Origin of the sequence: Lewinella sp. 4G2 (assembly GCF_001625015.1) — a bacterium.
Taxonomy (GTDB): Bacteria; Bacteroidota; Bacteroidia; order Chitinophagales; family Saprospiraceae; genus Neolewinella.
Window position 1 is genome coordinate 1 of the sequence record NZ_LVWJ02000014.1, and the last position, 115,343, is coordinate 115,343.

85 protein-coding genes, 1 tRNA gene and 1 rRNA gene are annotated in these 115,343 nt (G+C 54.7%); 28 read left to right on the top strand and 59 right to left on the bottom strand.

Going from position 1 to position 115,343, the window contains the following annotated elements; all coding sequences use genetic code 11:
* From A3850_RS01965 to pyrH, 8 genes are all read right to left on the bottom strand, one after another.
* A 16S ribosomal RNA gene (locus A3850_RS01965) occupies window positions 1–96 on the bottom strand; the annotation flags it as partial.
* Between the two features lie 1,074 nt (window positions 97–1,170).
* Window positions 1,171–2,307, bottom strand: a complete 1,137-nt coding sequence (locus tag A3850_RS01970; protein WP_068213640.1) for a lycopene cyclase family protein — start codon at window positions 2,305–2,307, stop codon at window positions 1,171–1,173.
* Window positions 2,304–2,903 carry a carotenoid biosynthesis protein gene (locus tag A3850_RS01975; RefSeq protein ID WP_231915269.1) on the bottom strand — a complete coding sequence of 200 codons (600 nt, stop codon included), beginning with the start codon at window positions 2,901–2,903 and terminating at the stop codon, window positions 2,304–2,306. The genes A3850_RS01970 and A3850_RS01975 overlap by 4 nt, the downstream gene beginning before the upstream one ends.
* A 119-nt stretch (window positions 2,904–3,022) precedes the next feature.
* Window positions 3,023–3,859, bottom strand: coding sequence for a phytoene/squalene synthase family protein (locus A3850_RS01980; protein ID WP_068213646.1), 837 nt, complete (start codon window positions 3,857–3,859; stop codon window positions 3,023–3,025).
* Window positions 3,852–5,375, bottom strand: a complete 1,524-nt coding sequence (locus tag A3850_RS01985) for an NAD(P)/FAD-dependent oxidoreductase (protein WP_068213649.1) — start codon at window positions 5,373–5,375, stop codon at window positions 3,852–3,854. The genes A3850_RS01980 and A3850_RS01985 overlap by 8 nt, the downstream gene beginning before the upstream one ends.
* Before the next feature lie 91 nt (window positions 5,376–5,466).
* Window positions 5,467–6,078 carry an aminoacyl-tRNA hydrolase gene (gene pth, locus A3850_RS01990; protein WP_082921888.1) on the bottom strand — a complete coding sequence of 204 codons (612 nt, stop codon included), beginning with the start codon at window positions 6,076–6,078 and terminating at the stop codon, window positions 5,467–5,469.
* Window positions 6,079–6,246: 168 nt separating this feature from the next.
* Window positions 6,247–6,981, bottom strand: a complete 735-nt coding sequence (locus tag A3850_RS01995; protein WP_068213654.1) for a phenylalanine-4-hydroxylase — start codon at window positions 6,979–6,981, stop codon at window positions 6,247–6,249.
* Between the two features lie 183 nt (window positions 6,982–7,164).
* Window positions 7,165–7,878 (bottom strand): UMP kinase, encoded by a 714-nt coding sequence (pyrH, locus tag A3850_RS02000; RefSeq protein WP_197493967.1) that lies wholly within the window; start codon window positions 7,876–7,878, stop codon window positions 7,165–7,167.
* Between the two features lie 196 nt (window positions 7,879–8,074).
* On the opposite strand from pyrH, the gene A3850_RS02005 reads away from it, so the two are divergent.
* Window positions 8,075–8,620 carry a hypothetical protein gene (locus tag A3850_RS02005; RefSeq protein WP_068213657.1) on the top strand — a complete coding sequence of 182 codons (546 nt, stop codon included), beginning with the start codon at window positions 8,075–8,077 and terminating at the stop codon, window positions 8,618–8,620.
* A gap of 85 nt (window positions 8,621–8,705) precedes the next feature.
* Window positions 8,706–9,782, top strand: coding sequence for an alpha/beta hydrolase (locus A3850_RS02010; protein WP_068213660.1), 1,077 nt, complete (start codon window positions 8,706–8,708; stop codon window positions 9,780–9,782).
* Between the two features lie 481 nt (window positions 9,783–10,263).
* On the opposite strand, the gene A3850_RS02015 is transcribed toward A3850_RS02010, so the two are convergent.
* The 6 genes from A3850_RS02015 to A3850_RS02040 form a co-directional block, all read right to left on the bottom strand.
* On the bottom strand, window positions 10,264–10,575 hold the full coding sequence (locus A3850_RS02015; RefSeq protein WP_068213663.1) for a DUF721 domain-containing protein: 312 nt from the start codon (window positions 10,573–10,575) through the stop codon (window positions 10,264–10,266).
* Window positions 10,572–11,732: a DNA replication/repair protein RecF gene (locus tag A3850_RS02020; RefSeq protein WP_369916975.1), complete on the bottom strand. Its 1,161-nt coding sequence runs from the start codon at window positions 11,730–11,732 to the stop codon at window positions 10,572–10,574. The genes A3850_RS02015 and A3850_RS02020 overlap by 4 nt, the downstream gene beginning before the upstream one ends.
* Before the next feature lie 18 nt (window positions 11,733–11,750).
* Entirely contained in the window at window positions 11,751–12,764 is a 1,014-nt protein-coding gene (locus A3850_RS02025) for a M28 family peptidase (RefSeq protein WP_231915270.1), read from the bottom strand.
* Between the two features lie 56 nt (window positions 12,765–12,820).
* Complete coding sequence (locus tag A3850_RS02030; RefSeq protein WP_068213667.1) at window positions 12,821–13,279, bottom strand: hypothetical protein; 459 nt, start codon at window positions 13,277–13,279, stop codon at window positions 12,821–12,823.
* A 125-nt stretch (window positions 13,280–13,404) separates the two neighbouring features.
* Window positions 13,405–13,857: a cupin gene (locus A3850_RS02035; RefSeq protein WP_068213672.1), complete on the bottom strand. Its 453-nt coding sequence runs from the start codon at window positions 13,855–13,857 to the stop codon at window positions 13,405–13,407.
* 666 nt (window positions 13,858–14,523) lie between these two features.
* A complete protein-coding gene (locus A3850_RS02040; protein WP_068213674.1) occupies window positions 14,524–16,533 on the bottom strand; it encodes a CHAT domain-containing protein in 2,010 nt (669 codons plus the stop codon).
* A 172-nt stretch (window positions 16,534–16,705) separates the two neighbouring features.
* Between A3850_RS02040 and A3850_RS02045 the strand changes: the two genes are divergently transcribed.
* From A3850_RS02045 to A3850_RS02070, 6 genes are all read left to right on the top strand, one after another.
* Window positions 16,706–17,524: a 2,3,4,5-tetrahydropyridine-2,6-dicarboxylate N-succinyltransferase gene (locus tag A3850_RS02045; protein ID WP_068213677.1), complete on the top strand. Its 819-nt coding sequence runs from the start codon at window positions 16,706–16,708 to the stop codon at window positions 17,522–17,524.
* A gap of 71 nt (window positions 17,525–17,595) precedes the next feature.
* Window positions 17,596–19,443 (top strand): stage II sporulation protein M, encoded by a 1,848-nt coding sequence (locus A3850_RS02050; protein ID WP_068213680.1) that lies wholly within the window; start codon window positions 17,596–17,598, stop codon window positions 19,441–19,443.
* A 318-nt stretch (window positions 19,444–19,761) separates the two neighbouring features.
* The gene (locus A3850_RS02055) at window positions 19,762–21,060 is read left to right on the top strand and encodes a citrate (Si)-synthase (RefSeq protein WP_068213683.1); all 1,299 of its coding nucleotides are present in this window, start codon (window positions 19,762–19,764) and stop codon (window positions 21,058–21,060) included.
* A gap of 99 nt (window positions 21,061–21,159) precedes the next feature.
* Window positions 21,160–21,549, top strand: coding sequence for a glycine cleavage system protein GcvH (gene gcvH, locus A3850_RS02060; protein ID WP_068213686.1), 390 nt, complete (start codon window positions 21,160–21,162; stop codon window positions 21,547–21,549).
* Window positions 21,550–21,644: 95 nt separating this feature from the next.
* Window positions 21,645–21,995 (top strand): VanZ family protein, encoded by a 351-nt coding sequence (locus A3850_RS02065; protein WP_068213688.1) that lies wholly within the window; start codon window positions 21,645–21,647, stop codon window positions 21,993–21,995.
* Window positions 21,996–22,021: 26 nt separating this feature from the next.
* Entirely contained in the window at window positions 22,022–22,954 is a 933-nt protein-coding gene (locus tag A3850_RS02070) for an energy transducer TonB (protein ID WP_082921890.1), read from the top strand.
* A gap of 10 nt (window positions 22,955–22,964) precedes the next feature.
* On the opposite strand, the gene A3850_RS20065 is transcribed toward A3850_RS02070, so the two are convergent.
* Entirely contained in the window at window positions 22,965–23,123 is a 159-nt protein-coding gene (locus A3850_RS20065; protein WP_157500825.1) for a hypothetical protein, read from the bottom strand.
* 105 nt (window positions 23,124–23,228) lie between these two features.
* Between A3850_RS20065 and A3850_RS02075 the strand changes: the two genes are divergently transcribed.
* Entirely contained in the window at window positions 23,229–25,028 is a 1,800-nt protein-coding gene (locus A3850_RS02075; protein WP_068213689.1) for a tetratricopeptide repeat protein, read from the top strand.
* 64 nt (window positions 25,029–25,092) lie between these two features.
* On the opposite strand, the gene fumC is transcribed toward A3850_RS02075, so the two are convergent.
* The gene (gene fumC, locus A3850_RS02080; protein ID WP_068213691.1) at window positions 25,093–26,478 is read right to left on the bottom strand and encodes a class II fumarate hydratase; all 1,386 of its coding nucleotides are present in this window, start codon (window positions 26,476–26,478) and stop codon (window positions 25,093–25,095) included.
* A 311-nt stretch (window positions 26,479–26,789) separates the two neighbouring features.
* Between fumC and A3850_RS02085 the strand changes: the two genes are divergently transcribed.
* The gene (locus A3850_RS02085) at window positions 26,790–27,368 is read left to right on the top strand and encodes an RNA polymerase sigma factor (RefSeq protein WP_068213694.1); all 579 of its coding nucleotides are present in this window, start codon (window positions 26,790–26,792) and stop codon (window positions 27,366–27,368) included.
* A gap of 9 nt (window positions 27,369–27,377) precedes the next feature.
* Window positions 27,378–28,166, top strand: a complete 789-nt coding sequence (locus A3850_RS02090) for a hypothetical protein (RefSeq protein WP_068213696.1) — start codon at window positions 27,378–27,380, stop codon at window positions 28,164–28,166.
* Between the two features lie 64 nt (window positions 28,167–28,230).
* On the opposite strand, the gene A3850_RS02095 is transcribed toward A3850_RS02090, so the two are convergent.
* Both A3850_RS02095 and A3850_RS02100 read right to left on the bottom strand, forming a co-directional pair.
* Entirely contained in the window at window positions 28,231–28,752 is a 522-nt protein-coding gene (locus A3850_RS02095) for a hypothetical protein (RefSeq protein WP_068213700.1), read from the bottom strand.
* Between the two features lie 9 nt (window positions 28,753–28,761).
* Window positions 28,762–29,559 carry a ParA family protein gene (locus A3850_RS02100; protein ID WP_068213703.1) on the bottom strand — a complete coding sequence of 266 codons (798 nt, stop codon included), beginning with the start codon at window positions 29,557–29,559 and terminating at the stop codon, window positions 28,762–28,764.
* Between the two features lie 368 nt (window positions 29,560–29,927).
* Here A3850_RS02100 and A3850_RS02105 point away from each other — a divergent pair, with 368 nt between their 5' ends.
* Window positions 29,928–33,530 carry a hypothetical protein gene (locus A3850_RS02105; protein ID WP_068213706.1) on the top strand — a complete coding sequence of 1,201 codons (3,603 nt, stop codon included), beginning with the start codon at window positions 29,928–29,930 and terminating at the stop codon, window positions 33,528–33,530.
* Between the two features lie 78 nt (window positions 33,531–33,608).
* On the opposite strand, the gene A3850_RS19595 is transcribed toward A3850_RS02105, so the two are convergent.
* The 17 genes from A3850_RS19595 to A3850_RS02190 form a co-directional block, all read right to left on the bottom strand.
* The gene (locus tag A3850_RS19595) at window positions 33,609–34,025 is read right to left on the bottom strand and encodes a DUF3089 domain-containing protein (protein ID WP_068213709.1); all 417 of its coding nucleotides are present in this window, start codon (window positions 34,023–34,025) and stop codon (window positions 33,609–33,611) included.
* On the bottom strand, window positions 34,009–34,689 hold the full coding sequence (locus A3850_RS19600) for a DUF3089 domain-containing protein (RefSeq protein WP_082921567.1): 681 nt from the start codon (window positions 34,687–34,689) through the stop codon (window positions 34,009–34,011). Before A3850_RS19600 ends, A3850_RS19595 begins: the two co-directional genes overlap by 17 nt.
* A gap of 263 nt (window positions 34,690–34,952) precedes the next feature.
* Entirely contained in the window at window positions 34,953–36,164 is a 1,212-nt protein-coding gene (gene kynU / locus A3850_RS02120; RefSeq protein ID WP_068213716.1) for a kynureninase, read from the bottom strand.
* 51 nt (window positions 36,165–36,215) lie between these two features.
* The gene (locus A3850_RS02125; RefSeq protein ID WP_068213717.1) at window positions 36,216–36,701 is read right to left on the bottom strand and encodes a methylated-DNA--[protein]-cysteine S-methyltransferase; all 486 of its coding nucleotides are present in this window, start codon (window positions 36,699–36,701) and stop codon (window positions 36,216–36,218) included.
* 14 nt (window positions 36,702–36,715) lie between these two features.
* Entirely contained in the window at window positions 36,716–37,963 is a 1,248-nt protein-coding gene (locus tag A3850_RS02130; RefSeq protein WP_068213721.1) for an NAD(P)/FAD-dependent oxidoreductase, read from the bottom strand.
* A gap of 77 nt (window positions 37,964–38,040) precedes the next feature.
* Window positions 38,041–38,850, bottom strand: coding sequence for a 3'(2'),5'-bisphosphate nucleotidase CysQ (gene cysQ / locus A3850_RS02135; RefSeq protein ID WP_068213724.1), 810 nt, complete (start codon window positions 38,848–38,850; stop codon window positions 38,041–38,043).
* A 24-nt stretch (window positions 38,851–38,874) separates the two neighbouring features.
* The gene (locus tag A3850_RS02140; protein WP_068213727.1) at window positions 38,875–39,810 is read right to left on the bottom strand and encodes an N-acetylornithine carbamoyltransferase; all 936 of its coding nucleotides are present in this window, start codon (window positions 39,808–39,810) and stop codon (window positions 38,875–38,877) included.
* Entirely contained in the window at window positions 39,807–40,091 is a 285-nt protein-coding gene (locus A3850_RS02145; RefSeq protein ID WP_068213729.1) for an antibiotic biosynthesis monooxygenase, read from the bottom strand. Before A3850_RS02145 ends, A3850_RS02140 begins: the two co-directional genes overlap by 4 nt.
* On the bottom strand, window positions 40,088–41,233 hold the full coding sequence (locus A3850_RS02150) for an aspartate aminotransferase family protein (RefSeq protein ID WP_068213731.1): 1,146 nt from the start codon (window positions 41,231–41,233) through the stop codon (window positions 40,088–40,090). The genes A3850_RS02145 and A3850_RS02150 overlap by 4 nt, the downstream gene beginning before the upstream one ends.
* 11 nt (window positions 41,234–41,244) lie before the next feature.
* A complete protein-coding gene (gene argC / locus A3850_RS02155) occupies window positions 41,245–42,198 on the bottom strand; it encodes an N-acetyl-gamma-glutamyl-phosphate reductase (RefSeq protein WP_068213733.1) in 954 nt (317 codons plus the stop codon).
* Window positions 42,199–42,204: 6 nt separating this feature from the next.
* Window positions 42,205–43,389, bottom strand: a complete 1,185-nt coding sequence (locus tag A3850_RS02160; protein WP_068213735.1) for an argininosuccinate synthase — start codon at window positions 43,387–43,389, stop codon at window positions 42,205–42,207.
* Window positions 43,390–43,419: 30 nt separating this feature from the next.
* Window positions 43,420–44,016, bottom strand: a complete 597-nt coding sequence (locus A3850_RS02165) for a GNAT family N-acetyltransferase (RefSeq protein WP_068213738.1) — start codon at window positions 44,014–44,016, stop codon at window positions 43,420–43,422.
* Between the two features lie 365 nt (window positions 44,017–44,381).
* Window positions 44,382–47,270 (bottom strand): T9SS type A sorting domain-containing protein, encoded by a 2,889-nt coding sequence (locus tag A3850_RS02170; RefSeq protein WP_068213741.1) that lies wholly within the window; start codon window positions 47,268–47,270, stop codon window positions 44,382–44,384.
* A gap of 407 nt (window positions 47,271–47,677) precedes the next feature.
* Window positions 47,678–47,749: transfer RNA gene (locus A3850_RS02175), tRNA-Gln, on the bottom strand.
* 99 nt (window positions 47,750–47,848) lie between these two features.
* Window positions 47,849–50,215, bottom strand: a complete 2,367-nt coding sequence (locus A3850_RS02180) for a thiamine pyrophosphate-dependent enzyme (protein WP_231915271.1) — start codon at window positions 50,213–50,215, stop codon at window positions 47,849–47,851.
* A 284-nt stretch (window positions 50,216–50,499) separates the two neighbouring features.
* On the bottom strand, window positions 50,500–51,243 hold the full coding sequence (locus A3850_RS02185; protein WP_068213746.1) for a UDP-2,3-diacylglucosamine diphosphatase: 744 nt from the start codon (window positions 51,241–51,243) through the stop codon (window positions 50,500–50,502).
* A 61-nt stretch (window positions 51,244–51,304) separates the two neighbouring features.
* The gene (locus A3850_RS02190) at window positions 51,305–52,084 is read right to left on the bottom strand and encodes a thioredoxin family protein (protein ID WP_157500827.1); all 780 of its coding nucleotides are present in this window, start codon (window positions 52,082–52,084) and stop codon (window positions 51,305–51,307) included.
* 293 nt (window positions 52,085–52,377) lie between these two features.
* On the opposite strand from A3850_RS02190, the gene A3850_RS02195 reads away from it, so the two are divergent.
* Together A3850_RS02195 and A3850_RS02200 are read left to right on the top strand one after the other, a co-directional pair.
* A complete protein-coding gene (locus A3850_RS02195) occupies window positions 52,378–53,499 on the top strand; it encodes a hypothetical protein (RefSeq protein WP_068213751.1) in 1,122 nt (373 codons plus the stop codon).
* Window positions 53,500–53,556: 57 nt separating this feature from the next.
* Window positions 53,557–55,041: an O-antigen ligase gene (locus A3850_RS02200; protein WP_068213755.1), complete on the top strand. Its 1,485-nt coding sequence runs from the start codon at window positions 53,557–53,559 to the stop codon at window positions 55,039–55,041.
* Here A3850_RS02200 and crcB read toward each other — a convergent pair.
* The 7 genes from crcB to A3850_RS02235 all read right to left on the bottom strand — a co-directional run bounded on the left by crcB (window position 55,024) and on the right by A3850_RS02235 (window position 60,324).
* Window positions 55,024–55,392 carry a fluoride efflux transporter CrcB gene (gene crcB, locus A3850_RS02205; protein WP_068213757.1) on the bottom strand — a complete coding sequence of 123 codons (369 nt, stop codon included), beginning with the start codon at window positions 55,390–55,392 and terminating at the stop codon, window positions 55,024–55,026. The two genes, A3850_RS02200 and crcB, sit on opposite strands and share 18 nt — an antisense overlap.
* Window positions 55,392–56,519 carry an MraY family glycosyltransferase gene (locus A3850_RS02210; RefSeq protein ID WP_082921569.1) on the bottom strand — a complete coding sequence of 376 codons (1,128 nt, stop codon included), beginning with the start codon at window positions 56,517–56,519 and terminating at the stop codon, window positions 55,392–55,394. The genes crcB and A3850_RS02210 overlap by 1 nt, the downstream gene beginning before the upstream one ends.
* A gap of 27 nt (window positions 56,520–56,546) precedes the next feature.
* Window positions 56,547–57,308 carry a tRNA pseudouridine(38-40) synthase TruA gene (gene truA / locus A3850_RS02215; protein ID WP_068213760.1) on the bottom strand — a complete coding sequence of 254 codons (762 nt, stop codon included), beginning with the start codon at window positions 57,306–57,308 and terminating at the stop codon, window positions 56,547–56,549.
* Complete coding sequence (gene tsaB / locus A3850_RS02220) at window positions 57,308–58,039, bottom strand: tRNA (adenosine(37)-N6)-threonylcarbamoyltransferase complex dimerization subunit type 1 TsaB (RefSeq protein WP_068213763.1); 732 nt, start codon at window positions 58,037–58,039, stop codon at window positions 57,308–57,310. Before tsaB ends, truA begins: the two co-directional genes overlap by 1 nt.
* On the bottom strand, window positions 58,036–58,359 hold the full coding sequence (locus tag A3850_RS02225; protein WP_068213766.1) for an MGMT family protein: 324 nt from the start codon (window positions 58,357–58,359) through the stop codon (window positions 58,036–58,038). The genes tsaB and A3850_RS02225 overlap by 4 nt, the downstream gene beginning before the upstream one ends.
* An 84-nt stretch (window positions 58,360–58,443) precedes the next feature.
* Window positions 58,444–59,100 (bottom strand): sterol desaturase family protein, encoded by a 657-nt coding sequence (locus tag A3850_RS02230; protein ID WP_068213769.1) that lies wholly within the window; start codon window positions 59,098–59,100, stop codon window positions 58,444–58,446.
* Between the two features lie 138 nt (window positions 59,101–59,238).
* On the bottom strand, window positions 59,239–60,324 hold the full coding sequence (locus A3850_RS02235; RefSeq protein ID WP_068213772.1) for a PLP-dependent cysteine synthase family protein: 1,086 nt from the start codon (window positions 60,322–60,324) through the stop codon (window positions 59,239–59,241).
* Window positions 60,325–60,534: 210 nt separating this feature from the next.
* On the opposite strand from A3850_RS02235, the gene A3850_RS02240 reads away from it, so the two are divergent.
* On the top strand, window positions 60,535–60,960 hold the full coding sequence (locus A3850_RS02240; RefSeq protein WP_068213777.1) for an NUDIX domain-containing protein: 426 nt from the start codon (window positions 60,535–60,537) through the stop codon (window positions 60,958–60,960).
* A 41-nt stretch (window positions 60,961–61,001) separates the two neighbouring features.
* Here the strand turns inward: A3850_RS02240 and A3850_RS02245 are convergent, their stop codons facing one another.
* The 3 genes from A3850_RS02245 to A3850_RS02255 form a co-directional block, all read right to left on the bottom strand.
* Window positions 61,002–61,475 carry a hypothetical protein gene (locus tag A3850_RS02245; protein ID WP_068213780.1) on the bottom strand — a complete coding sequence of 158 codons (474 nt, stop codon included), beginning with the start codon at window positions 61,473–61,475 and terminating at the stop codon, window positions 61,002–61,004.
* Between the two features lie 119 nt (window positions 61,476–61,594).
* Entirely contained in the window at window positions 61,595–62,593 is a 999-nt protein-coding gene (locus A3850_RS02250) for a glycosyltransferase family 2 protein (protein ID WP_082921570.1), read from the bottom strand.
* A gap of 80 nt (window positions 62,594–62,673) precedes the next feature.
* A complete protein-coding gene (locus tag A3850_RS02255; RefSeq protein WP_068213782.1) occupies window positions 62,674–64,317 on the bottom strand; it encodes a glycosyltransferase family 39 protein in 1,644 nt (547 codons plus the stop codon).
* A 168-nt stretch (window positions 64,318–64,485) separates the two neighbouring features.
* Here A3850_RS02255 and A3850_RS02260 point away from each other — a divergent pair, with 168 nt between their 5' ends.
* Window positions 64,486–65,574, top strand: a complete 1,089-nt coding sequence (locus A3850_RS02260) for a site-2 protease family protein (RefSeq protein ID WP_068213785.1) — start codon at window positions 64,486–64,488, stop codon at window positions 65,572–65,574.
* Window positions 65,575–65,578: 4 nt separating this feature from the next.
* On the opposite strand, the gene A3850_RS02265 is transcribed toward A3850_RS02260, so the two are convergent.
* A complete protein-coding gene (locus A3850_RS02265) occupies window positions 65,579–66,082 on the bottom strand; it encodes an OmpH family outer membrane protein (RefSeq protein ID WP_068213788.1) in 504 nt (167 codons plus the stop codon).
* Between the two features lie 143 nt (window positions 66,083–66,225).
* Here A3850_RS02265 and A3850_RS02270 point away from each other — a divergent pair, with 143 nt between their 5' ends.
* Window positions 66,226–66,999, top strand: coding sequence for a glycoside hydrolase family 73 protein (locus A3850_RS02270; protein ID WP_068213791.1), 774 nt, complete (start codon window positions 66,226–66,228; stop codon window positions 66,997–66,999).
* 250 nt (window positions 67,000–67,249) lie between these two features.
* On the opposite strand, the gene A3850_RS02275 is transcribed toward A3850_RS02270, so the two are convergent.
* The 7 genes from A3850_RS02275 to A3850_RS02300 form a co-directional block, all read right to left on the bottom strand.
* Complete coding sequence (locus tag A3850_RS02275; RefSeq protein WP_068213794.1) at window positions 67,250–67,606, bottom strand: hypothetical protein; 357 nt, start codon at window positions 67,604–67,606, stop codon at window positions 67,250–67,252.
* On the bottom strand, window positions 67,584–67,808 hold the full coding sequence (locus tag A3850_RS20070; RefSeq protein ID WP_157500829.1) for a hypothetical protein: 225 nt from the start codon (window positions 67,806–67,808) through the stop codon (window positions 67,584–67,586). Before A3850_RS20070 ends, A3850_RS02275 begins: the two co-directional genes overlap by 23 nt.
* Before the next feature lie 373 nt (window positions 67,809–68,181).
* The gene (gene mnmE, locus A3850_RS02280; protein ID WP_068213797.1) at window positions 68,182–69,579 is read right to left on the bottom strand and encodes a tRNA uridine-5-carboxymethylaminomethyl(34) synthesis GTPase MnmE; all 1,398 of its coding nucleotides are present in this window, start codon (window positions 69,577–69,579) and stop codon (window positions 68,182–68,184) included.
* Window positions 69,579–70,730 carry a PAS domain-containing sensor histidine kinase gene (locus tag A3850_RS02285; protein ID WP_068213800.1) on the bottom strand — a complete coding sequence of 384 codons (1,152 nt, stop codon included), beginning with the start codon at window positions 70,728–70,730 and terminating at the stop codon, window positions 69,579–69,581. The genes mnmE and A3850_RS02285 overlap by 1 nt, the downstream gene beginning before the upstream one ends.
* Before the next feature lie 134 nt (window positions 70,731–70,864).
* Window positions 70,865–71,611 (bottom strand): ribonuclease III, encoded by a 747-nt coding sequence (rnc, locus tag A3850_RS02290; protein ID WP_231915272.1) that lies wholly within the window; start codon window positions 71,609–71,611, stop codon window positions 70,865–70,867.
* Window positions 71,612–71,619: 8 nt separating this feature from the next.
* Window positions 71,620–72,885, bottom strand: a complete 1,266-nt coding sequence (gene fabF, locus A3850_RS02295) for a beta-ketoacyl-ACP synthase II (protein WP_068213803.1) — start codon at window positions 72,883–72,885, stop codon at window positions 71,620–71,622.
* Between the two features lie 87 nt (window positions 72,886–72,972).
* Window positions 72,973–73,212 carry an acyl carrier protein gene (locus tag A3850_RS02300; RefSeq protein ID WP_068213806.1) on the bottom strand — a complete coding sequence of 80 codons (240 nt, stop codon included), beginning with the start codon at window positions 73,210–73,212 and terminating at the stop codon, window positions 72,973–72,975.
* 234 nt (window positions 73,213–73,446) lie between these two features.
* Here A3850_RS02300 and A3850_RS02305 point away from each other — a divergent pair, with 234 nt between their 5' ends.
* The 5 genes from A3850_RS02305 (at window position 73,447) to guaB (ending at window position 83,551) form a co-directional block, all read left to right on the top strand.
* On the top strand, window positions 73,447–78,705 hold the full coding sequence (locus A3850_RS02305) for a gliding motility-associated C-terminal domain-containing protein (RefSeq protein ID WP_068213808.1): 5,259 nt from the start codon (window positions 73,447–73,449) through the stop codon (window positions 78,703–78,705).
* Window positions 78,706–79,030: 325 nt separating this feature from the next.
* Window positions 79,031–80,332, top strand: coding sequence for a glucosaminidase domain-containing protein (locus A3850_RS02310; protein WP_068213811.1), 1,302 nt, complete (start codon window positions 79,031–79,033; stop codon window positions 80,330–80,332).
* 19 nt (window positions 80,333–80,351) lie between these two features.
* Window positions 80,352–81,296, top strand: coding sequence for a hypothetical protein (locus A3850_RS02315; RefSeq protein ID WP_068213813.1), 945 nt, complete (start codon window positions 80,352–80,354; stop codon window positions 81,294–81,296).
* Between the two features lie 136 nt (window positions 81,297–81,432).
* Window positions 81,433–82,008 carry a ComF family protein gene (locus A3850_RS02320; RefSeq protein WP_082921571.1) on the top strand — a complete coding sequence of 192 codons (576 nt, stop codon included), beginning with the start codon at window positions 81,433–81,435 and terminating at the stop codon, window positions 82,006–82,008.
* Window positions 82,009–82,069: 61 nt separating this feature from the next.
* Window positions 82,070–83,551 carry an IMP dehydrogenase gene (guaB, locus tag A3850_RS02325; RefSeq protein ID WP_068213816.1) on the top strand — a complete coding sequence of 494 codons (1,482 nt, stop codon included), beginning with the start codon at window positions 82,070–82,072 and terminating at the stop codon, window positions 83,549–83,551.
* Between the two features lie 116 nt (window positions 83,552–83,667).
* Here guaB and A3850_RS02330 read toward each other — a convergent pair whose 3' ends face one another.
* Window positions 83,668–85,026, bottom strand: coding sequence for an ADP-ribosylglycohydrolase family protein (locus tag A3850_RS02330; protein WP_082921572.1), 1,359 nt, complete (start codon window positions 85,024–85,026; stop codon window positions 83,668–83,670).
* Window positions 85,027–85,451: 425 nt separating this feature from the next.
* Between A3850_RS02330 and A3850_RS20375 the strand changes: the two genes are divergently transcribed.
* Both A3850_RS20375 and A3850_RS02340 read left to right on the top strand, forming a co-directional pair.
* Window positions 85,452–85,919 (top strand): FKBP-type peptidyl-prolyl cis-trans isomerase, encoded by a 468-nt coding sequence (locus tag A3850_RS20375; protein ID WP_068213819.1) that lies wholly within the window; start codon window positions 85,452–85,454, stop codon window positions 85,917–85,919.
* 23 nt (window positions 85,920–85,942) lie between these two features.
* Window positions 85,943–86,437, top strand: a complete 495-nt coding sequence (locus A3850_RS02340) for a TrmH family RNA methyltransferase (protein WP_076639915.1) — start codon at window positions 85,943–85,945, stop codon at window positions 86,435–86,437.
* Window positions 86,438–86,494: 57 nt separating this feature from the next.
* Here A3850_RS02340 and A3850_RS02345 read toward each other — a convergent pair whose 3' ends face one another.
* Window positions 86,495–87,910 carry a lipopolysaccharide assembly protein LapB gene (locus tag A3850_RS02345; RefSeq protein ID WP_068213825.1) on the bottom strand — a complete coding sequence of 472 codons (1,416 nt, stop codon included), beginning with the start codon at window positions 87,908–87,910 and terminating at the stop codon, window positions 86,495–86,497.
* Window positions 87,911–88,214: 304 nt separating this feature from the next.
* On the opposite strand from A3850_RS02345, the gene A3850_RS02350 reads away from it, so the two are divergent.
* Window positions 88,215–89,702 carry a peptidoglycan-binding protein gene (locus A3850_RS02350; protein ID WP_068213828.1) on the top strand — a complete coding sequence of 496 codons (1,488 nt, stop codon included), beginning with the start codon at window positions 88,215–88,217 and terminating at the stop codon, window positions 89,700–89,702.
* 41 nt (window positions 89,703–89,743) lie between these two features.
* On the opposite strand, the gene obgE is transcribed toward A3850_RS02350, so the two are convergent.
* From obgE to A3850_RS02370, 4 genes are all read right to left on the bottom strand, one after another.
* A complete protein-coding gene (obgE, locus tag A3850_RS02355) occupies window positions 89,744–90,781 on the bottom strand; it encodes a GTPase ObgE (RefSeq protein ID WP_068213832.1) in 1,038 nt (345 codons plus the stop codon).
* Between the two features lie 119 nt (window positions 90,782–90,900).
* Window positions 90,901–91,479, bottom strand: a complete 579-nt coding sequence (locus A3850_RS02360; RefSeq protein WP_068213834.1) for an adenylate kinase — start codon at window positions 91,477–91,479, stop codon at window positions 90,901–90,903.
* A gap of 350 nt (window positions 91,480–91,829) precedes the next feature.
* Window positions 91,830–110,930, bottom strand: a complete 19,101-nt coding sequence (locus tag A3850_RS20075; RefSeq protein ID WP_197493969.1) for an SdrD B-like domain-containing protein — start codon at window positions 110,928–110,930, stop codon at window positions 91,830–91,832.
* Window positions 110,931–111,475: 545 nt separating this feature from the next.
* Window positions 111,476–112,090, bottom strand: a complete 615-nt coding sequence (locus A3850_RS02370; protein ID WP_068213838.1) for an NUDIX hydrolase — start codon at window positions 112,088–112,090, stop codon at window positions 111,476–111,478.
* Between the two features lie 105 nt (window positions 112,091–112,195).
* On the opposite strand from A3850_RS02370, the gene pyrE reads away from it, so the two are divergent.
* The 3 genes from pyrE (at window position 112,196) to A3850_RS02385 (ending at window position 115,107) form a co-directional block, all read left to right on the top strand.
* Window positions 112,196–112,837 carry an orotate phosphoribosyltransferase gene (pyrE, locus tag A3850_RS02375; RefSeq protein ID WP_068213840.1) on the top strand — a complete coding sequence of 214 codons (642 nt, stop codon included), beginning with the start codon at window positions 112,196–112,198 and terminating at the stop codon, window positions 112,835–112,837.
* Window positions 112,838–112,972: 135 nt separating this feature from the next.
* Window positions 112,973–114,061 (top strand): M42 family metallopeptidase, encoded by a 1,089-nt coding sequence (locus tag A3850_RS02380; protein WP_068213842.1) that lies wholly within the window; start codon window positions 112,973–112,975, stop codon window positions 114,059–114,061.
* Between the two features lie 59 nt (window positions 114,062–114,120).
* Window positions 114,121–115,107, top strand: coding sequence for a carboxylesterase (locus A3850_RS02385; protein ID WP_068213844.1), 987 nt, complete (start codon window positions 114,121–114,123; stop codon window positions 115,105–115,107).
* Window positions 115,108–115,343 lie beyond the last annotated feature (236 nt).

Sequence of the window (115,343 nt, forward strand, 5' to 3'; positions counted from 1 at the left end):
GCCGCTGTCCGCCCCCGAAGGGGTTTCTCGCTCGACTTGCATGTATTAAGCCTCCCGCTAGCGTTCATCCTGAGCCAGGATCAAACTCTCCATAGTAAAGTTCTTATAACTACACCCTAAGGTGCAGCCTGTTATTTCGAACGTACCGAGTAGAGTTCAATGCTGTTATTGATTAAACTAAATTAATTGTCAGGGCCTGTATTGTTTCCAAAATCTTAACCTTTACTACCCCAAAGAGCAGCAAAAGCAGATTGTCTAATTCTATAAATACGGCGTTTGAACCTCGCCTACCATTGATGTCAAAGATCGTTGCGTCAAGTTGTATCCCAATCCGTCAAGTAACGACTGCTTAAAATCGTACTAGTTGAATGTTATCGCTACCCAAGTGAGTGGGCTTGACTGACCTGCTAATTGTAACCGTCAAGGTTATTTAAGCAGCTTGTTTCGTTCGCCTTGCTTTCAAAGCGGGTGCAAAATTACAACCCTTTCTTTTACTGTGCAACACTTATATGAAAGTTTCTCAAAATAATTTGCCGAAGCAAACCAAAGCAAACTCTCAACTCATCACCCTTCGTTAAGGGGCCGCAAAGATAAGGTCTTCGCCTTTAGCTTTCCTAACAACATTGTACTTTTTAAGAAAGTTTTATTGTTAGATCGAACAACTCGCTTAGAGCGGTCGTACAACTAAGGTTTCAAGCTTATCAGCGAGGCGTTTCTCGCTAACGGGCCGCAAAGATACAGTGAAGATGATGACCTGCACAAGGTGTAGATGAAAATAGATTCATCTTTTTTTACTGGCTGCCTCACGTTACGTTCGGGTGCTTCACCACACTCATTTGAAGGGACGTTTCCCTCTGGGCGGACAGCAAAGATACGTCGCTCCACCGCATATTTGCAAGTAGTTTGGGCTTAGTAATAAAGGTGCCTACACACTGTCTAGCTTCCTTTCTGCTGGAGCCCCCGTATTCCCTACTTACTTTGCACCTGCGGCCGCGCAAAATTATTCTAGTGGTCTGTCAAGCTTAAGTTTTCAGGTGACCTGATGCGTCTTTTCGCCGCTAGCTTCGTTACTCGAATCCTCATTTAGCTACGGCTAAACTCCGGTTCGAGTGCCTCACTAGCAACGAAAATCCATCATCATTCTACCTGAAATTAAACATTGACAGACCACTAGCGCAGTGCTTCCAGGACGAACGACTTGCCAAATTCGCGGATATTGGTCGTAGACATGATGGCCAATTCTTCCGTAAAATCTGACTCTCCATTTAGAAATGCGAGTAAACGCGGCGTGGGGTTGGCGCTAAAGAGGTCCAGGAATATCTGATCGCCGCGCAGCCGGTTATGCTGAAGTAGACCGAGTATGGTCGCATCATAATAAAGATCACGCCGACGCCAGGGTTTTGGCGCCCGGGAGGGGAAGGATTTAGCAAGCGCTCCCAATTGCCGCTGCATACCGTAGAAGGTATAGCCCGTACTGGGCCTGGCGGCTCCTCCCCGCAAACCGATGTAGGTAAGGTTGCCTTCGGAAGTAGGAAAGGGATAGGTCGTCATGGGAATATTCCCCTGCTCAACGTGTTTGACTGTATAGGCCCCTTCTGTCCAGTGCGCCGCTATGTACTGAGATAGTATTTCGTCGTAAGCTTCTGATGTCAAGTGATTGTTACTGAAGATAGCTACTTCCACTAGTGCCTCGGTGGAGCTGGTCGGCAGCACGTACAGAAACCTCGTCTCATCGTGCTGTGGTGTCCTGAAGTCCATTAGTGCCGCAACGGCCGGGTCAAACACCGGCTCTTCCGTTTTGATGATCCACCCCTTGAAGTGTTGATCGAGGTAAGGTTGCTTGATCTGGCGCGGCCGCAGGTGCAGGGGTAAGGACGAGTAAGCGTGGGTAACGCGGTACGATTGCCCCCCACTCGTAAAGTGGACAAATTCTTCGGCGGAGGTGATGTTCTCCGCGCGGTCAGTGAGACGGGTAACCACCCCTGCCGCATCAATAACTTTATTGACGTGCGCGTAGAAGTCGCTACTGCGGATCAACTTATACTGATAGGGCGCTAGCTCACAAATTAGATCGCGCTCATTGTCATGCACGGTAACCGTATCCCATCGGTGGTGAACGAGTGATTCAAACGGGCCCGGCTCAGCTTCCCAAAACGACCAGGTACGGTCGTATTTATTTTTCCTCCCCGCCGGGTCGACCAGCAACACTTTCTTATCGGCCAACTTACCCGCTTCGATGAGGTGGTACAGTAGCGATAGTCCGGCCAGCCCACCCCCAAGTACTGCAATGTCGAAATCGGTATTCACAGCATTAAATTTAGCACAACGAAGAAGAACAGCTGGGCGAAAAAGTAAACCAACAGCAAAGGGCTCCTAAAACGAATGCCGAGTAAGTGGAGCGGCAGGGAAATCGCAAAGGCGATGGCCGCCCAGGCCAAGTAGTTTTGTAGTGGAATTTCCACGGCTGCCCAGGACCAGTAATCCAACTCGATGGCAACTGGCTCGATCACGACATCATACAGTGCAGTAAGGATGCCTGCTATCAGGGCGGCGAATACGGATCGCACTAAAAATGAGCGTTCCTGGCGCCGAGGAACACCGACCAAGCGAATGGCCACTTCATTGCAGGCGAGCGTAAGGGCACACCAGTTCAGGGCAATGACGAAGGGCACGCCCAACCATTGCGCCCACATCGTGGGGCCGTAGGTATACTCGCCAAAGATGGCTCCCGTAGCTACACCCACCGCTTCCATCGTGAACGTAAAAACGTAAGCCACCACCAGCCACCAAAGCAGGGCGGTATCCTGATTTCTTTTTTGAATCGCGTAAAGCAAAAGCCCGTTGAGTACCAGGAGCAGGCCATCAGTAGTGTAGCGCGTTACCGGTAGTACGGCTGGCAGCAAATGAGCTAGGGTTCCGGAAGCAAAAGCAAAGATCAGAAATACCTTCAGATAGAATTCGAATCCAGAAGCCTTAGTGGCTGCTGGACGGGTAGTGCTCGGTTGATCCACGTATACCTACTTTACAATAGGTTGAACTGGTGCTTTACCGCTGAACTGGCCAGCAGGTAGACCTTGCGTGTATCCGGCACCCGGATCCGTTCGTCCGCTACCTGCTTAGCGGGAGATTTTTTGATCTTCTGGAACAGCTTCGTGTAATAGACGTAGGCCAGGTAAACCCCCAGCCGGGCAGAACTGGGCAACTGCTTGATGCCCTCGTAGCCGTGGTCGAAGTCAAGTTTGATATCTTCTTCGATTTCAGTTTTGATCTCGTTGGTGAACTGGTTAAAATCCACCCCGGGGAAGTAGACCCGGCCTCTCTCTTCGTAATCACTCTTGATGTCGCGAAGGAAGTTGATCTTCTGAAATGCGGAACCCAGCGCGCAAGCTGCGTCTTTTAGTCTTTCGTACTCTGCATCGTCACCGTCCACGAATACTTTGAGGCACATTAACCCCACTACTTCGGCACTACCATATATATAGGTCTTGTACAGACCATCGTGGTAGCGGCTGAACTCCAGGTCCATTGCCATACTATCCAGGAAAGGATCGATCAGGTCGCGACCAATTCCGTAGCGATTAGCCACCTCCTGAAAGGCTTGCAGTACCGGGTTCAGACTTATACCGTCTTCAATGGCCGCATAGGTATCTTCCCGGAACTTATTCAACAACTTTGCCTTATCGTGGCCGTGAAAGGTATCCACGATCTCATCCGCAAACCGGACGAACCCATACACGCCGTAGATCGGTGCGCGCAGGGGTTTATCAAATACCCGGATGCCCAGACTAAAGCTGGTGCTGTAGCGGCGGGTGATCAGCGATGCGCACTCGCGGCAAGTTTGTTGGTAAAGACTAAGCATTGATCGGTGTGGGCTGAGGTTTAGAGGAAATATCTTTAGCGCCGGTCAGGCTCTGGTGGACATCGCGGGCGACGACTTCCCCGGAGATGATACTGGGTGGCATCCCCGGCCCGGGGGTCGTTAGTTGCCCCGTGTACCATAAGTTGTCCAACTTTTTACTGCGGAGCTTTGGCTTGAGGAAAGCCGTCTGGGTCAGGGTATTGGCCAGGCCGTAGGCATTACCACGGTAAGCGTTGTAGTCCTCCTTGAATTCTTTGTGGGCAAAGGCGCGTTTGTACACAACGTGTGGGCGGATGTCCACCCCGGTACGTTCGGCGAAACGGTCGCACATCAGGTTCCAATACTTCTCCCGTTGTTCTTCGGTATCCTCAATTTCGGCGGCGAGTGGCAGCAGGAAGAACAGATTTTCGTGACCCGCAGGGGCAACGGAGGCGTCCGTTACCGAAGGCGCGCATACGTAGAAAAGAGGATCTTCGGGCCAGGCGGGCTCCGTGTAGATCTCGTGGGCGTGCTGGTTGAAATCAGCGTCGAAGAACAACGTGTGGTGGTGCAGATCAGGAATGCGCCGGTTCACACCTACGTAGAAGAGCAGGCTGGAGGGTGCCATAACCCGCTTACTCCAGTATTTTTCTGAGTAGACGCGGTCCGCCGGTTCCAGCACCTGTTGCTCGAAATGGTGGTAGTCCGCACTATTGATGAGTACACCGGTGGCGAAGGTGGTCCCATCACTGGTGGTCACGGATTCCACCGTGCCATTAGAAGTACGTACGGATTCCACCGCAGCACCTGCAATGATCTCCACGCCAAGGTTCTTGACGACGGCGACCATTCCTTCAATGATCTTATGCATCCCACCCATCGGGTACCAGGTGCCGAGTTCAAGGTCGGCGTAATTCATGAGACTGTACAGTGCCGGTGTATTGGCGGGCGTTGCCCCAAGAAACAGGACCGGAAACTCAAGCAGTTCCCTCAATTGAGGGTGCTTAAAAAGCTTACGTACGTAGCTGGACATGTCCGTCAGCATCTGCAACTTCATGGCAGCCTTGACGACGCGGAAGTCAGCAAAATCCAATATGCTGTGTCCTGGCTTCTGGACGAATTCCCCCAAGCCTACGCGGTACTTATACTCTGCTTCACTGAGGAATTGCTTCAGGTTAGCGGAGCTACCGGGTTCTAACCGCTCGAACAAGGCGTACAGTTCTTCCGTGCTGGCGGGGACATCCATCCGGTCGCCCTTCCCAAAGTAGATCTCGTAGCTGGGGTCTAAGCGCACCAGGTTGTAGTGCTCGCTGGCCGATGAGCCGAAGTCGTTGAAGAAATCTTCAAAGACCTGGGGCATCCAGTACCAGCTGGGGCCCATATCGAATTGGAAGCCTTCTGCCGCGAAGGTGCGGGCCCGGCCGCCGAGGCCTTCGTTCTTTTCGAGGATGCGTACGGCGTAGCCCTCGCGCGCCAAGTAAGCGGCGGCGGAAAGGCCGGAAAAACCGGCGCCTACGATGGTGATCTGAGTCTTCAAGCGGGGTGGTTATGCTGCTTCCTAACCACACACGTTCAAACAGGTTTGGCAAATGGGCGACGGACTTGGCCGCATTCCCGCTTAGGTTCCTTCAATCCGGACCGCCTTCAGAGCCAGCGGGAGGGGCTTGCTTGGCTTTTTTCTTTTTCTTCCCGCCGTTGTTGAATTTATTCATGGTATTCTGCAGCCCGTGGCCACAAAAACTGAGGACGGTTTCCCCCGCGGTCTTGATCAAATCTGATAAGCCCTCCCGTTCTTTCGTCGTCCACTCACCCAGGACGTACTTGACTTGCTCACCGGGGTGAAAGTCGCGGCCAATCCCACAGCGCAGCCGGGCGTAATTGTTGCCGCCGTTAAGCTGGTCAATGGATTTGAGACCATTGTGCCCGGCGTCCGCTCCTTTTCCCCGCAAGCGGAGCTGGGCGAAGTCCAGGTGTAAGTCATCAACAACAACGAGCAGGTTCTCTTTGGGAATGTTTTCTTTCTGTAACCAGTAGCGAACCGCCTTGCCACTAAGGTTCATAAAAGTATCCGGCTTGAGCAGTAGTACCTGTTTGCCCCGGTGCTTGATGCGCGCCATCTTGCCGTGGCTGACGTCGGACCATTCCTCCGCTAAAGCATCCAGCACTTTAAATCCAATGTTGTGGCGCGTCTCTTCGTACTTGGCACCGGGGTTACCGAGGCCAACAATCAGGAATTTCATCTCGGGAGGGGTATTGTCCGCTGCGGTAGGCTGGTGAGCCCCAAATAGGTTGCGCAGAAAGTTGAGCATGGGGCAAAGGTAGTTCGGAGGCTACTAGTTTTGAGTTGCAAGTATCGAGTTTCGAGTACAAGTACTCACTACTTGACACTCGCAACTCGCCACTCGCTACTACTCACTCCACCGAACCGCCAACTTATCGACCACCGCCCATAGCTCGGAGAAATCGTTGATGGCAAAGTATTTATTCTGTACTTCCGAGATGACGAAATCCTGAGCTAGGACTGCATCCAGGTCAAAATCCACTATCTCTACTTTGGAGTCGTTGAACACATGGAGCACTTCGGAATAGCTACTACAGATACCGGCGCCGTAAACTTTTAAACCGTCCGCTTGGCGGATGACGCCGAATTCGATAGTGAACCAGTACAAGCGTTGAAGCTGCGTCACCTTTTCTTCGTTCGCGTGGTACTTAACGCCGAGTGCCCCTAATTTCTGGGCGAAACTGGCGTAATCTGCATTGAGGTATAGGGGGATATGCCCGAAGATGTCGTGAAACATATCCGGCTCCTCGAGGTAATCCAGTTGGTCTTCTCCCCGCAACCAGGTGCTGGAACAGAAGCGTTTGGTGGAGAGTAAACCGAAAAATTCGTCCACCGGCAGAAATCCGGGGACTACCTTAATGGACCAACCATGCGCCGCCTTCAATTGCTCGTTCAAATTTTCGAAACGTGGTGGATGAGTGGGGGAGATGACGGGATGCAGTGCCCGGACGCAAGCGTTGTATTCTTCGCAAGCGTACTTTTCAAGCACTTCTAGTTGCCGCTCCGTAAGGGTTTTCCAAACGGCGTAGTCGGCGGGGGTATAAGCGTCATAATCCTGGTAAGGGCTGAGGGTAGCGGTCATGATCGGTCCGTTTTGGTACTGATAGAATAAAGATAGCGTGGCAAATGTTGTCTTGCTAACTTTATTTTTCGAATCGTCCCTCGCGCACAATTCTCACCCCGTAAAAGTGGCCTCACTCCGTAAAAAAAGCGTGGCTAGCCATCTTGGCCAGTCACGCTTTTCCCGATAACGTCTATGCTGAAATCAGTTCGTCACGAGGGTCCCCACCGATTCTCCGAACATGATCTTCCGCAAGTTGGAAGGCTCGTTGATATCAAAAACAATGATTGGCAGGTTGTTCTCCGCGCAGAGGGCGAAAGCTGCCTGGTCCATGATCCGAAGATTCTTGTTCATCACTTCCTTAAAGGTGATCGTCTCGTATTTCTCCGCGGTCGGGTCTTTCTCCGGGTCGGCCGTGTAAATACCATCTACGCGTGTCCCCTTCAAAATGACGTCGGCCTTGATCTCGTTGGCGCGAAGTGCGGCGGCGGAGTCGGTCGTAAAGTAAGGGTTACCGGTGCCGGCGCTGAAGATCACTACCCTCCCCTTCTCCAGGTGGCGCATCGTACGGCGGCGGATGTACGGCTCGGCAATCTGCTCCATTTTGATGGCGGAGATCAGGCGGGTAAACACGCCGTGGGTTTCCATCATGCTTTGCAGCGCCATCCCGTTGATGACCGTGGCGAGCATGCCCATGTAATCACCCTGGGTCCGTTCGACGCCCGATTCCGCGGCGCTCAGGCCCCGGAAGATGTTGCCGCCCCCAATCACCACGGCTACCTCCACACCAATGGTCACCAATTCCTTGATTTGCTTCGTGTAGTAGGTCAGCATTTTCGGGTCGATACCGTATTGTTGGTCACCCATCAGGGTCTCACCACTCAATTTCAGCATCACTCTTTTGTACTTCAGGGCCATTTATGGGGGATTGTGGCGCGAAGGTAAAAGATTCGTACCGTAGCAGTAGCCCAATGGCCAACCAACTTCTACCCACTGCTCATTTTGGCGCTGCCGCGGGTGCGGAGTAAGTAGGGGCCTAAAAGACATACCTTCGCCACCGGATCGACGTTAGTCATTAGGGACGATTACCTGACACCCGAAAACCGTACTCACTATGTACAAAGCGCTAAGCCTGCTCCTGCTCCCCCTCATCTTCCTGAGTGCGGGTTGTGGTTCGGATAATCTGGGAGACCGCCTCTTCGAGGTGCAATATCCCGTCATCGAATTCCCCATCCCCGCCGGCCAGAGCCGCATCCAGCAATTCGTAGTGGCGGACCCCAGCGTGGCAACGCGATTCCAGGAAGAAATGCAACGTGCCGGCGTCACTGCGGACGACATCGACCTCGTCGGCGGCCTCCGCGCCCGCGTCACCTCACTGACCGGTGACGATTTCAGCGAGTTTGAACGTATGGAACTCCGCGTTTGCCCCGTCGGCCAGTCCGGTGGCTGCGACCAATTCGACCTCCTCTTCAGTGTGGACGATCTCTTCCGCCGCCGTCAGGTTCGCGTCGATCTTAACCCCGGCCTCCGCAACTTGAAGGATATCTTCCTCGGTGAACGGATGCGCGTAGAATTAATCCTTGTCGCTGGAGATTTTAGTAGCGTAGCCCTCGATGCTCGGCTGGAGTGGTCGGTACAGGCAGTAGGGAACTTGGAGTAGTTTGATAGTCGGGTAGTCGGGTAGTGCGGCCTACCAGACTACGCTACTACCCGACTACGCTACTAAATACTACCTTCGCCGGACCATGCCCCGCAAGACTTTACACCTACTTACCGAAGCCGAAGATGACCGCCCGATCTACGTCGCCGGCACCTTTAATAACTGGACGGTAGCGCAGGAAAATCACCGCCTGACGCCTTCGGGCTTACCCAATCAGTACAGTGTTGAACTTGACCTGCCTGCGGAACCCAACCGGATTGAGTACAAGTACACCCGCGGTGGCTGGGAAGCCGTTGAGTTGGGAGATTCAGGGCAAAGCGTACTGAACCATACCCGCTTCGTTACTGAAGATTGGACCGTCCCCGACCACGTTAAAGTTTGGGCCAACGCCGGGCTCCACTACCGGCCGGAACTCCTCCCCAAGATCGAGGTGATCGACGAAGAATTTGAAATCCCTACCCTCATCCGGACGCGCCGGGTTGCGGCCTTATTGCCCCACGATTACCATACCTCCGATAAACGCTACCCCGTCCTTTACCTACAGGATGGGCAGAACCTCTTCGATGATTACGCACCCTACGGTAGTTGGGGGGTCGATAAGCAATTGGCCAGCCTCACTGCTCGAGGAATGGGTGACCTGATCGTCATCGCCATCGACCACGCGGAAGCCCAACGAATCAGTGAGTACATCCCCAATTTCAATACCCGCCTCGGCCGGGGAGACGGGCGGCAGTACGTGGACTTCCTCGCCCAACACCTCAAACCTTACGTCGACGAACACTTCCGTACCCGCCCCGAGGCGGAATTCACCGGCATCGGCGGCAGTTCCCTCGGTGGCCTGATCAGCATCTACGCGGGTATCTATTACCCCCAGGTCTACGACCGACTAATGATCTTCAGCCCCAGCCTCTGGGTCACGCCTCGGATCCCTTTCCGGATGATGAAACTCACCCATAAGTTCCGGGGTAAGATTTACCTCTACGGCGGCGAAGCGGAAAGCGCCACGATGGTCTCTAACATGAAACGCTTCCGGAAAGAGTTGGAGAAGCAGACGAATAGCACACAGGTAGAATTCCGGGTGGAGATCGACAAGCACGGGCAACATAATGAAGCACGGTGGGGGCAGGAGTTTCCTAAGGCGGTGGAGTGGTTGTTCTTCTAACTGTTGAATTGAACTACAGTGCCTCCGGCGGTTGCCAGGGAGTAAGCGGAGGAGGTAGAGAAACTGAGGTTTTTTCCGTTAATAATGACCACTGCAGAGGAGCATTTCTGTTTCGCAGGAGTCGGGGAGGTTGGAAAGAAGGAGAGGCCTGCGGCGCTTGCTTCACCCCGTCCCGAAGGGCCGGCCTGCGTAGCGATGGCACACCGTTAGGTGGCCCATTCTACTTGATAGTCTCCGGCGGTTGCCAGGGAGTAAGAGGAGGAGGTAGAGAAACTGAGGTTTTTTCCGTTAATAACGACTACTGCAGGGGAACAATTCTGTTTCGCAGGAGTCGGGGAGGTTGGAAAGAGGGAGAGGCCTGCGGCGCTTGCTTCACCCCGTCCCGAAGGGCCGGCCTACGTAGCGATGGCACACCGTCAGGTGGCCCATTCTACTTCGTAGCTTGCGGGTTGTTTGTGGTAAACAGGCACCACAGCCCACCCTACTTAATCACCACCTCCTCCAAATAATCTTCCCCAAACTCCTTATTCAACCGGTCACGGATGCCGGCGCGAACGGTAATCATCTGTGCCCGTAGCGGGGCATTAGTGACGTACACGTACAGCTTACGGTTACGGACCATCAGGTTTTTGGTGTTGTCCGCCACGTGTTTGCCGAAGAATTCTTCCCAGACCAACTTGGTGCGTGCGCGGAAGTAGCCCGCTTCGTTTTCCTTGGTGGAACGGAGCATCTGCAGGAAGGCATCCTTCAGGGTAACGGTATCCTTATTACGGGGGTCCTTCTTTTTTCTCATGGCGTAGCGTTGGCTTCCGTAACCCGGCCGGCTTTAACGAGAAAGCGCTTCCACCGGTTACCCTCCGCCGCATCGATGAGGGCAGTCACCCGGTCGGGGTCCGTATCGGAGAGGAAGACCTGCCCGAAGGAGGCGCTCAGGACGTAGTTGAGGAGTTGGCTGACGCGGTCGCGGTCCAGCTTGTCAAAGATATCGTCCAGCAGCAGGATGGGGAGGCGCTGGGTCACTTTTTCCAGTAGGCGATACTGGGCGAGTTTCAGGCTCAGTACGAATGACTTGAGCTGACCCTGGCTGGCGACCCGGCGGAGGGGGTGGCCCTCCTGCGTAAAGACCAGATCGTCCTTGTGGATGCCACCGGTCGTCCGTTGCAGCAGCCGGTCTTTTTCGGCCCGGTCCGCGGTTAAATCGGCCCAGGAGATATCGGTGAGTTGGCTTTTGTAGGTGACGTTCACTTCTTCCTGCTGGCCGGAGATCACCGCGTAGGCTTCCGTCAGCAACTGGGTGAATGGCCGCACGAAGGCCGCCCGGCAGGCGTGGATGTAGGCCGCCGGCTCCGCCATCTGTTCGTTGTAAATGGCGATGAGTCCGGTCACGTCCGGCCGACCCTCCAACTCTTTGAGGAGGGAATTGCGGTTGGCCAGCAACTTATTGTACTTAATGAGTTCACTCAGGTAGGTCGGGTCCGACTGCGAAAGGCTGTTATCCAGTAATCGGCGGCGGGTCTCGCTGCCTTCCAGCACGAGGTTACTATCGTCCGGAGCAATGACGACCACCGGGTAGCGGCCAACGTGTTCGGCCATTCGTTCGTAGGCGGCACCATTGCGCTCGATGACCTTCCGCTTACGCTTCTGAACCTTGACGACAATTTTATCCGTCTCCCCTGATTCGGGGTGGTGGAAGTGGCCTTCAATCCGGGTGCCATCATCGCCGTGGCGGATACCGTAGGCATCCGGGTTGGTGCTGAAGCTTTTACCCATGCAGAGGAAGTGGATCCCTTCCAGCAAGTTAGTTTTTCCCGCACCGTTGGGGCCTACGAAACAGTTCAGCCCCGCCGCCAGCTCCAGCCGTTGGGAAGCGTAATTTTTGAACTGCGTCAGTTTGAGGTCCTGTAAATGGATGGCACGAAGGTTTTGTAATGCGGCTCGCTGATTCTTCAGCTTAAATGGTAACGGAAATTAAATCGTTCCGTTCCCCTCGCGGTAAACGACGGCCGTGACGACCTGGCCGACGGCCCGAAGGGTTTCCTTATCAATCACATCCAAGTCATCATCGCCAGTGTGCCAGTGGGCCACGAAACCGGTTTTGGTGTCCTTTCGGAAATTAATGATGTCGATCATCGGAATGCGGGCGATCGTATTGACGAAGTAGTGGTCATCCGTTACGGCCTTCCCGCGCTCCCGGGGAAAATAGGGTGCGAATTTGGACATCGTGCTGGCCAGTCCCCACACCTTATTCACAATATCGGGAGCGTAGCGCTCGCTCACGCCTTCTACGGCAAAACGGGCGTCTTTGGCTCCTACCATGTCTAACAGAATGCCGTAACGAGGCACATTGGGGGGCAAATTTCTACTGTAGTGCTGCGCACCGAGGCCCCAGCTATTCTGGTCACCGCCGCCACCTTCCCCGTAATCTTCCGCGTCAAAGAGGACGATATCGACGCCAATATTCGGTGCGCTAGCACTGAGTTGGCGGGCAATCTCCAGGAGAACGCCGACGCCACTCGCGCCGTCGTCCGCGCCGTTCACTACGGCGGCGGGGTCGTTCTCCAGTTCGCTGTCGGCTACGTGGCGGGTATCGTAGTGGGCGGCCAGTAGCATCCGGTCGGCCATCTCCGGGTTGAAGCGGGCGATGATGTTGGTGCTCTCCAGTTTCGTTCCGTCGTAAGCCGTGGCGGTGAAGTTCTGCTCGATCACTTTCGCTCCGTAGTTCGCCAGTTTCTGCACCATCCATTCCTTGGCGGCTTCGTGGGCGTCCGTGTTCATCACGCGGGGCCCGAAGGCAACCTGTTTGGCTACGTAGGCGTAGGCGCTGTCGGCGTCAAATGCAGGTACCGGCACCGGTGGTAAATCTGTTCTGGGCGCTGCCGCGGGTGCAGAGGAGGTGGGAACTTCCGCATCGGATCCACATGCAAACAGGAGGACGACGAGCGCCAGGCCGGAGACGAATCTCAAAAGAAAGGAAAAGGGCAAGATGGGATTATTTGTACACGCAAAGATAAATCGACCAGGATGGATAAAGGCCTCGATTACCGGCTTCCGGCGTCCCCATCCTTAACGAGTTTGGCATCCGTGAGCACGTACATCAGTCGGTTGATGTCCTCATTGTTGAGGGCCAGCTTTCCGCGGAGCCTGACTTTATCCGTCGTGTACTTCACTGGCTCCAGGCTGGTGACTTCCATGACCGTTTCGGGGCCGGCCCCGCCACAGAAGAAACACATATTATAAGGATAGGCACTGAAGACAAATTCAGAATGGCTCTTGTAACCCTCCACTGGCACGATGTAGCCACTCACTTCCACCATCTCCCCGTCCAGCTCCTTGATGCCTTCGCTGAAGACCGGCACGTCCACCTTGAAGCCCAGCAGATCGTCGAATTTCTTCTCGTAGGTGATCTTCGAGAGTGTCTTCCACAAATTGGTTTGCTGCGCCATCAACGTCGGAGTGGCGAGGGCAGCAAATAGGCAGATCAGGAGAAGCTTTTTCATAGCGCGGATGTTCGGGGAGTAAAGGTAGGTAACGCACTACGGCCAGTGGGGGATGTGAAAGGGGCGTTAATTTGTTAGCCGCCCCGTGCACTCATTGAGCCGCCAACCCATTGGGGTTTCTGGGTCTACAATTCGTCCGGCGCGACCTTTCCGCCCTTCAGTTTTTCGTTGTCGGTGAACTGGACAATCATCATCTTGCAGGGTTTGCCATCCAGCGTACCGGAGCGGTGGCCCTTTTCGTCGTTGGAGTGTTGGTCGGCGCCGAAGGAGAGTTCTCCCACGCGCATTTCGGTCCGGTGGCCATCCATCGTTTCTACCCACCAGCCGCCGGTGAGGGGGATGACCCATTGTGGTTGCGGGTTCTCGTGCCAGTCGCCATCAAAATCGGCCGGCAGTTCGCTGAAGATGACCTGGGTGGCGCCCTTCATCAGCTTGTTGTTCCACTGCTCCCCGGAGCCGCCGCCCATGCTCTCCAGTTCGAAGCCGGTCAGTTCCCGCTTCCGCTGTCTGCTGACGCCGTCTTCATCGGTGTACACGTGCCAGTAGGAGATGGAGGGTTGGTTCTTTTGGTCGGCCATGCTTGGAGTTTTCTTTCTCCAACTACCTGCACGGACCTTCTGTTCTGGGCTCAGAATTGTTATGCCCTAAAACTTCGCGGATAGGAGTTCGCTTCTGGAGTTTGTTGGCTATGACCGCGTTACTTTTTAGGTTTCGCAAAGAAGTATAAGGTGATTAAGAAGATAGAGAAGTTGGCTACCGCGTGCTTCTCGCTACTCTAGCCTCTCTTCCGCCTTAATCTCCTTTGCGAAACGATAGCCAACTCTGAGGCAAGTTAGGTTTCGCAAAGAAGCATAAGATGATTAAGAAGATAGAGAAGACGTTCAGGCTACCGCAAGTATCTCTCATCTCTATCCTCATCTTCCGCCATAATTTCCTTTGCGAAACGATAGCCGACTCTGAGGCGAGATAGGTTTCGCAAAGAGGTATAAGATGATTAAGAAGATAGAGAAGACGTTCAGGCTACCGCAAGTATCTCTCATCTCTATCCTCTCTTCCGCCATAATTTCCTTTGCGAAACGATAGCCGACTCTGAGGCGAGATAGGTTTCGCAAAGAGGTATAAGATGATTAAGAAGATAGAGAAGACGTTCAGGCTACCGCAAGTATCTCTCATCTCTAGCGTCTCTTCCGCCTTAATCTTCTTTGCGAAATAATAGGTAGCGACTAAACTTAGGCACCGCTACCCTATCCCTTCCTCTTGCTTCCACGCCCCATCCACCAAACGAATACGCCACCAAATAAACCTCCGACGACCCCAAAAATACTGAGCTGAAATCCCCCCTCCTCACCCGGCACCTGCGGCAGCGCCCTTCCGGAAAAACTCGCCGTAGCCCAGTAGTGTGGATGTTGGTATTTACCATTGAGGAGTTGCGCCCGGGCGGCACTCAGCGCGGCATCCCGCGGAAGACCCGCCTTTGAGTTCGCATAAAAAGCCTCCAGTAGGGCCGACCGGGATTCACCTGAAACCGGCCACTGAGTTGCGATCACGGAATTGACGCCGGCCGCCAAAAAAGCGTTGGCTAGCGGCTCTCCGTCTACCCGCGGGTCACTGAGCTCCGCCGAAAAACCGTGAAGGACGAGGAGGTCATTCATGAGGTCAAGTGCAGCGATATCCGCAAAGGAAAGCGCCTGCTCGACGCTGGTTTCCTCCGCCGACGGCGCAAAACTGAGGTAGGACTGGGACGGCGCAAAAACTTCCGCACCGCTCACCTCGAGTTCGACCACCCGGGCACTACTGGCGATAGCGATGAACTCCTCCCGCAGGTAATTATCATCCGTGCGGAAAGCAGTGGAGCTACCAGTTGAAGCAGCCGGAGTTGATGCCGGAGTGAACTGTAGAAAGTCGTAATCGTAAGCCTCCCGCTGCGGTGGCTCCTCCAGCAAAATGGCGGAAGAACGGGCCCGCTGCAACGCACGGCCCACCCCCAGATAAGGTAAGTCCCCAAACTCCGCCACGGCCGGTGCGTCGGGGCTCACCAGACACGAAAAGGGCACCGCGTGCAGCGGACCGTCGGGCAGTAGGAGAAGATTACCCGTACCTTCTATAAGGTCCCCAAAAAGTTGGCCGTAGAGGTTGGTCGATAGGTCCCGGAACCGGGCCAACTCTTCCGCGGAACCCGAACCCGGATCGCTAAGGGTGCGGCGGAAGGCCGCTACCGCCCTCCCCAGATTCTCGGCCGGAGGCAGGCGCCGGTAGGCAACCGTATCCGCATTCGGATGGATGATGAAGACGTGGCTCGCATCCGCCCCAACGTGAAAGGAGACCAGGGTTTTATCAGCGGTTTCCAAAGCGGGCAAAATGGATCGGCCGGGGGGAGGTGTGACTTCGCGCAATGACATCTTCTCCCGCCCGTGCCGGAGGCGCTCGACTTGCGCCCGGGCCGCCTCCAAACCACTGGCAGAACCAGACCCGCCCGCGGATAACTCGGTGATGCGTTGCTCCAGCCGGCGAATGGTGTGAGCCCGCTCGCTGGGCGACCGGCGTAAATTTTCCCGGTGGCCGTAGATCTTCCCCCGCTCGCTGAGGGCGAAGGCATCCCACAGTAAAGAAGCGTCGCCGGAAGTCAGGGATTGGTCGACTAGCATCGTAACGGCGGCGTCGTAATACTGGCGGATATTTTGGCCGGGGTAAGCGTCCAGTTCTTCCGCACTCAGGCTTTGGCGGCGCTGGTCTTCGAGCAGGAAGAGTAATTCGTAATCGAGAAAAGCCTCCAGCGGGCGGTTGGAATTTGCCAGCAACGTTGCTCGGTTACCGAGTAGAATGGTCGCCTCGGCGAATTGCCGCCCGTGAATGCTATCCGGGTGCGGCCGCGGCAGGCCCCGATGGATGCCCCAGTAGAAAGAATTGAGCCCCTCGTTGAACGCAGCCAGGGCTTCGAATTGATCACCCGCGGCGAGGGCCAAACTACCCCGCAGGTTTTCTACGACGGGGAGGAACTCGGGGCGAGTTTCCGAAAAAGCTTCTTTGGCCAAATCCGCATTCAACCTGGCCTGGCCCACCTTCCCGGCCCGGTGGTAAGCCTGGGCGAGCTGCAGGTGAAGGGTGCCCAGTTTGACTTCATCCGGTGTAGCGGACTGGTTCAACTCACTGACTTGATTCTCCAATTGTTGCAGCCGCTGCTCACCCTGGCTCCACGCGGAAGCCGGAAGAGCAAGTAAGAGGAAGAGCAACGAAGCAAGAAAATTGGTGCGCATAGAAGATTTTGCCGAAGAAATCGCAAGGTACGGAGACGGGCTGGTTGAGCCGGCTGGTCTTCGTCCGTCGGTATTTTCATTTTTTCTGGCCGCTACCCGGGCCCTCCTTACTTTCGTGGTTCCCATATTTGCAACGCCCCAGCTAAAGGGCCTTCCCCATAAAAATACCCAAATGCAAGACGTACAAAACATCATCGAAGCCGCCTGGAACGAGCGCGAACTCCTGAAGGAAGCCTCCACACGGGAAGCCATCGATTACGTAATTGAAGAACTGGACAAAGGCCGTCTGCGCGTGGCTGAACCTACCGGCGACGGTGAATGGCAGGCCAACGAGTGGATCAAGAAAGCCGTCGTACTCTACTTCCCCATCCGGAAGATGGAAACCATCGAGGTAGGCCCCTTCGAGTTTCACGATAAGATGGCGCTGAAGAAAGATTACGCCAGCCAGGGTGTCCGTGTCGTCCCCCACGCCGTGGCCCGCTACGGTGCTTACCTGGAGAAGGGCGTGATCATGATGCCGAGCTACGTCAACATCGGCGCCTGGGTGGGTTCGGGAACGATGGTTGACACCTGGGCTACCGTCGGCAGTTGTGGACAGATCGGCCGTAACGTCCACCTTTCTGGCGGTGTCGGCATTGGCGGCGTACTGGAGCCGCTGCAGGCAACGCCTACCATCATTGAGGACGATGCATTTATTGGTTCCCGCTCCATTGTCGTGGAGGGCGTCCGCGTTGGTAAGGAAGCCGTACTGGGCGCGAATGTCGTCCTGACGAAGAGTACCCGCATTATCGACGTAACCGGGACGGAACCCGTTACCCACCGGGGTTTCGTGCCTCCCCGTTCCGTGGTAATTCCCGGCAGCTACACCAAGTCCTTTCCCGCAGGAGACTACCAGGTTTCCTGCGCCCTCATCATTGGGCAGCGGAAGGAATCGACCGATAAGAAAACGAGCCTCAACCAGGCGTTGCGAGAGCATGACGTGGCGGTTTAAGTATCCGCCGCCTGACCATGGTTTACGGCCCACTTACTACCTTGTAGCACCGCCGTGCAAAGCCCCAATAATTGAGAGAGACCGACTTCATCGACAAGAACCAGGAAAAGTGGAAGCGCTACGAGCGGGCCTTGGAAAGCGATGACCAGGACCCGGAGTTGCTCACGGAGCTCTACATCCATACGACGGACGATCTTTCTTATTCCCGCACCTACTATCCCAACCGGAGCGTGCGGGTCTACCTCAACAACCTGGCACAACGGACCTTTCTGCAGATCTACCGTGGCCGCAAGGGGGAGACGGGGCGTTTCTTCACCTTTTGGTCGGACGAGTTGCCACGCGTCATCGAACGCAACCATAAGGCCCTGTTCGTTTCCCTGATCATCTTCGTACTAGCCATGGTCATCGGGGTGGTGAGTTACCGGATCGATCCGAGCTTCGCCGAAACGATCATGGGCCAATCCTATATGGACATGACGCGCGCCAACATTGCCAAGGGCGACCCCATGGCGGTGTACAAGGAAATGTCTCCGTATAAGATGACGCTGGCCATCACGGTGAATAACATCTTCGTTGCGCTACTCACCTTCGTATCCGGGGCATTTTTTGCCATTGGGGCGGTGGTCCAGCTACTGCGGAATGGTATCATGCTGGGGGTATTCCAGTACTTTTTCTACGATCAGGGCATCTTCTGGGAGAGTTTCCTCACCATCTGGATCCACGGGGCGTTGGAGATCAGCAGCATCGTTATTGCTGGCGGGGCGGGGATCACGATGGGGGCCGGTTTGCTCTTTCCGGGTACGCTATCTCGCTTTGAGGCCTTTAAAGCTTCGGCCCGGGATGGCCTGAAGATCATGCTCGGCACCGTGCCCTTGTTCATCATTGCGGGCATCCTAGAGAGTTACCTGACGCGGCACACCGAGGTGCCGGATGGTATTCGTGGGCTGTTCATTGCGCTCTGTTTCCTGTACGTGGTTTGGTACTACTACTGGTACCCGAAAAAGGTAGCTTCCACGCCTGCAGAAAAGAAATACTCCCTCCCCCGCCAGGCCAAGGAGAAGGACCAAACTGTACTGCGGCAACAGATCCGGTCTGCGGGTGAAAATTTGGAGGCGTCCTTTTCTATCATGCGCCAGTCCTCGGCCGCAGTGTTCGGTGGGGCGGCCGTGCTGGCGTTGGGGTTTTGCGCGCTGTCCTTCTTTTTCTTTGGCGGGAGCGCCTTCGCCCGGTATACGTTTAGTGGCGAGTGGTTCACGGCGGAGTTCATGAATTTCTACGAGCTCTTCGTCACCTTTGCGCGCGAACGGAGCTTGACTTATTTGCTACTGGTGGGGCTATTTTTCTACGGCTTATTCCGCCTGGCCTTCTACATCTTTTGGTCGGCGACGGACATTGATTTACTGCCAGCCACATGGCGTTCCGAATTATTCCTGGGGCTGGTAGCGTTGGCCGTTGCGGTTGCTCTGGGCGTCAACATCATCGTCACAGCCATCTCTCTCACCTTCGTGTTGCCGATCCTCTTTACGGTTGCCTATGCTGGGTACAGCGGGCTTAGCGGAGTGAAGGAAACCGTTGGTTACTGCGTGCGCCGGTTGGGGAGTTTGCTTTCCAATCATTTGCTCGTACTCCTCATGGTCGTCCCGGGGATGATGCTGATCGATACCGTGGTCGGCTCCATGCTCTTTTCTTTCCTGGACTGGGTCGTCTACGCGGACTCCGTGGCCATCGACAACATGAACGTGGTGCTGCAGGCCGTCACCTATCTCTTCCTGTACACGATCGCCTTGCTCCTGCTCACCATTTCCTTTTGCCTCAATGCGTACAACCTCCGCGAGATCAACGAAGCCGACCGGTTACTGGCGGAAATTGAATCCGTCGGCACCCGGCGCAAACTCCGGGGCATGGAGTTAGAGAGTTAACACCGTCTACCATTGATCCGATTTTGAGTGACCCCTCCTATGCGCACATCTCACATTTGGGCGCTGCCGCGGGTGCTGAGCAATTGGATCGGGCCGCCTTGGAACTAAGTAGTTAGCTAACGCCCACCGTGGCTTCCCCAAACATTGTTGGGTGGATCAAGGGATGAGGTGGGGATAATTCCCGTTATTTGCCGCCCCTGGCCCGAATGCACTCCTTTTGGGCGAACTACCTCCCAGTCGTAGCGTTGTCAGGACAATGGACCTTCACCGTAACGGTGGAACAACTCGAATTACCCAAACCAAACATTTTCCCAGCCGATGGACACCCTCAAACAGAAATTTGCCGACAAGGCCCTTGCCCTCTTTAAAGAAATGCGCGCGATCAGTAAAGCGAACGGCGACAAAAAGGTAGCGGAGGTCACCCTCGGTCAAATCATGGGAGGTGCCCGTGGCGTAAAGATGATGCAATGGGAAACCAGCGAGCTGGACGCCAATGAAGGAATTCGTTTCCGCGGTTACTCCATTCCCGAGATCAAAAAACTCCTCCCCAGCGGCCCCCAGGGTGAACCCAAACCGGAAGGCCTCTTCTGGCTGATGCTCACCGGCGAAGTACCCACGGAAGATGAAGTAAAAGGACTCACCGCGGAGTGGCACCGCCGTGCGGACGTCCCCGCCCAAGCCTTCACCGTGCTGGATAGCTTACCCACCGATACCCATCCGATGACCCAGCTCACCATTGGGATCATGGCTATGCAGGGAGATAGTGTATTCGCCAACCGGTACGCGGAAGGTATTTCCAAGACGGAGTACTGGGACGCCGTCTACGAAGACAGCATGAACCTCATTGCCCGCCTCCCCCGGGTCGCCGCCTACATCTACCGCCGCACCTTTAAGGATGGCCAGCACATTGAGCCGGACACCAGCCTTGATTACAGCGCCAACTACGCCCACATGCTGGGTAACGACGATGAGGACTTCCGCAGTCTGATGCGCCTTTACCTTACAATCCACGCGGATCACGAAGGTGGCAACGCTTCGGCGCACACCGTCCACCTCGTCGGCTCTACCCTATCCGATCCCTACCGGTCCTTTGCTGCGGGGATGAATGCACTGGCCGGCCCCCTTCACGGTCTGGCTAACCAAGAGGTCATCAAGTGGATCTTCGAAATGATCGAGAACCTCGGTACGAAGACACCCTCCAAAGAACAGATCGGCGAGTACGTGCAAAAGACGCTGGATGCCGGTAAGGTCATCCCCGGTTACGGCCACGCCGTGCTGCGGGAGCCCGACCCCCGTTTCGTGGCGCAACGCCGTTTCGCCGAGCAGTACATTAAGGACAGCGATCTAATCACTACCGTATGGAAGATCTTTGACGTGGTTCCGGAGAAACTGCAGGCCCTCGGCAAGGTGAAAAATCCCTGGCCTAATGTGGATGCCCACTCCGGTGCCCTCCTGGTCCACTACGGTTTCCCCGAGTACAGCTACTACACGGTGCTCTTCGGTGTAAGCCGCGCCCTTGGCGTACTGGCTGCCGGTGTTTGGAGCCGTGCCCTCGGCATGCCGCTGGAACGCCCCAAATCCGTCACCTCCGACTGGATCAAGGCCCAGGCCAAATAAACCTCGGCGGGTGGTTGGCAACCGTTGAAATAATCCTACTTTGCGGGCCGGACTGGCCGAGCGTTTTGGCCGGGCTCAATCACGCTAGATTGTACTGATATGAACGTACCCGAAAATCTTCTTTACACCGAGGAGCACGAATGGGTGTTGCTGGAAGGCAACATCGCTACCGTCGGCATTACGGACTTCGCGCAGGAAGCCCTCGACGAACTCGTTTACGTTGAGGTCGATACCGTTGGTGAAGCGCTGGAACGAAACGAAGTCTTTGGATCAGTCGAAGCCGTTAAGACGACTAGTGAACTCTTCCTGCCGATGGCCGGCAAAGTGACCGAGTTCAATTCCGAGTTGGATGAAAATGAAGGGGATAACCCTACGCTCGTCAATGAAGATTGCTACGGCAAGGGCTGGATCATTAAATTAGAAGTTACTGACCCGGAAGATCGGGAAGGCCTGCTGAGTGCTGAGGAGTACAAGAAATTAATTTCCTAAATAAATTTCACCTGCGCCCACCCAAACCATCCGGAAGCTCATCTTCCCCCCGTAAATGGCGCTGGCAACGGCTGGTACTATTACTCTACGGAAGCTTGCTGGCATTAGTCAGCTTACTGCCCAGCCGACAACTTCCGGAAATACCGGACTGGAGTTCGCTCTTTTCACCGGATAAGGTGGCTCACTTTGGTGCTTACGCCATTTTTGCGCTATTATTGTCCGTGGAATTCCACCCTCGTGGTGGTTTGCGTGGCGCCTGCCTTGCTTTCCTGATCGCTGCTCTTTTTGGCGCGCTAATGGAGGTACTGCAGGGCGTTTCGGGAACGGGCAGATCGGCGGACCTGATTGACATCGCGGCCAATTGTATTGGTGCGTTGATTGGCTGTCTACTGTTTCTGTTTATCCACCAACTTTACAAATGGGCCTTCCCACCGGGGCGGGCCTGACGAATAACTTTTTTAACCCAATAGTCATGGATCTCTCAATTACCGGAGGTACGCTTGGAATTACGTTGGTGTTAATTTTTGCTGCCCTTATTGGTATGATCTTCTTTATGAAGTCAGTCTACAATAAGCGCACCGAGAAGGCGCTCCAGGGTGAATACAAGAATGAAGAAGGCCAACAATCCTACATCGCCAACCGCGCGAAGTACGAAGCCCTCGACGTTTTTGGCCTGAGTGGTACTTTCCTCAACTTCGGTCTGGCGCTCGCCGTCGGCCTTTCTCTCCTGGCTTTTGGTTGGACGCAGTACTCCAAGCAGGTCATCATCCCCGCCGGCGCTCTTGAGCTCGACGAGGAGATCGAAATGGAGCCACCGCGGACGGCCGAACCGCCCCCACCCCCTCCACCGCCACCGCCCCCCGTTATCGAGGAGCTGCCGGAGGAAATGATCGAAGAAGATCCCCCACCATTTGAAGATATGTCCGTCGACGAAGAAACCGTCATGGAAGAAGTGGTACAGGAAGAAGTAGCTGAGGAAGATCCCGGCCCACCACCTCCGCCACCACCCCCACCGCCACCACCAGCTCCCAAAGAAGAGGAGATCTTTAAGGTGGTAGAGCAGATGCCCCTCTTCCCCGGCTGTGAAGGCCAGGGTAGCTACGCGGAGCAAAAGCAGTGTGCTGATAAGAAGATGCTCGAATTCATCTACGGTAACATCAAGTACCCTGCCATTGCCCGTGAGAACGGAGTAGAAGGTATGGCCGTTGTTTCCTTCGTCGTCGAGAAAGACGGTACGGTGACTGACGCCAAAGTCGTCCGGAACCCCGGTGCCAAGACCGGTGAAGAAGCCCTTCGCGTCGTTGAGTTGATGAATACTCAGGGCAAGAAGTGGAGCCCCGGAAAGCAGGGTGGCCGTAACGTTCGCGTACAGTTCAACCTCCCCGTGAAGTTCAAGCTTGAGTAAGCATAATCGCTCACTTATCCGTAGAGAAGCCGGTAATGCCTTTGGGTGTTACCGGCTTTTCTGTTTTGTGGGGTAGTCGGTACGTAATGAGTCCGTACTTCGTGTTGAAGGTTGCCACCGTATTACCACCAATTAACCTGGCACCTGCGGCAGCGCCCTCATCTAACATTTGGACGTGGGTGGGCTACGCTAAAAGCGATAGCTATTCAACACCTAAATGATCCATGGAAACGTTAGTAACTTAGATCCCTCAGAACTATCAAGATTTTACTAGATGCGTATTTTACTATTTGCCCTGGCCCTGCTTTTGACCGGTGCCCTGAGTGCTCAGAACAATAAGCTCGCGCAGCAATATTACAACGACGGAGAGTACGAAAAATCGGCGGAATTATTCCTGGAGCTAAGCAAAGCAAAGCCGGGGAATAGCTACTATTTCGACCGTTACGTAACGAGCCTGATCAAGTTGGAACGCTACGATGACGCGGAGAGTGCGCTGAAAAAGCAGCTCAAAAAACAACCTCAGGAGGTGGCGCTGTACGTGAAGTTTGGGCAGTTACGGGAGCAGCAATTTGACGAGGAAGGCGCCACCAAACAGTACAACAAAGCCATTGAGAACCTGCCGGCGGACCAATACCGAATCACCCAACTTGGCAACGCATTCATCTCACAGACTAAGTACGACTACGCCATCAAGGTGTACGAGCGGGGCTCGGAATTGATGAAGGGGAAGAAGAATTTCAGTAGCAACCTGGGTGATCTGTACCGCCGCAAGGGGGAATACACAAAGATGATCACCAACTACCTGGACGTGGTGGCCGAACAGCCTAAACGCGCCCGGCAGATCCAAACCTACTTCCAGCGCTACCTGAGTGAGGAAGACCTGCTGGAAGCCCAGAAGCAACTCTACGCCCGCATCCAGGAGGCGGATGAAGACGATACTACCTTCCCAGAAATGCTGGCCTGGGTCTTCATTCAACGGAAGGATTTCAAGGCCGCCCTACGGCAGGCGCGGGCCCTCGATAAGCGCCTTGACGAAAACGGAGAACGGGTACTCCGCATTGGGCGGATGGCCGCTAACGCCAAGGAATACGAGTCCGCCATCGCTGCGTTTGACTACATCACGGAGAATAAAAGTTCCGCTTCCGGTATCTACCTCGAAGCCAAACGGGAAGGGCTTTTGACGCGCCGCCGCGCCATCACTGATGGTTACGACTACACCGAGGCCGATCTCCGCATATTGGAAACGGCCTACGAAGAGTTCCTTACCGAATTCGGCTACAACCCCGCGTCGGCGCGGATCGCCATCCAACTAGCGGAACTCGAAGCTTTGTACCTGAATGACCTGGATAAAGGAATCGACATCCTCAAAGAAGTGATCGACGCACCCGGCGTAGATGGTGCCATCCAGGCCAATGCGAAACTGGCCCTGGCCGATTACTACCTGATGACGGATGAGGTGTGGGAGTCCACCCTACTCTACTCCCAAGTGGATAAGAAATTCAAGGAGGACCTACTGGGCCACGAAGCCCGCTTCCGCAACGCCCGGCTCTCCTATTTCCGGGGAGATTTCGAGTGGGCCCAGTCTCAATTCGACGTACTGAAAGCCTCCACTTCCCGCCTCATCGCTAATGACGCCCTCGACCTCTCCGTATTCATTATGGATAACCTGGGGCTGGACACCAGCGCGACCGCTCTCCAAACCTACGCGGACGCGGAACTCCTCGTATTCCAGAACCGATTCGACGACGCTTTCAAAACCTTGGACGACCTCAAAAAGGCCTTCCCCGGCCATGAATTGGAGGACGATATCGTGTACCTCAAAGCCAAGATCTACCTGAAACTTCGCCGCTACGAAGAAGCTGCCACCGCCTACCAAAGTATCATCGATGGCTTCCCGGAATCCATTCGCCTGGACAACAGCCTCTGGGCACTCGGCAACCTCTACGAGAACCAACTCGACGACAAGGCAAAGGCGCAAGAGATCTACGAAACACTATTCGTGGACTACAGTAATAGTATCCTGGCCGTGGAAGCGCGGAAGCGGTATAGGGCTTTGCGGGGAGATGGGGTGTAGTAGTCGGGGAGTACTTAGTCGGGTAGTCGGGTAGTACGTACTACACTACTACCCGACTACGCTACTAAATCATCGATTCCGGGCGCACCCAGGCGTCAAAGTCTTCCGCGGAGACGTAACCCAATTCCACGGCGGCGGCCTTCAGGGTGGAGTCTTCTTTGTACGCCTTCTTGGCGATCTCGCTGGCCTTATCGTAACCGATCTTCGTATTGAGGGCGGTTACGAGCATGAGGCTGTTGTCGAGGTGTTCCTTGATCTTCTTTTTATTAGGCTGGATACCGGCGGCGCAGTTCTTTTCAAAGCTGCGGCAGGCATCACCGATCAGGCGGGCCGAGACGAGGAAGTTGTAGATCATCATTGGCTTGAACACGTTAAGCTCAAAGTGGCCGGTGCAACCACCAATGTTAATGGCGACGTCGTTCCCCATTACCTGCGCCATAGCCATGGTGAGGGCTTCCGACTGGGTGGGGTTCACCTTTCCGGGCATGATGGAGCTTCCTGGTTCGTTGGCGGGGATGACGATCTCGCCGATACCGGAGCGGGGACCGCTGGAGAGCATCCGAATGTCGTTGCCAATTTTCATCAGGCTGACGGAAACGGTTTTGAGGGCGCCATGCGCTTCGACGATGGCATCGTGCGCGGCGAGGGCTTCAAACTTGTTTTCGGCCGTGCGGAAAGGGAGATTGGTCAACTTAGCGATCTGTTGGGCGACGTTGACGGCGTAGCCCTTAGGGGTGTTGAGGCCTGTCCCAACGGCGGTGCCGCCGAGAGCGAGTTCAGCAAGGTGATCCAACGTATTGTTGATGGCCCGTAGCCCGTGGTCGAGTTGGCTAACGTAACCGCTGAACTCCTGGCCTAGCGTGAGGGGCGTCGCGTCCATAAAGTGAGTACGGCCAATTTTAACTACATCCTTCATTTCCTCGGCCTTGGCCCGGAGGGTGTCCCGTAGTTGGGTGATCCCGGGGATGGTGCTCTCCACGAGCATTTTGTAGGCCGCGATGTGCATCGCCGTCGGAAAGGTATCGTTACTGGACTGGCTCTTATTAACGTCGTCATTGGGGTGTAAGGCCTTGTCCTTGTCCGTGAGCGCGCCGCCGTTGAGCACGTGACCACGGTTGGCGATCACTTCGTTGACGTTCATATTGGACTGGGTGCCGGAACCCGTTTGCCATACGACGAGGGGGAACTCATCGTCGAGGTCACCAGCCAGAATCTCGTCGGCTACTCGGCCAATCAGGTCAGCTTTGGCGGGGTCCAAACCACCGAGTTCGGCATTAGTAAGGGCGGCCGCCTTTTTTAGGATGGCGAAGGCGCGTACGATCTCCAGTGGCATCTGCTGGGTACCGATCTCGAAGTTTGTAAAGCTACGCTGGGTCTGCGCGCCCCAGTACCGTTCAGTGGGTACGTCTACAAATCCGATACTGTCTTTTTCCTGGCGAGTGTTGCTCATGGGTAGTTGATTATTTGGCTGGCGAAGGTACACCGAGTTAAGGGGGAGAAAAAGGTCCCACTCTATATGGAAAGAGCCAATCTAAAGTTCATTCTTTGGGGCAAACCACGTAAGTGCCCTACCGTGCCCGCTGAGTTGCCAGTATAGAAATAATGCTTGTATATGCACGTAATTTCTGCCCTGGCGTAACGAACCCAAATTTCAGTGCATTACCAGGTATCAATACAACGGTATTGCTAGCCGGTAGCAGAAAGGGTGGTACTTATTTACGTACTTTTGGGTGACACACACCTTTCTTACGACACGGAATTATGGACAAGCCAAGGGACGACGCGGCACTGTTCGCAGCGATCAAGGCGGGAAAGTACCAACTACTCGATGAACTCTACGTGGCTCATCGCGAAGCTTTCATCATTTACGCCCAACGGCAGCTCTACGCAACCGAAACGGATGCGGCGGACTGCTTTCAGGACGCCGTCATCGCTTTCTACAAGAACGTACAGAGCGGCCGGATGACGGAACTTACGTGCACCATGCGTACTTACCTTTTTGGCATCGGGAAGCGCCTCGTCTACCGCCGCAACAAGCAGCGGCAGCGAGAGGTGCCTACGGACCACGACGCCGGGCGCGGGATCGGCAACGACCCCACGACGGAATTGGACCTTTCCCTGCTGAACCGTTTTGAGGATGACCACCGCCGCCAGTTGATGGCAGCGGCCCTACCCCAACTCGGAGGGTCTTGTCAGCAAATTCTCACGCTCTTCTACTACCATCGCTACCCCATCGAAAGTATTCAAACAACCCTAGATCTTAGCTCGCCCGGCGCCGTCCGCATCAAAAAAATGCGTTGCCTGGAAAAACTGAAAGCGTTGCTAAGCCCCAAGTCTTAAACCGGGAAAATGAACCCTGAATTACAGCAAGAACGAATCGACGACTACCTGCTAGGTAGGGGCTCCGCTGCAGAGCGGGCGGAGTTCGAGCAGCTCCTCGAGCAGAACGCCGATCTTCGCCAGCAATTGGCCGATACTCAGGCCGCTATGGATGCCATCGAGCTTCATGCGGACGCTCAGCTAAAGGCCCGGCTACAGCAATTGGAGGCTGGCCTAGCTTCCCCTGATGCGAATCAACAATCCTCCCTCACTGCCAGCAAGGGCGGTGGAATGGTAGCCCCCATGAAGGCTTCCAGGAACCGCAACCGGACGTGGATGGCCATTGCTGCCTCCCTCCTTTTATTGCTCACGGCAGGCTGGTTCATTATGCGCCAACCCGCCTTCGCTACTGGTGGAGAACTCGCTATGGCCCAGTTTGAGCCCTACGACAACATCGCGTACACCTTCGAGCGGGGTACGAGCGACGACAGCATCGAGGCCAGCGCCTACCGCGCCTACGAGAAAGGTGACTTTGCAGCCGCACAGTCCAGCTTCGAAAAGATTGATGCGAATCCAGTCCGTTCATTCTATCTCGGGCAAACCCTCTTGGCTCAAAGTAAATTTAGCGAGGCAGCTACCACTTACGCCGCACTCGCCGAAGCAGAGAGCCCCTTTCAGCAGGAAAGTGAGTACTATCATGCGCTGGCACTTGTCGGTCTCGACCGCAAGGAGGAAGCGCGGACGCTGCTGCGAAAGATCACTTCTAACGCGAGCCACGAATCTTACGCGGAGGCCAGTTCCCTGCTCGCTAAATTATAACTACGTAAAAAGCCGCTCTCCCATTTGGAAGAGCGGCTTTTCTATTCATTGTTCGGCGGGATCCCTATTGCTCGGCCAGGTAATTGGCGACCATTTCCTGGACTACGTCCTTCAGGTACATCTTTCGATCCTTTGCCTGTTCTTTCAGCGTTACCAAGTGCGCTTTATTGAAGACCAACGTCACCCGCTTGGTATCGGGAGCGCGTGGTTTCTCCCGTTCGGCCATCTCTTCTTTGCTGATGGTAGAACGAATAAGTAGGTCCAGCCCCGTTTTCCTTCGTCTGCGGGGCGCTGCCGCAGGTGCAGTGCGGCGGGACTTGGGAGCGCTGTCAGTGGAAGACGTACCCCCACTAGCTCTGTCCATATCTAATGACATGAAGGCATCCAGGTCGGCGGTAAACTTCTTGCTGGAGAGTTTCTTCTTTGCCTTGGAGGAGCGGACGGGCACCTCAATTTCTACCGTCTCTTCGTCCTTGGCGTCGGCTCCGGCCACCTCGTCGCTACCCCCACCGTAGTTGAGGTCCGTACCGGGGTACGGATTATCGAAAAGGTCGTTCAGGTCCGCGGTGAAGCGTTTCTTGGCCATGAGCTGCTATTATTGAGTGGGTGCTGTTTTCTTAGAACGGGGGCGGGTGTGGATTGGATTATCCGTCCGTTCAATAATTTCCTTGGAAACCGCCAGGTAATCCTTCGCACCGTTGGAGCGCGGGGAGTACTTGAAGATATCTTCCCGGGCCGCGGGGGCTTCCGCCAATGATACGTTATCGCGGATGTAGGTCTCAAAGAGCAGTGGGCCGAAGTACTTCTGGATGGTCTCGATCACGTCGCGGTTGAGGACTTTCCGGGCATCGTACATCGTAGCGAGTACACCACTAATGTGTAGTTCCTTGTTAAGGCGCAACTTGACTTTTTGGATCACCTGCTTGATCTTGGCCAGACCCTGTAGTGCCAGGAACTGTGTTTGCAGCGGGATGATCACCTGCGAGCTTGAGGTAAGCGCGTTCAGCGTCAGCAAACCCAGACTGGGAGGGCAGTCGATGATGATAAAGTCGTAATCTTCATCCACCCCGGCGAAGAGTTCGCGCAGGATAAATTCACGCCCGGCTTCATTGACGAGCTCCATCTCCGCGCTCGAAAGGTCGAGGCTGGAAGTCACTACGTGTAGGTTCTCCCGCACTTCAAACGGGGAAAGGTCGCTCTCACCCATAATGGATTCGTAAATGGTAACCGGTTGCCGGGGGATGCCCAGCGAAAGGCTCAGGTTTGCTTGCGGATCGAGGTCAACGAGGAGCACCCGTTTGCCAAGTTCAACGAGTCCGGCACCCAGGTTGATGGTCGACGTCGTCTTGCCAACGCCGCCTTTGTGGTTCAGTAAACTGATAATTGTGGCCATAAAATACAGAGGGCTTGATAGTAAAGATGCAAGGTAGGAATTAAGGTGGTGAGTTTCTTGTTAGCTACCTGCCTTACGTGTATTTATTATTTAGTCTACAGAAGGCTGTCACCATCTGATCTACGAATAACGCTCTGGGCTGACTTTCGACTTCATAAAGAGGATAGCCCAACGCTGAACTGCCATCCTAAAAGCCGGAAGACCAACGTAAAAACCGTAGCCCGGGCAACATTATTATGAATTGTCAGTAAAGTGCGCATCCCTGGTATAACCTAAGGCCCACTTCACCGTTACCACTGCAGCAAAATCCCGGGATTTTTACTCCGAAACCCGTAGCTTAGGTCACCGTTGGCCCTTAACCAAGTTGTATGCGTTTATCCTTATCTCTCTTTCTGCTGTTGGCCGGCCTGAGCCTTACCGCACAAACTTCCCAGGTGGAGTTTGGTAAGAACCGGGTGCAGTACCACCAGGACTTTGAAAGCTGGGAGAAATACGAATCGGACAACTTCGTCACCTATTGGTACGGGGAAGGGCGAAACTTGGGGCAGGCCGTAGTGCAGATCGCGGAACACGAATTTGGCTACATCCAAAAGATGCTCGAGCACCGGATGAACCAGAAAGTACAGTTGATCGTGTACCGGGACGTCACCGACCTCAAGCAAAGTAACATCGGTAGCGAGGAAGTATTCACTTTGCCTTCCAACCAGGCGCTTGGCCGCAGTACCAACTATATTCAGCAGACCCGAACCAAGTTTTTCGGCAACAAGGCTTTTGTTTACTTCAACGGTGACCACACGGACTTACGCCGCCAAATTCGGGAGGCGATCGCCAGCGTCTACCTGGAGCGGATGCTTTACGGCAGTTCCGTGCAGGAGGTCGTCCAGAACGCTGTCCTGCTCAACCTCCCGCCCTGGTTCAAGCCCGGGCTCGTTAGCTACCTCGGGGAAGATTGGAACGCCGAGAAGGACGATCAACTACGGGTGCTCCTGCAAAGTGAGGAATACGAAAATTTTGAAGACTTGGCCGCGGACTACCCCACCCTCGCCGGCCACAGCTTCTGGTACTTCGTAGCGGAGAACTACGGTAAGCCTAATGTATCCAACCTCCTTTACCTCACCCGTAATTACCGGTCCGTAGAGAACGGCTTCCTCTACATTCTGGGCGGTAACTACGAGCAGACACTCTTTAACTGGCAACAGTTCTTCGCCACCCGCCACCAAGCTGACTTACAGGGAAGAGCCGCACCCAACCACCAGGAAGTTGCCATTAAGAATAAGCGCAACCTCCCGATCACGAACCTAAAGATGAGCCCGGACGGGACGAAGGTCGCTTACGTGCTCAACGAGATCGGCCGCTACAAGGTCTATCTTCAGGACGTCAGAACCGGGGAGCGTGAACTCATCAACAAGGGCGGCCAGCGTAACTTGCTCCAGGCAACCGACTATAACTATCCACTGCTGGACTTCTCCCCCACCAATCAGGAACTAGCCATCCTATACGAATTCCGGGACCGGCCCCGTCTGCTACAGTATGATCTGAATACCGGCAAGAACGTCACCAAAGACTTGGACGTAACGCTCGACCGAGTCTTCAGTATGGCCTATCTGGATCCGGGAACGATGGTGCTCTCCGCCTTAGCCTTCGGGCAGACCGACGTCTATACCTACTTCCCCGCTACCCGCACTTCCGTTAAGATCACCAATGATTTTTGGGATGACCTGGACGTCATTCCCGTACGCATTGAGGGCCGTAAGGGCATCCTCTTCAGCAGCAACCGGCCCGACCCGGCGCTGGGGGTACAAAAGCTGGACACCCTTCTCCCAATTGGTGACTTTGACATCTTCTATTACGATTTAGAGAACCGTCCAAAGGAATTGGTGCAGGTCACCGATACCGAGTTCGCCGATGAGTCACAACCCACCCCGATAAACGGGACCTATTTCTCCTACCTGAGTGATGCCAGTGGCGTCGTGAATCGCTACCGCGGCTACCTTGAAGAATATATCGACCACTACGAACGCACGATCTACCTGACGGATGGCTCGGAAATAATTCTTCACGCCGATTCTACTCTGGAGAGACTGGACACGGCCTTGATTGATTCTACGGTGGTGTTCCCGGTCATGAAAGAAAGAGGGGTTACTACCGCTGTAACCAACCTGGCCACCAACATTACCCTGCAGGATGCTGCGGGGAAGGTCAACCAGGGTGTAGAATTGTTTGCCGCAGAAAACGGGCAGTTAATACGCACCTTCAGTTTCGACACCCTCGCCCAGACCGCCCCCCCTCCTACAGCTTTCCGCAGAAGCACCTACCTGGGAGGCAATCAGGTCGTTCCCACCTTTACCCGGCCGGGTACTCCCATCGGGCAGGATGCCGACAATGGTGGTTTGATCTCCCCCAATCAACCCAGCACTGCGGAACCCCAAGCTCCGCAGGACGAGGAAGGCTACCGTTTCCAAACCCGCTTCGATGATTTCGTCAAACCGCCAGCGCCGGAACCCGCACCGGTAGAAAACATTTTGCTACAGGAACCACAGGGAGATGAGGCGGCGAACCGCCCCCGCCCCGCAGGAACCGATTCCACGGGTACCCGACCCAACCTCACCGTCGTTACCCCGAATGGTAAACCGCTGCCGGCCAAGGTGCAGCGCAAACTATTCCGCGGAGAACTACCCGATCCAGTTCTGAACCGCCAGTACAAGTTCATCCGCGGCCGCATTACGCCATCGCGGCTCACCTTCCGCCTGAACTACTTCAAGACGGAAGCGGACAACGAACCGCTCTTCGCGGGGCTAAATAGTTTTGCGGGCAACCCGCAGGGCTTCACCCAGCAGCCGGTTGGCATTCTCTTTAAGGGTAATGTAATCGACATTTTTGAGGACTACTCGATCACCGGTGGCTTGCGCGTTCCTTTCCGTTTTAACGGTAGTGAATACTTCTTTACCTACGAAAACCGGAAGAAACGGCTGGACCGCATCTTTTCCGTCTACCGCAGGAACCGGCGGGACGAGCGGGGCTTCTACCCTAACTCCCTAGTTCAAATCCGGCCATCCGTCATTGAAGAGAACACGCTGCTGGCCCAGTACGGCATTCGGTACCCACTCGATGTCTTCCGTTCGCTCCGCCTGACCGGTACCGTTCGGCGGGACCGTGTACAGACCCTACCCACCGAACAGGTTGCGCTGGAGCTGGCTCCCCAAAATCAGGCCAGAGTAGGCTTGCGCTTGGAATACGTATTCGATAACACCCTTAACCTGGCGACCAACCTCCGGATGGGCACCCGGTACAAGGTGTACGCGGACAGCTATAAGGGTTTCGACATCAGCCTGAACAGCGGTGGCGAGACCACTAGCCTGGAGCCTGGCTTTTTGGGGATCGTCGGCGCCGACGTGCGCCACTATCAGCGACTGGATAAGCGCACCATCCTTGCGCTGCGGCTGGCGGGTGCTACCAATATTGGCTCACAGAAAGTACTCTATTACCTGGGTGGTGTAGACCGGGCCATTGGGCAAAATTTTAACCAGGGTATTCCTACTCCGACAACGGGGAATTTTGTCTTCCAGGATCTCGCTAACCCACTGCGTGGTTTCGATATCAATATTCGCAATGGGGGCACTTACGTGTTAGGCAATGCGGAACTACGGGTTCCCATCTTCACCTACTTCAGCCGGAACCTGCGCTCTAAATTCCTCCGTGACTTTCAGGTGGTACCCTTCTTTGATATCGGTACGGCATGGTCGGGCGACGATCCGTTTGACGAGGATAATCCCGTCAATCTATCGACAATTGAGGAACCGCCAGTCCGGGTAGTGATTCGCCGTTTCCGGGACCCTATTATTTACGGCTATGGGGTAGGTGCTCGCACCTCCATTTTCGGATACTTCATCCGTGCGGATTACGGCTGGGGAGTAGAGACCGGAATTCGGGGCGACGCAAAGTTGCAGGTAGCCTTCGGCCTGGACTTTTAAAATTGAGCAATATATGTACTGGCAAAAGGATGCCGACGAACCCCGACGGTCTTCATTCTTGAGCTTGTTGGTTCACGGCTATTGATCACCGTTTACAAAGGCATTGACTCGCTCTACCGCATTTTCTCGGACATTCACGTAAAAGAGATTGTAATCACCGATGTGGTAATTCTTCGTTCGGAAGAAGATATCTCCAAAAAACCGTGGCTTACTCGTAAATAGTCCAGCGCCCCTAATTTCTGCCGATACCAGATCGGGCTTAGGGCCTTTATTAAAATTCAGTAATACCCCTCCCTTATTCAGGCTGGCATCTGCTACCTCGGGCCGTGTCGTCCAAGTCAGCGGATTAACAACAGCAATGTTCTCTACCGTATCCCGGTAGCCGGGCCTGGGTTCGAAATCCTCCCGGTAGGTGCGCCAGCTCACGAAGCAGCCAGTCTGCGTAGCGTTCTGGCAAACGGGGATGGTAGCATAAGCATCAGCGGAGACTGGCATACCTACCAGGTAGGTAAGCGGCCACCAATTGTTGCTGGAGTGGCTTTCCATCAAACCGGTCCCGCAGCAATCGCTTAGCGTGGGTCGTCCCTTGGCTATGTCCGGCAATGATGATGGGCCGGCCGTTATTATGATTTTTTAAGTAATAATCAAAGGCCCGCAGAATATCATCGTAAGCGATATCTAACGCGCGTTTGGCCATTTTTCTACCTTCGGAATAATATACTTTTAAATTCGCCTGCCGGTACCGCGGGGCGTATATCTTGCCCGCAGCATTGAAAATACTCGCCTGGTTTTTAATGGATCCATCATCCACCGCTTCGTTGATTTCCAGATCGTATACGTTCGCGTTCCAATCCGTGCTGGATTCGGTGGTATTACGGTAGTGCGTAGGGTGCAGAAAGAATACGTCCGCCCGCGCATTCGCTTGTTGATCTTGCAATTGGTCACCCGGAGTCAGGTCCGCATAATCTTCCGTCGTCGGTAAAGCTGCCCAGTTAGCTGGTGAGGCATATTCTGGTGGAGGTGGCACGGGAAATGACCCGTTCGCGGGGAGTTTAGGGGCGCTGCCGCAGGTGCTAAGCAATAGGAAAAGGGGCAGCGCACAAAGCCGAAGAAATAACCGGAGTTCGGATCGGTATGCGTTTAAATTACAGAACCTCATCGGGCAGATTTAATAATGGATGATGCATTGCTCTACGTGCAGCAAGTTAAATAGGGCAGTAACCAAACTTAATGAGCAGGATAGATTTAAACAGCATAGGTACAGACAGCAGCCCATAAATATTAATCGGTCAAAGAGTTATCGCCTACAAAGTAGATGAGAACTAGTGCAACGAGGCCCAGAGAGAAGATGACCATAATTCTAGCGCTTTTGGTATTGCTATAACCCTGGGCAAAACGCTCGTGTTTGGTCCGTCGGCGATCTCACGCTAATTGGTCTCCCAATATCCTAACGGCACGTATTACCTCCTCCTCGGTGGCGTAAAGTGGGGCCGGAGCTAAGCGGAGTACGCCACCTTCACTCCCCCGAAGGTTATCCTCTCGGTAATCCACTACCAAAGCAGCTTCGGACAACTGTTCCTCCAAATCCGGACGGTGGCCGGGTACGTAAACCGAAAGCTGGGCGCCCCGTGCCTGTGGGTCGGCCGGTGTGAGGATCGTCAACCCATTAATGGCAGCAATACCGTCGTATAGTTGCTGCGTGAGTAATTCACTGCGCTTGCGGAGGGCACTCATCCCACCAGCTTCCGCGAATAGGGGAAGCGACGCCAACAATGGCGCCATCCCCAAAACGGGAACGGTTGATACTTCCCAACCCGCCGCACCGCGCTCGGGCCGAAATTCCCGCCGCATTTGAAAACGGTCCGATTGCCGGTGGCCCCACCAACCGGCAAAGCGGGGAAGGGAATCGTCCTCGGCGTGGCGTTCGTGGACGAAAAGCCCACCGGGAGCCCCCGGGCCACCATTCAGGTATTTATAGTTACACCATACGGCAAAGTCCACCCCCCAATCGTGGAGGTGCAACGGAACATTTCCGGCGGCGTGAGCCAAATCAATCCCCACCCTGGCACCCGCGGCAGCGCCCGCATCCGCAATGGCCTGGATGTCAAAAAACTGACCGGTATAGTAATGAATACCACTCCAGAGGACGAGCGCCAGCTCCTCCCCCACTCCCTCGATCTGAGTGACGATATCTTCGGTACGGATCGTCCATTCACCAGCGCGAGGGGCGACCTCGATGAGGCAGTCATCCGGATTCAGGCCGTGGAACTTCAACTGGCTAATGATGGCGTGCTGATCACTAGGGAAGGCACCAGCCTCCATAATAATCTTGCGGCGTTTTCCGGTGGGACGGAAGAAGGAGACCATCAACAAATGCAGATTAACCGTGAGCGCGTTGGCGACCGTGACCTCCTCCGGGTGGGCACCAACGATGTTCGCCAACCCATGCCGGGCGCGGGCGGAATACCCCAACCACCCACCTGCGGGGCCGCCCCACCAACCTTCAACGGCGCGTTCCCGCCACGTACTTAACTCAGTATCTAATTGGTCCGCTACGGCCTTTGGTTGAGGACCAAGACTGTTGCCGCAGAGGTAGATTTTATCCGGAGGAAGGTGGAAACGGTCGCGAAGCATAATCGGGGAATTTCCCACAAGGTACTACCGCTAATGTGAGGTATAGGCGCCCTAAAACAGGCTCCCCTGCACCCCAAAACTCTTGGGGTTCTCCAGGCCGAGTAAGCTGCGTTTGAAGTCCAATCCGTAAAAGTAGCCGTGTAGATCTCCCGTTTTCGCGATGACCCGGTGGCAGGGCACAATGATGGCGATGGGGTTACGACGGTTGGCCTGCCCCACGGCCTGGCAAGCTTTGGGATCCCCTAAGCGATCAGCAATGAACTGGTAACTGACCGTGCGGCCGTACTTGATCTCCAACAACTGCCGCCAAACGGCCCGGTGAAAGTCGGTAGCGCCCGACCAGTCGAAAGGAAGATTGAATTCCCGCAGGGTACCGGAAAAGTAAGCATCCAATTGCCGCGTGGTTTTCAGGAGGATGGGGTGCGTAGGCGCCTCCAAGTGGGGGCTCAGGTCATTATCCAGCTTCACCTCGCGCAATCCGGTATCGGAAGCAACGAGTTTAAAGGTCCCGTAGGGCGTGGCGTGGAAATGGGTCATGGCCGACAGCTGATTTACGTCCGCAACAGGCCCTGAGCGGCCAGGCGGCCACTGCGCATGGCGGCATCCAGGGATCCGTTCAACTGGTGGTCACCCGCCAGGAAGGTGCGGTTCACAATGCGGCAGTGCGTGGGGTCGTAAGTAAAAGCGACCGGCTTAAGTGCCGGCAGTGCTTTTTTCACTTCGTAATGCTTCAAGAACTTAAGGCTATCGTTCGGCAACCGGGAATGGCGCAGCAAATCCTGTTCAGCCTGGCCGATCTGGCTTTCCCGCTCTACGGGGTTCCGCAGCGTAACGGAAATAAGCGAGCCCCCTTGGTCTTCCAACTTGTAGGTGGGCGCTACCTCATCCAACACCGTGAACGTATTGATCAGACTGGTGGGGTCACTCACCAGGTTGATGAGCCGGTTTTCCTTTAATCGGCGGGAACTGTAGAAGTAGAGATTCGAAGTGGATTTCCACTCCAGGGCTTCGCCCGCCAGCTGCGGAAGCAATTTTTCGGGTGGGCAGGCCACGATGATGCCGCCCGGCGCAGGAACCGATAGGCCCCCTTCTAAAATGACTTCTCCGTCCCGTACTTCCCGCACCTTGGTATTTAGCCGGACGTCAGTTTGCTTCAACTTACCGGCTAGTTGTTGGGCTACCGCTTCAATCCCTTCGGCCGGGAGGACGGCTTTGCCGGACCCAAACATCTTAAAGATGAAGCGGAACATGGCCGCGGGAGTGATTAACTCTGTCTCCAAAAAGATACCCCCGAAAAATGGGCGGAAAAAACGTTCAACGATCTGCTCGCTGAAGCCAAGCGACCAGAGGTAGTCGATCGTTTTCATGTCCGTGTACTTCGGCTTGAAGCAATCCTCCGGGGAAGTACCGCGGAGTTTCACGCCCAGTTGGGCCAACTTGAGCTTATCCGAAAGCGTCCCCACCGGAGAGAGGGCCGACCGCACAATTTGCGCCGGCTCCCGCAAGGGGTCCGCAAAACGAAAGCGTTGCTGCCGGGTATGGACGTGGCCTCCCGGGCGGAACGCTTTCACCCGTAACGCCTGTAGATCGAGATAGCGATTGACCTCCGGATAGTCTGTCAGCAACACTTGAAAACCATGATCCAGACGAAAACCGTCTACGATGTCCGTTCGTAAACGCCCACCCACGCGGTCACCAGCCTCAAGCAGAATGGGTGCGTGGCCCGCCTGCTCCAGTTCGTAGGCCGCAACCAAACCGGCGGCGCCGGCACCAATGATGATCGTTTGGGGAAGTGACAAGGGCTGGGATTGTAACGGTTAGGATGGGGCGAGCCGCCTTCAGGTTATGCTGCAACGGCGTCCGTGCGCATAACGGATTAGCACGCGAGTAGTTCCTCCCGCACTTCCCCGTACGCGATGAAGTGGTTATTGCGCAAAATTTCCTTGTTGTAGCGAAGCTCTTTACCCGTAGTATCGTCCACCATTTTACCACCAGCTTCCAGCAAAATGGCGTGAGCGGCACCGGTATCCCATTCCATTGTGGGAGCGAGACGGGGGTAAACGTGGGCATTACCCCGGGCCAGTTCCATGATCTTCAGTGAGCTGCCACGCTGAACCAGTTCCGGCCGGTCAAAGCGGTCGATGAAATTCTGGGTTTCCTCGTTGAGGTGGCTGCGGCTGGCGACTACTTTCAGGTTCACGTCCTTCATCGTAAAGGCTGCCGCGAAAATGCGCGACGGTTTGGCCCCCGGGCTTAGTACCTCAAAGGCGCCCTTTCCGGCGGCGGAGTAAAACAGCTCGTCCGTCACCGGGGTGAAGACGACACCGAGAACGGGTTTACCACTTTCGATCAGGGCGATGTTTACCGTGAAGTCACCGTTGCGTTTGATGAACTCCTTAGTGCCATCCAGTGGATCCACCAGCCAGAAGCGGGTGAGTTGGCTGCGAGTAGCGTAGCTCATCTCTTCCTTGGTTCCCTCCTCGGAAACGATGGGAGCTTGGAAGGCCAATTTTTTCAGGCCGGCTTCGATGACGGCGTTGGCGGCTTTGTCCGCTTTGGTGAGCGGGCTATCGTCGCTTTTCATTTCTACCCCGAAGTCCTCGGTGTCGTAGATCTTGAGAATTTCAGCTCCCGCGGCGCGCGCAATTTCGCCAACTTCTTCGGCGAGTTTCAGGTAATCGGTCATGGCGCGAAGGTACTCAATTGGCGCTTACAGGAGCGAATCCAGCACGGCTTGGGCGGCCCAGGTGCGGTTGTTTGCTTGCTGAAGTACGAGCGAGCGTTCGCCACTGATCACGCCGTCGGTCACCACTACGCCGCGGCGGACCGGTAGGCAATGCATGAAGTAAGCATTGTTGGTTAGGGCCATCTTTTCTTCGTCCACGATCCAGTCGTCGTACTCATTAGTCGTAGCGCCGTAGTTGTCGTAGGCGGACCAGTTCTTGGCGTAGACGAAATCTGCATCCGCAAAGGCGGCGCGCTGGTCGTGGGTGACGATTTCTTTGGGCGCAAACGCAGGTGCGAGGTTAAAACCGGGGGGATTGGCGATCGTCAGTTCGACCTCTCCCCAGGCCTGCATCCACTGCACAAAACTATTGGACACACACTGGGGTAAACGACGGGGGTGTGGCGCCCAGGTAAGGACCACCTTCGGCCGGGGGACCGGCCGGTGTTCCGCGATGGTCAGACAATCCGTCAAACTCTGCAGGGGGTGCAACGTCGCCGATTCCAGGCTGACGACCGGTACCGAAGCGTACTTCACGAAGGACTTGATAATGCGGTCTTCGTAATCTGCCACCCGGTCCTCCAGTGAGGGGAAGGAGCGAACGCACAGTACGTCGCAGTACTGGCTCAGTACGCCGGCTGCTTCCCGGACGTGTTCGGCGGTGTTACCGTTCATCACCGTACCATCTTCAAATTCGATACCCCAACCGCCACTGGCGTCGTAGGTGATGACGTCCGCCCCAAGTTGCCTGGCGGCCTTTTCGGTACTCATCCGCGTGCGGAGGGAGGAATTGAAGAAGAGGTTGATGACCATCTTACGTTCACCACTTCGTTTTCCGAAGGGATCTTGCTTGAAAGCCTTTGCTTTGGCAATGAGGGTGTTGATGTTGGTCACATCGTCAGCAGAAAGGAACTGTTTCATAGCTCGTAATAATCAACGGTGGGGAAGGTATCGTAAAATGGGTGGAGGAGGGCCGACCAGGTTTTGTACTCATCACTGTTGCGAAACCCTTCCGTATGGTGGGCGAGTGACGTCCATTCAATCAGGAGGACAAACTCACCTTCCGCCCCGACTTTTGGTAGGAGGCGGGCGCCGTGGCATCCGTCCTGACACAGCACCTGCGGCAGCGCCCGCTTAAAGGCTGCGAGATAGGCGGGTACGCGAGCGGGGTCGATTTCGATCAAAACATGCTCGAGGATCATACCGGCTGCTTCGCTGAACTGAGGGCTTTCACGAAAGCGGCGATCAATACGTCGCACTGTTCCCGAGTGACGTTAAGTGGTGGGAGTAACCGGATCGTATTCGGGTCCTTTGAAGAACCGGTGAAGACGTCGTGCTCGAACAACAACTGCTTGCGGAGCGGCGCGATGGGCGTTTCCAGCTCCAGGCCAATCATGAGGCCGTAGCCGCGGATCTCTTTGAAAAGTTGGGTAGCCGCCAGCTTATCGACCAGATACTCCCCCATTTTGGTGGCGTTGGTAAGAAGGTTTTCCTGCTCAATCACGTCCAGCACGGCGATGCCGGCGGCGCAGGCGAGGTGGCTACCACCGTAAGTGGTACCTAACATACCCGGCTTGGCGGTGAAGCTTTCGTGGATCAGGACGCCGCCGATGGGGAAACCATTCCCCATTCCTTTAGCCATGGCGATGATGTCCGGCTTTACCTTACTGTACTGGAAGGCGAAAAATTTACCGGTCCGCCCGTACCCGGATTGGACCTCGTCCAGGATGAGCTTCGCACCGTGAGCGTGGCAGAGGTCGGGAAGGGCTTCCAGGAATTCGGGCTCCGGAACGTAAATGCCGTGGACGCCCTGCACGCCTTCAATGATGAGCGCCGCGACGTCCCCTTTCTCCAGTTCGGCACGAACCGCTTCGAGGTCGTTCATCGGCAAAAAGGTGACGGGGAAGTTCTTATTGATGGGCGCCTTGATTTTCTCGTTATCCGTAACGTTAACCGCGGCGGAGGTACGCCCGTGGAAGGCTCCTCTGAAGGCCAGGATCCGATTACGACCGGTCTCAAAACTGGCCAATTTGAGGGCATTCTCCGTAGCTTCGGCCCCGCTGCTGACGAGAAATAATTCATAATCGTCCAACCCGGAAAGGCGGCCTAGTTTCTCCGCCAGTTCCTGCTGCAACGGATTCTTTACGCTGTTGGAGTAAAACCCAATCTTGGCCACCTGCTCCTGAATGAGTTTGACGTAGTGCGGGTGGGCGTGGCCAATGGACATCACCGCGTGGCCTCCATAAAAATCCAGTACGGTCTTGCCCTGATCGTCGGACACGTAGGCACCTTGCGCGTGGGTGGGTTCAAAGTCGTAGAGGGAGTAAACGGGAAAGAGATTCATGGGGGTGGGTTTTAAAAGTAATTCGCTTTGAGGCGAAGGCCGGCCTTTTCATCTAAGCCCAGCGCCAGATTCATGTTCTGAACCGCCTGACCGCTGGCGCCCTTGAGCAAATTATCGATCATGGAAATGACGAGGGCCTTATCACCGTGCTTTTCCACGTGTACCAAACCCTTGTTGGTATTCACGACCTGCTTGAGGTTGGGATTTTCGCTGGTGACGTGCGTAAAGGCAGCGTCCGCGTAGAAGCTTTGGAAAATGTCGTCCAACTCCCGCTGGCTAGCTTCCGTGGTGACGTAGGTGGAAACGAAGATCCCCCGCGCAAACGGTCCGCGGTGGGGGAGGAAGTTGATGCCCCCCGTCGTTGGTCGGCCGAGCTGCGTAACGGTGCGGCCAATTTCGTTGAGGTGTTGGTGGGAAAAGGCCTTGTAGATGCTGACGTTGTTATTCCTCCAGCTGAAGTGAGTTGTCGCCATCGGTTGTTGGCCCGCCCCGGTACTACCCGTCATCCCGTTTACGTGGACCTCGCCGTCGGCCAATCCGGCTTTGACGAGGGGGAGTAAGCCCAACTGGATTGCCGTAGCGAAACAGCCGGGGTTCGCTACTCGTTTGGCTCCGCGCGTCACCGCCCGATTGATTTCGGGCAGTCCGTACACCCAGTCATCTGCCATCCGGTAATCCGTACTGAGATCTACCACCAGCGTGGACGACGGAGGATCATTCTCCTCCATCCAGGTGCGGGAACGGCCGTGACCCATGCAGAGGAAAAGTATGTCGGCCTCACCCGCCTCAGCCGAAAAGGTGAGATCGGTTTCTCCGACGAGGTCGGTATGCGTTGCGTGGACCGGTTTCCCGGCTTGGCTGGCGCTCTGCACAAACTTGATACTTACGCCAGGGTGGTGGACCAACAGGCGAATCAACTCCCCCGCGGTGTACCCTCCACCCCCGATAATTCCTACGGTTTTCATGGCACCTTATTTGTTGACGGCGTTACGGATTCTTCCCGGTACGCTGAGGATCTTGGTGAAGCCTCGGACATCTGCGCCGGACCAGCCTTTATTCATCTCCCCGTAGGCGCCGAAGCCGGCTCCCAGCAAATCGTTGGGTGAAGTGATACCGTTGAGCACGTAGCGGTGGGGATGCAGAGTGACGTGAACGCTACCGTTGACGGTGGATTGGGAAGACTCCATGAAGGCCTCCACGTCGCGCATGACCGGGTCCAGGAACTGCCCTTCGTGGAGCATCATCCCGTACCAGTTGGCGAGTTGTTCTTTCCAGAAGAGTTGCCACTTGGCCAGGGTATGTTTCTCCAGCAAGTGGTGACCCTTAATGATGAGGACGGCAGCGGCCGCCGCAAAACCAACCCGGCCCTTAATGCCAATGATGGTGTCCCCGACGTGGATATCCCGCCCAACACCGAAGGGCGCTGCAATGGCTTCCAGCGCTTCGATGGCCTTGACGTTGGAGGCAAAGCGTTGGCCGTTAAAGCCGACGAACTGCCCTTCCTCAAAGTCCAGATCTATGTTCAGTGGTTCAGTAGCCGTTACCGGAATGGGCCAGGCATCTTCGGGTAATGATTGATGGCTGGTCAGCGTTTCTGCGCCGCCCACGGAGGTGCCCCACAGACCAGCATTAATGCTGTAAGTGCCTTTTTTGGCGGGCCAGTCCAGGCCATGCTTCGCGAGGTAATCCACTTCCTCCTGCCGGCTGAGTTGCATATCGCGGATGGGGGTAATGATCTCCAGTTCCTTGCCACTCAGTTCAAAGGCCAGGTCGAATCTTACCTGGTCATTTCCCGCTCCAGTGGAGCCGTGGGCCACCCCGCCCGCATCGATTTCCACGGCGTACCGCGCTACGCTCATAGCCTGAAACATCCGTTCGGCGCTGACGCTCATGGGGTAAGTCTGATACCGCAAGCAGTTACCGTACACGAGGAAACGAATGCATTCCTGGTAGTAGGCTTCCGTGACGTCCACCCTTTTGTAGCTGGCGGCGCCAAGGAATTTCGCGCGTTGCTCCATTTCGGCGATCTCCTGCTCGGAGAAGCCACCGGTATCTACGCTCAGCGCGTGTACTTCGTAGCCTTTTTCAGCCGTCAGGTATTTGATGCAATAGCTGGTATCCAGCCCGCCGCTGTAGGCGAGTACAATCTTTTTCATAGTCGGTATTTCTGGGGTTTGGTGCTAAATCTATTTGAGCTTGCGCTCCAGTTTCTCCCGTTTCCGGTCGAGTTTCTCTAATTTTTTGCGCTTGACATCCTCCGCGCTCGGCGCCATCATCGCGGTACAAAGGCACATCTGCCGCTCGTTCCGGGTGAGGATATCAAAGTTGGGGCAGGTCTGGCAGCCGGCCCAGAAGGCATCATCTTGCGTCAGTTCACTAAAAGTAACCGGGCGGTAACCGAGGTCGCTATTGATTTTCATGACGGGCAGGCTCGTCGTGATCCCAAAGATCTTCGCCGAAGGGTACTTCTTCCGCGATAGCTTGAAGACGGCTGCCTTGATCTTGCGTGCTAACCCCAGCCTCCGGTAGGCGGGGTTGACGATCAGGCCAGAGTTGGCCACGTATTCTCCGTGGCCCCAGGTTTCGATGTAACTGAACCCACCAATGTCACCGTCCACGATGGCCACGATGGCTTTACCGCTGCGGATCTTCTCTTCTACGTAAGCGGGTTTCCGTTTAGCGATGCCCGTTCCGCGGGCCTTTGCTGATTCTTCGATCAAATCGCAAATGGCCTGTGCGTACACGGCGTGCTCTGCCTGAGCGACGAGTATCTGAATATCCATACTGTAAATAAAGGGGGAAGCGGAACAAGGCCGCCGGATGAAACTAGTAGAATCGGCACTGCCCGTTCAGCCACGATACGCTGCGGGCGCTTCCGGGCCACGCGGGCGGGAAGCTTACTTAATCCTCCTTCGTCGGAGGTCGGTGCGGAGAAAATCTACTGACTGGGTCATGGGCCAAAGGTAAGCGCAATTTATGGCGTTTGAAATACCGAACATCTATTTGGCGCTGCCGCAGGTGCGGGGCGAGTGGGATTAGGCACCGTAAATAAAAAAGCGGCCCCCTTCCACGCATGGTGAAAGGGGGCCGGCTTTTTGAGCTCCTTTATTTAGTGAATAAGGAAACTCGATCAATCGGATCGGTTAGCTTACTGCTTTACGATCTGCTTGCTGTAAAGAGCACCGTTGGCGAGGATTGTCAGGTTGTAAACACCTGCGGGTACTTCGCTGAGGTCGATACGGCTGTTAACACCGTTGAAGACGTTGGCGGAGATTACCTGGCCGCTGAGGCTGGATACGGTTACGTAGAACTTGCTGATGTCAGCGTCGTTGTTCTGGATCGTAACTACGTCCACGGTTGGGTTCGGGAAGAACGCCATGTCGAGGCCACTTTCGTCGATGCTGGTAACACCAGTGAGTTCCCACTCAGCTTCGATGGCACCGATGTCTGGCGTACGGCCACGGAGCGTACCGAAGATGTCTCTTTCGGGAACGAGCGCGTTTGCTACACCACCGTCGATGAGGGGGTTAGAAACACCCAGGTCATCACCGATTACGAGGTCGAGGTCGAACAGGTCGTCTTCGTCGTTGAAGGGGTCAAGGAAGATAGAGAGCAGTGCATCTTCGTCTTCAGCATCGTCTACAACGCGGTCGGTATCACCGAATTCGATGTTGGCACCGTTTTCACCGTTGAAGAAGTTACCACCAAGAGAGTTGATGTTGATGGCACCAATACGGTCGAGATCGCCGGGGCCAAAGTTGCCGTCGGGGTTGTAAAGTTCAACTTCGATCTGGTTGATGCCTTCAGCCGTAGCCTCTTCGCTCATGAAAGCGTTGTTGAGGAAGTTCAGCGTCATGGAGTTGACTTCGTTGAGTACGTTCTCGCCACCCTGGAAGAGCGCGATTTGGTTACCAACGGCAGTTTCGCCTTCACCCTTACGGTTTTCGAAGAAAGTGTTGTGGACGATGTTGGCTTCCAGCACTACGGAACCGATGCTATCCCACTTACCTTCGTTCGTGTTGTAGCTAGGAGCGTTACCGTTGAAAATAAAGGCACCGCCGCTACCGTCAGTAACGAGGTTGCGGAGGAAAATAGAGTTTTCCAGGCCAACCACGAGGCGCTGCGTAGAGATCGCACCACCCTGTGAACCAGAGCTGTTACCAATGAAGGTAGAGTTCTTCACGTCAACGGCAAGGTCACCGTATACTACGTCGATACCAGTTTCCAGCGTGTCACGAGAAACCAGGCCACGAACGGCATTGATTGCTCCACCGTCACCCGTAGAAGAGTTCTCAAGGAAGTCACAATCTTCGATCGTTACGTCGAAACCAGACCGGAAGTGCAGTGCAGCACCCGAAGCGGCCGTACCAGCGGAGTTACGCTGAAAAATAGAGTTCTTGATGGAGAATGGCACGGTACCAGCGTCTGGGCCAAAGCCGTAGAGAGCACCACCACCAGAAACAACGTTGACGGGGTTTTCACCAATTACGTTTTCGCGGAAAGTACAGCCGTCGAAGTTAGCACCAACGGTACCGGGGTCGTAGTAGAAGGTGATGGCTGCGCCCTGGGAAGCATCCGTAGAAGTACCGTTGTTGGCGAAAGTAGTGTTGGTCGCATTCAGCTCGTAAGGGGAGTTGAACATGATACCACTACCGTAGCGAGAAACGCCACCGCTGATGGTTACATCGTTAAGCGTAAGTGCGTTGGCCGCGTCGTTTGCGTCACCCTGTACGTAAATAGTACCACCGAAACCAGCTTCCGTAGAAGAAAGGGTGCTGTTGTTGAGGGTCGTGTTGTTGAGGGTGAGGTCAATCGAAGCAGAATCGAATTCAAGGATCGTAACGGCACCACCAAAGCGGCCACCGACGTGTCCGTCAAACGAACAGTCATTCAGCGTTACGCTGTGACGAAGGGGAGTAGCGTTAACACCGAAGGTGTAAAATCCTGCAGTTCCACTGCTACCAAGATCAACATCATTATTAGTGAAGTTGGTGCTGTTAACTATCCAGTTCTGGTTACCACCGCCACCAAGGGCAGAACGGTCAGAAGAGGTAATGTTGGAGAACGTACAGTTCGTAACCACCATGTCGTTGGTAGGATCAGCGTCAGGGCGACCGGGAGCACCGGAAACGTACACACCACCACGGGTGCTGGCGATCTGGTCGAACGTAGAGTTCATCAGCATTACGTTGTCCGTACCCACGAAGTTGATACCGGCACCACGAACGGCCCGGCCATTGATGTTAGAGAAGGTACAGTTGTCAACGACGACACCGTTGACATCGCTGATACGCAGCATCTCGTCCTGGTTGTCACTGGTCTTACCCAGACCAATGAAGGTAGAGTTGGTGATGGTCAGATCGTCCAGACGCTCGATGTAAGCGTTGAAGCTGCTCTGAGCGAAGTTGTTCATGAACGTGATATTGTCCAACGTGGTACCACTGGTCTCTGCACCGAAGATGGTGAGGGCGGAACCGAACGTGGAACGGTTGTTCATGAAGACACAGCGAGAAACGTCAGCGCGGCCACGGAGGTAAAGACCTGCACCGGCGAAGTCAAGGTTACCACCGTCAGCGGCGATACCACCGTTACTGAAAGTGATACCGTCGATCTTGGTCGTGTACGTACCACCGGAAGTGTCGATTACGGCCAGGATACGGTTGTTGTCGAGGTACGCAAGGCTGTCGTAAGTACCAGCTACGTCGTTACCCATAACGTCACCACTAAGAATAGTCACGTTGGTAGCGGGGTCTGCAGCGGTAGCGTCAGATTCGGTACCAGCGAAACCACCGAGGATTTCCATTTCACGTATAGCCACGAAACTGCGCTCCGCAGGTGTCGTGTAAGTACCAGCAGCGATCCAGATGGATGCACCGACGGGTGCGTTAAGTAGAGCTGAGTCGAGCTCAGTGTAGGCATCAGCCCAGGTGTCGCCATTGTCGGCACCAGTTGCCGCTCCGTTCACGTAAACGACTTTCTGAGCCATCAGGCCGGTCGTTGTGAGGAGCAAACAAGCAAAGAGTAGTAATTGCTTCATAAAATAAATTGGTTTTATACTGAATTGAAGAGTCGATTAGTGATCATTACCCGGATGGAAGTATCGCCTCCATCTTCGGGTAACTATTGTGAGACTTTGTTTTGGCCCGAGCGTAAGGAAACCCAAGTAGCAAAAAGGCTGGCTAGGTAACTATTCTCCCAAGAGGGATTTGCGCGAACTATTAATTCAGGGTTTAGGGTCTGCAAAGATAGAAAAATAGCAAGAAAGCAAGCAGAGCAATTTTTACTTCCTAGGTTTTGCAACGGACCATAACAGTGTCGTGTCGCCCGTGCTACCAATGGCGGTTGCTCAATTTGTCAACACACCCAACCTTCGTAACCACAATGCCCACCAACGACAAAGCCCCCATCCTTTTAACGGGATGGGGGCTTGTAATTCGCTTAGAGTAGACCTACAAGGACTCGAACCTTGAACGACAGAACCAAAATCTGTTGTGTTGCCAATTACACCATAGGTCTAAAAAGACCGGGCTGTTGCCCTAAGCGGCCGCAAATATACAGACGATTTATTTTTAACGCCAACTGAAACGGATTAATTTTTTCGGCCTCATGCAGCTACTACTCCTGCATCAATTCCACGACGGCTTCCACTACGTCCATGACTTGCGGCTTACTCACGTAGTTACCGTCATCACCGTAAGCCGGGCGGTGCTCAGAAGCCGTCAGCGATTTGATGGGCGCATCTAAATGGAAGTACCCACCCTGCACCTCCAGCACCTGGTGGCGAATGTAAGCGGAGGTCGCGCCGGGTGAATCTTCGTCTACGATCAGCAGCCGGTTAGTCTTGCTGAGGTGACGCACGATCCGGTGTTCCAGATCGAATGGCAATAGCGTCTGCACGTCAATTACCTCTACGGAAACGCCTCGTTCTTCCAGCATCTCCGCAGCTTCCAGGGAAACCCGTACGCATGCGCCGTAGGTCACCAACGTTACGTCCGTACCGGGCCGCAAACATTCGGGCACGCCTAGCGGCACGGTGAAATTTGATAGGTTATCCGGCTCCGCTTCGTGCAGACGGTAACCATTGAGTACTTCAATCACGATGGCGGGGTCGTCCCCCAGCAACAAGGTGTTGTACATACCCGCAGCCTGCACGGCATTGCGGGGGACGCACAGGTGGATACCCCGCAAACTGCTCGTCAGCGCCGCCAGGTAGCTGCCACTGTGCCAGATCCCTTCCAACCGGTGCCCACGCGTTCGGATAATGAGGGGGCAGGATTGCTGGCCAGCCGTCCGCCAACGCAGGGTGGCTACGTCGTCCGTCAGGATGGGGAGGGCGTAGTAGATGTAGTCCAGGTACTGAATTTCAGCAATCGGCCGTAGCCCCCGCATGGCCATTCCCATCGCTTGCCCGATGATCGTCCATTCCCGAATGCCCGTGTCGAATACGCGGTGCTCCGTGAACTTCTCCTGCAGGCCGGCGAAGCCCTGGTTTACGTCACCAATCTTGCCCACGTCTTCTCCGAAAGCATAGAGTTCGGGTAGCTCGGAAAATTTAGCCGTGAAGTAGTGTTGCAGCACTTCATAAGCAGGGTGAGACTTGCTATCACTTCCATAAACGGGCGGAACCTCCGCTACTCGTAACGGGGATTTCGTGGTTTCACTCAGCAAGTTATCACCGATGTATTCGCGTAACTCGGCTTTGCAATCCTTCATCCAGCGCAGAAAGGCTGCCGGAAGGGCCTGCTCACCAACCTGAAAAGCCAGTCTCCGGCCTGCATCAATGAGCACGGAATCAATGGGCAGGTCTTCCTTTTGTACTTGTTGGCGGAATGCGGTGAAGGGTTCCTCGGAAAACTCGGTAGCGGGCAGCAGCGCCAGTACTTCATTCCTTTTTACGCCCAATCTTTCAGTGTAGGCATCCCAGGCGCGGCGGCGGGCGGCCATCACGTCCTTCTTGGCCTTTTTTTCTAACTCGTCCAGTTCGCTGGCTTCGGCTACGCCGGTCGCGATCATCCAGTGGCGGAACTGAGCGATACAATCCCACTCTTTTTCCCAGGCCAGTCGTTCGGCTGATTTGTAACGCTCGTGGCTACCGCTCGTGCTGTGCCCGTTAGGCTGGGTGAGCTCATCTACGTGGATGAGGGCAGCGCGATGGGTTTCGCGCGTCGTTTTCGCAGCCTGGCGGTAGGTCGTCAAAAGTGCGGGGTAATCCCAACCCTTTACATTGTAGATTTCGATCCCCCGGCCATCCTTACCGGCCTGCAGGCCAGCGGTGGCCTGGCTGATGCTCCCCTTCGTCGTCTGCTTTTCTACGGGTACGGAAATGCCGTAACCATCATCAACCACAGTAGCCACCATCGGTACTTTGAGGACGCCCGCGGCGTTCAGGGTTTCCCAGAAAACGCCCTCCGAAGTGGAGGCGTCACCGATCTCCGTCCAGGCAATTTCGTTGCCGTTGGTGGAGAAACCGGTAGGGAGGTCCTTACCCTCCCGGTAAATCTTTGAAGCGAAGGCTAGCCCCATGCCCCGGGCCATTTGTCCGGCCGTCGGGGAGGTGGCACTGCTGATGTTGAAGGTCTTGGTGTGGTCCAACCAATTACCCTCCGCATCAATGGTAGGCGTAGCGTGGTGGCCAACCATTTGCCGGCCACGGCTGAACGGGTCCTTTTCGCCGTCTGAGTAGAGCTGAGCGAGAATGTCCTCAACCGTTGCCAGGCCTAAAGCCAGTAGCAAGGTGTGGCCACGGTAATAATCGGCGCGCCAATCTCCGGGTTCAATGACCCGGGCCATGGCGAGCTGGTAAAGTTCCTTACCGTCGTCACTCACCCCGAACTTAGCCCGTCCGGTCAGCACATCCCGCCGGATCACCGCACTAAGCTGGCGGCTTAGCAGCGCCGTATAGTAATCGGACAGAATGCGGCTGGTGGTGTCAGCCTCATCCCTGGAAGCCATGGTGGCCTGATCAGGATTTATCGAGGGCAATGCTCAAAATTTTAGTCCACGGTGAACCGCGGTGGGTTAAGGGGTTCAGTCTCATTAGACGAACGGTGCTGCTCGGCAGCTCGGCATGAAAAGTGGTCGCTAAGCGAGCTCAAAGATAAACAACGTGCCTAAGTTACTGACAATGACTACGTTGCACAAGACAGTTTCAATTCTACGTGACCGCAAATTATTTACCAATCACCAAACCTCACTTCGGCTTCGTAGACGGGAACGGAATTATCCTCTAGTTGTTGACGTGCTAGCCATACAATCTACGCAGGAAATTATTTCCAATAAAGTAGCTCAACTCCTCCCTCATCGAGCCGGCAGTAGGAGTTGTAGTGAAGCCATTCCCCCAGATTCAGGTAGCGGCTACGCCCGTTGCTCAGGGTGTGATCGATCGGTAAATGCCGGTGACCGAACAGGCAGAAATCCAGGGAAGCGTCCTGCGCAAGCTTACGTTCGGAGTAGGCGACGAGCCATTCCTGGTCGGGCCCTAAGAATTCAGTTTCCGCTGGCTGGCTACTGCGGCTTCTACCGCTTAGAAAAAAGGCAAGCCGGATCGCAAAGTTGGGGTGCAGCCGGGCGTATAACCACTTTGCCCAACCGGCCGTGAACACCTTCTTCATCCGTTTATAGCCGTGGTCCCCCGGGCCCAGGCCATCACCGTGGGCGATGAGCACTTCGTACCCCTTGAGTTGAACCCGGAGGGCAGAAAAGTGCAGCTTTACGCCTACCTCCCGCTCCAGGTAATCAACCATCCACAGATCGTGGTTGCCCGTGAACACGTGGACCGGGCAACCCGAATCAACGATCTCCGCCAGTTTTCCCAGGAAGCGGACGTAGCCCTTGGGTACAACCTCTTTCCATTCAAACCAGAATTCGAAGAGATCGCCCACTAGGTAGAAGGCCTCGGCGTCCGTCCGCCAACAGTGGTCCAGCCAGGCTACGATCTGCCTTTCCCGCTCCCGGGAGCTTACGCGGGCGTCAACACCCAGGTGAAAATCACTAGCAAAGTAGATGGCCATAGCGGGGGCGGGTGAGTTAGCGGGCCAGGATCGCTCCGCCCGCCGCGTCACAAAGAAACGATCACCGCGCCAAAACACCCGCACGGGCGGCTCCGACGATCCGCTGGTCCGTCGTCCGCTGCGCTAGCAGCACCACTTCCAATCCATCGGTGTTCAGACCTTCTGGCACGGATAATTCAATCGTGCCTTCTTTCCTGGCCGGCTCGTGTTCGAGGGCCCGGACGACGTTGACGTGGCTGAGCTCCCGCCCCCGGTTTTCTCCGCGGTTAACGGAGGAATGAGCTTCGGTTTGCACCAGGGCGGCGCTCACCCGTAAGTCTTCTCCAACGGTAGCCAATTGGTACTGCACCCGTAGCTCATCCCCCCGTCGTTCTACACTTGTAGTCCCGAACGCTAGTGGAAGGGGTACCTGTTTTGCGGCGGCCACGAGCGCCCGCACTTCTTTTTCTCGGCTGCCTACGGTTTCCTTCCGCCCATTCACCACCAGTTGGGGCGTATAGGTGCGGGAGCGTAGCTGATCCGTATAATCCCGCTGCCGGGCGCTGTACCAAGGACTGCTGAAGGGGTCTTCCCAACCCAGGTAGTTCCAGTAATCTACGTGAAAGGAAAGGGCCAGCACTCCCTCCTCTCTGGCCAGTTCTCCCAGTAGACGATCCGCCGAAGGGCAGCTACTACAGCCCTGGCTGGTAAATAATTCCAGTACGGCAATGCCTTTGGAAGCCTCGTGCGTCGTGTCGTACACCATTTCGGGCGCTGCCGCAGGTGCCGGGTCAGGACTGAAATACAGGACCGCCATTAACCAGATAGGTAGCGATGCAAGTAGGAGCGTGACGTTTTTCATGGTGGGCTGATTTTGAATGGTAAGTGGCAAGCAAACGAGGCTTCCCTGCCAAAAGTGGTGCTGCGTATCCGCTGGAAGTGTCTTGAATTAGCCGGGGCCACGGAATTTACTGATGGGGCGTCAAATACCTAACTGGCAGTTCCGTCCAAAACCTGGATGGCTCGTCCGCCTTCCCATTTCCTGGCACCTGCGGCAGCGCCCATTGCCTGCTTGGGAAGAATTTCCATTTAGCATTCATATTAAGCCACGCCGGCCATTTCGTTACCTTTGCGCCCCGTTTACCATAACCACCGATGAAGTTAAAAAATAATGGCACCGCCCCCCCGCCCCTACTGGCCGGTGTGCTCCGCAGCCTTTGGCAATGGCGGAAACCCATCGTAATTACGACCCTCGTTGGTGGGCTACTGGCAGCGATTGTGAGTCTACTCCTGCCCGTCTACTACCAATCTACGACGAGCTTCCTGGCCGTGAACCCGGACCTGAATACGATCGATAACATCTTTGGCAACTCCAATGGCCGGATTGGCATCTACGGCGGCCGCGACGACATTGACCGGCTGCTGGCCATCGCGGAAAGCGACGAACTCCTGAGCCACCTCGTTGAAACCTTTGACCTTTACGGCGTCTACGAGATTGACTCCACCAATACGAAGAGCGCCATGAGCGTGCGGCGGGAACTGCTGAATAACTACCAAGTGGTCAAGACCCCCCGCAACACCCTGGAGCTTTCGGTAATGGATAAGGACCCCGAACGGGCGGCTGAAATGGCCAGATCGGCCCGCGAAAAGATCAGTGACATTAGCGTCAACATCATCACCGCCAACCACCGCCGGATCTACAATAGCCTGGGTGATGAGGTGAAGACCCGCGAACAACGCCTGGCCGACATCAATGCCTCCCTCAAAGAAATTCGTTCCTCTTCCGGCGTTTACAATACCGAAGTGCAGGGGGAAGTGCTCTCTACCCTATCCTCTTCCCTGGAAAATGACATTGCGACCACCGAAAGCCGGATCGAATCTTACCGCCAGCGCAACCGCCGCGCGGATCGGGACAGTATCGCCAAATTAGAGATCTCCCTGGCCAGCCTCACCAGCAGCCGGATAACGCTCGATACTCAGCTGACGCGCTTCAACGAAAACCTGGGCCCCATCAACGCCCTCGAAGAAAGACGGACGCTCCTCAGTAACGCCGTCTCCTACGATCGGCTGCGCCTAACGCAGTACGAGCGCCTGTTGGCCACGCAACAACGCGCCCTGGAAGTGGTGGAAGAGGCCCGCGTGCCCGTCGTAAAGGCAAAACCCGTCCGTAGCCTGATCGTGCTCGGTGGTCTGATCTTCAGTTTCCTCACGGCCGTCATCGGGGTACTGATCTTCGAAAGCGGGCGGCGCTACGACTGGAAAAGCATCTTTCAGTAAGCAACCCGCCTCGCCCCTCTGGAAACGCAAACCTGAAGGGCAGCCAGCAATTTTGCCATGCCCCCACCGCTAACCACGACGGCTCCCACGCTACCGCAGCAACGGCTCTACTACGGGTACGCTGCGGTTTCCCTGGTGGCTATGGTAGTAGCGCTGGCCACGGATAATTACCTGTTGCTTGGTCTTCCGGCCGTGATGTGGGTGCTGGCCCAGTCCTTTACTGACTTCCGGCCGCTGTTCTACCTGATGCTGGTGTTCATCCCCCTGAGTACGGACATCCAACTACCCGGTGGGCTGAGTACGGATATTCCTACGGAACCCTTAGCCGTTGGCCTTACCGGTTTGTTCGTGCTGCACCTGGCGCGGCACTGGCACGAATATGCATCCGAGCGCTTTTTGCACCCCATCGCCTGCCTGCTCTACCTGCACGTGGGGTGGATTCTCTTCACCACCTTCTTCAGCGCGGGGGTGACGACTAGCCTGAAGTTCTCCGCCGCGAAGTTGTGGTACGTGGGTGCCTACTTTCTAGTTCCCCTGCTGCTCATTCGATCGCGCAAGAGTTTGCTGATTGCGTTGAACTGTATTTTCTGGCCTCTCCTGTTCGTGGCCATCCAAACGTTGGTGCGCCACGCGGCCTACGGCTTCAGTTTTGCGGAACAACACCTGACCATGTACCCCTTCATGCCGGAGCACGTTAGTTACGCCGGGTGCCTTTCGGTATTTACCCCCTGGCTGATCTTTCTCCGGTGGTGGCGGGGCCGGCAGGGCAAATCCACCTGGTGGTGGACCTACCTGATCCTTCCCGTTTGGATGATCGCCGTTTACTTCACCTTCACCCGGGCGGCCTTCGTAGCGCTGGTCATGGCCGGCGGGGTGTACTTCCTCATCAAGTGGAAACTGTTGAAGCCGGTTTTGGCCCTCGCGGTGGTGGCCTTACTGCTGGGGTCAGCCTACGTCATTCAGGATAATAAATACCTGGACTATGCCCCGGACTATAACACCACCGTTAGCCACGATAATTTCGGCAACCTGATCTCAGCAACCTACAAATTGGAGGACATTTCCACCATGGAGCGCCTCTACCGCTGGGTTGCTGCCGGCCATATGGTGCCCTACGAACCGTGGACGGGCTGGGGGCCGGGCACCTTCCTCCAACATTACAAAGGGTACACCGTAGAGATGTTCCGCACCTACGTGAGTGATAATGAGGACGGGTCCGGTATCCACAGCTACTACCTGATGACGCTGGTGGAACAGGGCTTCCCTGGGCTTGTACTTTTCCTGGTCTACATTCTGGGTGCCCTGGTGTACGGAGCCCGGATGTACTACAGGCAACGGGACCCATATGCACGCAACGCCATCATGGCGGCCCTGCTGGCACTAATCATTGTAGATGCCTTCAACATCATCAACGACCAGATGGAGACGGATAAGATTGGCGCTCAGTACCTGCTCAATCTAGCCTTCATCATTGCCATGGGCAACTACCAAGTGGAGCGTAAAGACAGCAATGATCTCGAAAAGCTAGCGGAGCCAGAGTAGGGTGACCCAAATGGCGACCAAGCCCGTGAACAAACTGATGGCGGCGTAAGTGAGCGCAGCCCCGTAGTGCCCCGCCTCCAGCAGACTTAACAACTCCGCGCTGAAGGTGGAGAACGTCGAAAAACCACCGCAAAAACCAGTGACCAGCAGGAAGGATAACTCCTTTGGTAATTGCTCCTTTGCCAGCAACGCCAAAAGGACTCCCAAAAGTAAACACGCCAATGCGTTGGCCAGTAGGGTTGCCCAGGGAATGTCCCCTTCTGCGAGTTCCGCCAGGGGCAGTAGCCGGGAAATGGCGTACCGGCAGAGGCTGCCCAACCCACCCCCCAGGAATACGAGTAGCCAGGGCATTAGGCCTTTTGGTTAAGGGCCAGGGTCTCCCGCGTTCGCTTGTTCCGCTTATTCTTGAGGTAGATCGCAGTAGAGATTGAGGTGGTAACGCCGACGATAATCAAGATTAGGAAATGAAGGTCCAGCAATGGGTCCAGGTAGTAAGCCAAGCTGATGATCGTGAGATTGTATAGCCCGAGCGCGGTCGTAGCTTCCAGGTGAGTTAGCCCGGCATCTACTAGGAGGTGGTGCACGTGGCGGCGGTCCGCCTGCATTGGGCTGAGGCCGCGCAGTAAGCGCACGCTGAATACGCGGAAGGTATCAAATAAAGGCACAATCAGGATGGCAATACAGATCGCTACGGGGTTCGTAAATCGGTACTTTTCGGTGAGTTCCGCCGTACTTGCCGTATCGATGAATTCGACCGCGAGCACGCCCAGTACCAGGCCAACGACCAGAGAGCCGGAATCCCCCATGAAGGTCTTCGCCGGCTCCATATTGTAGCGCATATAGCCCAGCAGAGAACCGGCCGTGGACATTGCCAACACACTCAGGGCGAGATTATCCGTGATGTAGAACCAGACCCCAAAGGAGCAACAGGCGATCGTCCCCACCGTACCAGCCAGCCCGTTAATACCGTCAATCAGGTTGAAACCATTGACAATGACCAGAATGGTGAACCCAGATAGCAGGATTGAAAAGAATTTGTGGAATTCCCAGTACTGGTAGAAAAGACCGTAAAAGCTTTCCAGCCGTACCCCCATAATTACCACGATGGAGAGGGCGAGAATTTGCCCTGCTGCTTTATAACTCGCGGTGAGGTCCTTCAGGTCATCCATGAAACCCACCATAAATACGATGAGGATGGCGGCGGTGATGTACTGTAACTCACCCACCACCTCCGAGGGCGTCATCACCAATATCGAGAACAGGATACCTAGGGTGATGGCAATCCCACCTACGCAGGGAGTGATCTCTTTGTGGCTACTGCGGTCCACAACACCGGAAACGATTTGTTTTTCGACCCCGATCCTGATGATGGACGGGGCCATCGTCAACACCATCGTAAGTGGCATCAGGAAACTGAGCAGAAACGTCACTTCGGCGGAGCCGGCCAGTTGGGAAAAGTATTCGAGGCTTACTTGCACGAGCGGGATGCAGGATTTGCCACAAACTTACGACTTTACCCGTTCCCAGCCGTCGCGGTCAGCGTACTTCACCGAGCTGAGAAAGAGCCCCGCCGCCGGTGCGCTCCAGGGGTTTTTAAGCGGGCGCTGGTTATCAAGCGCCTGTTCCACCTCTGCTAATGACAGTTTCCCGGTCCCAACGCGCAAGCACATTCCTACGATCAGGCGTACCATTCCCCGGAGGAATCGGTCGGCGTCAATACGAAAAGTCCACTCCTCATCGGTAAATTCCCAGTTGGCCCGGCGTATTTCGCAATTCATCGTGAAGGCATCAGAGTTCGTCTTGCAGAAAGGGGCAAAGGCAGAGTAGCTCAACAAGAGGTCCGCGGCCCGTTGCATTTTGTCCTGGTCCGCTGAGGCAAATTGCGGCAGGCTCGTCACGGTGTGCTGCCGGAACGGGTCCTTTTTCAGCGTCATCCGGTAGGTATAACCACGATCATTAGCCTGGAAGCGGGCGTGGAAATCTTCCGCTACCTTGTACAGTCCCAAGAGAGCGATATCCTCATCGACGAAGCGATTGTACCGGCGTTCAAAAGCGGGCGGGATCACCCCGTCAAAGTCAAAGTGGGCCACGTAATAGCTGGCGTGCACGCCGGCGTCCGTCCGCCCGCAACCGATGATCTTGATCTTTTCGCCGAGGATGGTGCTCAGGGCGGTATCCACGCGCTCCTCCACGGTCATGGCGTTGGGCTGGCGTTGCCACCCGGCGTAGTTGGTGCCATTGTAGGCCAGTTCGAGTACGTACCGCATCAGCCCAGTGGTTTTTTCTTCGATTTGGTCACGAAGGGAGGGTTCAGGTAAGCGGGCTCGTACGTCGCGCTATCCACGATCCGGGAATAAGCGGGCGCTGCCGCGGGTGCCAGAAGAAAGGTAGCGCGGCAAGTATCGGGCGCCAAAAATTGGACCGGAGCTCCAGTGGGAAGCATTTCCTGTACTCTTTGTTGGCCGGGGCCGGTGACCGTAATTGCTGCCCCTCCAACAACTTCTAGGAGGTCCTCCAACCACGTCTCTTCGGTCAGGATAATGTTTTGTGGGTTTACCCAGTAGCCAGCGGACCGATCCGATTCCCCATCACCTGGCACCTGCGGCAGCGCCCCGAGATCGTACAACTGGCCGTATACCTGGCCCCTGCGGGAATTGATGGTGGGCAGAACCAAGCCAGTGTGGCCAGTGGCGAGCGCCAACGCACTCAGCGTAGGAACCACCCGCAACTGAAGCCCGGGCAGGGCTAAGCAAAGTCCCTTCGCCGTAGCGGCCCCGACGCGCAGCGAAGTGTAACTCCCCGGCCCATCGCTGAGGACAACCTCTTGCAATTGCTGAAGGTTAATACCGGCTTGTTCCGCCACTTGGCGAATGAACAGCGTCAGGTGAGAGGCGTGTTGAAAGGGATCCGCGGACGTATGTTCCGCCAGGATCTCGCCGGCCTGCGCGATGGCGACCGAGCAGACGTCCGTCGCCGTTTCCAGGAGTAATTGAGTCATGGAAGGAGTTCGATCGGGTCCCAGAATAGGTCTTTAAAGTTGTCCACTTTATCGTCGGTGACGGAGATGCCTTCCTCCTCCAGCCGTTCCTGCATGGTGGTGGGCGTAGGGAAAGCGTTGCGGCCGCTCAACTCCCCCTTGCGGTTGAGGACGCGGTGGGCCGGCACGTCTTCGCCCGGCATACACTTGTTCATTGCCCAACCTACCATCCGGGCGCTGCCGAGGGTAAGAAAGCTCGCAATGGCACCGTAGGTCGTCACCCGCCCGCGGGGGATGGATCTGGCTACGTCGTGTACGTCTAGAATGTATTGGGCTGGCAAGGAAAGGTCTTTAGTCTGTAGTCTATAGTCTGCAGTCTGGACTCTACAGACTACAGACTATAGACTACAGACTTTGAACTGCTTTCACCTCACAATCTCAATCGCCTGCTGCTTATCCCGTTCGGATTTGTGCATGGTACCGAAAACGTAATCCCACAGCGGTTGGGAGACGCCGAAGAGGACCTCATCCTCACTGTAGTGGTGCAGCGCGTGGTTGATCCAGAGTGCTTTCAGAAAATTTTTGGGTGGCGGGTACATATGGACCATGTAGTGCACGACCAGGTACATCGCGTAGCCCACCACGAAACCGGCCAGGTAAGCGAAGGCGTAATCACCCAGGATGAATTCAAAGAGGAAGAGCAGCAAGGTTGAAATAGCGATGGCCGCGATGGGAGGCATGGCGAGCCGTTTCTTATCCTTTGGGTAATCGTGGTGAAAACCGTGGAGGTTGTAGGTCATTTCTTTGTACCCTTCACTCGCTCCGTGCGGCGGGTGGTACACCCAGCGGTGGATGAAGTACTCCGCAAAAGTAAAGCCGAGGGTTCCCAACAAGAATAGACCAATCACGGCTACCGGGCTTACTTCCGTAGCAGTCTCGGTGTAGTATAGCAGGCCGATGGCATAGACAAAAAAGATGACGATCGGCGTCGCAATGTGGGTTTGGGTCAGGCGATTGAGAAACTTATTCTCAAACATCGGTGGCGCCTCACCATTGGACTTAAATTTCTGTGTAGAAGCCATGTTGGGTGAATGCTTAATGCGAAAAGGGTGGCTTTAAATAACGGGCCGAGTAAGCAATTTGCAGTACGCGCCGGAGGGCATTTTGGTTGGTTGAGCGGGGCATCTTTAACCTAAATCCCCTTAACCAGAGGACCCAAATTAAACCAGGTTCAACTTTTGCTTGATCTTGCGGCCGTACATCCGCTTGTACACCCGGTACATGCGTTGTAAGTGCTTGACGCTATAGGAAGCCGGCTCGCCGGTTGGGGTGAGGAAGCCTTGCTCCTTCATCCACTCCTCATTGTATATCTTACCGAGGTAGCGGGTTCCGTGGTCCGGGAAAAGGACGACGACGACATCATCCTTCGTCAGCTGTTTGCGGATGGCGAACACGGCTTCGAGGGCGGCACCACTGCTGTAGCCGAGTAGCAAGCCTTCCCGGCGGGCGATCTCCCGTACGCGGAGCGCGGCGGCGCGGTCACCAACCTTAATGAACTCATCGATGAGGTCGAAAGCCACGTTATCGGGTATGATCGTTTTGCCGAGGCCTTCCACCTTCCAGCTGAAGATCTCATTGGTGTCAAACACACCCGTTTGCCAGTACTTCTTCAGGACGGAGCCGTAGGCATCCACCCCGACGACGGTGACGTCCGGGTTCTTTTCTTTCAGGTAACGGGCAGTGCCGGAGAGGGTGCCCCCGGTGCCGGCACAGCAAACGTAGTGGGTCACCTTGCCTTCGGTGTCCTCCCAGATCTCGGGACCGGTGGAGTGGTAGTGTGCACCGGAATTATCCAGGTTCCAGTTCTGCCGGAGGTAGATGCTGTTGGGGATCGTGCCGGCCAGTTCCTCCGCGCGGGAGTAGTAGCTTTCGGGGTCTTCCGGTGCAGCGTCCTTCGGGCAGAGGACGATTTTGGCGCCGAGAGCTTTTAAGAGGGCGATTTTCTCCGGGCCGGCCTTATCCGTCAGCGTCAGGATACACTTGTAGCCCTTGACGGCGGCGATCATGGCGATGGAGTAGCCGGTGTTGCCCGAGGTAGCTTCGATGATGGTCGCGCCGGCCTGGATCCTACCCTTACGCTCGGCCTGCTCGATCATGTACATCGCGGCGCGGTCCTTGGCGGACTGGCCGGGGTTATACGCTTCCACTTTGCCGTAAACCTTGGCGGGGATGCGGTCTCCGCAGATTCTATCGAGCGCCACGAGGGGCGTCCGGCCAATGGTTTGGATAACACTATCGTAACGCATAAAATGTAGAGTTCAGTTGTGGCCCTTAGGACGCATCGTAACGATCGAACGTCACCAGTTTCGGCACTGTTCGGGTAGCATTCCGAACGCCCACGGGCCAATTGGATAAATTCAACCACCGCTTATCCGGGATTAGTCGATATTTACCAGCCACAAAAGTAACCAAAACCGTCGGGTTGCTGACTTTACTCCGACCTCCCCTACCCCATTATGGCCAAGTTCTCCGTTTCCCTCAAAGCCCGTTTGTTACTCCAGGACCGGGGCAAACTACTGCTCCTCAAACAAACCAAACCCAACGGGGGGAATTACTCTCTGGTTGGGGGCACGATCGAACGCAAGGAATTCGCCATGCAAACCCTCATCCGCGAATCCTGGGAGGAAGCCGGCATCGAACTTAGTGAGGACGACCTCGAACTCGTCCACGTACTCCACAAACGGTCCTCCAAGGAGCACCGAATCGTACTGTATTTCCGCGCCTACCACTACGAGGGCAACCCCGAAAGCAAGGAACTCCAAAAATTTGAAAACGTGGAATGGTGGTCGCTCAAAGAGTTACCGCGCAACCTGACGAGTACCGTCCGCCACGTACTCAAAGCCTACAATGCGGGGCTCATTTATTCCCACCTAAGGAAGTAAAAAGGGTCAGTTCAGGGCCGTCAATAGATACCGAAAACTAATCAGGCATCATCCGGTGCCCTCCGCTCGAGGTGCATTCGCCCGAGGCGGCGGCCGGACTTGAAGACCTCCTCAGTCACCTCCTGCCAGTAACCATTGAGCACGGGGTTCCAAATATCATCGCTCAGAACGATCTGGTACTGTCGGTTGAATTCCGGGATCAACTCATTCGTGGGGTCGCCAGCGAAGGCGACTTCTTTTAACTCCATGGAGCCATCGCCATACAGGCGGCCCTTCAGGTCCATGCGCAGCGTTGAACCGTTAGGGAGTTGGACGTAGCTGCGCCCTTCCACCGTCCGGCCGATGGTTTTCAGGTAGAGTTGCATGGGTAGCCGTTGGGTTCCGTCCAGCCCACCTACGATCATGGTGCCTTCCCAAATTCCGTCTAATCGCTCGTTCTGCCCGGCCAGACTGACGCTGAGGAGTAGAGCGAGAGGCAGGAAGAAACCAAGAAGTAGTGTGCGAGAGGGGACCATACGGCAATTAACGTCAAAGAAACGAAGGGGTTGTCCGTCAGCAACTGAACAACCAGTACTCAGGATGCCGTATTTCCATCATCTGGCGGTTAGCCTTCGCGGGAAACCCAAACTTAGGTTCACTGCCGTGGCAGGGCCATCCGACTACGGGCGACCTTAGATTCAGTTGGCTCCGGAGTCGTTACGAGCTCTCCCCGAAACACTTCCCGGATACGGTAGGGCCGCTTATCCTGGCTTTCGTAGTAGGTACGCATCAGTACTTCAACGATGATGCCCACCGTAATGAGTTGGATCCCCCCCAAAATCAGCACCGCCCCCAAAATGAGGATCGGCCGGCCCCAGACGTCCTGACCCATGATCTTTAGGGCTAACAAGTACAGGTTGATGATGGCGCCGAGCACGAACAGAACCATCCCCGACTGAGCAAACAAGTGCATCGGTTTCTGGAGATACTTCTTGAAGAAGAGCATGAGCATCAGATCGCTCACCACTTTGAAAGTACGACCGAGACCATACTTACTTACCCCAAACTGCCGGGCGTGGTGGCGCACCGGGATCTGGGTGATCCGCGCGCCTTCTAGGCTGGCCAGGACGGAGATAAAGCGGTGGAGTTCTCCGTAAATGCCCATATCCTTGGCAATCTCGGAACGGAACAACTTCAGCGCACAACCATAGTCACGCAAGTGCACGCCACTCAGGTTTCTGATGATCCAATTGGCGATGCGGGAGGGGATCTTCCGGAGGAGGGCGCCATCCTGACGGTTGACGCGTTCCCCGACCACGAGGTCCCAATTCTCCGCTTCCAGGAGTTGGAGCATGGCGGGGAGATCGAGCGGATCGTTTTGCAGGTCGCCATCCATGGTGGCGATGTAGGTCCCGCGGGCGACGTCGATACCGGCCATGAGGGCCAGGGATTGACCGTAGTTTTTGCGAAACTCTACGATGACGAGGCGCGGATCATCCAGGCTGCGCAGTTCCGCAACGGTACCGTCCGTACTTCCGTCGTCCACGTAGATGATTTCGTAGTCGAGGCCCACGAGCGCGGCGTTGATCCGCTCCACGAGGGGGCGAATATTCTCACGTTCATTGTAGACGGTGACGATTACGGACAACTGCATGCCGCAAAGATAGAAGGTATTCGCCGCTACCAGTTTGCCGGTTATCAATCGCCAACAAGGTGGATGCGTACCACCGCGTTTTATTCGTCGCCGGGCTTCAGGGTGCCCATCCCGTCCATCATGCCGCCCAAGCCCATCCGGGCGCGGTCGGTCGGTGGGATTGCAAAGGGCCCGATAGGGTAACTACTTCGGTGGTGGCGGAGGTAGACGCTGTCGACGGCTTCCACTTTGATATCGGGGTACTGCCAGGGAGAGGTCAGGTACAATGTCTTATCGTCAAATCCTTCCCAAATACGCGGGATGATGGCACCGCGGGCTTGCGTCAGGTAATAGCCCGTGGCCGGTTCAATTAGGGAATAGCCGTAGATGGCTACTTGGTCCTCTTTAGTCGTTTCCATGGCAGCCACGGCGGTTTTGCGGACGGCGATTCCGCGTTCGTCACCCGCCGCCCTTGGGGGGAGTACGAAGAAGTTGAAGGCCACCCGGGCAATCAACAGAAACACCGCCACGTGGAGGAGGTACCCGCGTTGGCGCTTCCATCCGGTCCACACCACCGCACCCGCGGCAGCGCCCAAGAGAATGCTTTTAAGCCAGGCGTAGCTCACGATTGCCGTCTCCGGCACGAGCGGTACGAAGGGCAGTGCAATAGCAATAACCGACATCGTGCCCAGCAGCAGATAACGAAGGCTCCGGTAGGTCAGGGTGCGCTGCCGCAGGTGCTGGGTGTGTAGGTAGAGGCAGCTGCCGAAGAGAAGGGGAAACAGCATGAGCAAGTACCGGGGGTAAACGTTGGGTGATAACCAATAAATAGGCAAATTGGCCAGGAACGCCACCAGGCAGAAGGCGGCAAAATTATTGGTTTTTAACCGCGCCCAACTACCTCGCTGGAGGAGATAGGCCAGCAGGAGCGTCCACGGCAAAAAGTGATAACTCATTTCGAATGGGAAGCCCGCTACGTGCGCCACGTTTTCCCAAATGGAGTGTGCCGCCGCGGTGCGTTTGCCAGATTCCAGGAAGAGCCGATCCACCACCAACGACAGATCTACGTACTGACTGTATTGCCAGTAATATAGGCTGAGCAGGGCCACGCAGGCCACCCCGGATAGCAAGTGAGCCGGACGGATGAACTGCTTCCAGGCCTTCACCCAGGTCAGCAACGCAAAGATGGTCACCCCCTGAAAGACGATGGCCGGCAAACCCTTCAGCATGAAACCGACCGCCGTGAGGCCATAACTCCAGGCGAAGGCGCGCCACCATTGCCCCTTGCTGCCGTATTCGTAAAGCAGCATGATCTGTGCGTACACCACCCAGCTGAAGGTGACGTCGATTAAGCCGAGCATGCTGTCCCAAAAGAGCATCCGCCCACAGGTGACCACCGTAAGGGCGTGCAATCCAGCGAGGGAACGGGAAAAGTGTTTGCGGGAGAAGTAGTAGGTCGTCGCGGCAAATCCCAGTACACTCAGTACCGTCGGGAAACGAGTAGCGAATTCGCCGGCCCCACCAAACAGGGAGAAACTGATGGCCAGGATCCAGTTAAACAGGGGTGGTTTGTTGAGGTACACATCCCCGTGCATCGTGGGCGATACGTAGTTCCCGGACCAGATCATTTCCTGAGCGACCAGCGCCCGGATTGCCTCATCATCGATAAAAACCATGGCCCCGAGGTGAATCAGCAGGGCGGCCGGAAGGAGGATAAGAGCGGCAATGAATAGGGTACGGTTCATCCGCCGCGAAGGTAGTTACTTTGGCGGCAGCGGCGACGGGCCCAAGCAGGGGCAGCCATTTGCCAATACAACTCCTACGCAACAAAAGGGAGCGATCAATCATCTACTGAAAAACCTTTCATCATTCTTACTTACTCCTGGCGTGCCGGCAGATTATTTGGCGTCCCGGTGGACTTGCACTGGAGTTTCGTGCTGGTCGTTCCGGGCATTCTTTATTTGAGTTATCAGCCCGAGGTAGGAATCGTGCGGGAGGCGTTGACCTGGTACCTTTCGGTCGGGGTGTTGCTCTTCCTGTTCGTACTACTACACGAGCTGGGGCACGCACTGATGGCTCGCGCCCGAGACGTAACGGCGGAGAAAATTGTTCTCTTTCCGCTCGGAGGTGGCGCCTTCCTGCCCGACCCTCCCAAAACCGTGGTGGATGAGCTACTGATCTACGGAGCCGGGCCGGGAGCGAACCTACTTTTAGCGGCCATTGCCCTACCCTTCCTCTATTTCCAGCCGGACGGTGATTTATTATTACGGAGTTTCGTTGACCCCTTTGGTAATTACGTAGTGCAGCCCGACCGGATGGACCAATTACTGGGCGTCAGCGTGGCGGTCAACCTAATTCTGGCCATTGGAAACCTGCTGCCAGCCTATCCCCTCGATGGTGGGCGGATGCTAAGAGCTTTACTGCGCCGGCCACTCGGTGAGCGCCCGGCGGTAGTGGTGGTTACCCTGCTCGGGATGCTGATTGGCATCTCTTTACTAGGTCTCGCGTGGTACCTGAAGGATCCGCTCTTAGCCTTCGGTGCATTGTTCATCGCGGGGACGTCCGCCGTGACCTACCGCAGCGGATGGCAACGGAGAAGACTGAGTAAGAAGACCGTTAGTGCAGTAGTGAGAGCGATAGATGACCTTCCGATCAAATCACGTTTATACGCTGGCGACGCTACCACTAAGGCTCACCGAATATTTAGCGTCACCAACTGGCCGGTGCTGCCCGTTTACGATGGGTGGAATGCGCTGCGTGGCTTCGTTTCCCGAGAAACATTAGAGGATGAGGACCCCGCCACGGAAGGCAGCGTCCTCGACATAGCGGAATTCGAATTCGTGACCGCCGCGCCGGGTGACAACCTGCTGGAAGTAACGGAGAAGATCGTGGCAGCCAACGTCTACGGCGCCGCCGTCTACGGCAATCGGGGAAGAATACTGGGCTTCGTCTTCACCGAGGACATCATGGAGCTGCTGGGGAAGGGCAATCGCCGCCGCTAACGAGTTATTTCAACGCCGCTTGTACGGCTTCCGTCAAATCATTCCCTTCGGCTACGAACAGCACTGCATTGAAAATGGAAGAGTCCATCACGATATCGTAGCCCCGAGCTCTGGCGATCTTTTCAATGGCTGCCTTTGCCCGTTGTACTACTGGAGCAAGGAGTTGGCCCCGCCGAACTTCGATCATTTGGGGGATACGCTGTTGCAGCTGCTCAATTTCGGTCTGCATGCCCTTTAACTTAGCTTGTTCCTGCTGTAGTTGAATGGGGGTGAGGTTTTCCACATCAGCTCTGACTTTCTCGTACAGCGTACGAAATTCTTCGGTCTGCTTTTCCAGGACGGTGCCAAGGGAGTCATTCAGGGAGGCGAGGATACCATCAGCCGTCTTTACTTCGGGCATGACGCTCAGGACGTTTCCAAAATTCACGTGCGCCAGTTTCTGTTGGGCGGAAACGGAAGTCATTGATGCGAGGCACAAAGCGGTAATGAGGACGAGACGGTAGATCATAAGTACAAAACTTGTGCGCGCAAAACTAAAGGGCAAGCCCGCGATAGGGCCTTACCAAAGGGTTAAAGAATAATTAAACGAATTGTTGTTTTTAGTTTTTAATTTCAAACAATGCGTCTATCTTTGCTTCACAAGCAACACTAATGAAACAGAATATACCCAGCATTCCTTCCGGCCTGCGACTACTCTTTCGGGGCCTCTATCACAAGATTCACGCTCAAGTGACGAGTCCCTACACTAAGCTCGTCGTGCTGGCGGCATTGGTAATTATTGTCATGCAGCGGGAGATCAGCTTCAGCATAAATATTGACGGTGGTAGCCTGCTGCGCGTAAATGAGCAATCCGTATTCACCAACAGTGAGGAAGGCCCGCAAGTGTTGGCCATCGCAGCTTCAACCTCGGGCGCTGAGTCCGTTGCGGCCATCGACGACAAATTGAGCGCGCGGCGTAATTGGACCAAAAAGCAACTCGCTCAGTTGAGCTACGTAAAGGACTTCCGCTCCGCTGCACTGGATGAGTACCGCCGCCACGGAATCCCTGCCAGCATCACGCTCGCGCAGGGGCTATTGGAAAGTGGCCACGGCACGTCTACCCTAGCCCGCCGGAACAACAATCACTTTGGGATCAAGTGCTTCAGTAAAAAGTGTAGAAAAGGCCACTGCTCGAACCATAGTGATGACCACCACAAGGACTTCTTCCGCAATTTTTCCGACCCATTTGAGAGCTTCGCGGCCCACAGTCAGGTACTGTTAAAAAACCGGTACAAGCCGTTGTTCCGTTTGGGTCACCGCGACTATAAAGGTTGGTCCCACGGGCTGCGCAAGGCCGGCTACGCTACGGACCCACGGTACGGCGATAAATTGATCCGTCTCATCGAAGACTTGGAGCTCTGGCGGTACGACCGCATCAGCGCCTAGCCAATGAGTGCATTATTAAAATAAGTAAGCTGCTGACCAAGCAGCTATCAAGAATTATAGGTTTGACGTTTTGAGTGTTGTATAGCCCGTTCACATTGGGGGCGGGCTTTTTTCTTCTAGTTTGTAGACAGGAAGCTTTGGAGGCTACAGCATAAACAGTTTCAACTTTGCCCAAGCTTTACTGAAAGTTACGCATGCTGCTGGCGGCAGGGGCCAAAGATAGATGGAACTCTTCACCAACGTTGGCCCCCTACAAGGCCAAATACTCCCGCAACTTACGTTTAATGGCCCGCTCTTCGTTGAAGGTAATTGGCGTGGCAGAGTTGATCTCCACATTTCGCCGTGGCATCGGGAAGGCACCGGCAATTGCAATAAAGACCGACTCCTGAGAAGGTGGCGCCTCAGCGTGCACTCGCGCTCGGATGGGTACACTTATGTAAGCCCCTTCGTCGCGGGAGTTATCGTAAACCGGTAAAATGGTGATGGATTTTTGGTACTTATCGCGGCAGGCATCATCGCCAGCAATCACGAGTACACGGCCGATCGGGCCAAGGGGAGTGGACAGGGTGTAAAGGTGGTAGGGCTTAAAATATGTCTGAGAAGTCATCTGGTGAGTTGAGAACAAAGTGAAAAGCCGCTTCGGCAAATTCTTCCATCACTTTGCAATCTTCCAAGTGGGCCCGGTGGGCTCGCTCTTCTTTCGTCGCCATTTCAAAACGTGCACCGGTCGGCTGTGCATTTATTCCTGCAGGTAGAATTCCGGGTAAACTGGAGTCTGCTTGCGTTCCGTAGTCTGAAAACTTAGTCACTAGATCATCTTTAATTCCTGCCGCTATCGAGAATTCTCGGCGGCATTTGCGTATTAGCAAGAACACGAATCTAAGCGTAAGTTCTTGAATCAGACGATACTACGTAAGTAACAAAAGCTAGGGAAAGACAGAACGTAATCAAATAAGCTACACTCTGCCGCCCAGAAACGTGGGCAAAATAATAAAACAGGGAAATCGTGCGAAAAACGAGGCTTGGTGTGAGCGCAAATAGTGAATACTAGTAATGTCACGGTTCCGTAAGAAAGTTTCTTCCACCGCTCATTTTCTTCTCCAGACTCGACAAACGCCACGCCCGCTCCGATAAATGTTCAGTCTCTGACTGCACTACGATCGCCTCGATTCCATGGCGACGCTACTTGCCGATGCAGAAATTAGAGAAGATATTCCCCAATAGGTCATCCGTCGTGATCTCTCCGGTGATCTCTCCTAGTTCCCGGAGTGCCTGACGGATATCCATCGCAATGAAATCCTGGCTGATGCCGGAGCCCAATCCACTTAGCACGCGTTCAAGGGCTTGATCCGCGCGGCTCAACACGTCGTAGTGGCGGGCATTCGAAAGGATGACCTGCTGCTGATCAAGGCGCCCTACCCCACCGGTAGCAGCATTCAGCAATGTCTCCTGTAGATAAGCCAGATTGCTCTTATCCCTGGCCACCATCGGAATGAAACGGTCTTCCGGAACGGCAAACTTCCCCCCGTAGGATTCTCCAAAATAGTGCTCGTACTTCGTGTAGGGGTTGAGGTCCATCTTGTTGGCCACGACGACCAGTTCCATGTCCTCCCGGTACAGCCGATCCAGGTCCGACGCCAGCGTAACGGGGTCGGTCTCGATGACGTCAAATACGTAAACCAAAACGTGGCTGGAGGCCACGCGCTCCAGCGCCCGCTCCACACCGATGGCCTCGATCTGGTCCGTCGCTTCCCGGATACCCGCGGTATCCACCAGGCGGAAGGTTACCCCGTCGATGTTGATGGTTTCTTCAATCGTATCCCGCGTCGTTCCGGGGATATCGGATACAATGGCCCGCTCCTCGTTCAGCAGCGCGTTAAGCAGGGTGGATTTCCCCGCATTCGGCCGGCCGGCGATGACGGTTGTCACCCCCAGTTTAATGGTGTTTCCCAATCGGAAAGAAGTCGTTAACGCTTCGATGCGGTGGCGGATCTTTTCTACCAACTCCCGCAGATCGTCCCGGTCAGCAAACTCGACGTCCTCTTCGCCAAAGTCCAGCTCCAGCTCAATCAGGGAGGCAAAATTTATGAGTTTGGTCCGGAGTTCCTGAATCTCATTACTTACGCCACCGCGTAATTGGCCGAGGGCGATCCGGTGGGCGGCGGCGGATTCACTGGCGATAAGGTCGGCGACGGCTTCGGCCTGGCTCAAGTCCAACTTACCGTTCAGGAAGGCGCGTTGGCTGAACTCCCCTGGCTGGGCCATCCTTGCTCCTGCGTCGATACAAAGCTGGACGATCCGGCTAAGGATGTAAGGGCTTCCGTGGCAACTAATCTCTACGGCGTCCTCCCCCGTATAGCTGGCCGGGGCGCGGTACACGGTCGTCACGACCTCGTCCACCAGCTCACCATCGGGCGCCGCCAGCCCCCCGAATATGGCTCTTCGGGCTTTGCTGCGCACCAGCGACAGCGCCGGAAACAGCGTATCCGCCAACTCTATACAGCCGGCTCCGGACAGGCGGACGACCCCGATGGCCCCTTCTCCGGGCGGGGTGGCAATGGCGACGATGGGTTCTTGCATCAGACTTTGGGTAGGGAGATCGTGAAGGTAGTACCAACCCCGGGCGCCGAGCGGCTAACCTGGATCTTACCGTTGTGGTACTCGTGGATGATGCGGCGCACGAGGCTTAAACCAAGGCCCCACCCCCTTTGCTTGGTCGTGAATCCAGGGTTAAACACCTTGCGAATATTCTTGGCCGCAATACCCTTGCCGGTATCGGTGATGTCAATAAATACCTTCCCCCCATTCTCACTGATGAGGGCGGAGATCTCACCCGAACCGTCCATGGCGTCTAGCGCGTTGCGCAGTAGATTTTCGATGACCCAGTCAAAAAGTAGGGGGTTGATTCCCACCATCAGGTTACCAGCATCCGCCGCGGGGAAGTTGAATTTTACCTTACGCGGCGCGCGCTTTTCCATGTACTCGCGGCACTTGTCCATCTCCTCGAAGATGTTCGTGGGTACGAGTTCGGGGGTGGCGCCAATCTTGCTGAAACGGTTGGCGACCATGGATAGCCGATTGACGTCGCGGCCCAATTCGTCACTCACTTCCATGAGATCCTCGTTGTCGCCGTACATCATTTTCAGGTGCTCCACCCAGCCTAGAATTGCGCTGATGGGCGTACCTAGTTGGTGAGCGGTTTCCTTGGCCATCCCCACCCAAACGAGGTTTTGTTCGGCCCGGCGAGACTGATTAAGGCCAATGTAGCCCAGCAAAATGAACGTTGAGACGAGTAACAGCAGCACCACCGGGAAGTACCGCAACTGCACCAGGAGCCGGCTTTCGCCGTAGTAGATCAGCTGCACGTCCTGCCGGATGGGGACGGATCCGTTATCAATCCACTGCTTCAATTGCGCTTTTACGCGGCCGGTATCGACCGTCCCCATGTTATAAAATGCGTCGATGTGGCCGTCCATACTCACCAGGATGGTAGGTACGGTTTCCATGGCGTCCAGAATGTCGAGTTCCATGCTGACGTCGTCTCCCGTGTCATCCAGCGTCAGCAGGTTGAGGCGTTCCGTGGCGGTATTCGCCATGCGCAGTTGCCGGTGCTCGATCTCGGAGAGTTGGGTTGCCAGATTATTCGTGTACCAAACCGACACCAACACCACTACCATCCCGGCAATCCCCAGGTACAAAGGCCAGCGTGTGGAGGTTTTAAGAAGGCTCATGGTGGTACGATCTCTGCTAGAAACGCTAAAATAGGGCGGCCGGTATCCATCCTTGAGCCAAAGTGTTTTCCCTCAATGCTGAATAGCTGGGCGCTGCCGCAGGTGCCATGAAAAGGGCAAGTGTTGGGATAGAGCTAACGGCTGACTTTGATCCCCATATCAACCAAGGCCCGTTTGCTGGCGATCTGTTCGGCACTCTTTTTATTGAAGTCTTCCCCCACGGCCACGCGGCGCCCGTCAACGTTGACGGCTACCTTAAAGCGATCGCGCTTATCCTGTTTGAAGCGTTTAACGACGGAGTAGTCGACCTTGCTGCCATTCTTCTGGCAGTGCTCCAGCAACTGGCTTTTGTAGTTATCGTCGAAGGTTTCCAGGTGCTCGATGTCCACGTAGTTACGCAGCATTTGGCGGACGACAAACTGGGTTGTTTTCTTGTAGCCCCGCTCCACGTAAATGGCCCCGACGAGCGCTTCGACGGCGTTGCCGAGCATGGACTTGGCGATGCGGACGTTGTTGTAGGTGCTCAGCAATTCGTCGAGCCCCATGTTGTCACCAATCGTATTCAGGCTGTTCCGCTTGACGATCTTGGAGCGCATCTTAGTCAGGAAACCCTCATCACCCAGCGGGTACTTCTTGTAGAGGTACTCCGCCACGATGGTACCGAGGACGGCATCCCCCAGGAATTCCAGGCGCTCGTTATTCTGGCCGCCGTAAGGTTTGTCTTCCTTTGCCGTATCGCCGTTGTTGCTCTTGTGCTGAAACGCCAGCTTGAACACGTTCAGGTACGCGGGCGTAAATCCGAGCAAACGCCGGAGCCGCCGGACGAATTCACGTTCCGGATGGAGGAAATAATTATAGAATCGTCGGACGGTCTTTATCAAACCAGAGCTTATGCGTTAAACCGCTTGAAGACGGTAGCGGAATTGTGCCCGCCAAAACCAAAGGTATTACTTAATGCAACATCCACCGTTCTTTCCTGCGCTTCGTTGAAGGTGAGGTTCAGTTTCGGGTCAATGTCCGGATCATCATTGAAGTGGTTGATCGTCGGCGGTACGAAATTGTGGTTGATCGCCAGAATACAGGCGATCGCTTCAATCGCTGCTGCGGCCCCCAAAAGGTGGCCGGTCATTGATTTTGTGGAACTGATGTTGAGGCCATACGCCGCTTCCCCGAAGGCCAGTTGGATGGCTTTAAGCTCCGCCGTATCCCCGATTGGGGTGGAAGTACCGTGGGTGTTGATGTAGTCCACGTCCTCCGCTTTGAGGCCGGCGTACTTCAGGGCGTTGGTCATGGCCATTTTAGCACCCAGCCCTTCCGGATGTGGTGCGGAGATGTGGTAAGCGTCGGAACTGGCGGCGTATCCCACTACTTCGGCGTAGATCTTGGCACCGCGCGCCTGGGCGTGTTCCAAACTTTCCAGGATTAGAATACCGGCGCCTTCCCCAAGGACGAATCCATCACGCTCCGCATCGTAGGGGCGGGAGGCGGTTTTCATGTCGTCATTGCGGGTGCTGAGGGCCTTCATGCTGTTAAAACCACCGATGCCTACCTGGGTGACGACGGCTTCGGCACCACCGCAGACCATCACGTCGGCGCGGTCCAGGCGAATATCATCGGCCGCCGCTGCGATAGCATGTCCTGCGGAAGCACAGGCACTCACCGTGGCGTAGCTGGGCCCGCGGAGGTTGTGGGCCATACTGATGTGGCCAGCCCCCATATTGGCGATCATCTTGGGGATCATGAACGGATTGTAACGGGGCGTTCCGCTGCCGTTGGCAAAATCCGTAATTTCTTTTTCGAGGGTACCCAGGCCTCCGATCCCACTCGCGACGATGGCGCCGGCGCGGTCGGGGTCGAGCTCAAAGACCGACTCTCCTTCTCCTCCGTAAAATCCAGCGTCTTGCATGGCTTCCTGGGCGGCGTAGAGTGCCATGACGATGTAACGATCGAGGCGGCGGATCTCGCGTTTGTCGAGCCGATCCGTGGCGTCCCAGTCCGTGACTTCGCAGGCGAACTGAGTTTTGAATTGTTCCGCATTGAATTGAGTGATGGGCTTGGCACCGCTTTTACCGGCCTTGAGGCCTTCGAGGTACTCCCCGACGTTATTGCCAATGGCTGTGAGGGCGCCAATGCCGGTTACAACTACTCTTTTCATGGGTGGGTATTTTATTTATAACAACGCCGCCCGCGGCCGTTTGAAGGGCACAGCGGGCGGCGATGGTTTTTGGAGAGACGGGGAGAATTACTTCTCGACGCTGCTTTCCAGGTAAGTGACGGCCTGGCCGACGGTTTGAATGTTCTCAGCCTGCTCGTCGGGGATGCTGATATCGAATTCCTTTTCGAATTCCATGATCAGTTCAACGGTATCGAGCGAGTCCGCGCCGAGGTCGTTGGTGAAGCTTGCTTCGGTGGTAACTTCTGCTTCGTCGACGCCAAGTTTGTCGACGATGATCTGGGTTACTTTTTCTTTAATGCTAGCCATAGTATAGTTGGCGTTTGATGAATGATTTACGGGCAAAGAAAAGCACAAAGCTCTACTAAGACAAATTCGCCGCGTACAGCGAATTTTCACCGCGGTTTAGATTAGAACGGCGTAAGTATAGGTAAAGATGAGTCGACTAGGGAAAGCACTCCGGAATTCCCGTGGTAAATTGGGCTAGTTTTCTGCGCGGGCCACACCACCTTTCACCCGTAAGTACCCCAATATCAATAGGTTATGTTTTCACGAATCGCTTTCACGGTACTTTTGTTCCTTCCCCTGATTATTTGCGGGCAATCCACCGAGCAAAGCAAGTTCCCGGCACGGTTAGTACGCGATGCGGGCCAGCCGGTGACCAATGGATTGCGGAAAATGCCCTGCGACCCGGCCACCTCCCCGCTTATGGTCACGATGTGCTCCGGGGAAACGGCCAACAGCACCAATTCCAACGCCGCTGATGGTGCCAGCATGACTTGGACGGCTACCGGCTCCCAGAACCTATACTTCAGCCAGATATTCAATTCGGTCACGCTCGATACCTTCCGCATCGTGCGGGGTGGCACCTCCGACGCCACCTACGAGCCCGACGGGGATGGCAATTACACCGCCGACCTCGTCGTCGCTAACGGAACCAATGCCTGCCTCGCCCCCGGCACCTGGACGGTCCGGGTCTGGGACGTTATTGACAACGACGATGACGGCAACCCCGACGTGGACGCCGCCGGAGAGATCATTGGCTGCTACGCGGAGTGTACCTACACTTTCTTCCCCACCTGTTCCGGGCCGGTAGGCAATGCTTTCGACGCCCGAATCGACCCCGTATCCTGTGCTGGCAACGACGGCGCTCTGCGTCTGCGTGGCTTCAGCGAAAACCGTTTTTACTGCTCGGATGCCTCCGGTACCGACCTTGACGTCGAATGGACGGGGCCGGGAGGTTTTACCGCAATGACCCGCGACATCACCGGCATCGGCCCGGGAGAATACACGGCAGTTGTAACCGACTTTTACGGTTGCTCCCAGACGCGCACCTTCACCGTCCCCGAACAGCCCCAGGTAGAGATTGTGTGTGGAGCGACGACGCCGCCCAGCAGCATCTTTCAGCAAAACGGAACGGCTGCCTATACCATTAATAGTGGTCTCGGCCCCTTCAGTGTACAGTTCACCGGCCCGGCCACCGGGACGCGCAACAACGTACCCGCCGGAACCAATACCCTATTTAACCTGACGGATGGCACCTACACCCTCATCGTCACGGATGCCACTACCGGTTGCACCAGCGAGTGTATGCTGACCGTCGAACCCGCGCCCTGCCTGGTCAACTTTACCATCGACTACACCCTCGGGCCGGATGGTATCCAGAGCGTCATCATCGACCCAACGGGTGGTTCGGCCAACTTCGAGTTGACTTGGACCGGCCCCACCAATTCTACCTCCCCCGTCGGCGGTATTCCCAACAGCGGGGTAACATTGCCGGGTAGTGACTTTGAATTTGGGACCTACACTTTCACCCTGCGCGAACAGTTCCGCCCCGACTGCTCCATCGACATCGTCTTCACATTTGACCCACCCGATTGTTCGGACATTATTATCACGCCGGTACAAACCACCAATGTTAGTTGTAACGGTGGAAGCGACGGCCTCATCGAACTGGACATCAGCGGTGGGGAAAACAGCCAGATTGAATGGATGGGCCCTGGCGTCAACGGTGCCACTACCCCGCGCATTGAAAATCTCATGGCCGGAACCTACAGCTACGAGGTGACGGACGACCGCGGCTGTAGCATTACCGATGATATTGTCATTTCCGCACCGGGTCTCCTCCAACTCACCTGTACGGCTACCGACGAGACGGCGAACGACAATGACGATGGCTTCATCACGCTGGCTATTTCCGGCGGGACGCCCCCCTTCTCGCTCACCTACTCGGGTGTGGATGGCGGTGGCAATACCATTCCCGGAGCAACGGATCTTACCGTAGCTGACGGAGAAGACATTACCGGGCTTCAATCCGGCACCTACACGCTAAACCTGGTGGACGCTCAGGGTTGCCCCGCTACCTGCACCAGCCAAATTTTGCAGCCGGACTGCGACATTCCCATCTTCTGTGAGGCAACGCAGCCAATCACCTTTGGCGGCACGGGTTCGGTGACCATCACGGCGACGGATGGTTCTGATTTTGGCTACGACGTACTTAGCCAACCCGGCGACGTATTCGTCACCGGTGATCTGGAAGGGCCAAGCCCACGCACCGTCAATTCGCTGGATCCAGGCATGTATACGGTCAACGTCTTCAACTTCGGGGGATGTACCGGAACCTGCTCATTCGAGATCGTTGCGGCACCCTGCGATCTGCAGGCAACGTTTACCACTACCGACCCCACCTGCGCGGGCGGTAGCGACGGAGCCATCCTGTTGGATATCATGAGCGGAGGCGCGTCCGTCGTCATTGATTGGGAAATCGATGCACTCGACGGGCAGATCAACCCCACCGGCCTGGCCGCTGGCACCTACAACGTGATGATCACCGATGACAGCGGCTGCCCGCCGGTCAACCTTTCTATCGACCTGACGGATCCACCGGCCGTAGATGTCTTTCTGGATCAAACCACGCCAATTCTGTGTGGCGGAGAGAACACAGCCGTACTGCGCGCAAACGTGAGCGGTGGCGTTGGGGATCTCACTTACGCCTGGTCCGTGGATACCTTTCCGGACAACCCCATCGTCACCGGCGTCGCGACCGGTTCCTACTTCGTGACGGTGACCGATGCCAACAACTGCATCGGTACTTCCATGGCGTACAACGTGCTGGAGCCCACCCCCATCAGCCTGGTTTGCGCGGGGGTCAACGAAACGGAGAGCGGTAATAATGACGGCAAGCTGGGTTTCACGCTCACTGGCGGCGTAGCCCCATTCACCTTTACCATCAATGGCGACGACGTGGGCCGGCCAGCTCAGGACACCTTCCGTAACCTGGCTCCGGATACTTACGTGATCGTCGTCACGGACGGAAATAATTGCACCCAGCGTTGCGAAACAACCATTGCTGCGGGCGGCTGCGGGGCCATCGCGATTTCAATTACTACCAACCAGCCAGATTGCGATACCAATACCGGTTCGGCTACGGCTGACGTGACCGGAGCTACGGGTACGGTCAGTTACGTTTGGGACCACGGCCCCACTACGGCTACAGTTTCGGGTCTGGCTCCGGGTAGCTACCGGGTAGTAGCTACCGAAGAGCGCGGCTGTACGGTTTCTGACGACGTGGACATTGTACCGTTCACCGGTGCGCCAACGGCAAATATTGGACCGTTTGAGCCCGCTTGTGAGGGGGGTTGTACGACCATTTCCGGCACCTTTACCGGTACGCCTCCGTTTACCGTTGACTTCGTGACCGGCGGTTCGTTGCCTCCGTTCCCGCTACAGCTTCCCGTTCCGGGTTTGGCGCTTTCGCAGGAGCTATGTCCGTCGGATTTTGGGCTCCAGAATTTTGAAGGGGCAACGGTCCGTTTCACCCGCATCACGGATGCCAATGGATGTAGCGCAACGTTGGATGAGTTAAGGGCTTTCACCACCCGGGAGCCAGCCGTGGCCAACTACACCGGTACGCGCTGTGCTTTAGATACCTTATTTATTGAAGGGCGGACCTTTCAGGAGGACAACCCTACCGGAATGTTCACCTCCGTAACCCCTTCCGCCGCCGGATGTGATAGTATCATTATGGTGGACCTCTCCTTCCTTCCTCCAGCCGAAGGAGACGTCAGCCAGGAGGTATGTGGTACCGAGCCGGTGGTGATCGGCAACGAAATATTCACCCCGAGCCGCCCTTCCGGCACGGTGGTCCTCCCCGGAGCCAGTGCGCTCGGTTGTGACTCTACGGTGAGGGTCGATATCCAGTACCTGGCACCTGCGTTCAGCGCCCAAAGCCCGACTTTGTGTGCGACCGGGTCCATTACCGTTGGAAGTGAAGTGTTTGACATTGACCGGCCTTCCGGCACGGTACGATTGGCCGGGCAGGCGGCGAACGGTTGTGACTCGACCGTTACCGTGGACCTGCGTTTTGCACCGGTCACCGTTGGTGAGGTCGATACGATCCTGTTTCCCTGCCAGACCGTAACGGTTGGGGGCGTGGACTACAGCCGCGCGGTGACCGACACCCTGATTGAATTACCCGGTGCCGGCGCCGGAGGCTGTGACAGTTCCGTACTTCTGAGCATCAGCTTGCGGCCGGAAGCTACCCTGATTTTGGGTGGAACGGGATTGGTTTGTGCGGATAACGTGGCCAACCTGGAGGTGACCTACAACGGCGCCGGAATGGCCAGCTTCGCGCTTTCAACTGACCCCACGAGCCTCGTGACCATCGGGAACGGGACGACGACCGTACCCGTAACGGCAACGCCGGGAACAACCGTCTCGCTAAGCTCCGTAACCAGCACGGCAGCCTGCGCTCCGGTACCCTCCGGCGAGGTCACCATTGCCCTGACGGACCTGAGCCTAGCGATTTCTAATACGACCGACCCGGACGCCGAATGTGGCCTCGATAGCATTGGCGTCCTGACGGCGAACCCTACTGGAGGGCAGGCGCCCTATAACTTTTTGTGGAGCAACGGAAGTACCGACCCCATCCAAACGGCCATCCCGTCCGGCAGGTACTTCCTGACGGTGACGGATGCCAACGGGTGCGTAGCGACGGCCTTGGATTCGATTCAATCCAGATCCGCTTTCAGCCTGGTGGTAAATACGACGGACCCTAGTTGCCTGGACACTTTTGCGACCATCTCCATCTTCGGGAACATCGGTGGGGTGCCCCCCTTCCTGTACGACGTGAATGACGATAATTTCCGAATGGTGGATTCCTTCCCGGCGCTTCTCAGGGTACGGGCGGGGACATCGGTACTCACCGTAGAAGATGCAGTGGGTTGCCGGACGGTGCGGACCTTTGATTTTGCCCCAGCGGAACTCCCTCGAATCAGTCTGACGCCGGGCAGTGCGGTTGTGCCACTGGGAGACAGCGTGTTGGTAAGCGTTGCCGCCGCCTTCCCCGTGGACAGTTTTTTCCTGGCCCCTTCACTGGATTCTCTGGTCTTCGGCAATGAAGTCTGGCTGCAGGCCACTGGAACACCAATCTATCAATTCACTGCAACGAACGAAATTGGTTGTCCGGCTACCGCTACCTTCCAACTGGTGACGGACCGCTCAGCGCCGGTCTACGCGCCCACCGCATTCTCTCCGAATGGAGACGGGATCAACGACGTGTTCCGGCTTTTCCCCAGCAAACAAATTGCTCGATTTGATGAGCTCCTGATCTTTGATCGGTGGGGTGGGCAAGTGTTTGAAATAGCGGACCCAGTGCCCGCCTCGGAACAGTTTTGGGGGTGGCGGGGAGGCTATGAAAACGGTGATCTAGCACCAGCCGCCGTCTACCATTTCACGGCCGTAGCCACTTTGTTAAACGGTGAAAGGACAGTCCTGCGTGGAGAAGTAACACTGGTCCGTTAATGATAAATAATTGTAATACGTGTTGGGCTACCTACTGTTAACTACCCTCAATTCGTTGACACCTACGGAAATGCACTAGCATATTGCTTACAATCCGGTCATACCGCCCAAAGATTTTGCAAAATCAGTAGTCGGAAAATTTAATTTTCCCTTATTGTTCACTTTCTTCGTCCTAAACCAGTCAGCATTTGCGTTTATCCCGTTCAAGACAGAATTGAACGGCGCCGACTGATACCCATAAATTTCGTTGGCCAACGTGCCCCTACTTTTTGTTTTGTTTTGCTTTTTCTTACGACACTCATCCACAGAACTTCAAATCTTCCCAATGCTGAAATTCATCCTCCCCCTGCTGGCGGTCGTTTGCCTATGCAGTACAACTGCCCAAGCTGAGACGAGTGCCAAATCGTCCAACCAGCTCGCCTACATTGCGAAGTACAAGGACATTGCTATGCGCGAAATGCAACGCGCGGGCATCCCCGCCAGTATCAAATTGGCGCAAGGCCTGCACGAAACGGGCGCCGGCAAAAGTGTGCTGGCCCGCTCCGCTAACAACCACTTCGGCATCAAATGCGGGGGAAATTGGAAGGGGGAAGAGTACTACCGTGAGGACGACGATTACAATAGCCGTGGCCAACTCATTAAGAGCTGTTTCCGTAAGTACCGCAACGCTGAGGCCAGCTACGTAGCGCACTCCGAATTCCTACGCAACCCCGCCAAAGCTTACCGCTACGGTGCCCTGTTCCGGTTGGACCCACGCGACTACCGCGCCTGGGCGAAAGGTCTGCGCTCTTCCGGATACGCGACTGACCCCCGGTACGCGGATATCCTAATTGCTCTGATTGAGCGGTATAATTTGACCCAGTACGACCGGCCCTTCGTGACGACCCCCGAAGAAGTTACCGAGCCCGTCCGTGAGGAAGTCAGCCGCGCCGTCACCGGCATCCTGAGAACGAATGACGTTACCTACTTCGTCAGCGAAGCGCCAGTGTCTGTAGACGAAATTGCCAAGCAGGTGGACCTCAGCGTTGAGCGCCTGCTTTCCTACAACGAAGGTTTGAATAAGGACGGCCAGCAGGTAGGATCGGGCGAACGTGTTTTCCTGAAGAAGAAGCGCCGTGCTTACCGTGGCCGAGAGGCTTACCACACCGTTAAACCGGGCGAAAACCTCTACGATATTGCCCAGAAGTATGGCCTCCGCCTGAAAATCCTGGCCCGCCGGAACCGACTTGAGCAGGATTCCGACCCCGCCACCGGCCAACGCATCAAACTCCGGGGCAGTAAGGTCAAAAAGGCACCCAAGGTAGAAAGTGGCCGCCCCGCAGCGACTAATACGGGGACCACGACCAGCACTACGAATGACGGATCTACCCCACCCCGTGGGCAAGTCGTAGCGCCGCGCACCCCCCGGCCTACCGTTCGCCCGACGCCCCGGACGAACCCACCCACAACGATTACGCGCCCGACTTCTACGAATACCGGGTCTACTTCCAGTTTCCACTCCGTGAAGGCGGGCGAGACGCTGTACGCCATCAGCCGCCGCTACGGATTGACGGTGGCAGCCCTGAAGCAACTGAATGGATTGAGCACCAACAACATTTCCGTTGGTCAACAACTGAAGGTGCGCTAAGAATTTTGATTTATAGGTTTTGAAGCTAAAAAAGGTGAATGGCCACCCCGCTACCGGCGGGGTGGCTAATTTTTTGCCCGGTGGTGACTCCCTCACCCTACGCCAAGGCCCACCTAAAACTGAACGGGCTTTCCTTACTTTAGCGGAACCAAATCGCCAATCTTCTATGCTGAACTCCCTGGCCCGCGCTTACACTCTGGTATTTGTCCTTTTCTACTGCAGCACCTCACCGGCCCTAGTCGCGCAGGACTTCACTCAGTTCGGAGAATATGGCGTTGATTGGGGTGGCTACCTATTCGGCGTGAAGGGTGGCCTCAGTGCGGGCAACCAGGATTGGTCTGGCCTCGAAACGGAATTTCTGTTGGGCTACCACGGCGCCCTTTACCTGGAGACTATTCCAGCGGGTGGACGATTCAGCTTCTACGGGCAGCTGGGCTATCATACGCGGGGGAGCCGGATAAGCCGGCGGCGGGCGTTTAGATTCGATGGCAACCAAGTCACATTACCATCGTTCGATTTCCGTTTTCAGAATATCTCGCTCGGGGCCGGAGCTAAATCAGTCGTCGCTTATACTCAAGTAGCTGATCTCTACTACTCTCTTGGTCTGAGAATTGAGTACAGTATCAGTAACAACTTGAGCAAGTATGATAATGTAGACAGTAATATCGATCCAAACTACCGGTTGAATTTTCCCTTCGATAGTCCAGACACAGTGAACGAAGTCGTCTATGGTGCCAGTTTCGGGGGCGGGGCAGTGTTCCCGCTTGGCGAAACTACATCTGCTTTCATCGAACTCACTGCGCACCCAGACTTAAGTTTCCAGTACAATCAGGGGCCAATCGAGAACGTCATCGACCCATTCTCCGCCAACACTCGTACCATCGGGGCGCGAATGATTCGCAACTTCACCATTGAGTTGTCCGTCGGCATCCGCTTTCTGCGCAAATGGGATTACATTGATTAAGTCCGCGCTTCGGTCATTTCTCAGGGACGTTGCTCACGGCACGAGTACCTTCCTCTACCCCAGCCTCTGTCTCAATTGCCAGCGGTCCATCCGGCCGAACGAGAAACCCGCCCTTTGCTTTTCTTGCTATCTCGGTTTGAGTTTCACCAAACACTGGGAATACCCGGAGAATGAGCTGACGGACCGCTTCGCCGGCCGGGTTCCACTCGTCTTTGGCGCGGCGTATATGGACTTCAAAGATGATAGCGCGGTACAAAGCCTCATCCACGCCCTCAAGTACCACAACCGGCCGGAAGTAGGCGTGGAGCTGGGCGCGATGTTTGCGGAAGAACTGCTCGACAATGACGTCGTCCGTAACGTGGACTACCTGATTCCCGTCCCCATCCACGGTAAACGTAAGCGGCAAAGAGGCTACAACCAGGCTGAACGGATTGCCGTCGGTATGAGCGAAGTGCTCGGTATCCCGGTACTGGCTCAAGGGCTGGCCCGCCGCAGCTTCCAACAGTCACAGACTAAGTTGGGTAAGCTGGACCGGATCGCTAACGTGGAGGAAACTTTCGTGATCGGGCGGCACGATCTCTCCGACAAGACAGTACTACTAATTGATGATGTAATCACTACCGGAGCGACGCTGGATTACTGTAGCCAGGCTATTCTCAAACGTTACCCGGACGCTCGCATTGGGGTTGCCGCGTTGGCCCTCACCCAATAACGATAAGTTTGCCCGTTGCCCGAAGCGTTCAAAGTTTTCCAAACTTTACATACCTTTGCGCATGGAATCCAACCAAAGCTACCCCCCCAAGTTTGCCCAGCAAGGACTGACCTTTGACGACGTCCTCCTTCTTCCGGCTTACAGTGAGGTTCTGCCCCGCGAGGTCAACCTCTCCTCCCAACTTACCCGTGGTCTTCGCCTGAACGCGCCCATCGTATCCGCCGCCATGGATACGGTTACTGACGGTCGCCTGGCCATCGCCATCGCCCGGCAGGGAGGTATTGGAATCGTCCACAAGAACATGACGATCGCCCAGCAGGCCGAGCAGATCCGTATGGTGAAGCGTTCCGAATCGGGCATGATCGTGGATCCCGTAACCTTGAAAATCAACGCAACGGTTGGCGACGCACGCGCGCTGATGCAGCGCCACCGCATCGGGGGAATTCCCATCGTTGACGATCAGGGAATGCTCGTTGGCATCCTGACCAACCGGGATCTCCGCTTCGAAAAAGAAGTGTCCCGCGAGATCAGGACGATCATGACCACCGAGAACCTGGTCACCGCACCGGTGGGCACTACGCTGGAGCAGGCGAAGGACATCCTCCAGAGCCACAAAATTGAAAAGCTCCCCGTCGTCGATGACCACGGTAAACTCGCCGGGCTGATCACCTACAAGGACATCATCAAGGTCCAGGATTACCCCAACGCCTGTAAGGATTCCTACGGTCGCCTCGTCGTTGGCGGCGCGATTGGCGTCACTGCCGACATGTTGGAGCGGGTGCAAGCCCTCGTCAACGTCAACGTTGACGTGATCACCATCGATACGGCCCACGGCCACAGTAAGGGGGTCCTGGATGCGGTCCGCAAGACCAAGGATGCCTTTCCCGATCTGCAAATCATTGGCGGTAACGTGGCCACCGGTGCTGCTGCTCTGGCCCTCGCTAATGCTGGCGCGGATGGTGTGAAGGTGGGCGTAGGACCTGGCTCAATCTGTACTACGCGCATCGTGGCGGGTGTAGGTGTACCCCAACTCTCCGCCATTCACAATGCTTACGAAGCGTTGAAGGGCACTGGCGTCCCCATTATCGGTGACGGTGGCATCCGTTACTCCGGCGACATCGTGAAGGCCCTTGCGGCTGGCGCGTCCACCATCATGGCGGGTAGCCTTTTTGCGGGTGTCGACGAAAGCCCGGGTGAAACCATCCTGTATGACGGGCGTAAGTTCAAGGTCTACCGCGGCATGGGCTCACTCGGCGCTATGAATAAGGGCAGCAAGGATCGTTACTTCCAGGACGTTGAGGACGACGTCAAGAAACTCGTCCCCGAAGGGATCGAGGGTCGCATTCCTTACAAGGGAAGCCTGGCCGAAGTCGTCAACCAATACCTCGGTGGCCTCCGCGCCGGCATGGGTTACTGTGGCGCCGCTACTATCGATGGCCTCCTGGACGCTGAGTTCGTGCGCATCTCCGGTGCGGGCATGGCGGAGAGCCACCCCCACAACATCACGATCACCAAGGAAGCACCGAATTACTCCCGGCGCTAATCCTGCCAACTCGTGCTTAGCTACCGCCTACCCAATTCGGCGCTGCCGCGGGTGCAATAAAATGGGGTAATGGGACCATTCCCCGAAGGACAGTATTGACCGCAACGGATAATTGCCTACTTGAACACTTCCGGACGACGAGATATGATGGCCTGCGTCATCTCCCAAGCCAGGGTTTCCAAATCGATGTCGAGGACGTCCCGGTTGATCTTCACTACCCGCTCCCTTTGCTCCGGGGGAAGGGCATTATATCCGTGGAGGGCACCCAGAATAGCTCCCGTCACGGCGGCAACGGTATCGTTATCCCGCCCGTAGTTGGTGACGAACTCCATTGCTTTGGAAAAGTCCAAGTCTGATATTAGCAGCGCGGTAAGGTTGATGAGATGAATTTCCCCGGCGTGGAAAGGCGCATCCTGGCTAGCTTGCCTCAGTAGCTCGTACGCTTTGAGGGTTCGGGCGTAGGTCAGGCTATCGTAGGGATAGTCATCCGGAAAGGTCATTTTCATTGCGGCGGCTTCCTCCCGGGTGATTCGGCTGGCTTGGCGGACGATGCCGCGGGCGCTGCGGTACTGTTGGTAGCTCACCCTTCCTAATAGGCGGGAGCGGAAAAACCCTTCCGGGTCGACGTCCCGCGCCACGTTCCGTACGGTATCCAGGGAAAGACCGTCACTGAAGGCAGCGGCTGTAAGTGCGGCGGTGAGGCCGGTGATGTCCCGTGCGTAACCCAGGTCGAAAATGCCCAAGTCATAAGCCGCTCGGTAGGCTGCTTCGGGGCGGCCGGGGAAGGCAGCTCCAATGGTGGGAGCGTAGAGCATGCCGGCGCAGGCCATCTCCCCTCCGTAGAATTTCGTCGTCGCATTCCGGTAAGCATCGATGTCTCCACTTACGTAGGCCCGGCTGACCTTGGCCCACTCCTGCAACCAGGTGACGCGGCGCATACCGTCTTCCAGGGGTTCAGGTTCCAGGCCTTTGGTTTCCCTCAGTTCGTTGACGGATCGCTCATAAGCCTGATTGACAAAAGTAGCGAAGCGGTCGGCCTTAAGGTCCAGTGGTTTACTTCCCCGCAGTAGGTGCTCCTGGATCAAAAATTCCGTGGTGAGGGCTTTCCACCGGGTATCGTCCGTCCCGGCGCCGGGGGGTAGGTTGAAATCCCACGGTCCTTCGGGACTGGGTTCGCGGAGGACGACATCCAGGTCTTTGACGTGGCCATACTCTTCGCTGATGGCCCACTGGTTCCACATTTCGGTGGGGGCGCCCATGGCATCACCGATGGCTGACCCGACCAGGCTGCCCAACACTTTATCGTATAGGACGGAGTCCGGGATTGAGAGGTCCTGATAGTCAGCCTCGGTGTGAATGGTAGTCGGTTTCGGAGTCGGTCTCAATGGTGATTGGGTTGGTGACTCATTGCAGCCACCACCCACCAATAGCAGGATCAGGGTGACGGCAACGGTAGTTAGCTGGTAGGAACGCATCCCCCTAAAGGTACGGGTACGCGCGGTTGGCTTGGGGGAACTTGGTCCACCCCTTCCCTTTTATCCGTTCAGCAATTTTGCTCCATCCTTCCGGTAAAGGTCTCGCGCCTAACCGAGAAGATCAGTCCATTCTCCCCACTTACTTTGCACCCGCGGCAGCGCCCAGATAGACATAAAAAAGGCCCGTTCAGCGTTTTCGCGACGGGCCATAAATACACTCACCTTATCATAAATCTTGTAACTGTTCTTTCTAACCGGGGCAAAATTCGGTGGGTTCGGTAACGATAGAAAATTTGTGGCCTAACAATAAGATTTCACGTATTGGGAGTTGCTCAACGTAATGGAGGTTACAATCTCCCAATGATTATCAACTAACGGAGTAGCCGAAAGACCGTACTTTTGCGTTCCCTTAAAAACCAACTTCGATGAAATATCTACTCTGTGTTCTGCTCCTGGGTGTTTTCCTCTATTCTGCCTGTGGTAGTAACGATAACCTGAGTTTCTGTGAGGAGGAGATGCTGCCCACGCTGCAGGAGTACATTGATACGAATATGCTGAACGTGACGCCCGGCGCGGACAATAGCTTTAGCTACCTGATCCTCGAGGCGGGGGATGGGGAGCGCCCGCAGCCAAATTCTATGGTGACCGTCAACTACGTTGGCATGAAAACCAACGGTGATATCTTCGACCAAACGACTGGCAACCCGCGGACGTTTAGCCTTTCCGGTTTGATCAGAGGTTGGCAATTGGGTATTCCGCTAGTTGGTGCCGGTGGTAGAATTCAACTCTTCTTACCTCCGGAAGTAGCCTACGGCACCCGTGGCGTACCCGGCAGTATTTGCCCCAACACCCCCCTGGTGTTTGAGATTGAACTGGTAAGCTTCACCCAGTAATCCGACAACTCGACCACCACGAAGTGGAGACCTCCGGGCGGCGGCACGCACTAACCTTGCTACTGGTGGATCTGCGCGACCCCCTCAACGTTGGGTCTGCCTTCCGAATTGCCGATGCTACCGGAGCCAAAATCGTACTGGCGGGCACCACACCTACCCCGCCGAATAGTAAGATCAACAAAACGGCACGCTCAACGGTCAGGTCCGTCCCCTACCAAACGGTAGTTAACGGGATGGATTTTCTGATGTCCAAAAGACAGGAAGGGGCTCACTTACTGGCCCTGGAATTGACGGATAGCAGCAGCTCCGTATTAAGCTACGAGCTACCCCAAGACGTCCGCGACGGACATCGGGAAGTAGTACTGCTTCCCGGTGCGGAAGCTGCTGGGGTTGCCCCCGAGTTACTTGCGCAGGTAGATGCCGCCGTACACCTACCGATGCACGGACAAAACACAAGCCTGAACGTATCCGTAGCTATTGGCGCGGCCGTATACGCATTGCTCGGGCAGCTTCAATAGTCAAGTATAATTCAAGTGATCAGGACAGTAACTGTCCCGATGCGCGCTCAAACTCACTTACCGATTTTCGTAAAGCGCGTAAATGGCGCGGAACTGGTCATCCTCCAGCAGATCAGGGTACCAATTCAGGAGTAGTTCCCGATCATCGTAGTAGTTAGAAAGGGCGTCGTTGAGTAATTCTAGTGCCTGAACACGCCGCTTGGTGACGTAACAGACGGCAACCATTCCGTAGAGCAGCGTAGCGTCTTCGTAGCGGGACAAAGAATCCTCGAGCAGAAATCTGGCCTTGCTCTCTTCTCCCAGGTCAACCAGAAAAATAGCGTAAGCCACGATCGCATCGCTATACTGCTGCTGGTGGGTAATGGCTTTACGGAAAGCAGCATCAGCTTCTTCCGTTTCGTTGAGGGCACTCTGGCAAAGGGCGAGCCCCAACCAGCAGTCTGCGGAATGACCGGTCTGCTCAACGGCTCGGCCGTAGTTATGCGCAGCGACGCCCCATTTACCCTCCGCCGCAAAGCACTCACCCAGATATTGGTAAGCATCAAACATGCGAGGATCTGCTTCTACCGCCTTGAAGTAGGCTGCTTTAGCCCGGCCTAAGTCCTCAAGCATTTGGTAGGAGCGCCCCATCCGCATGAACGTCTCGTAGTTGCTTTCTGCATTGGGCATCGAGAAGTAGCTACGGTAGACTACCAGGGCGGTACTGTACCGTTCGAGGTCAAAGAGTTTGTCCGCATAGGATAATTCGTAGCGGGCGTCCTTATCAAATAAAGAGCGGGCACTACTAAAGGCGTCCAGCGATTTGAAGTCCTCCCCGTGGTCCTCGTACCACAAGCCGAGGTAGAACCAGGCGAGGTGGTTGAAGGGGTCTTTATCCAAAATCCTCTCCAGCACGTTGGAAAGTTCCTTTTGGTAAAAAGCAAATTCAGCAGCGTTGAGAGCTTCGTCGATTGCAGGTTCCTGGTAAGGGTCGAGTTGGATAGCTTTAATGAGGGAAGACCAAGCGGAGGCCACTTCTTCCGTGTGAAGATGAATTAAGCCCTCAAAGAAGTGGAGTAGGCTAAGTTTTTTGTCTTCCTGGATGCGGGCGAATAGGGTACTGAGCACCTCTTGCGCCTCCTCTACCTTGTTGAAATGGATCAGTATCTCCAGCTTCAGCATGAGAGATTCTTCGTCGTTTGGAGCGTAAACAGCTAAGCGGTTAAGTGTGTCCAACGCTTCCTCCTCCTGAAAATTGATTTTGTGAATCAATGCTTTCCAACGGTAAAACTCCGGAGTATAGCTGTGCTGCGCCAGGGCAACATCGGCTACTAATAGGGTTTGGTCGAAATCTCCAGCCTCAAAGTAGAAGCCAAGAATATCCTCAAATTCTTCCTGGCCGAGGAAAAGGGGCTCATCTCTGCGAATGCTCTCTTCGAAGTCCGCCACTAACTTCTTGAGGGCTAAACGGCGCTGCTCATTTCTTTTGCTCATACGATTTGTCAACTCGGCGGCCTTCGTAAAAATTGCGGGCTCCCAAGGTATTTGTTTGGCGGCTTACGACTACTGGCAATCTTCGTGCCAGTTGGTAGCAGGTTTACTGTGGATACGGTTGAACTTAATAAAAGTTGCCCCTAACAAAACAAATTGTTTTCAAAAATATGCGCAGCCACTTTTTTGGGTGTTTTCTGTTAGGTCATGCGCTGTAGCGGTGATCGTTACTGTGTAATTTATTCAGCGTGGTTACGTTAATGCAGGGGCCAGTGAGCCCACTTACTGATTACACTTTCTGCATACCATGACACCCTCACTCACCAGTAAAGCTACGCTGTTCCTGTTTACGCTATTGGCCTGCTTCCCCCTGAAAGCGCAGGATATTTACGCCGTGCACGCAGGCATCTTCCGTGACGTTCGTGGTCAGGACTTCAAGATAATCGGAGATCTGGGTTATGTGTACAGTCTACCGGCCAGTGACAAAGAAGTCGAGGTAATGGTGGGGCAATATACCAGTAAGAATAAGGCCACCGGTATCCTTCAACAGTTGAACGACCGCGGGTTTCAGAATGCGCGCCTGGTCACTATTCCAAGTACTGCGGGTACGCCGGAAATTATGGTTCAGTTTGCCCTGCACGGAACCGATAGGCCAATCAAGTGGAAGGAATACCTCAAGTTGGGCCCACTGCACGCTAGCTCTTTGGACGGCACCCTCAAGGTTTTTACTGGTCCTTATCCTTCGACCGAAGCCGCGAAAACTGCCATTAAACAGATTAAGGCGGCGGGCTATGCGGATGCCTTCGTCAAAATTGTTCCTTCACTTCAGCTCATACCTATTGACGTGTTTGAGACTGGCGTGAAACAACCCCTGATTCCCATCGTGCTACCACCCCGGCCGGCTATTGCGGATACTGCTGATCAGAACTTAAGCCAACCGACTACTGCCCCCCGCGCAAAAGTCACCAATGTGGGAGAAGATGTTTCTGAAGATACGGGAACCGTCATTCCTCGCGCCGGCAACTCCGCTAAGACTCCTAATAAGGAGGTGACACGCGACGCTCCCTCCCCTACCCCAATGGGATCGACGGTAGTTGTACCTACCAATTCCAACAATGCGCCAAGCAGTACCATCAGAGATGAAAAGGAAGTACTTCCCGCATCAGAAGCAGTCCCCCCTACTTCGACAGCACTCGTAAAACCGCCTAACCTAGATGGTAGTACGAAACGGCACAGTACGGCTGAGTTACAGACTATACTTACGCAGCGTGGTTTCTACACTTCTGGCATTGATGGCCTTTACGGGCCGGGTACGCAGCAAGCCTACGAGCGAGCCGTCCGTGAACTACCCGCACTCGTTTTGTATAAGCAATACGCCAGCCATTCTCCCCGAAGTTTAGTTACGGGTGACATTCCGGCTACCTCCTGGCCGGAAACCCAGCTGCTGCTCACCGTTGCGGACGAATTAGCGGCTGGCACTACCGACCAAAAGCGGGCCAAGTTTCTAAAACAGCAGCGTAAGGCACTGTATACGACTAAAACGACGCTGAGTGCAGTGGCCAGCAGCCGTACTAAAGATTGGGCCGCCAGCTTATGGGAGAACCTAAATGACTGGGCTAGTGAAGACCCGTTCCACTCTCACGTCATCACCGCGTTGAAAGTAAGTTACCACCAAACTCAATCGCGTTTGGAGCAACACTATTCAGATGCTGGATTTACGGATGTTGAAGCTAGAGACCTGGCGATCGCGATGATGCAAAATCTCGTCGGGGCAGAGTTGAATAGATTTTTGTAGGACTACTCATCAAGATCGATGGGGGGGCAATCACAACTGCTCTATTCTTCTTCCATGGCTAACTGCGGCCCGTCGTAATCCTCCCGCTGAGCGATCACTTTTTGGTACAGCAAGTCCTTTAATTCTTGGATGCCCTCTCCCGTAATGGCGGATATGTAAATGTGCTGTAGGTCCGTTGGAATCTCATCCGCCCTCATTTCCTTCAGTTCATCATCTACCATATCGGCCCGGGTTAGCGCCAGGATGCGGGGCTTATCCAGCAGTTCCGGATTGTACTGCTTTAGTTCGTTGAGTAGTATCTGATACTGGCCCCGGATGTCATCCGCATCGGCGGGGATACAGAAAAGCAGCGTAGCGTTCCGTTCGATGTGGCGTAGGAAGCGATGCCCCAGCCCTTTGCCCGTATGAGCGCCCTTGATAATTCCGGGGATATCCGCCATGGCAAATGACCGGCCATCACGGTATTGGACCATCCCCAGATTGGGGACTAGCGTCGTGAACTCATAGTTAGCGATCTCTGGTTTAGCCGCTGACATTACACTTAGTAAAGTGGATTTACCGACGTTAGGAAGACCGACTAAACCAACGTCAGCTAAAAGCTTAAGCTCCAGAATGCGCCACACTTCTTCGCCATCTTCGCCGGGCTGCGCATAGCGAGGGGTCTGGTGGGTGGAAGACTTGAAGAACGTGTTTCCCTTCCCTCCACGGCCACCGGGTACGATGATTGTTTCCTTATCGTGCTCCGATATTTCAAAAAGTACCTCTCCCGTCTCTGGGTCGCGGACCAGTGTACCGAGCGGAACTTCCAGAATTACGTCATCCCCATCGGACCCGTGGCGATTATTTTCGCTACCTCCTCCACCGTGTGGTGCTTTGGTATGCTTACGGTATTTGAAGCCTAGTAGTGTCCAGAGATTTCGGTTCCCCTTTAATATGATGTGTCCTCCCCGTCCGCCATCGCCGCCATCAGGCCCACCCTTCAGGATACCTTTTGCCCGGTAGAAGTGAGCAGAGCCCGCCCCCCCATCTCCGGAACGAAGGTATATCTTAACGTAGTCAACGAAGTTACCGTTTGCCATTGCTTGGTTGTCTTTTAGAAAGCTTTGCCCACAATGATGCTCACCGGGTCAATCTTTAATCGCCAAGGGCAGCCGCGTAGTTCGCCTGATCCTTCAATACCGTAATTTAATAATGGAACTTAGTGAAGTTCCGGAGAAACGATCGCTTCAACGGCCGCGGCAACCTCATCAATGCTCCCCATGCCGTCAACTTTATGCGCTAAGCCAAGCTCATCGTAGTAATGGTAGACCGGCGTCGTATAAGCAACGAAATTATCGTAGCGCGTAGTGATAGTATCTACCTTGAGATCGTCCGCCCGCCCACTTGTAGCTCCACGGCCAAGAATTCTCTTCACGACTTCATCCTTATTGACGTCCAGGAGAATGAGGGCATCAATCTGGCTATTCAACTCCTCCATGAGTTCATTGAGGGCAACAGCTTGAGGGTCCGTCCGTGGAAAGCCATCAAAAATGATCCCTTCAACGTCTGGGTTAGCCTCCACTCGCTTCCGCAACATGGCAATGGTCACTTCATCCGGGACTAGGTGGCCACGATCCATAAAACTTCTGGCTTCCTGGCCAAGGGGTGTGTTCTTGCTCAGTTCCTCGCGGAACATATCCCCCGTACTGATGTGAAGGAAACCATGCTTCTCGACCAGCTTTCCCGCCTGAGTGCCTTTGCCTGATCCAGGAGGGCCAAATAGAATTAAGTTGTACATAGTGTCGTGGATTGACCACAAAGATAACAACGCGAGTGCCCCTTCCGGTTGCTTTACGTAAAAACTACACTAAGCACAACCGTATACCTCCTACAATCTTGCATCCAATAGCATGGACAGGCCAAAAGGGCGCTGCCGCAGGTGCTTAATAAAAGGCGAGTAAGGAGGACAATTCCTTTGAGAATGAAATCTGCTAATGCCGATTGGTAGCCACAGTCGTAGTAGAAGCTTGAGTAGAGATCTACAATAGGAGTGCTGACACCTTTCACAAGTAAAAGAGCCCAAATCCTATCAGGACTTGGGCTCTTTGTTCTCACCGAAAGCTTTCGCCTCCGGGTATGTAGGGTTGGTTATTCGATAACGATCATACGCTTAGTTGCAATCCAATCTCCAGCGGATACTGTGTAACTGTACACACCGGAAGTCTGGCCAAGCTGACGCTTAGTCACCTTAAGGCTATTGTAGCCTACGTAACCTTCCTGAGTGAATTCTCTGACGAGACGTCCAGCAGCATCGGTGATGGAGATCGTAACCTTGTCGTGCGCCTGTGGCAGCTCGAAACCAATCGTTGTCTCCTGGTTCACGGGGTTAGGAATGTTCTGCAAGAGAGCATATCCAGCTACCTCTACCACATCTTCGTTGAAGATCAGGTCGAGATTCCGTAAACCATTGCCACCGCGTTCGTAAGCTTCTGCTTCCGTGTAGCGGCTACCGGCTTCGATAGCGTCGCTGATGCTCACGTTAGCTTCAGCCTTTACGATGAGGGTAAAGAGTACTTCATCAGCCGTCCAATTTGAGGGTACCTCTTCAGTAGCCCAGTTCCAGCTGGTGGTGATGATGCCCTGGTCAGCAAAACGCCAGCCGAAGTTCCCTGCAGCTACGAGTCCGGGCTCAATACCTTCGATCTCTACTGCAGTACGGTCAAACTCCAGCGTGAACTGGTAACCATCAACTTCAGTAAGCTTCGGAGCCGTTACCGGGATGCGGTAGGTTTGACCCTGCTTAAGGTCCAACTCACGCATCTCAAGTTCCAGTGAACCGCGAACGTTACGCTGAGCGGCTTGCATCAGGCTGTTAGCACGAGCAGAGCCATTTACATCACCCAGTTTGACACCTACGAAGTCTGCATCAACGATGTTGGCTGCAAGGTCATTCGTGTTGATCAGTTCCGGGAAGGCAGTTGCCCACGGGTCATTCAAGTTTCCAAACTCGTAGTCAGCAGGTACGAATGACCAGCTAGGCATACCGTTGGGGTAAGTATCGCTCAGACCGAGGATGAGGCGGCGGATTGAAATAACATCACCGATGTTGATCTCAGCAGTTCCGTCGACATCAGCAGCGATCAGCTTGTACGGGCTATCGAGCATATCTACACCAAGGATGTGGCGCGTGATCGCTACGATATCCGAAGTACGAACACCATTCAGGTAGTCAGTGAAGTGCGTTGGAGTGACCGTGTAGTCAGCACCCATTGGTACTTCAGAGAACATGAAGGCACCGTCAGCTGCGGTAGTCATCGTCATAGACATATCAGAAGGACCGGAGAGATCAACCTCTGCATTCTCAACTGGGCTCATTTGCTCAGTGACAATAATACCAGAGATGTTGGCTACCGTGCCGTCAGGACAAATGCCGTCGGGATCCTGTACTTCAATCATTGCCTGACAGAAGCTGCTGGCATTACCGTTGCTGAACGCGTAGACTCGTACGGGTACGAATCCTTCATCAGCACAGGTTACGTCAATACCGGTCCGGCCTTCTTCGACGGCTACGCCGTTGTTAGCCTCTTCGTCAGTGTAGATGCTGTAAGATGTGATTTCCTCACCATTACAAGCAATTACTGGGCTGGTCACAAAGTCACTTGCCCATACCTGAGCGAGTGCATCACCATCAGTTGTCATACCTAGCGGAGCGACAAGCGTCTGGAGACACAACGGTGCAGGAACGAGATCACTGCTTACACAGAACTCAACCAGTGAGGTAGTGGCATTGCCACAATCATCAGTAGCGGTAATCCGCAGTGCGTGATTACCAGCAGGGACATCGAAGGCAGAGAAGGAAACGTTTCCATCCTCATCAGCTACGTCCGTGATAACGATACCCAGCGCACTTGCATCGTCTGCTTCGAAGCCAGATGCAGCAACGTAGTTGGCATCCAGTTCGTAGGTGACGGCGAGGTCAGAGCACTCGTCAGTAGCGGAGAACTCAAGTTCTACGTCAGCGAGGCAAGAACCACCACCCGCAGCTACACACTCAGTTGGAGCAGTAACCGTAAGTACTGGGCTATTGCGGTCGATGATGTTGATAATCTGCGTGTACTGGAAGCGTCCGCGGCTATTGCTATTCGCGTATCCTACCAATTCGCTATCAACCGTAGTGGCTTCGTTCTGGAAGAAGCGGTCATCCGTGCTGCTGTAGAAGGCTACGTCGTCTGTAGTCATCTGAGCGCTGTTGGCCACTACATTGAAGTAGAGGACATCTTCAGCGGAAGTCCGTACTCCGTTTCCATCGCGAGAGAGGACAGTCACACCACCGAGGGCGGGGTCGTACTCACAAGTATTGATCACATCGTAGGTAATCCGCATCTGGCGACACTCATCACCTGGTGTGTTCTCTACCATCTCAACCGTTTCAGTGATGGTGACCAAGTCACATCCACCGCCTACGGCTACTTCGAGAGAATCGACATCGATTTCATCCGTACAGCTAACCGTTGCGTCACCTGGCAGAACGAACTGGTAATCGTAAGTACCGACTACAGTTACTACCTGCGTACAGATGGTAGTGCTAACGGAAGTTTGATCACCAACAGTTTGCGTGACGGTGAAGGAACGTACGAAGGAGCCGACACCACACTCATTGAGGTTGGATACGGTAATTTCATCCGTTACTTCTGTCTGACACATGCCAACTGCAGTTGCAGTTCCAAACGCATTGTCGCGCTCTTCCTGCGTGCTCTCCATGATGTCGGAGAAGATCATTCCGGAGAACTCTTCACAAGTCATGGTCACAGCACTTGGTGCGATACAGGTTGGTGCGGCACCAGCCTTCATCTCTACGAGAATCTCAGAGTCACAGTAGTTGACGTTCCCGCTTTCATCTTCTACGCGGATGGCTACCGTCAGTGTACCGACGTCTGCACATCCAAGAAGGACTTCTTCAGAGTAGTCAACCGCTTCCAAATCGCCGTCAGCGCCTACGCGGCCAATGGTGATGCTCACAATCTCTCCACAGGCGTCAGTAGCCTCGCTGAGGATAATGTCAGGCGTGAGTGATGCAGTTCCAACTCCGTTAGGACCGTCCATGCTCAGGCCTACGTTAATACCATCTTCACAGATGATAGAAGGACCAGTGCGATCGACTACGGAGAATGGTACATCGGTAGATGCTTCATTTCCACAACCATCAGCGTAAGTGTAGCGGATAATGTGGTCACCCAGTGGGATCTCAGTAGATAGTTCCTGCTCTCCGTTGAAGAAGTCGAGGAAGAATGTTCCGATCGGAGCACCAAGGGTATCACCATTCGGGTAAATCACTGCAGAGGCAGTAATGGTGGAAGAACAGTTATCGATCAGGCGGATGCCTGGATCATCGAGGCGGAAGATCGCCGCACACTCTGAAGTATTCACTTCGAATTCGAAGTTCTCCTGCGTGCTGGTGAATTCCGGAGCAGTACGATCCTCTACCGTAATAATCTGAGTAAAGGTCACTGGTGCATTGGTTGGCTCACACCAATCGAAGAGCGTGTAAGTACGCGTGAACTCGAAAGCGTTCTCACACTTCGGAATGGCTTGCGAGTCAGAGAACTGTGAAGCCAGTGAGCAGTAAGTGCTGCTTGCATTCAGTGGGTAAGTACCCAAAGCTGTCGTTACGAATGGCTGAGGCGTTGCGGAAGGAAGTGGGTTTCCAGATGGAAGCGTTTCCAGGTTGTCGCTACATTCTACGGAGAAGAAGTTCTCAGTAGGAATGGTTACATCAGCCAGTGTAGCAGGGCGCACCGTGATCTCTTGAACACAAGTTGCAGAGTTGCCACTTTCGTCAGTCACCGTGAACGTACGGAGGATGGTGGAAGGAGTACACATTGGATCATCATTCGGGAGAAGAAGATCGTAGAACTCAAGTTCCAGCTCATCAGTAGGCGTACAGTTATCATCGATCACCGGAGCACCAGTGAAGGCGAAGCTGCTTTCGAGGTTGAGGATGCTATCGATATCCGTACAGATAAAGTCAACACCGTTCAATCCTGCGATATCAGCGGGACATTCGATAGTAGGACGCTTCTTGTCCTCTACCAAAATCTGTCCCCAACAGCTGTTATCACACATTGGATCTACGAGGCTTACGAGTAAGGTCTCGTTCACTTCGTCGTTTCCAACGAATGCCGTTGGCAGTCCATTTTCATCACGGAGTGTATCACCGTCGGTCGTCATTAGTACCACTTCAAGTGAGCTAGCACAGAAGAGGTTGCCTTGTAGGATAAGTTCCGGTGTGATCTCTGCATTACAATCTTCACCAAGTGAGATATTCTGGAATCCGGTACAAGACAGGTTCTGAATATCGAAGATGTCAATTGTAATCGTTGCAGTTTCTTCCGGACAGTCATTTACCGCAGGAATGGTGTAGGTCACACTGTAATCACGTGAGCGGTCAAGCGTACCTGGGATAACTACGTTCTCAGGATCGGAGAGGTCAACTGCGATTGGGTTACCATCCTCATCCATGAAGATGAGTGAACCTTCCGCGAAGACACCGCCAATATTAGGCAGACCGCCAAGGGATTCGAACAGGTTGATGGTCACGACTGCTTCATCACAGCCAAGACATACCTGAATCTCATTGTCCACACCCGGGTCCTGGTAACACTCGACGGTTACGATGGCAATGTCATTGTCATCCTCGTCGTCGTCAACGGTTCCGTCACCGTTGGTGTCGCCACCTCCGTTTACTTCATCGTCGTCAGCCTCACCGTCGTTGCCCTGGGTGCTATCGCTGTTAGAGTCGATATCAGTGACTTCATCACCGTTCTCGTCGGTAGCACCCGCAATCTCAGCTTCGTTAACGAGTGGCTGACCAGATTCAACACCATCTGGGTTCATACCGGTTCCGTCAACATAGTCGGGGAACATTGGCGGAGCAACCGTCAGAATAATTTGAGTAGTGGTGGATTCACCTGGCTCAAGGCCATCCTCAGCAAGCGTACCATCAGCCACGCTAAGCGTAGTGGTCGGGTTGCCATCAGCGTTCAGCATCCAGCCAGGGTTCAATGCAGGGTCGAACAGGAATCCGGCAGGTACGTAGTCTACCAGTTCAATGTTGTCAGCGATGATTGCACCCTGGTTAATCGTCGTGATGTCGAAGGACACTTCATCACCCGGGCTAACCGTGCTGGATTGTCCAGCAGAAAGCGTTTTCACGAGTGCGAGGTCAAATCCACCAACGAGTACAGTTGCGGGGTCAGAGTTATCCTCGTCACCACCGGCAAGACCATTACCGTCGATTTCATTGTCTTCGAAGAAGTTGTCATTGCCAGGAATAGTATCCATCGGAGAATCGATGTCCACTACGTCTTCGCCGTTCGGGCCGGTTGCATCAGAAATTTCTGCCAGGTTGGTCAGTGGCATTACTGCCTCCATTGCCGGGTTGACTACCAAGAAGATGTCTACTGTAGTAGATGCACCCATTGCAAGAGTATCGGCACCGTCAAACTCAGTAAGTACCGTCTGGAGACGAGTAGTGTCATTGATTGTAGACTCTACCGTCCAGTCAGGATTCAGCGTTGGGTCGAACGTAAAGCCATCCGTCTGAGTGGGCACGTAATCAGAGACTACAATGCTATCAGCGGCTAGGTTACCCTGGTTCAGTACCGTAATCTGGAAGGCTACCGTATCACCTGGGTTAACGTTTGGAGACTGACCAGGAGCGAGTTCCTTGATGAGCGCAAGGTCAAACATCGGGATGAAGAGACCGAAGTCCACCGTCATATTACCGAAGGGATCGAATGCATCATCTAGTGTTGAACCACCGTTTTGCTCTCCACCAATTCCATTCACAGGCTCATCACCCGCAGATAGTGTGAAGACACCAGAAGTAATCGTAGTACCGGGACCACCTACCTGGCTACCGTCATCATTGTTATCAATATCGGCGTCGGCGTCATTGTCCGGGGTAGATGAAGAAGCATCCATGTCGAAGAGACCATTTCCACCCACGAGTTGATCACCCGGGATTTCGATGTAGTAGTCACCTTCTGGCAGACCAGTGAAGATGTAGTTACCATCATCATCAGTCAACACAGAGTCAATCGCCATCATCGTCTCGTTGTCGTAGAGAACTACGAGGATGCCGGAGAGGCCGGACTCATCAGGGCCGTTAATACCATCATTGTTGGTATCAGCGAATACCGTTGAACCAACACTCATACCTGGGAAGAGACCGAAATCAAGCGTCATGTTACCGGATGCGTCCTCCAGATCGGAGTCGTCATCCTGGTCACCACCCTGACCACCTTCGTCGTCACCGGTAGGTTCACCGTCACCCAGTGTTACCACTGAGGAGAAGATGGTATCACCAGACATTGCCTGGAAGCCATTGTCGTCACCGTCGACGTCATCGTTAGCATCGTCGCTATCGACATCATCGTCAGAAGACAGTGGGAAGTCACCCGTAGGTACGACACTCACACCATAATCACCGGGGAAGAGATTTTCAAAGAAGTAGTTACCATCAGCATCCGTAGTCGTGGTAGCAATGATGCTATCAGCGGAGGTGATGATACCGTCCATATCAGAGTCTACGTAGAGGTTAACAACTACACCGGGAATACCGACTTCGTCATCATCCTGCATAGCATTGTTATCGAGGTCAGCGAAGATGGTAGAACCGAGGCTGTAGTTCGGTACCAAACCGAAGTCGATACTCACGTCACCGTCGTCGTCATTCTCATCATCCAGATCGCTGTTCGTGCCCATCTCGTCCGTAGGCTCCATGTTTGGAGTCAGCGTGAAGATGCCTGAAGAGATTGGCTGACCAGGACCGTCCTGGATACCGTTGTCGTTACCGTCAACGCCGTCATCACCTTCACCCGCAGGGAAGTCTGAAGAGTTCGGTAGGCTGTCCGGTACCATGTTGATTACCAGTTCGTAATCACCAGGCGTAAGACCGTCGAAGAAGTAGGCACCGTTCTCGTCCGTCGTGTCCATGGCAACTACGTTGCCTTCGTCGTCGAGAAGCGTTACGATGATACCTTCTACACCAGGCTCATCGCCGGGATCGCCCTGTACACCGTCACCATCAGTATCCTGGAATACAGATGAACCAACGGATACACTTGGGAGAAGACCGAAGTCGATGGTCATATCACCATCGTCGTCCTGGTCGTCATCGTCGTCCAGTTCACCACCGGGGCCTGGCTCACCAGTAGGCTCTTCGCCTACGGTCAGGTTGATGGCCGTAGAGAATACCGTATCACCGGCCATGGCCTGGATACCGTTATCGTTATTGTCAGACTGATCGTCGGCCGTGTTTTCACCCGGTCCGTTAGAGCTCAAGTCGTTGTCGACAGGAGGTACAACGGCGACGATGTAGTCACCGGGTACCAAAGTGTCGAACTCGTAGAGGCCACCGTCCATGGTTACCGTCATGTCCACCAGGGTATCAACACCCGGAGTGTACATATTGTCACCGTCAACGTCAGCAAAGAGGAGCACTTCAACGCCGTCGATACCAGCTTCGGTACCGCCGTTGTTGTCGCCACTGTTGTCGATATCCAGGAAGACCTGGCTACCAATGCTCATGGTTGGGAAGAAGCCGAAGTCAACGGTCATATCGCCGTTAGCGTCCGCTGCGTCGTCCTGCTGGCCACCCTGACCGGTTTCACCGTCAGCGAACGTAGGCTCTTCACCGATCATCAGGTTGATGATACCGGACTGTACGATCGTACCCGCGCCACCTGGCTGAGCACCATTGTCGTTGTTGTCCACTTGGTCATCAGCTTCACCATCCGTCACAGTTGAACTGTTCGGAGCACTTTCGAGTGGGTTACCTACGGCGAAGGCGCTTTCTGGGATACCTACGATGTAGTCACCTTCATCAAGACCTCCGAAGAAGTAGTTACCGTTTTCGTCCGTTAGCGTGGAATCGAGGACGGTTACACCGTCGTCAGCGTAGAGGAAGACCTGTACGCCTTCGATGCCGTTCTCACCGTCGGTGGTTTCGAACATGCCGTCGTTGTCAAGATCGTAGAAGACCGTAGAACCGATGCTTACACCAGGGTTGAAGGCAAAGTCAACGGTCATGTTACCGCTACTATCGTTGTCATCGTCCTGGTCACCGCCCTGAGCGCCTTCGTCGTCACCTTCAGGCTCATCGCCCCCGGAGAGGGTAATAGCGCCGGATAGGATCGTATCACCAGACATTGGCGTCATGCCAGCCGTGTTCTGAATACCGTTGTCGTTATTGTCGCCATCATCGTCCGGATCAGTTTCCTCACCTTCCATAGAAGATACGGGGAACTCAGGCGATGGTACCACACCTACGAAGTAGTCGCCTTCCGGCAGCATATCGAAGAAGTAGTTACCGTCAGCGTCAGTCGTGGTTTCAGCTACTAGGGTATCAACGGCGGGGTCGTAGACACCGTCCATATCAACGTCTTCGTACAGCAGTACTGGAAGACCAGCAATGCCGTCTTCGTCGTCTCCCTGCATTCCGTCGTTGTCGAGGTCAGCGAATACCGTAGAACCGAGGCTTACACCTGGGAAGAGACCGAGGTCAAGGGTTTGGTTACCGGAAGCATCTTCCAGATCGGAAGCATCGTCCTGATCGCCACCCTGGCCATCCTCGTCGTCGCCCATAGGCTCGTCCATTCCGTCAGTACCAAGACTTACGACACCGGAGAAGATGGAGTCACCAGCCATCATGCCGGGCTGTGATCCATTGTCGTCTCCATCAACGTCGTCGTTAGCATCGTCGCTATCATTGTCGTCGTCAGAAGAGAAGGGCAGGTCGTCAGTTGGAACGATGCCCACGCCGTACTCTCCTGGGAATAGGTTGTCAAAGAAGTAGTTACCATCAGCGTCCGTAGTAGTTGTTGCAACTACGCTGTCAGCAGAAGTAATCATTCCATCCATATCAGAGTCGATGTAGAGGGTTACTTCGACACCTTCGACACCTTCTTCGTTATCATCTTGTGTACCACTGTTATCAAGGTCAGCGAAGATGGTAGAACCGAGGCTGTAGTTCGGTACCAAACCGAAGTCGATACTTACGTCACCGTCGTCGTCATTCTCATCATCCAGATCGCTGTTCGTGCCCATCTCGTCAGTAGGCTCCATATTCGGAGTCAGCGTGAAGATGCCGGAAGAGATTGGCTGACCAGGACCGTCCTGGATACCGTTGTCGTTACCGTCAACGCCGTCATCACCTTCACCCGCAGGGAAGTCTGAAGAGTTCGGCAGGCTGTCCGGTACCATGTTGATCACCAGTTCGTAATCGCCAGGCGTAAGACCGTCGAAGAAGTACGCACCGTTCTCGTCCGTCGTGTCCATGGCAACTACGTTGCCTTCGTCGTCGAGAAGTGTTACGATGATACCTTCTACACCAGGCTCATCGCCTACGTCACCTTGCTCACCATCACCGTTAGTATCCTGGAATACAGATGAACCAACGGATACACTTGGGAGAAGACCGAAGTCGATGGTCATATCACCATCATCGTCCTGGTCGTCATCGTCGTCCAGTTCACCACCGGGGCCGGGCTCACCGGTAGGCTCTTCGCCTACGGTCAGGTTGATGGCCGTGGAGAATACCGTATCACCGGCCATGGCCTGGATACCGTTATCGTTATTGTCAGACTGATCGTCGGCCGTGTTTTCACCCGGTCCGTTAGAGCTCAAGTCGTTGTCGACTGGCGGTACAACGGCGACGATGTAGTCACCAGGCACCAAGGTGTCGAACTCGTAGAGGCCACCGTCCATGGTTACCGTCATGTCCACCAGGGTATCAACACCCGGGGTGTACATATTGTCACCGTCAACGTCAGCAAAGAGGAGCACTTCAACGCCGTCGATACCAGCTTCGGTACCGCCGTTGTTGTCGCCACTGTTGTCGATGTCAAGGAAGACCTGGCTACCAATGCTCATGGTTGGGAAGAAGCCGAAGTCAACGGTCATATCGCCGTTAGCGTCCGCTGCGTCGTCCTGCTGGCCACCCTGACCGGTTTCACCGTCAGCGAACGTAGGCTCTTCACCGATCATCAGGTTGATGATACCGGACTGTACGATCGTACCCGCGCCACCTGGCTGAGCACCGTTGTCGTTGTTGTCTACTCGGTCATCAGCTTCACCATCGGTAGGCGTTGAGCTATTCGGAGCACTTTCGAGCGGGTTACCTACGGCAAAGGCACTTTCGGGGATACCTACGATGTAGTCACCCTCATCAAGACCTCCAAAGAAGTAGTTACCGTTTTCGTCCGTCAACGTGGAATCGAGGACGGTTACACCGTCGTCAGCGTAGAGGAAGACCTGTACGCCTTCGATGCCGTTCTCACCGTCGGTGGTTTCGAACATGCCGTCGTTGTCAAGATCGTAGAAGACCGTAGAACCGATGCTTACACCAGGGTTGAAGGCAAAGTCAACGGTCATGTTACCGCTACTATCGTTGTCATCATCCTGGTCACCGCCCTGAGCGTCTTCGTCGTCACCTTCAGGCTCGTCGCCTCCGGAGAGGGTAATAGCGCCGGATAGGATCGTATCGCCAGACATTGGCGTCATGCCAGCCGTGTTTTGAATACCGTTGTCGTTATTGTCGCCGTCATCGTCCGGATCAGTTTCCTCACCTTCCATAGAAGATACGGGGAACTCAGGCGATGGTACCACACCTACGAAGTAGTCGCCTTCCGGCAGCATATCGAAGAAGTAGTTACCGTCAGCGTCCGTTGTAGTTTCTGCTACGAGCGTATCAACGGCGGGGTCGTAGACACCGTCCATATCAACGTCTTCGTAAAGGAGTACTGGAAGGCCGGCAATTCCGTCTTCATCATCTCCTTGGCGACCGTCGTTGTCGAGGTCAGCGAAGACAGTAGAACCGAGGCTTACACCTGGGAAGAGACCGAGGTCAAGGGTTTGGTTACCGGAAGCATCTTCCAGATCGGAAGCATCATCCTGATCGCCACCCTGGCCATCCTCGTCGTCGCCCGTAGGCTCGTCCATTCCATCAGTACCAAGACTGAGTACGCCGGAGAAGATGGAGTCGCCAGCCATCATACCGGGCTGTGATCCATTATCGTCGCCATCGACATCGCTATTAGCGTCGTCTTCATCGTCGTCATCGTTAGAGGAGAAGGGCAAGTCTTCCGTCGGAACGATGCCAACACCGTATTCGCCTGGAAGGAGGTTGTCGAAGAAGTAATTACCATCAGCATCCGTAGTAGTTGTTGCGACTACGCTGTCAGCGGAAGTAATCATTCCATCCATGTCGGAATCCACGTAAAGTGTTACTTCGACACCTTCAACACCTTCTTCGCCATCATCTTGTGTACCGCTGTTATCGAGGTCAGCGAAGATGGTAGAACCGAGGCTGTAGTTCGGTACCAGACCAATATCGATGGTCATATCACCATCATCATCGTTGTCATCATCCTGCATGCCACCAGTATCACCTGCCTCAACAATCATGTTATTAGGCTCGAGAGTAAATACTTCGGAAAGGATTGGGGTACCTGGGCCATCAGGCTGAAGGCCATTGTCATTAAGATCAGTTCCTTCTACGCCACCGACGTTATCCATCGTTGAGGAGTTCGGAAGGCTATCGGGAACCATGTTTACAGCAATCTGGTAATCTCCTGGCGTAAGGCCATCGAAGAAGTAGTCGCCGTTCTCATCAGTGGTATCCATAGCAACTACGTTACCCATGTCGTCGAGTAGGGTTACTACGATACCTTCTACACCAGGCTCACCCGCGTCCTGAACACCGCTGTTGTCGCTGTCTTGGAACACCGTTGATCCTACGGATACGCTTGGCAAGAGACCGAAGTCAACAGTCATATCGCCATCGTCATCCTGGTCATCATCATCATCCTGGTCACCGCCGGGGCCAGACTCACCTTCGGGCTCATCGCCAACCGTGAGGTTGATGGCTGCCGAGAAGACCGTATCACCGGCCATCTCCTGAATACCATTGTCGTTACCGTCTACCTGGTCGTCTTCAGTGCTTTCGCCAGCACCGTTGGAGCTTAGGTTGTTGTCCAGTGGTGGGATTACGGCAACGATGTAGTCGCCGGGAGCGAGTGTATCGAATTCGTAAAGGCCGCCGTCCATTGTAGTAGTCATGGCCACCAGCGTATCAACACCCGGGGTGTACATGTTGTCACCGTCAACGTCTGCAAAGAGGAGGACCTCTACATCGTCGATACCTTCTTCGGTACCTCCATTGTCATCGCCACTGTTATCGATGTCCAGGAATACCTGGCTACCGATAGAAACAGTTGGGAAGAAGCCGAAGTCAACGGTCATGTTACCGTTGGCATCGTTGGCATCGTCTTGGTCAGCTCCTTCGCCGATTTCGCCATCGGCGAACGTAGGCTCCATGTCAATTTCAAGAGTTACAATACCAGACTGAACGATGGTACCAGCGCCGCCGGGCTGAAGTCCGTTATCATTTTGGTCAACATCATCGTTAGGATCTTCTTCATCCGTAGTAGAGCTACTTGGAGCGCTATCGAGAGGCTGGCCCGGAGCGAAGCTGCTCTCAGGAATTCCTACGATGTAGTCTCCAGCGTCGAGGTTTTCGAAGAGGTAATTTCCGTCTCCGTCAGTTACGGTTGAGTCAAGAACGGTCACACCGTCATCAGCATACAGGAAGACCTGTACACCAGCGATGCCAGTTTCAGCGTCACTTGGCTCGTAGAGACCGTCATTATCATTATCGAAGAATACGGTAGAACCAATGCTCAGACCTGGGAAGAAACCGAAGTCAACGGTCATGTTACCGTTGGCATCTTCGGGGCTGTCATCGTCTCCATCCTGGTCGCTGCCTTCACCATCTTCACCATCTGCGGCAGTTGGCTCGTCACCTGCGGTGAGTTCAACCGTACCTGAGAAGATGGTATCGAATGCGGCGGGATCCATTCCCATGCTATTTGAAATACCGTTATCGTTGCCGTCAACATCTGCGTTGGCGTCGTCTTCTTCTCCGTCTCCCGTAGAGGAAATGGGGAAGTCATCACTTGGGGCTACAGCCACTACGTAATTGCCTTCAGGAAGCATTTCGAAGAGGTAGTTACCATCTGCATCCGTAGTGGTTTCGGCCACGATTGTGTCTACACCCGGAGTGAACCCGTCACCGTCTTCATCACTATAAAGGATTACAGCAACGCCAGCGATTCCGTCTTCGTCGTCGTCCTGCGTACCGCTGTTGTCGACGTCAGCAAAAACAGTGGAACCGAGACTTACACCTGGGAACAAACCAAGGTCAAGTGTCTGGTTACCGGAGGCATCTTCTAATGCAGAAGCATCATCCTGATCGCCACCCTGTCCGTCTTCAGCATCTTCGATTGGTTCATCCATACCGTCAGTACCCAAGCTGAGCACACCGGAGAAGATAGAATCACCTGCCATCATGCCAGGCTGTGAACCATTGTCGTCACCATCTACGTCGCTGTTTGCGTCGTCTTCGTCAGCGTCATCATCAGAAGAGAAGGGAAGGTCATCAGTTGGTACGATGCCAACACCGTATTCACCTGGTTGTAGGTTATCAAAGAAGTAGTTACCATCTGCATCAGTCGTCGTGGTAGCCACGATGCTATCAGCAGAGGTAATCATACCGTCCATATCGGAGTCAAGGTAGAGGTTGACTTCTACGCCAGCTACGCCCTCTTCATCGGGGCCCTGCATGGCGTCATTGTCAAGGTCAGCGAAGATCGTAGAACCGAGGCTGTAGTTTGGTACGAGACCAAAGTCAATGCTCAAGTCACCATCATCTTCATTTGCATCATCCAGATCGCTGCTGGAACCATCCTCATCAGTTGGTTCCTCGTTAGGTGTAAGCGTAAAGATGCCGGAGGAGATTGGCTGGCCTGGGCCATCCTGAATACCATTGTCGTTACCATCAACTCCATCATCGCCTTCACCAGCGGGGAAGTCGGAAGAATTAGGCAGGCTGTCAGGAACCATGTTGATCACCAACTCATAGTCACCCGGGGTAAGCCCGTCAAAGAAGTACTCACCATTTTCATCAGTGGTATCCATGGCAACTACATTGCCCATGTCATCCAGAAGTGTCACGATGATACCTTCGATACCTGGCTCGTCGGCTACGTCATCACGAACGCCATCTCCATTAGAATCCTGGAAGACCGTTGAACCAACGGAGACACTTGGAAGGAGACCGAAGTCAACGGTCATGTCACCGTCGTCATCCTGGTCATCATCGGAGTCCTGATCACCGCCAGGCCCTGCTTCACCGGTGGGCTCTTCGCCTACAGTGAGGTTAATTGCTGCGGAGAATACGGTATCGCCCGCCATCTCCTGAATACCATTATCATTATTGTCAGACTGATCATCAGCCGTGCTTTCACCCGGCCCGTTTGAGCTGAGGTTAGCTGTATCTGGTGGCACGACCGCAACGATGTAATCGCCGGGGGCCAGTGTATCGAATTCGTAGAGGCCACCGTCCATTGTGACGGTCATGTCTACGAGTGTGTCTACACCAGGAGTGTACATGTTGTCACCATCAACGTCAGCGAAAAGGAGTACTTCGACGCCGTCGATACCTTCTTCAGTACCACCGTTGTTGTCACCACTGTTGTCTACGTCGTAGAATACTTGGCTACCAATGGATACTGTGGGGAAGAAGCCGAAGTCAACGGTCATATTTCCGTTGCTATCATTGGCGTCATCTAGTTCAGCGCCTTCACCAATCTCACCGTCAGCGGCGGTTGGCTCCATGTCGATTTCCAGGGTTACGATGCCTGATTGTACAATAGTACCGGCTCCGCCTGGCTGGAGACCATTATCATTTTGGTCAACATCATCGTTAGGATCAACTTCATCCGTCGTAGAACTACTTGGTGCGCTGTCGAGGGGCTGGCCCATTGCAAAGCTGCTTTCAGGAATTCCTACGATGTAATCACCTGCGTCGAGGTTTTCAAAGAGGTAGTTACCGTCGCTATCCGTAGTGGTGGAGTCGAGAACCGTCACACCATCATCAGCGTAGAGGAAGACCTGCACTCCAGCAATTCCAGTTTCGCCGTCACTTGGCTCGTAAGAACCATCATTATCGTTATCAAAGAATACGGTAGAACCGATGCTCAAACCGGGGAAGAAACCGAAGTCGACGGTCATATTACCGTTTGCATCGGCTGGGCTGTCATCGTCACCGTCTTGATCGCTACCCTGGCCATCTTCACCGTCCGCAGCAGTTGGCTCACCACCTGCGGTCAATTCAACTGTACCGGAGAATATCGTATCAAAAGCAGCGGGGTCCATGCCCATGCTGTTGCTGATACCGTTGTCGTTACCATCCACGTCAGCGTTAGCGTCATCTTCTTCGTCATCACCGGTAGAGGAGATTGGGAAGTCATCACTTGGAGCGACTGCTACGACGTAATTTCCTTCGGGAAGCATCTCGAAGAGGTAGTTGCCATCGGCATCTGTCACAGTCTCGGCTACAATTGTATCGACTCCGGGAGTAAATCCATCACCGTCCTCATCGCTGTAGAGAATTACCGCAACACCAGCGATGCCATCTTCGTCAGCATCCTGCGATCCGCTATTGTCAACATCAGCAAAGACCGTAGAACCAAGGCTTACACCAGGGAACAAACCAAGGTCAAGTGTTTGGTTACCGGAAGCGTCTTCAAGGTCAGAAGCATCATCCTGGTCGCCACCCTGCTCGCCTTCATCGGCGCCGGTAGGCTCGTCCATTCCATCGGTACCGAGGCTTACTACACCGGAGAAGATAGAATCACCGGCCATCATGCCAGGCTGTGAACCATTGTCGTCGCCATCAACATCGCTATTAGCGTCGTCTTCATCAGCATCATCATCGGAAGAGAAAGGAAGATCTTCAGTTGGCACAATACCTACACCGTATTCGCCGGGAGCAAGGTTATCGAAGAAGTAGTTACCATCCATATCCGTAGTCGTTGTAGCAACGATACTATCGGCGGAGGTAATCATACCGTCCATATCCGTATCCAGGTAAAGGTTTACTTCGACACCTTCGACACCCTCTTCATCGGGCCCCTGCATGGCATCATTGTCAAGATCAGCGAAGATGGTTGAACCAAGGCTGTAGTTCGGTACGAGACCAAAGTCAATACTCAGGTCGCCGTCGTCTTCATTAGCATCATCGAGGTCGCTGCTTGCGCCGTCTTCATCAGTTGGCTCCTCATTAGGCGTAAGCGTAAAGATGCCGGAAGAGATTGGCTGACCGGGGCCATCCTGAATACCGTTATCGTTGCCATCAACGCCATCATCACCCTCACCGGCGGGGAAGTCCGAAGAGTTAGGAAGGCTATCGGGGACCATGTTGATGACTAACTCGTAGTCTCCGGGCGTCAGGCCATCGAAGAAGTACTCGCCGTTTTCATCGGTAGTATCCATGGCGACAACGTTACCCATATCATCTAGCAGGGTAACGATAATGCCTTCAATGCCAGGCTCGTCGGCTACGTCATCACGAACACCGTCGCCATTTGAATCTTGGAATACGGTAGATCCTACAGAAACACTGGGAAGAAGACCAAAGTCAATGGTCATATCTCCATCATCGTCCTCATCGGCCATATCATCCAAATCACCACCGGGGCCAGGTTCGCCGACAGGCTCCTCACCCACAGCAAGGTTGATTGCTGAAGAAAAGATCGTATCACCGGCCATCGCCTGAATACCGTTATCGTTATTGTCTGACTGGTCGTCAGCAGTGTTCTCGGCTGGTCCGTTAGAGCTTAGGTTAGCAGTGTCTGGTGGGACAACAGCTACGATGTAGTCACCCGGGGCAAGGGTATCAAACTCGTAGAGGCCACCATCCATAGTGACGGTCATATCCACTAGTGTATCAACTCCGGGGGTGTACATATTGTCACCATCCACATCAGCGAAAAGAAGTACCTCGACACCGTCGATTCCTTCTTCGGTACCGCCATTGTTGTCACCACTGTTGTCGACGTCGTAGAAGACCTGGCTAGCAACAGAGACTGTTGGGAAGAAACCGAAATCGACGGTCATGTCGCCATTAGCATCCATAGCATCGTCCAATTCGCTACCCTGACCCAATTCTGGGTCAGCGCCATTGTCGCCTGCGGCCGTTGGCTCGCCACCGATCATTAGATCGATTGGGCCGGAAAGCACCGCAGTTCCAGCGCCACCGGCTTGGATACCGTTGTCGTTATTATCAGACTGGTTATCGCCTTCGAAATCGGTGGTGGTTGAGCTGGCCGGAGCGTCAGCAAGGGGCTGGCCCGCTGCGAAGCTGCTTTCTGGGATACCGACCTGGTATACACCCTCGGCAAGACCACCGAAGAAGTAGTTACCCTCAGAATCCGTCACCGTAGAGTCGAGTACGGTCACTCCGTCAGCAGCGTAAAGGAATACCTGTACACCGGGGATACCGTCCTCGCCATCACTAGCTTCAAAGACACCGTCGTTATCGTTATCAAAGAATACGGTAGAACCGATGGAGACGCCAGGGACGAAACCAAAGTCAACGGTCATGTTACCGTTGGCATCAGCGGGGCTGTCATCCATACCGTCTTGATCACTACCGGGGGCGGTTTCGCCGTCGGCAGCCGTTGGTTCCATGCCGGGCATCAGCATAACGACACCGGAGAAAACTTCCGCTCCTGCATCGACGCCCATGAGGGCTGTCATCATGAGGTCAGCGAAAGCACCGTTGTCATCACCATCCGTGCCGTCTTCTGGATCAGTAGACCCACCGGTGGAGGATACGGGGAATTCATCCGTTGGTACTACTCCTACGACGTAATCGCCAGGGAGAAGCATATCAAACAGGTACTCACCCATTGGGCCAGTGGTCGTGGTGGCCACGAGGCTATCAACCATGCCGGATGCTGAAGTAGTATATAGGTTAACGGTAGCACCCGCAATTCCCATCTCACCAGGATCTTGCGTTGCGTTATCGTTATCGTCAGCGAAGACGGTTGAACCGAGGCTGACAGTTGGTACGAAGCCGAAGTCGACCGTCATGTCACCGTTGGCATCATCATCGCTGGTGCTGCCGAAAGAAGTAACATCATCATCAAGGTCTCCACCGGGGCCAACTTCCACGTCGTTCTCAGATTCCATCTGCGCCATGAGGCTGATCGTTGGGCTGACTACAGAATCACCGGCCATCTCCTGAATACCGCTGTCGGTGTTTTCACCAGTAGCGTCAGTTGGTTCAGCTGCGTCGGTAGAACTTAGGGGGAAGCCTTCCGGAGTAGTTGGGATAGAAACGCGGTAATCGCCTTCATCAAGACCTCCGAAGAAGTAGTTACCGTCAGCGTCCGTAGTTGTCGTTGCGACCAGGCTATCGAATACACCTGAACCAGGCATGCTCTCCGCGAACAGGTTTAGGTCGACGCCTGCGATACCCATCTCTCCCGCAGCGGGATCGAACATTGCATCGTCGTCGTTATCGGTAAAGACCGTTGAACCGATGCTCAGACAGTTAACTGGGACCATAATGACTGGGTCCGTATCACAAACGGTGTAACACGCACCATCAAGGGGGCTGTCCGTATCATCTTCATTGATGCCATCCAAAACTGGATCGAAGCTTTCACCTGGGATAAGGAAATCAGGTAGTGGCTCAGTATCGCGGTAGTTGACCGCGAATACGGAGAAGGTATCACTTGGAAGACCAGTGAAGAGGCCCGTCATATTCGCCTGTACGATGATTCCCGCATCGTTGACCAGAACATAAACTTGTTCCTGACCGCTGGTACCACCAGCCGTGAAGGAACCCGGAGCACTCTGTGCAAGGATCGCGCCGGTTGGTTCCGTAGGATCAGTAGTCGGCATACAGAAGCCACCCGATGCCTGGCCTCCATCGGGAGTTACGCCACAGAGCACTTCCGGCACCTCTACGAAAGTAGAAAGGTCGGGATCATTGTCGCTAGTGATCGTAACCACTTGCGTAGCGCCGCCGCTACCGGAATGAGTGAAAGGTCCGAAGAAGACCGGCATCATTGCCGCCGGGTCAAAAGTTTCGGAGACACCTGCTACCGTTACTGTAAAAGGACCGGGGTCCATGCTGGCAACAGTATCTACTATAATGAAGTAGGTGTTTTCCGCAACCTGCGCACCAGTGTCGTCATCACAACTAGCGCGAGCGGTAGTATTAATCTCGTCTGGCCCCATCTGAGCGGATAGCCCGGTGGTACAACAGAACACTAGCACGAGGGCTAGCAGAGCGCCCTGGAAGAGCGAAGTAAATCTTGGTAAAGCTGTTTGCATGCTGTGAGATTTGCATATCAAGCTGGCTTGGGACCGGCCGTTGTGATTAATTAGTTTCATGAGATTGGAAAGTTCATAAACTGCAAAATGCCTCTCCGCGGGGGGCGCAGGTCGGCTATATTTTTCTTCGCGAGAAAGAAAAGTTTGGGAATTAAGTCCGTCTTGATGGGCGCAGCCGCTGGCTGGAGGTCGTCCGTTTTTCATAAGGGGAATACTAAAAAGGTCGCGTTTTGATGAGACAGTCTGAAAATCTGTAAAGAACACATTCAAAAATCGTACAGGATGTAAATACTTGGCTTACAGGCAATTGCATTGCTGACAGCTTATAAAAATGTATAGGTCCTGTGAAATAAGATTATGATTACAAACGTTCGAACAAACAAATCAAGGCATAGTAAGCCGCCAATTCGGCGGTCCACCACAGAACAAATATAACACGATTCTGCATCTAGAGAAGGCCCGGCAAGCCTTTTTTGAGTTTGCCAGATTTCCTCCTAAAAGTAGCGAAACACAACATTTTACAACGGTTTTGTGGCTAGCTAAACTCATAGGATAGCAGCCAGGCTCCGATAGATCGGCAAGCCGTCCCCAAGCACATCTTCGGGCCGTATCCATTCCGCCCGCTCAATGTCCTCTTCAACCTGGGGCGTGAGGTCTTGCTGGCCGGCCTGCATGGCGAACCAATAGGTAGGCTTCAGCACGCGCGCTCCCTTCTTCTTCCGGTAGGTATGATAGGTTGTCTGCAGCGCCTGGCCCAGCGTGATTTCGCGCAGCCCCGTTTCCTCTTCTACCTCCCGGACAGCAGCTTGCGCATTGGATTCCCCCGGATCAATCTTGCCCTTTGGCAGATCCCAGAAACCTCTACGGAGGATGAACAAGACTTTTTCGGTCCCTTTCAGCTGCACGATGCCCCCCGCAGCGGGGACCCATTCGAAGTGGCTTCGAAAGTGAGACCACAATTGCTCAAGATCCGAATGCACGATATCAACGGACAGCACTTTGGGGCTTCCTTTCTCCAACATGTCAACGTAATTGAGGAGCGTCCGTGCCTTTCCGTTGTAACGTGCCGTCAGGTGAGTTCCTGCGGGAGCCTCATCACTTTTTGAAAAGGGTTTTGCCAGGAGGCGTAGCGGTCGGTCGTTGATGTAGATTACGTACATTTGCGCGAATTAGGAACCCCGAAACTCGGGGCTGGTGGAGCATATATTGCCGGCGCGCATATTACAGCATCTCCCCACTTAGTTGATCAAACTATCTCGAAAAGAATGGAAACCGCGACTAAAATTGCCCACCGCTTACTGGAGGCCAAAGCCGTTAAGCTACAACCGGACAACCCCTTTACCTGGGCCAGTGGTTTGCGGTCCCCAATCTATTGTGACAACCGGGTACTGCTATCCTTTCCGGAAATCCGCGGCGAAGTGATCGAAGGCTTTGTCCAACTAGCGAAACAGTTTAACCAGGTAGAAGGGATTGCGGGAGTAGCAACGGCAGGCATTCCCCACGGTGCATTACTTGCGGATCGACTGGGCTTACCCTTCATTTACATCCGTTCAAAAGCTAAAGAACACGGCCGCCAGAATCAAATCGAAGGCCGGATTGAAGCGGGTGCCCGCTACCTCGTCGTAGAAGATCTCGTTTCTACCGGTGGGTCCTCCCTAAAAGCTATTGAGGCACTGCGGGAAGCAGGTGGCCAAATCGCAGGCGCCGTTGCCATCTTCACCTACGAGTTTCAGAAGGCAAGCGATGCTTTTGAATCTGCAAATGTGCCCTTAGCCACTATTAGCGGCTACGGAGCCTTAGTAGAAGCAGCAGCCTCCAGTGGCGTTATCGCCCCGGAAGCCATTGAGACCCTATCTACTTGGAGGCAAGATCCAAAAGCCTGGAGTGAGGCCTTCGTTGCCCAGTAATTGTCCAGTACCTTGCCTCACCCTTTACTCGCCCATTGCCCGGCACCTGCGGCAGCGCCCAGCAACTGATCTTTTGATGAGTACTCGCTCGGCGTTGCGAAACAATCTACTTACACAACCTTATATATTGACTTCATGGCCGTACTGAACCAACAATCCGAAGACTTCCTCCATCGCTACCTGAATAATGCTTCTCCCACTGGCTTCGAAGCGCCCGGGCAGAAACTATGGCTGGAATACATTCGGCCCTACGTAGATGAGGTTGGGCTCGACAATTACGGCACGGCATACGGCATCATCAACCCTGGTAAGGACTACCGGGTCGTTATTGAAGGGCACGCGGACGAGATCAGTTGGTTCGTCCACTACATCAGCGAGAACGGATTCATCAGCGTGATCCGTAATGGAGGAAGTGACCACATGATTGCGCCTTCAAAACGCGTGAACATTCACGGTGACAACGGAATCGTCCGCGGTGTATTTGGCTGGCCAGCTATCCATACCCGCCGCGGTGACGACGCCAAGCTGCAAACCAAACTGGACAATATTTTCATCGACGTAGGAGCTAAAAACAAGGCCGAAGTCCTAGAAATGGGTATCCACGTCGGCAGCGTGATCACTTATCCCGATGAGCTGGAAGTACTCAACGATCGCTACTACTGCGGTCGCGCGCTGGATAACCGGATGGGCGGGTTTTGCATTGCCGAAGTGGCCCGCATAATTCGCGAAAACAAAATTGACCTCCCCTACTCGCTCTACATCGTCAACAGCGTGCAGGAAGAGATCGGTTTGCGGGGCGCGCAGATGATCGCCGAGAAGATCAAACCTCACGTGGCCATCATCACGGACGTAACCCACGACACCGGCACGCCACTACTCAACAAGAAGAAATTAGGCGACGTCAAGGCCGGCGGCGGCCCGAGCGTGACCTACGCACCCGCCGTACACAACAAGTTGCTCAAGCTCATCATCGATACGGCGGCAGAGAAGGAAATTGATATCCAGCGCGAAGCGAGTAGCCGGGCTACGGGCACCGATACGGATGCTTTCGCCTACTCCAACGAAGGCGTACCCTCGGCTCTTATATCACTTCCGCTTCGCTACATGCACACGACGGTAGAAATGGCTGCCAAGGAAGACGTCGAGGGCGTTATTAACCTCATCTACGAAACTCTTCTGAAGATTGAAGATGGTATGAGCTTCAAGTACTTTGATGTGAAGTAAGGAGTCTTACAACCGGTCTTTGCAGGAACATCTAGCTCCCAAACCGGGTACTACCAGCCATGAAGAAGCGATACTGGCTGTTTTTGATCCTGCTGTTGATCGTGGGCGGCGCTTATTTGCTGGGGCCCCGCGTTCCGGAACCTATTTACGATACGGCGCTGCCGCAGGTGCCCGGAAATGTGCAAGCAATTGCGGACCAGATTGTTGCTCGTGAGGCTGATCTTCCGGTCAGGGAGGGAAACGCCGCGCACGTACGGTTCTACAACAAGATGCCGGAGCGGACCAAGTATGCTGTCGTGTACCTCCACGGTTTCGGCGCGAGTTACCGGGATGCCTACCCGGTCAATTACCAATTGGCGGACAGCCTGAAGGCCAATCTGTTTGCGGCCAGATGGGGAGACCACGGGCTGAAGCCGCCCCACTCCCTTGTGGGCTTCACCGCAGAGTCCGCCTGGGCGGAGGCTAAGGAGGCACTCGCCATTGGAAAAGCGCTGGGTGATAAGGTGATCATTCTCAGTACATCTACCGGTGGAACACTGGCGATGAAACTGGCCGCGGAGTTTCCGGATGACGTTTATGCCTTAGTCAATTTCTCCCCCAACGTAAAGGACGACATGCCCGGCGCCTGGTTACTCGGCACCCCGTGGGGAGAGGAGATTGCGACCCTAATTGGTGGGTTCGATGGCCAGCGCAAGGTGGATTATGAGGAGCCGCGAGCGGACCAATTTTTTGACACTTCCTTCGTCGCCAGCGCACTGGTAGATCTGCAAGTACTGGTAAAATCGACCATGACGGCTGAGGCCACCTTTAATAAAATTAAATGCCCGATCCTAACGCTTTATTACTATAAAGACAGCTTCAACGAGGATGAACGGGTAGAGGTAGATGTATATCCAAAAATACACATCGCAATGGCAACGGATACCATGTTTAATGAATTAAAATCATTACCGAAGCCCGGGACGCACTTCTTGGGTTCGGGTATTATGTCGGAGGATTTGGCGGGGCCGCTGGGGGAGGCTTTAAGGTTTATCAGGAGTATTTAATTGGATTATGTCATTCAATTAAATTGATATCGGTACGTATGGGAATAGCGGGGGTATCGCGGTGGTGAAACATAACGAAAATGGGGGGATTCCAAGGGCCAGCGAAACATACCGAACACGCAGGGTTGCATGGCCGGCGGGAATAAACGAAAATGTAGGATCCGTGGCCGTCGGCAATAAACGGATACGTAGGGTTCCATGGCCGGCGGAAATGAACGAAAACGTAGGTATCCATG

Excerpts from the sequence above, each read along its gene's own strand:
- A3850_RS02345 (WP_068213825.1), bottom strand. The coding sequence starts at position 87,910 with ATGAGCAAAAGAAATGAGCAGCGCCGTTTAGCCCTCAAGAAGTTAGTG.
- truA (WP_068213760.1), bottom strand. The coding sequence starts at position 57,308 with ATGCGGTACGTACTCGAACTGGCCTACAATGGCACCAACTACGCCGGG.
- pyrE (WP_068213840.1), top strand. The coding sequence starts at position 112,196 with ATGGAAACCGCGACTAAAATTGCCCACCGCTTACTGGAGGCCAAAGCC.
- cysQ (WP_068213724.1), bottom strand. The coding sequence starts at position 38,850 with ATGACCGATTACCTGAAACTCGCCGAAGAAGTTGGCGAAATTGCGCGC.
- A3850_RS20075 (WP_197493969.1), bottom strand. The coding sequence starts at position 110,930 with ATGCAAACAGCTTTACCAAGATTTACTTCGCTCTTCCAGGGCGCTCTG.
- A3850_RS02230 (WP_068213769.1), bottom strand. The coding sequence starts at position 59,100 with ATGGCTTCTACACAGAAATTTAAGTCCAATGGTGAGGCGCCACCGATG.
- A3850_RS02235 (WP_068213772.1), bottom strand. The coding sequence starts at position 60,324 with ATGCGTTACGATAGTGTTATCCAAACCATTGGCCGGACGCCCCTCGTG.
- A3850_RS02015 (WP_068213663.1), bottom strand. The coding sequence starts at position 10,575 with ATGAGAAAAAAGAAGGACCCCCGTAATAAGGATACCGTTACCCTGAAG.
- A3850_RS02385 (WP_068213844.1), top strand. The coding sequence starts at position 114,121 with ATGAAGAAGCGATACTGGCTGTTTTTGATCCTGCTGTTGATCGTGGGC.
- A3850_RS02245 (WP_068213780.1), bottom strand. The coding sequence starts at position 61,475 with ATGGTCCCCTCTCGCACACTACTTCTTGGTTTCTTCCTGCCTCTCGCT.
- A3850_RS19600 (WP_082921567.1), bottom strand. The coding sequence starts at position 34,689 with ATGAGGTTCTGTAATTTAAACGCATACCGATCCGAACTCCGGTTATTT.
- A3850_RS02165 (WP_068213738.1), bottom strand. The coding sequence starts at position 44,016 with ATGGATATTCAGATACTCGTCGCTCAGGCAGAGCACGCCGTGTACGCA.
- A3850_RS02160 (WP_068213735.1), bottom strand. The coding sequence starts at position 43,389 with ATGAAAAAGATTGTACTCGCCTACAGCGGCGGGCTGGATACCAGCTAT.
- A3850_RS02255 (WP_068213782.1), bottom strand. The coding sequence starts at position 64,317 with ATGAACCGTACCCTATTCATTGCCGCTCTTATCCTCCTTCCGGCCGCC.
- A3850_RS02170 (WP_068213741.1), bottom strand. The coding sequence starts at position 47,270 with ATGAAGCAATTACTACTCTTTGCTTGTTTGCTCCTCACAACGACCGGC.
- guaB (WP_068213816.1), top strand. The coding sequence starts at position 82,070 with ATGGAATCCAACCAAAGCTACCCCCCCAAGTTTGCCCAGCAAGGACTG.
- A3850_RS02140 (WP_068213727.1), bottom strand. The coding sequence starts at position 39,810 with ATGAAACAGTTCCTTTCTGCTGACGATGTGACCAACATCAACACCCTC.
- obgE (WP_068213832.1), bottom strand. The coding sequence starts at position 90,781 with ATGGCAAACGGTAACTTCGTTGACTACGTTAAGATATACCTTCGTTCC.
- A3850_RS02275 (WP_068213794.1), bottom strand. The coding sequence starts at position 67,606 with ATGACTTCTCAGACATATTTTAAGCCCTACCACCTTTACACCCTGTCC.
- pth (WP_082921888.1), bottom strand. The coding sequence starts at position 6,078 with ATGAAATTCCTGATTGTTGGCCTCGGTAACCCCGGTGCCAAGTACGAA.
- A3850_RS02090 (WP_068213696.1), top strand. The coding sequence starts at position 27,378 with ATGAACCCTGAATTACAGCAAGAACGAATCGACGACTACCTGCTAGGT.
- A3850_RS02095 (WP_068213700.1), bottom strand. The coding sequence starts at position 28,752 with ATGGCCAAGAAACGCTTCACCGCGGACCTGAACGACCTTTTCGATAAT.
- A3850_RS02010 (WP_068213660.1), top strand. The coding sequence starts at position 8,706 with ATGCCCCGCAAGACTTTACACCTACTTACCGAAGCCGAAGATGACCGC.
- A3850_RS02360 (WP_068213834.1), bottom strand. The coding sequence starts at position 91,479 with ATGTACAACTTAATTCTATTTGGCCCTCCTGGATCAGGCAAAGGCACT.
- A3850_RS02185 (WP_068213746.1), bottom strand. The coding sequence starts at position 51,243 with ATGGCCATCTACTTTGCTAGTGATTTTCACCTGGGTGTTGACGCCCGC.
- A3850_RS02045 (WP_068213677.1), top strand. The coding sequence starts at position 16,706 with ATGCAAGACGTACAAAACATCATCGAAGCCGCCTGGAACGAGCGCGAA.
- A3850_RS02075 (WP_068213689.1), top strand. The coding sequence starts at position 23,229 with ATGCGTATTTTACTATTTGCCCTGGCCCTGCTTTTGACCGGTGCCCTG.
- A3850_RS02240 (WP_068213777.1), top strand. The coding sequence starts at position 60,535 with ATGGCCAAGTTCTCCGTTTCCCTCAAAGCCCGTTTGTTACTCCAGGAC.
- A3850_RS02195 (WP_068213751.1), top strand. The coding sequence starts at position 52,378 with ATGAAGTTAAAAAATAATGGCACCGCCCCCCCGCCCCTACTGGCCGGT.
- A3850_RS02265 (WP_068213788.1), bottom strand. The coding sequence starts at position 66,082 with ATGATCTACCGTCTCGTCCTCATTACCGCTTTGTGCCTCGCATCAATG.
- A3850_RS01980 (WP_068213646.1), bottom strand. The coding sequence starts at position 3,859 with ATGCTTAGTCTTTACCAACAAACTTGCCGCGAGTGCGCATCGCTGATC.
- A3850_RS02040 (WP_068213674.1), bottom strand. The coding sequence starts at position 16,533 with ATGCGCACCAATTTTCTTGCTTCGTTGCTCTTCCTCTTACTTGCTCTT.
- A3850_RS19595 (WP_068213709.1), bottom strand. The coding sequence starts at position 34,025 with ATGCCAGTCTCCGCTGATGCTTATGCTACCATCCCCGTTTGCCAGAAC.
- A3850_RS02330 (WP_082921572.1), bottom strand. The coding sequence starts at position 85,026 with ATGCGTTCCTACCAGCTAACTACCGTTGCCGTCACCCTGATCCTGCTA.
- A3850_RS20375 (WP_068213819.1), top strand. The coding sequence starts at position 85,452 with ATGAAATATCTACTCTGTGTTCTGCTCCTGGGTGTTTTCCTCTATTCT.
- A3850_RS02100 (WP_068213703.1), bottom strand. The coding sequence starts at position 29,559 with ATGGCCACAATTATCAGTTTACTGAACCACAAAGGCGGCGTTGGCAAG.
- kynU (WP_068213716.1), bottom strand. The coding sequence starts at position 36,164 with ATGCTTCGCGACCGTTTCCACCTTCCTCCGGATAAAATCTACCTCTGC.
- A3850_RS02380 (WP_068213842.1), top strand. The coding sequence starts at position 112,973 with ATGGCCGTACTGAACCAACAATCCGAAGACTTCCTCCATCGCTACCTG.
- A3850_RS02270 (WP_068213791.1), top strand. The coding sequence starts at position 66,226 with ATGAAACAGAATATACCCAGCATTCCTTCCGGCCTGCGACTACTCTTT.
- A3850_RS02190 (WP_157500827.1), bottom strand. The coding sequence starts at position 52,084 with ATGAAAAACGTCACGCTCCTACTTGCATCGCTACCTATCTGGTTAATG.
- A3850_RS02350 (WP_068213828.1), top strand. The coding sequence starts at position 88,215 with ATGACACCCTCACTCACCAGTAAAGCTACGCTGTTCCTGTTTACGCTA.
- A3850_RS02150 (WP_068213731.1), bottom strand. The coding sequence starts at position 41,233 with ATGAATCTCTTTCCCGTTTACTCCCTCTACGACTTTGAACCCACCCAC.
- crcB (WP_068213757.1), bottom strand. The coding sequence starts at position 55,392 with ATGCCCTGGCTACTCGTATTCCTGGGGGGTGGGTTGGGCAGCCTCTGC.
- A3850_RS02300 (WP_068213806.1), bottom strand. The coding sequence starts at position 73,212 with ATGGCTAGCATTAAAGAAAAAGTAACCCAGATCATCGTCGACAAACTT.
- A3850_RS02035 (WP_068213672.1), bottom strand. The coding sequence starts at position 13,857 with ATGGCCGACCAAAAGAACCAACCCTCCATCTCCTACTGGCACGTGTAC.
- A3850_RS02030 (WP_068213667.1), bottom strand. The coding sequence starts at position 13,279 with ATGAAAAAGCTTCTCCTGATCTGCCTATTTGCTGCCCTCGCCACTCCG.
- A3850_RS02125 (WP_068213717.1), bottom strand. The coding sequence starts at position 36,701 with ATGACCCATTTCCACGCCACGCCCTACGGGACCTTTAAACTCGTTGCT.
- pyrH (WP_197493967.1), bottom strand. The coding sequence starts at position 7,878 with ATGGCCCTGAAGTACAAAAGAGTGATGCTGAAATTGAGTGGTGAGACC.
- A3850_RS02085 (WP_068213694.1), top strand. The coding sequence starts at position 26,790 with ATGGACAAGCCAAGGGACGACGCGGCACTGTTCGCAGCGATCAAGGCG.
- A3850_RS20065 (WP_157500825.1), bottom strand. The coding sequence starts at position 23,123 with ATGTTAGATGAGGGCGCTGCCGCAGGTGCCAGGTTAATTGGTGGTAAT.
- A3850_RS01995 (WP_068213654.1), bottom strand. The coding sequence starts at position 6,981 with ATGACCGCTACCCTCAGCCCTTACCAGGATTATGACGCTTATACCCCC.
- argC (WP_068213733.1), bottom strand. The coding sequence starts at position 42,198 with ATGAAAACCGTAGGAATTATCGGGGGTGGAGGGTACACCGCGGGGGAG.
- A3850_RS02145 (WP_068213729.1), bottom strand. The coding sequence starts at position 40,091 with ATGATCCTCGAGCATGTTTTGATCGAAATCGACCCCGCTCGCGTACCC.
- A3850_RS02305 (WP_068213808.1), top strand. The coding sequence starts at position 73,447 with ATGTTTTCACGAATCGCTTTCACGGTACTTTTGTTCCTTCCCCTGATT.
- A3850_RS02005 (WP_068213657.1), top strand. The coding sequence starts at position 8,075 with ATGTACAAAGCGCTAAGCCTGCTCCTGCTCCCCCTCATCTTCCTGAGT.
- A3850_RS02250 (WP_082921570.1), bottom strand. The coding sequence starts at position 62,593 with ATGCAGTTGTCCGTAATCGTCACCGTCTACAATGAACGTGAGAATATT.
- A3850_RS02105 (WP_068213706.1), top strand. The coding sequence starts at position 29,928 with ATGCGTTTATCCTTATCTCTCTTTCTGCTGTTGGCCGGCCTGAGCCTT.
- A3850_RS02310 (WP_068213811.1), top strand. The coding sequence starts at position 79,031 with ATGCTGAAATTCATCCTCCCCCTGCTGGCGGTCGTTTGCCTATGCAGT.
- A3850_RS02200 (WP_068213755.1), top strand. The coding sequence starts at position 53,557 with ATGCCCCCACCGCTAACCACGACGGCTCCCACGCTACCGCAGCAACGG.
- A3850_RS02285 (WP_068213800.1), bottom strand. The coding sequence starts at position 70,730 with ATGAGCCTTCTTAAAACCTCCACACGCTGGCCTTTGTACCTGGGGATT.
- A3850_RS02070 (WP_082921890.1), top strand. The coding sequence starts at position 22,022 with ATGGATCTCTCAATTACCGGAGGTACGCTTGGAATTACGTTGGTGTTA.
- gcvH (WP_068213686.1), top strand. The coding sequence starts at position 21,160 with ATGAACGTACCCGAAAATCTTCTTTACACCGAGGAGCACGAATGGGTG.
- fumC (WP_068213691.1), bottom strand. The coding sequence starts at position 26,478 with ATGAGCAACACTCGCCAGGAAAAAGACAGTATCGGATTTGTAGACGTA.
- A3850_RS02055 (WP_068213683.1), top strand. The coding sequence starts at position 19,762 with ATGGACACCCTCAAACAGAAATTTGCCGACAAGGCCCTTGCCCTCTTT.
- A3850_RS02370 (WP_068213838.1), bottom strand. The coding sequence starts at position 112,090 with ATGTACGTAATCTACATCAACGACCGACCGCTACGCCTCCTGGCAAAA.
- mnmE (WP_068213797.1), bottom strand. The coding sequence starts at position 69,579 with ATGCAAGAACCCATCGTCGCCATTGCCACCCCGCCCGGAGAAGGGGCC.
- fabF (WP_068213803.1), bottom strand. The coding sequence starts at position 72,885 with ATGAAAAGAGTAGTTGTAACCGGCATTGGCGCCCTCACAGCCATTGGC.
- tsaB (WP_068213763.1), bottom strand. The coding sequence starts at position 58,039 with ATGACTCAATTACTCCTGGAAACGGCGACGGACGTCTGCTCGGTCGCC.